Here is a 110,748-nt window from a genome sequence, read left to right as displayed (position 1 = left end):
GACTGAGCCGAAAGTTGATGAAATGAACAGGAAGTTATTTAGGTATCTGAACTTTTACAACTTCGTTAGGCCTCATCAAGGTCTTGGTTATAAGACTCCAGTAGAGAAGTTTGAGGAATATATTAAAAAACACCAGGGTGTCCACCATGTATTGAACGAGAACATCATGGAACAGAGGACCAGATTGACCCTAAATTTAAAAAGGCGATTATAGCTAAGTATGGAGAGGAAGCCTTTAGAAGAGCAACAGGCTATAAGTTAGGAGAACTTAGAGGAATCATTAGTGTTACAATTATTCCTCCAAGTATCTTGGCAATTGCTGTTTCCATAGTTGACATATGGAACGTTTTAGCTCTTTTAGTTGCATTTGGTATTTTCTGGTACTTTGCCAAAAATGAAATTGTTAAACCTATTGAGAAGCTAACAAAGGCTGCTCATGATATTAGCCTTGGAAAGCTGGATGTTGACCTCGGTGTAAGAGGGCTCAAAGAGGAGAATGTAAGGGATGAAATTACAAAACTTGCCATTGCTATAGATAGGTTGAGGGCAAGCATTCAAATTGCTATGGAGAGGTTAAGGAAGAAAAGGTAATGTAAAGTAATGACATTCAAAAGCCGCCCTTAAGGGCGGCTTTTTATTTTGGAGGAATAATGGTTCCGTTCAAAGAGGAGAGAAAGGAACTTATAAAAATTGGAAGAATAGCCTTTGAAGGTGGATTGACAGATACCCACGGTGGAAACATTAGCAGGAGAGTGGGAAAGTACATCCTCATTAAAAAGTCAGGAAAGATGTTGGGATTTTTAAACGAGGAGGACTTCGTTCTAACCACTATCGATGTAAATTCCCGATTGGACAGGTTTGCATCCATAGAGCTTAAGGTTCACAGGAACATTTACAGGGAGCTCCCCGAAGTTAACTCAATACTGCATACACACTCTCCAAGCACCGTTGCCTGTTCTTTAAGATTTGAAAAAATTGTTCCTATGGATTCAGAGGGAAGGTTACTCTTGGGAGAGGTTCCCGTTCTAAGGGCTGAAACCGTTGTCTCCTCCGATGAGGTTGCAGAGAAGCTACCAGAACTCCTGAAGAAAAGTCCCGTTGTCGTTGTCTATAGCCACGGTCCCTTTGCCGTTGGACGTACTCCTGAAGAAGCTCTGATGTACATCTCTGCTCTTGAAAATTCCTGTAAAATACTCACCTACTATTACTCTCTGAGGAGTTAGAATTGGAATGGGAATTTAACGAAATCTGCATAGTTGGATTGGGACTCATTGGAGGTTCATTTGCACTCAATCTAAAACTGAAGGGGTTTCCAGGAAAGATAACTGCCGTTGATATCAACCCGGAGGCCGTTGAAAAGGGAATAGAGCTTAAAATCATAGATAAGGGAAGTTTAAAGTACTCCATAGTTTCAAGTGCCGACCTCGTTGTAATAGCTACGCCCGTTGGAGTCTACAAAAACGTCATTGAAAACTTAAAACCCTACATAAAAGAGGGAACGGTTGTAACAGACTTAGGTAGTGTTAAGGGAAAGCTTGTATACACCTGTGAGGAACTACTAAAGGGAGTAGCCCCCTTCGTTGGAGGTCATCCAATAGCTGGAACTGAAAAGTCCGGTGTTGAAAATGCCGTTGAGAACCTGTTTGTAAATGCAAAATTCGTAGTAACACCAACGGAGAATACAGACAGGGATGCACTTGAAAAGGTAAAAAACCTGTGGAGAAATTTGGGTTCAGAAGTAATTGAAATGGAGCCATTCTACCACGATAAGGTCTTTGCCGCTGTTAGCCACCTTCCACACGTTGTTGCCTACTCGATAGTTTCCGCAATAGATGAGCTCTCTGAGGATTTGAAAACCAATTTATTCGATTACACCGGTGGTGGTTTTCGTGACTTTACAAGGATAGCAATGAGCGACCCTGTTATGTGGAGGGACATCTGTATTGAAAACAGTGAAAATATTCTAAGGTCCATAGAATCGTTTAAAAGGGCCATTGAGGAGGTGGAGAGGCTCATAAGGGCTAAGGACAAGGAGAAGCTCAAGGAATTCTTTGAAAAGGCAAGGGAGAAGAGGAGTTTAGTCAAATGAAGGAAATATTTCCAAAACTCTACTACAAATCAAAGGAACTGTTCTTTGAGGATGTTCCTTTAAAGGATGTTGCAGAGAGGGAAGGAACTCCTACCTACGTTTACAGTAAGGGAGCTCTCCAGTACTGGTTTGAGGAGTTTGATTCAGCGTTTAACGAAGTCTCCCATACGACCTGTTTTGCAGTAAAGTCAAACTCCAACATTCAAGTCTTAAAGGTTCTAAGGGAACTTGGAGCAGGAGCTGACACCGTTTCCGTTGGAGAAATTTTCAGAGCTCTAACTGCAGGAATTGACCCGAAGAAAATCGTATTCGCCGGCGTTGGAAAGAGGGAGGATGAACTTACCTATGCCCTCGAAAGGGGAATCTTAATGGTAAACGTTGAGTCTGAGGGGGAACTTCTCCTTCTCAACAAAGTAGGTGAGAAACTGAAAAGGAGAGCTCCGTTTGCCATAAGAGTAAATCCGGACGTTAATCCAAAAACACACCCTTACATTTCAACAGGTCTAAAGAGTGCAAAGTTTGGAGTGACGTTTGATAGGGCTTTGGAGCTCTACAAAAAAGCAAAGGAACTGAGGTGGCTAAATCCGGTAGGAGTTCACTTCCACATAGGTTCCCAAATTACAGACGTTTCGGCTTTTAGAGAGGCAGCTGAAAAGGTTGCTGAATTTGTGAAAGAGATTCGCTCGTTTGGTATAGAAATAGAGTACTTTGATGCAGGAGGGGGTTTAGGAATCAACTACCACCCAGACGAAAGAGTTGTTCCTGCTAAAGAGTTAGCAGAGGAAATAGTTCCAATTGTTAAGGAACTTGACTGCCACCTCATTTTGGAACCTGGAAGGAGAATTGCTGGAAATGCCGGAGTCCTTTTAACGAGGGTTCTCTACGTTAAGAAAAGGGAGGAGAAAACGTTTTACATAGTTGATGCTGGAATGAACGACCTTTCAAGACTGGCCCTCTACAATGCATACCACCATATACTGCCCCTCGAGGAAAAGAAAGAAGAAACGGTTGTTGCAGACGTTGTAGGCCCAATATGTGAAACGGGAGATATTCTGGCTAAAGAAAGAGAGTTACCGGTTTTGAAGGAGGGAGACTTATTAGCCATATTGAGTGCAGGAGCATACGGATTTACAATGGCCTCAAACTACAACTCAAGGCCAAGGCCCCCAGAAGTTCTGATAGATGGGGATAAATTTAGAGTAATAAGGGAAAGGGAAAAATTGGGAGACCTAATATCTCGGGAGGAAGTCCTTTAAGGCTTCCTTCCGACTGCTAAAAATAGAGGATACTCTTTGTTATTCCTGTGAAACACCTTTACAACTCTGTAATCAACAGGTTCAATTCCTGAAAGCTTCATGAATTTGAAAATTTCCTCCCTATCAAATCCAAAGTGGTAAACCCCTTCGTTACTACTGTGAAACGTTCCATCCTCCTTCTCAAGGTCTGAAATGGCCAGAAAACCCTTAGACTTCAGGTTTGAAGAAAACCAGTTAAACAGAGATTTTAAATCTTTAACGTGGTGGACTGCCATACTTGAAACTATTAAATCGAAGGGTTCTTCAAAATGTGTGTCTTCAAAGCTTCCCAAGACCGGCTTAACCTTTTTTATTCCAAGCTTTTCTATCTTTTCGCTTAGTACCTCAACCATTCCCTTAGAGTTGTCAAGTGAAACAACCTCAGAAACGAAAGGTTCTAAGTAGAAGGTTAGTAATCCTGTACCTGCCCCAAAGTCCAAAACTCTCCACTTTCTTGACACTGGAAGAAGAGAGACAATTGCCTCTCCAATCCGTCTTGCCGTATCGACTCTTTCCGGTTTTAAGTCCCAAGTTTTAGCAGCCTCGTCAAAAACGCTCATTACTCCTCCAAATAAAAAGCCCCCGTAAAGGGGGCTTCATCACAGGATAGGTAAAAATTCAATTAAACATCAAAGTAGAGAACAAATTCCATAGGAGTTGGTCTTAACCTTACAGGGTCAATCTCTTCCTTCCTCTTGTACTCAATGTAATCCTCTAAGAACTGCTCCGTCATTACGCCGCCCTTTGTGAGGAATTCGTAGTCCTTCTCAAGGGCATTAATTGCCTCTTCGAGTGAACCAGGAACCGTAGGAATGTCCTTAAGTTCCTCAGGTGGAAGGTCGTAGAGGTTCTTATCAACGGGCTCTCCCGGATGAATCTTGTTCTCAATTCCGTCAAGACCTGCCATTAGGAGGGCTGTAAAGGCAAGGTATGGAGCTCCGGATGAGTCTGGGAACCTTACTTCAATTCTCTTTGCCTTTGATGAGGTAACAACGGGAACCCTTATTGCAGCAGACCTATTCCTTGCAGAGTAGCAGAGGTTAACCGGAGCCTCAAATCCGGGAACGAGCCTCTTGTAGGAGTTAACAGTTGGGTTTGTAAATGCACAGACGGCCTTTGCGTGCTTAATAATTCCACCTATGAAGTAGAGAGCAGTTTCTGAGAGTCCGGCATAGCTGTCTCCGTGGAAGAGGTTTTCTCCGTTCTTCCATATTGACATGTGTGTATGCATACCCGTTCCGTTGTCTCCAAACAGCGGCTTAGGCATAAATGTTGCAGTTTTTCCAAACATTTTAGCAACGTTCTTAACGATGTACTTGACCCACTGAATGTTGTCTGCGGTCTCAACTAAAGTTCCGAACCTAAAGTCAATTTCACACTGTCCACCTGTTGCAACTTCGTGGTGGAGAGCCTCAACGACTAAACCAGCCTCCTCCATCTTCATTGCCATGATTTTCCTTATGTGGTCAAGCTGGTCGTTTGGAGGAACTGGGAAGTAACCTCCCTTAGGCTTAATCTTGTGTCCTAAGTTGGGATTCTCATCTGCTCCCGTTCTCCACCATCCCTCAACAGAGTCAACCTCGTAGAAAGAGTAGTTCATTCCAGCATCGTACTTAACATCGTCAAAGATGAAGAACTCTGGTTCGGGTCCACAGTAAACTGTATCTCCAATTCCTGTCGATTTAAGGTACTCGATTGCTTTCTTAGCTATGTTTCTTGGGTCTTTGTGGTAAGGTTCCTTTGTAACTGGGTCTACTATGTCTGCAATAACAACAAGGGTTGGAATCTCTGAAAGGGGGTCAATCGTTGCAGTTGTTGGGTCCAGCCTAAACATCATGTCACTTGCGTTGATTGGCTGCCACTGCCTGATAGATGAACCATCAAAGAAAAGTCCCTGTTCAAAACTCTCCTCTGAAATCTCATGGGCAGGAAATGTGATGTGGTGCCAAGTTCCAAACATGTCTGTAAACCTGAGGTCAACAAACTTAATTCCCTCTTTCTGAATGAGCTCTACAACTTCTTTTGCACTTTGCGGTCTCATGAAAACCTCCCTGTTTATTTTAGATTGCATTTTCTCCCCTCTCTCCTGTCCTAATTCTCACTGCCTCCTCAACGGGAATAACAAACACCTTTCCGTCACCAATCCTTCCCGTTCTTGCGGCGTTTACAATCGTTTCAACCACCTTTTCCGCCATCGAATCTGGGACAACAACCTCAATCTTTACCTTCGGAATGAAATCAACTACGTACTCCGCACCTCTGTAGAGCTCCGTATGTCCTTTCTGCCTTCCAAATCCCTTAACCTCAGAAACGGTAAGTCCGTGAACTCCTATTTCTGTAAGGGCGTCCTTTACTTCCTCTAACTTGAAAGGTTTTATTATTGCTTCAATTTTCTTCATACTACCCTCCCGCTTTTCGCTGTATTCTATTCTAACAAAGATTGTGCCAAATTATAAAAATCGTTAAACCAATTATTATTTCCCTTAAATATGACCCAATTTTGTTCTACTATCTGTCTTCTCTGCCCAATTTTTGTGCACATCTTTTACAGAGACCGTAAAACTTGTACTCTATATCCTCAACAACGTAACCTTTATCCTCTATCTTCTTACAAGTGTACCTACACAGAGGCGTTTCTACATCCTCTATCCTTCCGCACTCCCTACATATAAAATGGTGGTGAAAGTCGGTTCTACCTTCAAAATGGGACTGTTTATCAACTATTATTTCCCTAACCTTCCCCTCTGAGGAGAGTTCCTTGAGAACCCTGTAAACTGTGCCCAAACTGATTGACGGGAGCTCCTTCTTTGCCCTCTCGTAAACCTTCTCTGCAGTCGGGTGATCCTTAGATTCTAAAACAACCTGATAAATAATAGCCTTTTGCTTCGTATTTCTTCTTTTCCTTTCTTTAACTTTTTCCAAAATGCTCCTCCTTACAGGATTTAAGACTACTTAATAATAATTATAACTCTTAAGAAAGGAAAGCCCCATAAGGGGCAAGGAGGAGCAAATTTAAAACTTAATACGTTCCTCAGGATAAGCAGTAATGTGGTGGATTGAAAGGTCTGATCCTTGGAATTCCTCCTCCTCAGAGAGTCTAAGTCCAAATATGGCTTTAAGAGTACCGTAGAGAATGTACCCTGCAGACAGACCGTAAACTGTTGTAAGTAGAGCTCCAAAAATTTGAGAAAGGAGGGAAACTCCACCTACTCCCCAAAGAAACTTCTGTCCAAATATTCCAGCTGCAATTCCTCCCCAGAGTCCATTTAAACCGTGTAGCGGAACAACCCCTAAAACATCGTCAATCTTTAACTTTTCCTGTTCGTATACAAAGGCCTTCACAAAAATCCAAGCTGCGACTAAACCTATCACAAAAGCTCCAACCGGATTAACTATGTCTGAACCTGCACATATAGCAACAAGCCCTGCTAGAGCTCCGTTGTGTATAAACCCAGGGTCGTTCTTTCCAAAGAGTGTTCCTCCTATAATTCCTCCGGCAGTCGCCATGAGCGAGTTAACGGCAACTAAACCAGAAATTGTCTCTATGTTCTGAGAGCTCATAACGTTAAACCCAAACCAACCTATAATGAGAATCCAACTACCTAAAGCCAAAAGTGGAATGTTACTAATCGGAATTGGTCTTGACTTACCCTCAACGTACCTTCCCATTCGGGGACCCAAGAGGAGAATCGCAGGAAGGGCAATAATACCTCCGAGGGCGTGAACCACCATTGAACCAGCAAAGTCGTGAATAGGTGCACCAAAATTGTGCTTTACCCAACTTTGAAACTCTGGAGAGAATCTCTCACCCCAGATGAGAGCCTCAAAGAGAGGATAGACAATACCGGCAAGGAAAAAGCCTGCAGTGATGTATGGTTTAAACTTCATCCTTTCAGCAACACCCCCTGAAACAATTGCAGAAATACAGGCAGCGAACATTAGAAGGAAGAAGAACCTTACAAGCTCCAGTCCTTGGGTTGGAAGGTAATCTGCAGCAGGCTTTAGGAGAAAAACCTTATGGGCAATCGGATAACCTATCAAAAAGTAGGCAACTGTAGCTACACTCGCATCAACTATGATCTTTACAAGTGCATTAACCTGATTTTTCCTCCTAACGGTCCCGGCCTCCAAAAAGGCAAATCCAGCGTGCATACCCAAAATCATCACTGCACCAATTAGCAGGTAGAGAACGTTGAGGGACTGAATAAGGTGGGAGAGCCCCTGTTCTGCTAACATTCTAAAACCTCCTCTATAGAATTTCTCACTAAAATAAAAGCAATGAATATGCCAAAATTTCGAAAGAGACTGGAGGAGATTTGATATCATTTTTGGCATAAATTCCTGCATTTGGAGACTGAAGATGAGGAAATTTGCCCTTTTAATACCCGTTCTACTGTCCTCCTGTGGAATTGGAAGTCTCAATCCCTTTAAAAAGGAACAGCCTATATACACACCTTACACTCCAAAGAGCGAAAGCCAAACAGTTAAATCGGGGAAAAGTGGAGTTGAAAATGTTGTTTTCTACATGAAGAGGTACTTCTCTCCCCTTAAGGGAGAAATTGTTCTAAACAGTTACGATGGATTTATCATAGACCTTGGAAGTAAGGATGGTGTCTCTGTAGGGGATAGGTTTATCTCTGAAAGCGGTGCAGTTTTAAAGGTAAAGGAGGTCAAGAAGAACTACTCAATTGCACTTCCTACACTGGGGAATCCTTTGGTAGGAGAGAGTGTTCAAAAGATTAACTTTAACAAAGTTGCCTACATAGACTTTACACGGGAAAAAGGAAAAGAACTTTACCAGGAACTGAAAAAGGAAGTTAAGAACCTGAACATTGCTCCTTACGAAGAAGGTGAGAAATTAAAGAAAATTTACCACCTTAGATATCCAAGCGACTTTAAGAGAAGGGTTCCGGTGGATAAGTTAACGGGCTTTGATGCCTATCTAATAGTTTCGAAGGAGGGAGTTGCTCTCTACGATACAACAAAACACTTGATTAAGTTCTTCCCCTGGGAGGGAGCTCCACAAACCTCGATTTCGGTTGCCATAGGTTCGGACTACACAGTTGTTTACGACTTTAAGGGACACGGAACGAGTTTGTTTGCCTTTAGTCCAGAAGGTCAGGTTGAATCAGAAATAGTTTCACTAAAGGAAAACAGAATTTTACTCTTCAAGCCAACACCTTACGGAGTCAAACTTGTTAAGAAGTTTAAAAATCCCTTTAGGGGCTCGTACCTGTTCCACACATGTCCCGTTCAGATTAAGGGGGAAAAGCTATTTGTAGTTGATGGATTCTATCAGGATACTAAGAGCGTATCCTCGGGAGTGTTTAAATTTGTAAACGGAAAACTTGAAAAAGTAGCATCATCAAATCTCATTCTTTCGTGCTTTGATACAGACGGTGATGGGGTTAACGATTCGATATTTGGACAGAATGTAAGCTCCGAAAGTGACAAGTTTTTCGGAAAGAACGTTTATAGAATGGAACTTGAAAACGGTAAGATTAAGAAGGGAAATAAGGTAAAAGTTCCTAAGGAATTTCAGGTGACAAGTGCCCAAATGTTTAAAACCGGGGGTAAGGAGTACTTTGCCTACTACGACCTCAATTACTACTTTAACGTATCCGACGGGGAAAAGGTTCTCTGGCGTTCCCCCATCCAGATTGGAGCTTCTCCCAACTCAATCTACTGGTACGAGGAGGACAACTTAGTCAGCTACTACATAACACCAAAGCCCAAACCGATTGATATTGACGGAGATGGGAATCAGGAGGTTCTCTTCTCACAGAACAAAAATGCGGTTCCGGGACTGCTAAGGAACATATATACATTTGACGGTGGAAGAATTCTCCTCCTGTACAGAAGCGGGAGCTCCTTTGACTGGGAGGAGGCGACAAATCCAATCTATAAAATGGGAGGAATTGAGGAGTTTGATTACCTCCCAGACCAGGATATCTTTGTAGCCATATTTACAAAGGTTAACATTTTAACGAATCCAAAATCGAAGTTACTGTTTATTAAACCTAAGATTTAGGAGTTCCATGAAGGCGGCAGAGAGAGTCTTTGAATTAACCGGGATTTCAAAGTTTGATTTTGCGGTTGTAGGTGGCTCAGGAGTTGAGCTTGGCAGAGCCCTATTTGAGATTCCCTACTCGGAAATTCCTAAAATGCCCGTTCCAAAGGTTCCCGGTCATAAAGGGGTTTTAAAGGTGTACAGTTTGAATGGAAGGAATCTTCTCTTCTTTGAGGGGAGGTTTCACTACTACGAGGGAAGGAGTGATGAGGAGATAAGGTTCATTCCGGAGCTCTGCCACAGTTTGGGAGTAGAGGTCTTCATACCAACGTGTGCCTCTGGGGCAGTTTCAAGGAAGGCAGCATCTGCTGAAATCGGAGTTATCTATGACCACATAAACCTACTTGGAAGAAATCCCCTTGTAGGACTTATAGGAGATTTTGGCAGTAGGGTCTTTGTCAACGGGAAGGAGTTTTACGATAAGGAGTTGGTTGATGAGTTCTTAAAGAAGGGACTTGAACTTGGAATAAACGTAACTCCTGTCGTTCTTGCATCTATGCTCGGTCCAAACTACGAAACCTTTTCTGAAGTAAGGATGCTCGAGGTACTCGGGGCAGACTGTGTAAGTATGTCAACAGTTCCGGAGGTTATAACAGCGAAATTTTTGGGAATGAGGGTTGTAGGATTAACCGTAATTACGAACGACACGTTGAAAAGGGAGGCCAACCACGAAGAGGTCTTAAAGTTGTCAAATGAGAGGAGTAAAAAGTTGGAGCTCCTTATAAGGGAAACTCTATCCTCTTTCAATTACCCCTAACCTTTCCATCGAAGCTCTCAGTTTTTCACTACAAATCTGGCAGAAATCCTCCCCCTTAAAGTCTGTATCAGAAAGTGAGTTTGAAAAGTGCATTACACACTTTGGATTTGGACAGTGCTCTAAACCAAATACGTGCCCCATTTCGTGGGTAACCTCCTTTCTGATCCTCGATAGAAACAACTCCTCATCATCTGAAATCAACCTTGCGTACGAGACGATACATCCCTTGAAGGGGTAGGCGACTCCAAAGACAAAGTTTAAGCCGTCAGAGTAGAGGTCGTATGGAGTTATTCCTACGGCAAAGAGGGAGCTCTCTGGCTTTAAGTTGAGAATGTTTGAAAGTTGGACTTCTGCAAGTAGTTGATTGAACCTTCCTCCCCTTCCATCAGGAGGAATCGTTCCCTCAAACACAGGTTCTAAGTAAAATTTCTCCTTTAGTACCCTTTCTGTCTCCTCCTCAACCATAGGAAGTGAAACCCCAACGGAGAATATTGAACACTTCTTCATCAGTTAGTCCCCTTTTCCTTCTCCTTTAAAATTTCGTCTATTTCCTCAGGAGAGAAGAAGTACTCCTCACCGCAGAAGTTACACTTTATCGAAACGCCCCCTTCCTTCTTTAAACTTTCAAGCTCTTCTTTCGGCATTGCAAAAAGACTCCTACCTGCAACCTCCTTTGAACACTTACACTTAAAGGAGAGCTCCTTAAGAGCTAAAAGTTCTGTTGTAAATCCCTTAAATATCATCTCTGCAATGTCCTCTGGCCTCTTTCCCTCCTTAATTAGGGAGCTTACAGGTGGTAAGCTTTTAACGTTCTTCTCCAACTTATCGATTGCCCTTTCAGAAGCCCCAGGTAACGGCTGGGCCAAAAATCCCCCAGCTGCTTCAACTTTTCCGGTTTCCCCTACCAAAACACCAATTCCAACGGCAGATGGAATCTGTTCAGACTTTAATAGGTAGTAAGCTATGTCCTGAGCTATTTCACCTGAAACTATAGGGACCGAGCTCTCGTATGGAGTTCCAAATCCCAAATCCTTAACAACGGTTAAAACACCCTTACCAACGGCCTTGGCTATGTCAAACTTCTTCCTTCCATTTTCAACCTTTGTAAATGTGGGAACGTCCGGATTTTGAACAAATCCCCGAACCTCTCCCTTGGCGTTGGCCTCAGCAACAACGAGTCCTACGGGACCGTCGCCCTCTATCCTTAGTAAAACCCTCTGTTCAGTCCCATGCTTTAAAAGTGAGGTCAGGAGGAGAGCTCCCGTTAGAGCTCTTCCCAAAACGGCAGTTGCAATAGGAGAGAGTTTATGCCTCAACCTTGCTATTTCACACAGGTTCGTTGTCCTTACAACAAAAGCCCTTAGGGCATCTTCCCTTGTAACTGCGATTATACCGTAATCCCTATCCTGGAAGTAGTTTCTTAAATCCCTCTTTACATCCTTTGTTAGCTCTTTTAAAAACTCCTTTCTCGAACCTAGATTTCTCATGTCTCCTCCAGACAGTTTGTAACTGTAAATTTATGATATACTCAAAAAAAAGTAATTAAGAGGAAAGATGCTAAGCGAAGTTGTAGTAAAAAAGATTGAAAAAAATATTTACGAGCTATGTAAAGACTATTTTTCTAAAGAGGCTCTTCAGGAACTACTCTCAGGTTATGATATAGAGGATTTATGTAGAAGACAGTCTAAAAGTTGCACTGAACTGTTGGTAAATTATCTGGATAATGAAGATTTTCTAAAAAAGAGAGAAAAAGAAATAATTTTAAACGGCAGAAAAATATTTAGTTTAGGAGTCCCTATTGCTGTATTTTTAGACCTATTTGAACAAATAAACAATCGAATATCCAACATACTGGACTCAGAAAAGGTTCCAAAGGAAATTTTAAAGAAATTCAGAAAATTAAGAATGGAATTTTTAAACATAATATCTTTAGGATTTCTTTGGGCCTCCCTTGAAGAGAGGGAAAAGTTAGCGGAAAGCATTCCAAGTGAGAGTAGAAGGCTCTTTACGGAATTTATATCTATTTTTAAGGGGATTACTGAAAATCAATTTAGTAAAGTAGAAAAAAAGCTTGAAGAATTGGAAAGGGAGATTAATAAACTCTTCATTACTGTTTTAAGCTCTCCTGGCGATTTCAGATGTAATATATTTAGTTTGTTCAAGTTAATAAAACACTATATTTTTTTATTTAAAAAGTTCTATTCAAGGAATAACTTTACTGCATACATAATTTATGAACAAACTGTAGATTTTATAGAGAAACTAATTAATTGTTACTACGTTTTAACTACAAAAAAAGCAGTAACAGACCTTGAAAAATTAATAGAATTCTCCTTAAAAAACAGAGAAGAAAACTGGAGATTAATCATAATAGACCCCTCGGAGATAAGCTTTATCAATAAAGTTTATGGGTTTGCCGTCGGGGATGAAATTTTTAAGAAACTGTTAAAAGTCGTCTCTATGTCTTTTCATGAAGACGAGGAAACGGCAGTATTTAAGTGCAACGAAGGAATTGTATGTATTCTAACAAGAAAACTGTTGAAAAAGGACTTCTCAGACCTTCACCTAAAGTTAGAGAGAAAAATCAGGAAAAAACTGGTAAGTTTAGACGTTAAAACACACATACTGGATCTCTTCATACCAAAAGATTGCCCAAACGTACTCCCATTAGAGGAATTAAAAGAAATTGTACCTATTCTTATCAGAGAATCTAAAAAGGAGGAAAAGAGATACGCAAGGTACAACTTGTGTAATTTAGAACTAATTAAGAAGGCAGTTCACTTCTTAGACTTCCAGAACTACGTAGTGGAGAAGTTGAAAAATGGAGACGTTAGTATAGCTGTCCAACCTATTGTTAACCTTCAAAATGGAAAAGTGGAACACTACGAAGTTCTATTTAGAATGATTGACAGACAGAAAAATATCATCCCTGCCTACGAAATTATAGATGTAATTTTTGATTTGAAGCTAATTCACCTGTTGGACATAGCAATTCTAAGGAAGATTGTCAGAAACATAGACATATTTAAGAAAAATAACATTAACAGTATCTTTGTAAATTTGAGTCCAAATACCTTAAAGGTAGAAGGAAATTTGAAAGAAATTTTAAATCTTCTATCTCAGATTTCTAAAGACTTAAATCTGGGAGTGGAAATTACAGAACAAGCTCTCTTAGAAGAGCATGAAATTTTGAAATCTCTCTTAAATAAAATAAACGTTCCACTATCCCTTGACGATTTTGGAGCAGGTTATTCATCGTTTTCAAGCTTATTGAAAATAATTGAATCTCTACCCCTTAAATTTTTAAAAATTGATGGAAGTTACGTAAAGAACATATCAAACTCCAACAATTCAAAGATTTTGGTTCAAACAATAAACGCAATGGCACACTCCCTTAACCTCAAAACAATTGCTGAATTTGTAGAGAATGAGGAAATTCTGAAATTACTGAAGGAATTGGGAGTCGATTACGGACAGGGATACTACCTTGGAAGACCGGAGCTCTTCATCCCTTAACTATCTCTGCTTGACAACCGAAAGTGTATTTAAATCTAAAATCATGTTATCGTAGGCAGCAATAACCTTTACCCCTAATCTTTTAGTTAGGTCTAAAGCAACCTCCCAAGGCTTTGCTCTGAGCATTGTTCTACCGAAATGGGTAAGAATGGTCACTTTGGGTTTAATTTCACCTATAATTTTTTCTGCATCAGGAACGGAAAGGTGGTCAATTCTTGGATTTGGGTTGAAGAGCGTTACGTTTAAGATAAGTAAATCTTTAACTTCTTTATAAGCACTTATTAAGCCATCAAAGAATTTTGTATCTGAAATGTAGCCAAACTTCCTTTCCCTCCAGCTAAAGATTAGACCGTAGGTTTCAACGCCGTGAAGATGTCTTATAGGCGTTTTAAAGGACAAATCTTCAGATAGTTTAGTCTCAAATCCCTCCTTTAATACTGTAGTCTTTTCAATGTTACTCCTCGTATACTTCAGAACAACAGGATCTTCATCTATACAGTCTGAAGGACAGAAGAGTTCTCCCCTCTTTTTCTTTCCCCCGAGTGTCATCGACTCTAAAATGTGGTTAACATCTGCACAGTGATCCAAGTGTCTGTGGGAGAGAATTACCACATCGGTCCAGAATGGTTCTATTCCCTTTCTGTGGGAATGGACAAAGGCTCCGGGACCTGGGTCGACGTGAATGTTTAACTCCGGAAAGCCAAAGTAAAGACCACCAGCCTGTCTTTCAAACCCAAAGGCTACGTACCTTGCTCCTGCAGTTCCTAAAAAAACTAACTTTCCCTTGAGAGTTTCCTTTGTTAACTTCAAGCCCGACAGATACCTCTCTTTGAAGTCTTGATGAAGTTGACCATCTCCATTACTTCTGGAAAATCGGAAAACTCCTCCTCAACCTTTTGAATCGAAAGGTTTATTGGTTCGTCCGTCTTGAATAAAATCTCAAAGGCAGTTGTGAGAGCTCTTATCGTCTCCCTACTGAATCCCCTCCTCCTCAAGCCTACTATGTTAATTCCCTCAAGTTTTGCCCTGTTACCCTTTGCTACAGTGTAGGGGGGAACGTCCCTGTGAACGGCAGATGCACCCCCAACCATGGCGTGCTTTCCAATTCTAACGAACTGGTGGATTCCCGTAAGTCCACCTATAACTGCATACTCACCAATTTCAACGTGACCCGCTATTTGAACGGCATTTGCAACTATTGCTCCCCTCTCTATTTTTACATCGTGGGCCACGTGAACGTAGGCCATTAAAAGGACGTCATCTCCAACAAAGGTTAGACCTCCTCCTCCCTCAGTTCCTTTATGGATTGTTACGTACTCCCTTACCCTCACCCTGTTACCTATGATTACTCTCGTATCCTCACCTTTAAACTTTAAGTCCTGAGGGTTCACACCTATGTGTGAGGAATAGATTTCGCACTCCTCTCCTATCTCAGTTCTTCCCTCAATGACTGCTCCCTTCCTGATAACAGTACCCTTCCCAACCTTTACGTTCCTTCCTACAAAGGAAAAGGGTTCAACGGTAACACCTTCGGAGAGGAGAGCTCCCTCCTCAACAACGGCAAGCCTATGAACAAATGCCATTACTTCCTCACTATCATTGCCATGATTTCAGCATCACAAACGAGGTTTTCTCCGACAAAGGCCTCTCCCTTCATCTTTGAAAGCTTCGATTTAATCACTGTTGGTTCAAGGACAAACTTAACTGTGTCTCCAGGTCTTACAGGTTTTCTAAAGCGCGCTTTATCTATTCCCATAAAGTAGACTACGTACTCTTTTGGGGACAGGTCAAAGGACTTAAACATTAAGATACAGCCAACCTGTGCCATAGCCTCTATGAGGAGAGCTCCCGGAAATATCGGATGTCCAGGGAAATGCCCCTGAAAGAAAGGCTCGTTTATCGTTACGTTCTTTATGCCGACAATTCTCTTTTTCGGTTCAAATTCAACTATTCTGTCAACAAGCAGAAAGGGATACCTATGGGGAATAAGTTCCATAATTTCAACTATGTCTATCACTAAGCCAACCTCCCTAAAGTTTCTTTAAGAGAGCAACTGCCTGGGCAGAAATTCCCTCCTCTCTCCCTTCAAAGCCTAAACCTTCAGTGGTTGTAGCTTTTACAGACACACTGTTAATGGAAATTCCCAAAACCTCTGAAATGTTCTTTCTCATCTCCTCTTTGTAGGGAGAGAGTTTCGGTCTCTGAGCAACAACTGTGGAATCCACATTGACAACCCGGTAACCATTTTCGTTGACTATTCTGTTAACCTCTTTTAAGAGAATAAGGCTTGAAATTCCCCTGAATCTATCATCACTGTCTGGAAAGTGCTCACCGATATCGCCTAAGGAAAGAGCTCCTAAAATGGCATCGCAAATGGCATGAACTAAAACATCTGCATCAGAATGTCCTTTGAGCCCTTTAGGATAAGGAATCTCAACACCACCTATGACCAATCGGTATCCTTCCTCTAACCTGTGAACGTCGTACCCTATCCCTATCCGGTACATTAGGCAAGTCTGCTTTTTATAAGTTTCTCTACCTCTTCCCTTATAACTTTCTCTGCCACCTCTGGAATAACTTCCCAGGCAATTTCCCTAATTATTTCCTCAACTCTTTCCTCAGGAAGGGATATACCAGCACCTTTTGATTTTTCCTTAACCTCTTCAACAGCTTTCTCTTCTATAGCTTCCTCCGGAACGCTTTTTTCAAGCTCCTCGGTTGAAACCTCAACAACGGGAATCTTCTCTTCTGGAAGTTGCTTTAATGTTGTTGCAAAAGTGGTTCTTTCCTCTTTCCTTGTTTCCTGTAAAACAGGAAGCTCCTCAGGAGTCTCTTCTTCAATGACAGGAATAGCAGGAATTTCAGACTCTTCCGGTTGAAGAGTTACTACTTCAGGGGGCTTTTCCTCGGACTTCTCCTCTAAAGGTGGAACAACAAGTTCAGGCTGAACGGGAAGGGACTTTCCCTTTACCTCTCTCAAAGTGGATATTAACTCATCAACGGTAAATGGCTTCTTAAGAGCTTTTAAAGCTCCCAAGGATAGAGCTTTCTCGGCGTCAAATCCCTCTTTTTCATAACCAATAAAAATTGTTGGAACTCCCAACTTAACAAGCTCCGGAAGGAGCTCATATCCTGACGAGAGGGAAATTGTTACATCAACTATTGCAACGTCGGGTTTTTCTGTAGAAACAACGTTTAAAGCCTCTTTCAAGGTTTTAGCATGAACTACATCAATACCTCTTAAAGAGAGAACAACATCGAACAGTTTATGCCAGGTTTCCTTGTCATCAACGAAGAGAACTTTCATTCTTAACCTCTTCTATCCTCTTTTTTAAGTCCTCAAGCATCACGAGAAGCTCTTTTGAGTGTAGAGCCTGGTTATCAAGGTCTTTAACAATTTCAGCCCCATCATCACCTTTAATAGAGTGGGCCAAGGCAATAAGTTCGTCCTTCACAAGAGTGGCATTTATCCTCTTTGATAGAGATATAATGGAGTCAACCTTGTCAATTAGAGAGGCAAAGAAGTTTGAATAATCCTGAGAGGTGTTACTTTGAGATTTACATTTGGTAAGTATTGTTTCCAAATCATTTCTGACAATTAGAAAGTTATCCTTTATCTTTTGAAGGAGTGAATTATCAATGTTTGGAATACTCAAATCTATTTTCCTCAAGGTATTTGAGATTTCGTCTAAAATTTCCAAGGTGCTCTGACTAACACCTACACCTTTAATCTCTTTCTTAAACTCCTCAACCTCGGTTAATAACTTTTTAATCTCATTTCTCATATCATTGATTCTCTCTTCCCTGAGAGAGTCTACTTTTACTTTAAGATTAGAAACCATATCCTCGACGTTATTTAATAATCCCTCAATTCTTTCTCTTCCTATAGAGGAAATTGATTTAGCCTCTGATTTCTTACAGGATAACTTACATATAAGAAAACCTACTACAACCCCCATTGCTGAAAAAAGAATTGCAATAATTACGGTCATTAAGGCCAAATCCATAATCCCCTCATTACTTTTATATTGCCAAATTGATTATATCATAAATCTTACTAATCGGAAGTCCCATAACGTTGAAGAAGTCTCCCTCTATACGTTCAATTAGGAGAGCTCCCTTCCCCTGAACTCCGTAGGCACCGGCCTTGTCGAGAGGTTCACCAGTTGAAACGTACCAGTTTATCTCCTCCTTCGTTAACCTCTTAAACTTTACCTTTGACTCCTCAAAGGAGGAAACAACTCTACCGTCTATGAACAGTGAGAATCCTGTTATAACTGTGTGCCATGAACCGGAAAGCCTTTTCAGAATTTCAACTGCCTCACTTTCATCTTTAGGTTTTCCCAAAATTTCCCCTCCAAAAACGACAACCGTATCTGCAGAGAGGCCAACCTCATTATCAGCAATTTCCTCTAATGCTGCCTCCAGTTTAATTCTGGAATTCTCAACGGCCGTTTCATAAGGATTGTCAGAAATAATTTCCTCGGCTCTCTTTTTTATAACTCTGTAGGGAATTCCTACCATTTCCAAAATCTCCCTCCTCCTTGGGGAGGAGGAAACGAGGGCAATCTTAATTCCTTTCACCTATTACCCCCAGAGCTCTAAGCATCTCCTTTGCAGCTGACTGTTCTGCGGATTTCTTTGATTTTCCAGTTCCTTCCGTTTTCAACTCTCTGACTCTACACTCAACGTAAAAGGTCTTGTCGTGTTCTGGTCCCTCTACCCTAATTAAGCTGTACTCTGGCAGAACTTTAAAATCCCTCTGGGTAACCTCTTGAAGGTAACTCTTAAAGTCCTTGTAGGTTACAGCACTGTCAAGTATCTGCCAGAGTTTGTCTAAGAATTTCTCCTTAAAGACCTCCTTAGCCTTCTCGAAACCGGCGTCTAAGTAGAGAGCTCCAAAGACAGCCTCAAATACATCGCAGAGTATTGAACTCTTGGTTTTACCTCCGCTCCTCTTTTCTCCCTTTCCAAGGTAGAGAAACTCTCCCAAGTCTATCGTTTTTGCAAGCTCTGCCAGTGAAGGTTCGCTGACCAAAAACGCCCTTATCTGGGAGAGCTCCCCTTCGGTCTTATCGGGAAACCTCTTTATGAGCTCCTCACTAACTATAAGGCCTATAACTGCGTCTCCTAAAAACTCTAAAACTTCGTAATTCTCACCAACCTCCTTCTCGAAGGAAAAGGAACGGTGAATGAGAGCTCTCCTGAGGAGATTCTTATCCTTAAAGGAGTAACCCAATCTCCTTTCAAGCTCTACCAGTTTACCCTCTCCTAAGGCTCGTACCTTTTGAGAATCAGACAAGCGTTCGTTCCTCCAAATCCAAAGGAGTTTTTAAGAACGTACCTAACGTCAGCCCTTACAGCCTTATTTGGAGTGTAGTCCAAGTCACACTCAGGGTCTGGTTCCTCGTAGTTAATCGTTGGAGGAATAATTCCGGTCTCAATAGTTTTAACACAGGAAACAACCTCTACTCCTCCGGCAGCACCCAAGAGGTGACCTATCATAGACTTAATACTGCTAATTTTAACCTTGTAAGCATGCTCTCCCAAGGCCTTCTTTATTGCCATCGTTTCAAATAGGTCGTTGAACTTAGTGGACGTTCCGTGGGCATTCACGTAGTCGATATCCTCAGGGCTAATTCCAGCATCCTTAATTGCGTTCTCTATAGCCCTTGCAGCCCCTTCTCCCTCCGGTGCTGGAGCCGTCATGTGGTAGGCATCCCCGCTCGTTCCGTAACCTACAACTTCGGCAAGTATCCTTGCTCCCCTTCTCTTTGCATGTTCAAGTTCCTCTAAAACAACGATTCCAGCTCCCTCTCCCATTACAAAACCGTCCCTGTTCTTTTCAAATGGCCTACTTGCCCTTTCAGGTTCATCGTTCCTCGTAGATAGGGCTTTTGCAGCTGCAAATCCGGCAACTGCCAAAGGAGTAATACAGCTCTCCGTTCCACCGGCAACCATAACATCGGCATCACCGTACTGAATTGTCCTGTAGGCCTCTCCAATGGCGTGAGTTCCGGTCGCACAGGCAGTAACAACGGAGATGTTTGGACCTTTAAAGCCAAACCTTATTGAAACAATACCAGATGCCATGTTTATAATTTCCATGGGAACGCAGTAGGGGGATACCCTCCTCGGCCCCTTCTCCATAAGGATTTTTAACTGCTGTTCTATTGTCGTTAATCCACCGATTCCAGAACCTATTAAAACGCCAACCCGTGTTTTATCAACGTCTGCCTTATCAAGTCCGGAGCTCTCCACAGCCTGAACGGACGCACCAACTGCAAACTGAATAAATGGGTCTGTTCTCCTTATCTCCTTCCTATCAAAGTATAGAGAAGGATCAAAGTCTTTTACCTCTCCAGCTATTTGAACCGGAAATCCCTCAGTATCAAACTTTGTTATTCTTCCAATTCCCGACTTTCCTTTAGTTATGCCATCCCAGAACTTTTCAACTGTACTCCCAACGGGAGAAACAACTCCTAATCCTGTTATTACTACCCTTCTTCCCATACTCTAACTCCTTAGAACTTTATTAGTGAAAATACAGGATATCCTCTCTCCTCTATTTTCTTCCTTCCGTTAAGGAACGTTAATTCAAGGAGAAAGTCAACGCTTATTATGTTTCCTCCCAACCTTTCAACCAGGTCAATTGCAGCACTCATTGTTCCACCAGTTGCAAGAACGTCGTCTATTAAAACAACCTTTGTTCCCTCCTGAATTGCATCCTCGTGAATCTCTATACTGTCCTCTCCGTACTCTAAAGTGTAGGTTGCACTGATTGTTCTGTAGGGAAGTTTCCCCGGCTTTCTTATTATCGCAAGCCCTGCCCCTATTTTGTAGGCAAGGGCTGAGGCAAGTATGAATCCCCTCGACTCAATTCCAGCCACTATTTCAACACCTGCTCCAATGTACCTGTTTCCGATAAAGTCTATTACCTTCTGAAGTGCCCAAGGCCTGTGAAGAAGAGGCGTTATGTCCTTAAAGACAATTCCCGGTTTTGGAAAGTCTGGAACGTCGCGGATTAAGGACTTTAACTCCGTTATCTCCTTATGGATATCTATGTCTGTCTCTTTAAAGCTCATTCCTCCTCCACTTTAAGCAGTTTTTTTACAATTTTAACAGCTTGCTGGGCATCACCACCATAAATTCCACCTATTGATTCGGCATATTCGGGAGTTACAACTGCTCCTCCGACAATCACCGGAATATCAAGTCCAGCCTCCCTTATTGCCTTTATTGTTTCCTCCATTGAAGGAAGTGTTGTAGTCATAAGGGCACTCAGTCCAACTATGTCTGCCCTTTCCTTCTTTGCAGTCTCTACGATTTTTTCAGGAGGAACGTTCGTTCCAAGGTCTATAACTTCAAATCCACTGTTCTCAAGCATAGTTATTACAATGTTTTTTCCGATTTCATGAACGTCACCGTGAACCGTTGCCATGACAATCTTTCCACCTAACTTAACGTTCCCCCCTCTCTTTTTCATCTCCCTCTTCAGTATTTCAAAGGCAGACTGAACTGCCTGAGCGGAACGTAGCATCTGGGGAAGGAAAATTTCGCCCTTTTCAAACCTCTTCCCTATAACGTCAAGTGCAGGTATAAGAGCTCTGTCACTAACCTCTATCGGCTCAAACTCAGAGAGAGCTCTCTCTGTAGGCTCCTTAATTCCCTCCCTGTCTCCTTCCAAAACCTTCTTAAAAATCTTCCCTAAAACGCCCTCTGGAGCTCCCTCATCTTCACTCTCCTTTTTTCCCTCCTTCTTCTCCTCCTTCTGCTCAAACTCAACAGAGACCTTTTCCCCCTTTAGGAAGGAACAGCTCAACTGACAGATTTTTGAAAGGAGCTCCCTGCACTCCCTATCCTCTCCCTTAGGCCTGTAGTTTTGAAACCTCTCCGTAAATCTCTGAGCTCCCCTATCCTTTCCAACAATTACATCGGACGAAAAGACCGTTTCAACCATTCTACTGTCACCTGTATTTAGTATTCCGGAGTCGAGCCCAGAGTAAATGGCCATTGCCATAAAGGATGAATTTATCAAAGGCCTTGCAGGGAGGCCGAAGGATACATTGCTAACCCCGAGGGTTGTAGCAATTCCAAACTTTTCCTTTACCAGTCTAATTGCCCTCAGCGTTTCAACTGCAGATTCAGGCATCGCACTTACAGCAAGGTTAAGGACGTCTGCTAAAGTGGAGCTCCTGTCTATACCGATTTCCTCACACTTTTCTAAAAGTCTTTCGACAATCTCTACCCTATCCTCTGCACTCTCCTTTAGTCCCTCATCGTCAATTGCAAGCAAAAGAACGTTTGCTCCGTACTTTTTAACAAGGGGTAGTATGTTTTTTATATCCTTTACCTCGCCTGAACACGAATTTACAATTGGCCTTCCATCGCACATTTTTAAAGCTTCTTCAACCGCCTTGGGGTCCTTACTATCAATGACTATAGGTAAGTCCGTAGTCTCTATTACGGTCCTAACTGCCTCCTTCATCGCTTTTGGTTCATCAATTCCCGGAACACCAACATTTACATCCAATAAATCTGCACCCTCCTCCGTCTGCTTTTTTGCCTCCTCCTTTACAATAGAAAAGTCTCCCCTCTTTAAAGAGTCCTGAAGCCTCTTCTTACCTGTTGGATTTATCCTTTCACCTATCATTCTTGTTGGATGACCGGTTCCGATAAAGACAAGCTTTGTTCTGCTTGCTACCTTTAATCCCCTGATTGGATTTCTCTTAACGGGCTTTAAGTCCTTTACGGCCTCCTTTATTGCTCTTATGTGTTCTGGAGTTGTTCCGCAACAGCCACCAACGATGTTTGCTCCAGCCTCAACCAACTTGACTGCATACTCCCCAAAGACTTCCGGAGGTTCAGGATAAATCGTTTTACCGTCCTTTAGAACCGGTAATCCTGCATTTGCGTATACAACTATTGGAGTTTCAGTTACAGAGGCCATCCTCCTTACAAGGTTAACGAAGGATTCAGGTCCTAAGGAACAGTTTGCTCCAACTGCTGAAACGTTAAATCCCTCAAATATTGCAGCAGAAACTTCTGGAGGTGTTCCAAGGAGGGTTCTACCGTCCTCCTGATACGTCATGCTAACAAGAACGGGCAGGTCGCAGATTTCCTGAGCTGCAACAACGGCAGCCTTTGCCTCCTTTGTATCAGACATCGTTTCAATTAGAATTAAATCGGCTCCAGCCTCAGCTCCAGCCTCTATCTGCTCCTTAAATACGTCCTTAATTTCATCAAACGAGTAGTCCCCAACGGGCTCAACAAATACCCCTGTAGGACCAACAGAGAGGGCAACTAAAGCTCTTCCCCTTGAGGCCTCCTTTGCAAGCCTTACTCCGGCTTTAGTTAGTTCCTTAACCCTATCCTCAAGTCCATAGTGTGAGAGCTTTATCCTATTGCTTCCAAAGGTATTTGTTTCAATTATGTCGGCTCCGGCTTCTATGTACTCTTCGTGTATCTCCATCAGTACTTCTGGGTGTTTTACGTTGAGGAGCTCCGGTGCATAGTTAACGTCCATTCCCTTTTTCATTAACATTGTTCCCATTGCACCGTCAAGAACCCAGATTTTCTCCTCTTTCAAAAAGGGATTTTCTGCCAATACCTCCTCCGAACTGTAAATAGGAATTATTAACGAATAGCAATTATAACAGGAGAGTTAAGACTTAAAGTGGGAAATTACCCTTTCTGACTCCTCAACAACCTGATTCAAAACCCAGGAACCTTTAGGTTTACCTTTGGGACAGTACCTTTCCTTTTCAGAGTAGATGCAGCCACAGTACTGTTGTCTGTAGAGTCCCTTTTCCTTTGAAATGTCTATTCCTTCCTTCCAACCTTCCCTAAAATCAACATTTAGAAACTTAACTCCAAATTTTTTAGAGGCACTTTCGGCAAGCGAAACCATCAATTCTCTACTCTGGTACTTTGAATAAAAGAGAGTAGAAGTAAAAGCATCAAACTTTCCCCTTTTAGCAACTGAAGCAGCCATTTCTAAGCGCATCGAGTAGCAAATTTGGCACCTGACGGGTCTTTCCTCCCTAAATGCTACTGCCCTCAACCACTTTTCGGGTTCGTAGTTTTCAAAGTAGATGACCTTTATCTCTTCTAACTTCTCCAGTTTTTTAACGGTTTCCATTCTCTTAACAAACTCTGTACACGGATGAATGTTAGGGTTGTACCACAGGCCAACAATCTCATAGCCTTTTTCTTTCAGCCACTTTATTGGATAGCAGGCACAGGGAGCACAGCAGATATGGAGTAAAACTCTCACTCTTCCAACTCCACATCCAAATCTGTCTTCACTTGATTTTTACCTGAACGTTTTGCAAGGTATAAGGCCTTATCTGCCTGTTCTACAATAGAGGTTTCATCTAATCCCTCCCTCATCATTGCAACGCCAACACTTATTGTAACGGGAATCTCATGTTCCTTGTACTTGAAAAGATGTTTCTCTATAGACTTCCTCAATCTCTCGGCAATCCTTATTGCCTGACTGAAGGTCACACCGGGAAGAATAATGGCAAATTCCTCTCCACCGTACCTTGCAATAATGTCCCTGGCTCTAAGTTGACCCTTTAGAACTCTGGCAAGTTCCTGAAGAACGTAATCTCCCGCTTGATGACCGTAGGTATCGTTAATCTTTTTGAAGTCATCAATATCAATCATAATGAGAGCAAAAGGATAGTTACGCCTGTAGAAGTCATTTACCATGTCAGTAAGAGCTCTATCAAAACTTGCCCTGTTTGCCACTTGAGTCAAAAAATCGATGGATGCCTCTCTGTTTTTCTCCTCAAGTTCCTCAGAAAGCTTTTTTATCCTCTCATTTGCCTCCTCAAGTTTTTTCCTCAATGAATCGTTCTGTTCTCTTATCATTCTAACTTCGTTGAGAATTTCTCCTACCATACCCTTTACTGAGGCATCCTCAATATTCTCTTTAGCCTCTTTTATAGATTTTTCCTTCTCTGCAAGATTCTCATTGTGCTCTTCTAAGTTTTTTATGGCTTTGTCAATTTCCTCAAGAATTTCTCCAGATATTCTCCTTAAAAGCTCCTTATCCTCTGAATCCTTAGATTCAACTTCTACCAAAACCTTTTCTACTTCAGACGATGTCGGATACTTCTCCTTGAACAATCCCAATATTTCAAGGTCGGACAGTTTTAAATTGTTCTCCTTTAGGTAACAGAAGATATCAAACCACAGTACGTAATTTTCCGGAATCAGGGGAATATTGTTTCTAACTAGAAACTGTAGTTCTTCCCTAGCTATCTCTGTTATTTTCCTAAGTTCTTCCGGCGTTAGCTTTTTCCTCTGTCTAACTTCCTTTAGTAACTTACACTCTATGCTTTTTTCTCCCATACTAACTCAACCCCCCCGCCTTTAAAACTGTTCTGAAACGGTAAACTGAGTTTCACCGTTCTTATTCTAACAAAATTCGGATTCCAATTATTAATAATATTAGAAAGTAATTTATCCTGAAACTCCTCTAAGTAGGTAAATTCCTGAGAATTTGCCACTTCAACAACCGTTTTGTAAAGTTCCTCATAATCAACAAATATTTCGGAAGTTACCTCTATGGAAACGAGAACTTCGACTCCCAATTTCCTCTCTTCAGGATAAACTCCACACTTAATGTGAAGTTTTATCTCCTCTAAGAAAACCTTTCTCTCTAACTTCCCCTGCAATCCTTTCAACCTCCTCAATCAACCTCTCAAGGGCCTCTTCCTGTGATAGCTTATCTATAACCTTCCCCCTTACAAAGAGGATGAAGTAATCTCCGGCCCCCGCTATCCCAACATCTGCAAATTTTGCCTCCCCCGGGCCGTTTACTGCACATCCCATAACGGCAACCTTAAGGGGCTTTTCTATGTGCTCCAACCTCCTCTCAACCTCCTCTGCCAGAGTTTCAACGTCAACTAAACACCTTCCACAGGTAGGACATGAGATGACTTCAACCCCTCTTTTTCTAAGTTCTAAAGCTCTAAGGATTTTGTAAGCAATTTTTACCTCCTCCTTTGGATGGGTAGAGAGAGAAACCCTCAAGGTATCACCTATACCCTCGTAAAGGAGAATTCCAATGCCAACTGCAGACTTAACAGCTCCGGAGATGAAGGTTCCGGCCTCGGTTATACCTATGTGAAGGGGATAGTCCGTTTTTGAGGCAAAGAGTTTGTTTGAGATAACCGTTGTTTTAACATCGGAACCCTTCAGGGAAAACTTAATGTTTGTAAATCCCCAGTCCTCGAACGTTTTAGCATAGTTAAGTGCAGTTTCGACTAAGGCCTCGGGAATGGGAGCTCCATACTTGTTTAAGACCTCCTTAGGTATGGAGCCTGAGTTTACGCCAATCCTTATAGAAATTCCTCTCTCTGAAGCAAGTTTAACGATTTCTTTAACCTTCCACGTCTCCCCTATATTTCCCGGATTAATCCGTACACAGTCTGCTCCGTTCTCAATTGACAGGAGGGCAAGCTTATAATCAAAGTGAACATCTGCAATTAGGGGAACGTTTATTCTTCTCTTTATCTCAGGAAGTGATTCGGCTGCTCTAACCGATGGAACTGCAACCCTTACAACCTCACATCCAACTCTTTCAAGCTCCTTTATCTGAGCAACTGTAGCCTCAACATCCTCTGTAAATGTGTTTGTCATAGATTGGACAACGATTGGATAGGAACTCCCAATTGGGACGTTACCAACCCAGACAGTCCTTGTTTTTCTCCTCTTTATCCATTCCAACGTAATCCTCCTGAACCTATATTTTAACTGCCATGAAGGAAATAGTTAAGAGGAACTTTTCGTTAGCAGCAAAAAGTTACAGTAAATATTCCCTCTTTCAGAGAATTGCCGGGGGAAAACTCCTTAAAAGAATTTCATTTTTTAACGTAAAGGAACCTATTTTGGATTTAGGAAGTGGGACAGGGGAGCTCCTTAATGGAGAGAATTTCATCTGTCTGGATATCTCCTTCAAAATGGCAGAGTTGTGTAGGGAGAGGGCTCTCCTGTCAATCTGTGGAGATGCAGAGGAACTTCCTCTAAAGTCGGAATCGGTACCAACTGCAGTTTCAAACTTTTCCTTACAGTGGACAGAACTAAACAAGTCAATCCCTGAAGTTTATAGAGTTTTGAAAAAAGGAGGGCTGTTCTTCCTCTCTATTCCAGTTAAAGGGAGTTTAAGGACTCTGTTTTCTGCTCTAAGAGTGGCATCAGACAAATTTCCTACTTTTAAGTTCCCTGAGGAGAAAGAGGTTTTTGAAGTATTCTCACGTTTCTTTGACGTTTTAGAGTTTGAGAGACTCTACCTTGAAAGGAAATTTAAGAGTGCAAGGGAAGCTGTGAAGTTTGTTACGGGAATAGGAGCGAAAAACCCATTTGGAAACTTAAGGTACAGTGAACTGAAAAAGTTTCGTGATATCTTCAACAGAGAGCCAAAGATTGAATACAGAGTTTTAATAATTTCGGGAAAAAAGCTCCCTCGGGAGCTTTAAATCTCAGCCTCCTTGTGCCTCGAGGCATGGCACTGAATGTTAACTGCAACGGGAAGTGAAGCTATGTGACAGGGGTACCACTCTATCTTTACATCTAAAGCTGTAACCTTTCCTCCAAATCCTGAAGGGCCAATTCCCAACTTGTTTATCTCCTCTAAGAGCTCCTCCTCAAGTTTTGCATACCTTGGGTCGGGATTCCTATGTCCTATAGGCCTTAGAAGGGCTTTCTTTGCCAGAAAGGCCACCTTTTCAAAAGTTCCCCCAATGCCAACTCCCACAGTTATAGGAGGGCAGGGATTTGGACCGGCGTCACTAACTGTTTTCAAAATAAACTTTTTAACTCCTTCAACACCATCTGCAGGCTTAAGCATGGCCAACCTGCTCATATTTTCACTTCCACCACCCTTTGCTGCAACAGTTATTCTAACCTTATCTCCGGGAACAATCGAGTAGTGAATCACTGCCGGTGTATTGTCTCCGGTATTTTTCCTATCAAAGAGAGGGTCTGTAACTATTGACTTTCTCAGGTAGCCCTCAGTATATCCTTCTGCTACTCCCCTGTTTATAGCCTCCTCTAAACTTCCACCAACAAACCTAACATCCTGTCCCACTTCAACAAAGACAACGGCAAATCCAGTATCCTGACAGTAGGGGATTTCCTCGGTTGAGGCAATCTTCGCATTCTCCTCCAATATCTCAAAAACGTTCTTTCCAACAGGAGAGACTTCCCTCTCCTTTCCCTCCTTAAAGGCATTGAGAACGTCCTGGGGTAACCTGTAGTTTGCCTCCACACACAGCTTTTTAACAACTTCCCTGACCTTATCTACGTTAATCTCTCTCATCCTTCATCTCCTAAAGGGGCAATTTTTCAACCAAGTTCCTTACAGAATCAACAGACCTCCTCCAGGCCTTCCACTCCTCATCTGTAAGCTCAAGCTTGATTATATCCTCGACTCCTTCCTTCCCCAAAACTATGGGAACCCCTACGCACAAACCTGTAGCTCCATAGTACTTGCCTATTTCACCATCAAGATAAACACTTGCAGAGAGAATTTTCCTCTTGTTCCAGAGGATTGCAAGAACCATCTCCAAAATTGATGCAGCAGGAGCGTAAAAAGCACTTCCCGTTTTAAGGAGTTGAACTATTTCCCCTCCTCCAAACCTCGTCCTTTCAATTACCTCACTTAGTTCTTCTTCTGATAAGAACTTTCTTACAGGAATTCCTGAAACTGTTGTGTATTCGGGAAGTGGAACCATATCGTCTCCGTGTCCACCTATAACAAAAGCCTTAATATTCTCAACGGAAATTCCAGTCTTTTCAGAAATAAAGTAGGCAAACCTTGCCGAGTCTAATACTCCAGCCATTCCTATAACTCTTTCCTTCGGAAAGCCTGTTACTTTTAAGGCAGTGTAGGTCATTGCGTCCAAGGGGTTAGTAACAACAATGACAAAGGCTTCAGGAGAGTACTTTTTTATCTGTTCAGAAACGGACTTAACCACCTCGTAGTTTTTAAACAGTAGGTCATCCCTGCTCATTCCAGGTTTTCTTGGAAATCCTGCAGTAATGACAACCACATCGGAGCCAGCAGTATCCTCATAGTTTCCAGTTCCAACCACGTGGGCGTTGAATCCTAATATTGGAGAAGCTTCCATAATATCTAAAGCCTTACCTTTAGCAACACCTTCGTTAATATCAATTAGCGTAATATCTGCCGTTTCTCTTCTTGCAAGGAGAAGTGCCAGAGTTGCACCTATATTTCCAGCTCCAACAATTGTTATCTTTTTTCTATCCAAAGTTTCCTCCCTTCACATTGAATTGTTGGAATTTTAACACAATTTTAACAATGGCTTTGATTAAACCATAGAACGAAAGAAAAACATAAATTTTTATACAGGAACAATGAAGTTTGCGGAGTAAAGATGGTTGAATCTATCCTGAAGAAACTAAAGGAAATCCTTGAATTTGAAAACTTACTTATAACCAGACTAATGGAGAAGAAGGAGATTACTTATGAGGAAATTCATACTCTAAAAGAGCTTCAAAGAGAAAAAAAGGAACTTATATCAGCATTAAAGGAGTATAAGATGAAAGAAGACGATACTTGGAGCGATGTTTTAAAATCAGTACTCCTGAGCTTAGATAATAAGGAGAAAATTCTTTCATTAATTGAACATTTTAAAAAGAAAAGAGTTGAGGGACTAAATGATAAAAAAAGCTATATATCCAGGAACCTTTGACCCTGTAACTCTAGGTCACATTGATATAGTAAGAAGAGGTCTTGAGCTTTTTCCTGAGCTCATTGTAGGAATAGCGGAAAATCCTAAGAAGAGACCAATATTTTCAATAGAGGAAAGGAGAGAAATGTTTGTTGAGAGTCTGAAGGAAGTAGGACTCTTTGAAAAAGTGAAGGTAAAGACGTTTAACTCTCTCCTCGTTGAGTTTGCAAAGAGGGAAGGAGCAGTAGCAATTTTAAGGGGAATCAGAATAGTCTCAGATATGGACCACGAGTTCACCATGGCCTCACTCAACAGAAAACTCTACCCAGAAATTGAAACCGTGTTCCTCATGCCCTCAGAAGAGTATGCGTATCTATCATCATCAGCAGTAAGGGAGATAGCCTCTTACGGAGGGAACATATCCCAGTTCGTTACAAGGTACGTTGAAAAAAGACTCAAGGAGAAATTTAAAACTCAGTATCAAAACAGATAGTCTTTATCTCCGTCATCTCCTCAACTGCAAACTTTGGTCCTTCCCTTCCTATTCCGCTCTCCTTAACTCCACCGTAGGGCATCTGGTCCACTCTGAAAGTTGGAATCTCGTTCACCATGATTCCACCACATTCAACTTCCTCGACAAACTTAAATGCATTCTTTAAATTGTTTGTAAATATGCCAGCCTGAAGACCGTAGGAGGAGTCGTTTATGTTCTCTATTCCCTCTTCTAAAGAGGATACTGGGTTAACCATAATGACGGGACCAAAGACCTCCCCTCTAAAGAGTTTGGCTTTTCTTGAAACATTTGTAATAACCGTTGGCTCTATAAGGGTATCTGAAAGCCTTTTACCTCCACAAACTATTTCTCCCCCTAACTTTTTAGCCTCATCAATCCAGTCCATAATTCTGTCTGCAGCCTGTTTATCTATAACAGGTCCAACGTCTGTCTCTTCAAGTCTTGGGTCTCCAACTTTTAGTTTTTTTGTAAAGGAGGAGAGCTCCCCAACAAACCTATCAAAGAGGGAATCGTGGACAAAAACCCTCTGAACGGAGATACATACCTGACCTGCAAGGGCAAAGCCTCCCCTTGCCACCTTCTCTGCAACCTGAGAAAGCTTTTCAGACTGGTCAGAATCTATATAAACGCCCGAGTTTGAACCTAACTCCATTGCGTACTTCTTAAGCCCCCCACGGCTCATAATTATTTTTCCAGTCTGAACGCTTCCGGTGAACGTGACCATCCTTACGCCTGGATGGCGCACCAGGGCATCTCCTGCCTCCTCTCCGTAACCTGTTACAACGTTAACTGCCTCTGGGGGGAAACCTGCCTCTATTAGGAGTTCTGCAAGCTCTATCACAACCAACGAGGTGTTCTCTGAGGGCTTAATAACAACAGCGTTTCCAGCAGCTAAAGCTGGAGCTACCTTGTGGCAGGTAAGGTTTAGAGGGAAGTTAAATGGAGTTATACAACCGATGACTCCCAAGGGAACTCTTCTGTAAAAGCCTACCTTTCCCTTTATTCCTGGAGCTCCATCAAACTTAACCTCTTCACCTAAAACCCTCTTTGCCTCCTCAGCAGAAAGGGTTATCGTGTTAACGGCCCTTCCTACCTCTCCAAAAGCCTCCTTAACTGTCTTTCCGACTTCCTTAACTAAGAGCTCCGCAAACCTATCACTCCTTTTTGAAAGGAGCCTTGCAGCCCTCTCAAGTATTCTAAACCTCTCGTAGGAGGTTAAACTCTTCATCTTCTCAAAGCCTATCTTTGCAGACTCAACTGCAAGGTTTACATCCTCTTCACCTCCCCTTGGAATTGTTCCTACTGGTGAGCCGTCGTAAGGGAACCTCTCCTCAATTTCCTCACCCTTAAAGACCCTCTTTCCAGCTATCAACATGTAACCCTTCATCTAAACCCCCACAATTAACCTTGCTGCAAGGAACTCCGGAAGCCCAGCCCTTAAAATCTCCCTTGCCGCAGTCTTTACTGGATATTCTACTCTAAAAACGCTGAACTTTTCCCGTTCTGTATCATAAACCCCAAAGGAAGCCCTTGGGTCTCTATCCCTTGGCTGACCAACGCTTCCCGGATTTAAGAGGTAACGTCCCCCCGTAATGTTAACTTCTCTCGTAGAAATTTCGTCAATTAGAGAACTTAAAAGCCTGTAGGCCTTTGGAATGTGGGTATGACCGAAAAAACAAATCTCCCTTTTCTGAGACAAAAGGGCTTTAAATGCTTCATTTTTTGTCAGGATGTAATCCATACTCCCCGGTGATACAGGTGTATCGTGAACCAACTGACAACAATCTAAAAGTTCCTGGACGTTCAAGTTCTTTAAAAACTCTAAGTTTTCCTCACTAACCCTCTCTAAGCTCCACTTTATAGCAGTTTGAGCGTAGGTGTTGAGAAGTTCCAAATCAACAAACCCTAAAAGTGCAAGCTCGTGGTTACCGAGTAAGACCCTACTGCAGTTTTCCCTGACCCAGTTAAGGCACTCGTTAGGAAAAGCTCCGTAACCTACCGTATCCCCTAAACACCAAACCTCATCGACGTTCAATTCACTAAGTTTGGTCTCAACAGACATCAAGGCATGTATATTTCCGTGTATATCGGATACTATTCCAACTCTCATAAATTCCCCTGAAGGAGGCTTTATCGTGGTAGAGCTTCTAAATGTCAGAAATCTCCTTAAAAAAACGGTTAGAGAATTCTTCTACAGCTTAAACTACATTGAAGTGGATACACCAATTTTATCACCCTACGAAAATCCCGACGACAACGTTGAGAACGTTGAATCCTCCTTTAAGGACTTTTCTGGAAAAACGTACAGTTGGTTTCTCCATACCTCTCCAGAGTTCTTCATGAAAAGGTTTCTTTTAAACGGAGCTGAGAGAATATTCCAAATTTGTAAGGTTTTCAGAAACGGTGAGGTAACAAACCTCCACTCTGTAGAGTTCACAATGGTTGAGTGGTACAGGGTTGGAGAAAGCTACAGGGTGGGAATTGAAGAAACAGTATCCCTCATTAGGGAGTGTGGAAGAGCTCTCAAAAGAGAAACTGGAGTCTTTAAAGGAGCTAAAACGGACTTAAACGAAACAGAACTTATAACTGTGGATGAAGCATTTAGGGAATTTGTCGGAGTCTCTGTCTTTGATAGAGAAGGAGTAAGGGAATTATCGGGGGAAAAAAGCTACGAAACGGCCTTTTTCAAACTCCTTGTAGAGAAGGTTGAGCCGGGGATAGAAAAAATTGGGAAAATAGTCGTTCTCTACGATTATCCTAAAGAGTTCGGAGCCTTTTCAAAGGTTAGAGGAGATGTAGCTGAGAGGTTTGAGGTTTACATATCAGGAGTTGAAATAGCAAACGGATATACCGAGTTAACCAGTTTTGAGGAGTACAAGGAGAAATTTGAGGGCAGGAACGTCGATAGCAAATTTTTAAAAGCCTTGAAGGAGAAGCCACTTCCACGTTGTGAAGGTGTAGCCTTAGGTTTTGACAGGTTGTTGATGGTTTTAACGGGAGCAGATAGCATAGAAGAAGTAATCCCCTATTCAACAAACTGCCTCATTCGGGAGACCAGCCTTTAAAGAGACCGAACTTTCTACCAAGGAGAAGGGAGAGAGCTCTGTCAACAACGAAGTCAACAAGTTCCTCAACGGACGAAGGTCTCCCGTAAAATCCCGGAGAGGCAGGAAGAACTGTAGCCCCGGCATCTATTACCTTTAACATATTTTCAACGTGAACCCTGTTCAGCGGGGTTTCCCTCAAAACGAGAATTACAGGCCTTTTTTCCTTCAAATTGACGTCTGCAGCCCTGTGGATTAGGTTTTGAACTACTCCATTAGCAATGTGGCCCAACGTTCCTGTAGAGCAAGGGGAAACTACCATTCCCCTCACAGGGTAGCTTCCACTTGAAATGGGAGCAAAAAGGTCTGCAGGTTCATAAACGTTAACAAGGTCAGAGGGAAGAATTGAGATAAATCTCTCAACGCTCATACCTATTTCGTATTCAAAAACCCTCCTCCCAACTTCTGAAAATACCAAATCAACACCGTAGGAGTTTGAAACTAAAACCTCAACCAGTCTCTTACCGTAAACAGACCCGCTTGCTCCCGTTATTCCAACAACTACCTTTTCCAAATCTCTCTCTCCTTTGTAGTATGATTTCAAAAATATAGAAAAAGTCAGGAGGAGCAAATTGCAAAAGTCCATAGAGAAGGTTTCAATTCTACTTGAGGCTCTTCCCTACATAAAGGAGTTCTACGGAAAGACAGTTGTTATAAAGTACGGCGGAAATGCAATGGTCAACGACGAACTTAAGGAGGCCTTTGCTCAGGATGTTGTTCTCCTTAAGTACGTTGGGATAAACCCCGTTATAGTCCACGGAGGGGGACCTCAGATTGGGGAGCTCCTAAAGAAGCTAAACATTCAGACAAAGTTTGTCGGTGGAATGAGGGTAACCGACAGGGAAACAATGAACGTTGTTGAGATGGTCTTAGTGGGAAAAGTGAACAAGGAAATTGTTAAGCTCATAAACTCCCACGGGGGGAACGCTGTAGGCCTTTCAGGAAAGGATGGAAATCTAATTGTTGCAGAGAAAATAGACTCAAGGAAATACCTGACTGAGATAAGGGCTCCAGAAATCATAGATTTAGGTTTTGTGGGTAGAGTTAAGAGGGTAAATCCTGAAATTGTCAGGAGGCTCTTAGAGTCTAAATTTATACCAGTAGTAGCTCCTGTAGGGATAGGTGAGGACTTTGAGGCGTATAATATTAACGCCGATTTGGTGGCAGGAGAAATGGCTGCTGCCCTAAAGGCGGAGAAACTAATAATTCTTACAGATGTAGAGGGGATTAAGGACAAAGAGGGGAAATTAATAAACTCCATTGAGAGAAGTAGAGTTTCAGAGCTCATAGAGGACGGAACAATATCAGGGGGAATGATTCCAAAGGTTAAGGCCTGTGAAAGGGCTCTTACTGAGGGAGTTAAGAAGGCCCACATAATAGACGGAAGGATTAAACACTCCATTCTACTTGAAATCTTCACTCAGAAAGGAATAGGAACTGAAATATTATAATATACTGTTGGTTCGAAACTGTGGATTATTAGTGTACTTGTAGTATAATCGGAATTTGGAATTGAATAAGAAATAAACCTTTAAGGGAGGTGTTGCAATGGACTTTGTACTACTTGTATCGCGATTGCAGTTCGCGATGACAGCCTTCTTCCACTTCATCTTTGTGCCCCTTACCTTAGGGCTGTCAACGATATCTGCAATCATGCTAACTCTCCACTACGCAACCGGTAAGGAAATCTACCGGGACATGGCAAAGTTCTGGGCAAAGCTCTTTGCGATTAACTTTGCACTTGGAGTTGCAACGGGTCTTGTCCACGAGTTTGAGTTCGGTATGAACTGGTCTGTCTACTCAAGGTTCGTAGGTGACATCTTCGGAGCTCCACTTGCCATTGAAGGTCTCCTTGCATTCTTCATGGAGTCAACGTTTATGGGAGTCTTCCTCTTTGGTTGGGACAAGGTTCCAAAGGGAGTACACCTGCTTGCTGCATGGCTCTCATCAATCGGTTCAAACCTTTCCGCTCTATGGATTCTCATCGCAAACGGCTGGATGCAGCACCCTGTAGGAGCAGAGGTTTCGAACTTTGTTGCAGGAAAGAGGGCAGAACTTGCAGACTGGTGGGCTGTAGTGTTTAACCCGGTAGCAGACGTTAAGTTCTGGCATACTGCAACAGCCGGAATGGTTCTCTCAGCCATATTTGTTCTTTCGGTAAGTGCCTACCACCTACTAAGAAAGCAGAACGTTGAGTTTTTCAAAAAGTCTGCTTACGTTGCACTTATATTCGGACTTATTGCCTCATTGGGAGAGATTGTCATTGGGGATATCCATGCCCACGAAGTTGCTAAAACTCAGCCAACAAAACTTGCGGCTATGGAAGCTCTCTGGGACACAAAGAGCGGAGCAAACATATTAATTGCAGCATGGGCTGACCAGAAGGCTCAGAAGAACGCAGTTGAAATTCCACTTCCCATTCCAGGCCTTTTAAGCTTCCTTGCAACACACGACTTCAACGGAAAGCTCTTAGGAGCAAAGGACTTACAGAAGAAGTTTGAAGCTCAGTTTGGTCCAGGAAACTACATTCCACCAGTAAACTTAGTTTTCTGGGCTTTCCACATAATGGTTTACTTGGGATTCTTCTTCGCAATTCTCTTCATCTGGGGACTTGCTAAGTACAGAGACCTTGAGAATGCAACAGGATTCTTAAAAGTAGCTCTCTACTCATTACCACTTCCCTACATTGCCTGCTGGCTTGGATGGGTTACAGCAGAGGTTGGAAGGCAGCCATGGATTGTTTATCCTCTAACTGACGATTACGGGAAAATTCTCCTTCCCGAAATTGGACTTAAGACTGCTCAAGCAGTATCACCTTTAACGAACATAGAAGTTGTAATCACTTACGTAATATTCCTATTAACGTTCACAGGTCTTGCAATTGCAGACTTCTATCTTCTTTCTAAGTTTGCAGCAAAAGGCCCAGAGAAAGAGGCTGAACTTTACTAAGGAGGAGGTGGGCAATGCACTTTGATTTACAAACCATTTGGGCGATTTTGGTAACAATTCTAATCGCCGGTTACATCCTTACAGACGGTTTTGACCTTGGAGTTGGTATTCTCCACGGATTTGTAGCAAAGACAGACATAGAAAAGAGGGTAACAATCAATGCAATAGGTCCTGTATGGGACGGAAATGAGGTCTGGTTCATTACAGCTGGCGGTGCCGCATTTGCAGCGTTCCCAGAGCTTTATGCTGCACTCTTTAGCTCCCTTTACATTGCGCTCTTTGTTGTTCTACTTGCTCTGATTTACAGGGCAGTCTCCTTTGAATTCAGGAGCAAGGAAGAGAGTGAAGGCTGGAGAAAGTTCTGGGACCAAAGCATCTTCTGGTCCTCCCTATTGGTTGCTCTCTTAATCGGTGTAGCCATTGGAAACATCATTGCAGGACTTCCAATCAAGAACTCTGCTATTGAGGGAGACCTCCTTCACGGATTTGTCTATGCAGAGAAGTTCCCAATTAGCTTTATCAACTTAGTCAATCCATTTACTTTCCACGGCCTCTACGGATTGTTGGTCGGAGTTACAACCGTTCTATTCATCATGATGCACGGTGTTTCCTGGCTCCTCTGGAAAACAGAAGGTTCTGTAGCTGAAAGGGCAAGAAGCATCGGTCTTAAGATTTGGCTTCCATTTGTAATTATGTACGTTGTATGTACAGGAATAGCCTACACAATCTCCTACAAGATTGGAGATGTTTCCAAGGTTAAGTACCTTAACCTACCCCAGGATATGGTTCAGCAGATTGCTGGAATGCTTCAAGGAAACGTTCTTCCCCATGCACTCTTTAGGTTCCCTGCAATTGAGTTTGCCCTCATTATTCTTGCTGCCCTCTGTGCAGTCTGGTGGCTGATAGCTGTTAAGAATGCAAATGGTGCTCAGGCGTTCTTTGCAACCTTTTTCACATTTGTTTTTGCTGGACTTGCCGTAATGTTTGGAGCTTATCCATTAGCAGTTCCCTCAAGCTTAGGTCTTGAACACTCAATCTCCATCTACAACGGTTGCTCCAGTCAATTAACCCTTACCGTTATGCTCATTGCTGCGATAATCTTTACCCCAATTGTTATTGCTTACCAAGCTTGGGTTTACAAGATGTTCCTATTCAAGATTTCTCCAGAGTCCCTCAAGAGGGAAATTGAGGCTGGTGGTGAAGAATACTAAGGAAGGAGGTAATTATGTGGCTTATCATAGCTTTTATCTGGTGGATTGGAGTTGCATGGTTGACCTACGTTCTTGCAAAGTCTAAGTTGGAGGGTGAGGGGGTCTAATCCCCCCTTACTAATAAATTAGAGGTTGGAATGGGCGCAATAATCGGGCTCAAGGATAACTTCTTGAAGGGAAGAGAGGACTTAAAGGAGAGGGTCCTTTCCTTGAAGAGAGAAGGCAAGAGCTGGAAGGAGATAGAGGAGCTCCTGAGGAAGGAATTTGAGAGGGAGCTCAGCTTTTTAAAGCCAAACCTGTTTACTTACTTTCTCTTTATTGGAGGTACCCTCTTACTGCCTCTTCTCTATCTGTGGAAGTCGGTTTTTGAGCCCGGAACCTTTGGTTACTTTATCAGTAGGCTCCTCTTTGCAATTTCTGCAATGCTTTCACTGAAAGGGATAGTGGGGCATTATGTAGTAGTATTTCTAAACAGGGATAGATTTGAAGCAGAGCTCCAAGCTCTCAAAGCCACAATCGAAGGAGGGAAAAATGGCAGCGGAAAACAATCCAATTAGGACACTTCTCTTTTACGGTGTTTTCGGAATATACATACTAATCGTTCTCATAACATCAATTGTCATCATTGCTAACCAGTAGTCCCTGCCCCCTCTGGGGGGCCTTTAAAAACCTCTCAAAATCCTCCGAACTAACAGAGACCGTTCTCTCTTCCCTGTAAGTTACAAATCCTAAAGGAGTTCCAGGGGGCTTCTTCAAATTCTTAACCCTTGTATAATCGACCAAAACCTTTCCTGACTCTCTCCCCTTACTAAAGTAAGCAGCAGCCGATGCGGATAGGAGAATGTCCTCATCGGTTGGCTCCTCACCCCTTTGGAGCTTCAATATTACGTGGGAACCGGGGGTGTCCTTTACGTGAAACCAAAAATCCCAGGGATTTGAAGCCTTTAGCGACAGGAATTCATTCTCCCTCCTGTTTCTGCCCACAAGGATTTTTCTACCAGAAGGAAGGGTAAAAACTTTAAACTGAGGCAAACTCCTTCCCTTTTCTTCCTTTTCCTTTAAAAACTCTGAAATCTCATCAACACTTTTTGAACTTTCAATAAATTGCTTAAGTAGCTTTAATTTTTCAATCTCCTCCTCTAACTTTGGGAGCTCCTCTTTAGCAAACTCTAACCTCCTCAGCTTCTTTCTGTAGAGGTTAAAAATTCTCTCAAGGTTCTCCTTAGGGGATAGGGAAGGGTCAAGGGGTACCTTAACTGCTCTTCCTGTGGAGTAATCGGGGAGCTCCACCTCCGAAACTCCCGGCTTAACTCTGTGTAGATTGTGCTTTAGGACTTCTCCCCAGTATTTGAGCCTATTAATCTCCTCCTTTAACCTATCAGTTCTTAATAACTCCTTTATCTGCTCCTCTAAACTCTCAATTTTTTGATTGAGCCTTTCAATGAGCTTTCTCTTCTTATTTTCAAATTCCCTCTCCTCTACAACAACTTCATAGAACTTCCTCCAGGCAGAACTAAAGGGAAGCTCTCCTGAAAAGACTTCAAAATTTAATTCAGAGAGGGATTCGTAGGGAAAAGTCGTTAAATACTTGGGCTTTCTGTCTTTAAAGTAGAGGTAGGCCTCCCTCGATTTTCTGTGTTTTTCAATAAACTCCGAATAGGCCTTCTCTAAGTTTCCATACTCTTTAAAAAGTAGTCCTATTTCCCTTGAGTTTAGGGGGGAGAGTCCCTCTACGAACCTGTAGAGGTTTTTCTCTACTCCCTCAACTGAGACTTTCCCAAAACTTAAATCATTGAAGGGCTTTTTCTCAGAGGGAGGAAATCGATACTTCTCCCCTTTTTCTAAAGGCCTGACGGAGCTCTTAGGTTCCCTTAAAAGGTAGAGAATCTCCCTTTTCTCATTTAAAACAAATAAGTTTGCATTCTTCCCAGTAAGTTCAAATATAAGGTAATTTAGATTACTCTTCCCCGAAGGAAGGATTTTAACAAGCTCGGCAAAGAGAACCCTATCCCTTCTTGGGAGGAAAAACCTTCGGATAAAGAGTCCTTTCAAAAAGGAGAGAGGAGAAAAATCCTTTTCTACTAAAGGTTTTTCTGAAACGAAAAGTGCGTTTGGAGTGCCTGAGTAGAAGTTTAAATATAAACTGTCTATTTCAATTGAAACTTTTAAAGCTTGAGAAAAGACCCTTTTTATCCTTCTTTTCCTGAGCGTCTGATTAAGCTCATCGCAGAGTTTCTCTACGTAGAGGTAGTCCATTGTTCAATCTCCAGAAAGGGAGAAACTGAGGTTTGGTTGGCGTAGAGTGCTTTTACGGCAGTTCCGACAAAATTCCCTTTGAGTTTTATAAAGGGTTTCCTGAGTTCCCCAGACTGGAAGGCAAGTTCAAAGGCCCTTTTAGAAACATTTATTTTTTCAAGAAGTTCGTAGAATTCCCTCTCAGCTACCCTCTTGGCCTCAAAGAGCTTCATCTGAATTCTGCTTTTAACGTTAACCTCACTGTCACCGGAGGTTTCAACAGAGATGAAGATACTTTCAGGGTAATCTGAGAGAACCCTTGTCTGAGCTCCGTCGCTCTGGGTAGAGGGCATACATCCGAAGGGTTTAACGGACAGAACCATGTGAGCTTTTTTGTGGATAATACTGTAAACGTGTTTCCCGACCTCTAAGTGCCCCTCTCCACCAACAACAAAGTAGTCAAAGTAGGGTTTTGCAAGTTCTGCAAGCTCCTTCTGTGAGGGAAGTGGCTTTGGTCTAAAGTAGAAGATGGACCTTAGGAGATTGTAAAACGCTCTAAAGGCTAATGCCATCGATTTAACAGCTAAAAGCCTTTTTAGCCTCTCTGTTGAAAAACCCTTTACTTTTAAGTCCCTCTTTGTCTTTTCCTCCTCTATGAAGAGCTGGTAGTCAATCCAACCCGCTATCGGTTCAGGCCTTACCTCAGCTCCCTCCTCCTCCAACCACCTATGGATAAAGTAGTTTCCTTCACTCTCTGTCGTGTGGGCCCAAAACTCCCCTATAACACTGACTACCGGCTTGATTCTTGTATAGTCAAAGGTAATCCCCTCAAGCTTTCTCCTCTGCTCCTTTAAAACAGAAAGGAGTTCTTTAATCGGAGCTCCAGATTTCAAGGCTTCATACACCTTACCTGAGGTCTCAGAGAGCCACTCATCAACAGAACCTTTCTCAACTTCGTAAGGCCTTAACTGGTATCCCAAATCCCTCAAAATATCTCCAGTCCAGACAGCCTTTACAAGGTTCCAGACAAGTGAAGGGGTTAGTTCAAAGTCCCCCTCTGAGGAGAGCTCAGACTGGTTGAGAATCGAAACCTGAAAGTTTTTAAATCCTGCCTCCTTTAAGGCATGTCTGTACTCGGCTTCGTACATTCCGAATCTACAGGGACCACAGGCCCCAACTGTAACGAAAAAGTACTCCTTTTCAACATCAATACCCTTCTTTGACTCCTCTAAGAGAAACTTTATGAGGTTTCCAACCGTGTAGTAGGTAGGATTGCACATTCCCCTGTTGCAAAACTCCCTTCCTAACATTAGAGACCTTGAGTCAGGTTGGGGAAGAAACTTAACCTTATAACCTAAGCTCTCAACAGCTCCCTTTATGAAAAGTTCGTGAAGGGGGGTTAGTCCACCAAAGAGGAGGGTTTTATTCATTTCCACCCTCTTTTTTCTCCTCCGAGAAGAGGCCCTTTAAAGGTTTTGAAGGAACTATCGTTGCAATTGAGTGCTTGTAAACTAACTGCTGGTTACCGCCGTTTTCAAGGAGAATTGTAAACTGGTCAAAGAACGTTATAACACCCTGAAGCCTCGTTCCCCTTGCCAAGAATATGTTAACAGGAATTCTCTCCTTCCTCAGTCTGTTTAAGAATGTATCCTGAAGGTTCATTTCCTCCTCCTCTTGTTTTGTTTAACTTAAAGTTATCCCTTTTCAACTTACCTTCCAACTCTTTTAAGTTAGACTTAATTCTCTTTAAAAGCTCCTCCTCAGAAACTTCCGAAAGATTCACCCAGTCAAATCCCCTCTCCTTTCTAAACCAGGTAAACTGCCTCTTCGCAAAGTTCTTTGTCCTTGATTTGAGCGTTTTAACAGCTTCTTCTAAACTCTTTCTTCCCTCTAAATAATCAGATATCTCCTTGTATCCCAAAGCCTGGAAGGCAGTAATTTCCTTTCCGTACTTAAGGAGTTTTTTTGTTTCCTTTACAAGTCCCCTCTCAATTTGAGAGTCTACCCTATTCTCTATTCTCCTGTAGAGCTCCGGCCTGTTTCTGTATAAAAAGAAACCTAAAAAAGGGTACCTCGGCTTCTCCCTCCAGACTTTAAAAGAGGTTAAGGGTTTCCCGGTAATCTCGTAAACTTCAAGAGCTCTGACGATTCTCTTCCTGTCGTTTTTTCCAACTTTTTCCGCGTATTTCCTGTCAACTTTCTGGAGTTTCTTGTAGAGCTCCTCTGTCGGCAGTTTTTGGAGCTCCCTCCTGATTTTCTCGTCAGACGGCGGAGTTTCGGGTAGACCATAAAGGAGGCTTTTAATGTAAAATCCGGTTCCTCCAACAACTATCGGATACTTTCCCTTTTTCTGGATTTCTCTTATAGCCTCGTCTGAAAGCCTGACAAAATCTGCAACGGAAAACTTCTCGTAGGGTTCAACAACATCTATCAAGTAGTGGGGAATCTCCTCCCTTACCTCCTTTGAAACCTTGTCGGTTCCTATATCAAGGCCTCTGTAAACCTGCATTGAATCGGCGGAAATTATCTCCCCTCCGATTTCCCTTGCAAGTTTTATTGAAAAGTCCGTTTTTCCTGCAGCCGTCGGGCCGGTTATAACGATTAAAGGTTTTAACAAAACTCTATCTCCTTAGGATTTGAAGTGATTTAACGTGTTTTCAATTCTCCTCAAGGTTCTCTCCTTTCCAAGAAGTTCTACAAGAATAGGGAGCTCTACACCGCTCATCTTACCTGTAAGAGCAATTCTTACGGGCATAAACAGGTTTTTACCCTTAACTTTAAGCTCTTTTCCAACCTCCTTTACGAGCTTTTTAAACGAATCCTGGGAGAGCTCTCCATCAAATTTTTTTAGTTTTTCGTAAAAGAGTTCAATAACCTTAATTCTTTCGGGATTTTCTTTAAGGAATTCCTTGGCTTCATCAGATATTTCAAATTCGTCCTTTAAGAATGTTTCTATATACTTAGGAGCATCTGAGAGAACCGTAAAGTACTCCCTCGTTACTTCAAGGACTTTTTTTAACCAGTCCCTCTCAAACTTCGAAACGTCAAATCCTGCTTTTTCCAAGTAAGGAACTACGAGGTCTAAGAGCTTATCAAGGTCGTAGTTTCTGATGTAGACCTGATTTAACCAGTTGAGTTTCGTTGTGTCAAAGACTGCAGGAGCACTGTTTACGTCCCTTATGTCAAACCTCTCTATGAGCTCTTCCATTGAGAGAATCTCTTTCCCGTCCTTTGGATACCAGCCGAGGAGGGCCAAGAAGTTCGTAAAGGCCTCAGGTAAGTATCCCTTCTCCTTAAATTCTCTAACGGAGGTTGAACCGTGGCGCTTTGAAAGTTTGCTCCTGTCAGCTCCTAAAATCATGGGAAGGTGGGCAAACTGAGGAGGGTTAAAGCCAAGAGCCCTGTAGAGAAGTATCTGCTTTGGAGTGTTTGAAATGTGGTCCTCTCCCCTTATTACGTGGGTTATTTTCATCAGAGCATCATCAATTACAACAACAAAGTTGTAAACGGGCATTCCGTTTGAGCGAACAATGACAAAATCTCCTCCCAACTGCCTGCTGTTTATCCTTATTTCTCCCTTTATCAAATCGTTGAAAACTATTTCCTGGTCTTCAGGAACCTTGAACCTGAGAACAGGCTTTCTACCTTCTGCCTTCAATTTTTCCCTTTCTTCTTCCGTTAAATTCCTACACTTTCCGGTGTACCTTGGAGGTTCTCCCCTCTCAAGCTGCTTTTTCCTCATTTCCTCCAACTCTTCAGGAGTACAGTAACACTCGTAGACGAGTCCCCTTTCCTTCAACTTTTCAATGTACTCCCTGTAAATGTCCAACCTTTCAGACTGTCTGTAAGGCCCGTAAGGTCCTCCGACATCTGGTCCTTCGTCCCAGTTAATTCCCATCCACTTAAGTGCCTCGTATATAACATTAACAGCTTCCTCACTGTGCCTCTCTAAGTCTGTATCCTCAACTCTTAGAACAAACTTTCCACCGTTGTGCCTTGCAAACAGGTAGTTAAAAAGAGCTGTCCTTGCATTTCCAACGTGCATAAATCCGGTAGGACTTGGAGCAAACCTTACTCTAACGCTCATAAAACTCCTCCTAATAGAAATTGCTCTGGAATTTTATAATTAAACTTATGGAAGATGGAATTAAGAAGGCAGTAGCACTAAAGTATGAAAGGGAAAAGGATAGAGCTCCAAAAGTTGTAGCAAAGGGAAGGGGTATCGTTGCTGAAAAGATTGTTGAACTGGCAAAAGAGGTAGGAGTGGAAATTTTAGAGGACAGGGATTTGGTAGAGTTTTTGATAGCTCTCGATGTTGGAGAGGAGATTCCCCCAGAACTTTACAGAGCAGTTGCAGAAATTCTTGCCTACGTTTACAGGGTTAGTCACCGAAAATTTCCTGAATGATTGCCTCGGAAATTTTATGGGGATTAACCTGATACTTTCCCTCCTTTAGAGCTCTTTTTATCTCTTCAACCTTTTCCTTAGAAACTTTTGGAGGTTCAAAATCTCTAAGTTCTTTAGTTATTTCAACAGAGATTTCCCCAACAGAAGAGCTATCCGTAACATTGTTAGAGTATCTCTCTGAACTGTTATTTTCGCCATTTCTAACCCTTTTATCCTGACTTAGATATCTTAAAACTTCTGCAGAGAGCCTGTCTATTTTCAATACTCTTCCTCCGATTATCCTCAGTAATATTATCGGAAATTTTTAGGGAAATTTTAATTCCTTTTCTATTAAAGTTACAATCCCTTCCAAGGAAAATTCCTCGGGAAGTTTATAAACAGGTAATCCTCCTTCTATCAGGGCTCTCTCTGTTGTAGTTCCTATTGGAATTAACTTAGTTTCTTTGATGTACTCCCTTTGAACTATTCTCAAAAAGGTCTTTAGATTGGAAGGACTTGTAAAGGCCGCAAAATCAACACCCTTCTTAAAGAAATTTAGAACTTCTTCAGAGAGGGAAAAGTCTGAAATCGTCTCGTAAGAAATAACCTCCTCTACAACAGCACCATTTTTCCTTAAGAATTCAATAAAACTTTTGTTCGCTACCTTTGGTCTAACGATTAAAAACCTTTTCCCAGCTAAACTTTTTCCTTCAAACATGGAAATTAAACCGTTAGCACTGAATTTTTCAGGATAGGTAGACTCCAAACCGTAAATTTTAAGCAGTTTTGATGTTGATTTCCCAACAGATACAATAGAGTATTCTCTAAGTTTACTCGAATTAACCCTTGAGAGAAAATACTTTACGCCATTTTTACTTGTAAAGACGACAAAATCCGGCTGAAATGCATCCAATATCAGTGGATTAAAGTCCAAATATTTAGTTTTAATTAGGGGAACATCAAGGAGTTCTACCTTACCGGATAACCTCTCCTTTAGATTTTCCGGAAGTTTTGAAGAGATAAAGACCCTTACTGACACCTTAGGAGCTCCTCTAAAATTTCCCTTCCTCCTGCAGAGAGAAGCCTCTCGGCCACTGATACTCCTAACTTATCTGCTTCTTCAAGGTCCTTAACTTCAAAAACTCCCTCTTCCTTGTGGAAAAACTCCCCGTTAAGGTCTGAAATAAACGCCCTAACGTGAACCCTTTCTCCGTTAACAACTGTATAACACCCCAATGGAACCTGACATCCCCCCTCAACAGTCCTTAGAAAAGCCCTCTCAATAGTTGCAGCAACTTCAGATTCGGTTGAGTTTACTGCTTCCCTGACAATACTTTCTACTTCCTTATCCCCTTCCCTTCCTTCAATTCCTAAAATACCCTGAGATACGGAGGGAATCATAACGCTTGGAGAGAGAATTTCATCAATCTCTTCCTCCCAGCCAAGTCTCTTTACACCTGCAGCTGCAAGTATGATTGCATCGTAATTTCCTTCTTTAAGCTTTCTTATCCTCGTATCAACGTTTCCCCTTAAATCCTCTATCCTTAAATCGGGACGGATAATCTTTAACTGAGCCCTTCTACGTAAAGAGCTCGTTCCAACAACTGCACCTTCAGGGAGATTTGAAAGTGTGTACCTTCCGTTTGAAAGTAAAGCATCCCTCGGGTCCTCTCTATCTGAGAACGCCATAAGCTTTAAGCCCTCTGGAAGCTTAGTAGGAACGTCCTTCAGGCTGTGAACTGCTATATCAACCTCCCCTCTCAGCATTGCATCCTCAATCTCCTTTGTAAAGAGACCCTTATCTCCAATCTTTGCGAGGGGAACATCGAGAATCTTGTCTCCTTTCGTTGTTATCTTAACCAACTCTACCCTAACGTCCGGAAACTTCTTCTCTATTTGGAGCTTCACCCATTCAGACTGCCACAGTGCCAGTTTGCTCTTTCTCGTTCCTATTCTTATGACCATTCCCTACTCCTTTCCAAGTCCAAATATTTCCCTGAAAACCTGAACTATCTGGCTCTTACTCTCATCCTCTACAGCCTTCCTCTTTACATTTGTAATAGGTTGATGGAGGAGCTTGTTTATTATTATTCTCGTTATGTTGTTTACCTCCTCCTCCTGCTCGGGAGTCAAGTTGAGTTTTTTCAGCCTCTTTGATAGAACCTCTAACCTTATTGCCTCAGCTCTCTCTTTGAGCTCTGCAATGAGGGGGGCTATCTCAAGCTCCCTCATCCACTTTAAGAATCTCTCTACGTAACCCTCTATTATTTTCTTTGCAGTTTCAGCTTCCTTTAACCTCTCCCTTATGTTTGCCTCAACAACCTGTTGAAGGTCATCAATATCGTAAACGTAGAGGTTTTCATAGTTGTTTAGTGAAGGGTCTATATCCCTTGGGACGGCTATATCTATCAAAAACATCGGCCTGTTTGACCTCTCCTTTATCGAGGGTAGGACGTTTTCAGTTGTTAGGACGTAGCCGGGAGCTCCCGTTGAACTTATAACAATGTCGGATACTTTCAAAACTGAGGAGAGCTCCGTCAGAGGGAAGGGCTTTCCTCCGAACTCTTCAGCAAGCTTTTGTGCCCTCTCAAATGTTCTGTTTACAACAAATACATCTGAAACCCCGTTTGCGATTAGGTGTTTTACGGCAAGCTCTGCCATTTCACCTGCACCGATAATTGCAACGTTCTTGCCGTTTAAGGAACCAAATATCTTCTTTGCAAGCTCAACGGCTGCAAAACTTATAGAAACAGCATTTCTCGAAATTCCCGTTTCAGTTCTAACCCTCTTTGAGACCTTAAGGGCAGTTTCACAGAACCTGCACAGAACCGTTCCAACGGTTCCTAAATCCTTAGCCAATGAAAAGGCATCCTTAAACTGTCCCACGATTTGGGGCTCTCCAACAACCATTGAATCAAGACTTGAGGCAACGTAAAAGCCGTGTCTTACTGCATTCTTATCAATCTTTCTATAGAAGTGTCTGTTTATTTCATCAAGAGAGGAATTTTTTTCCTCTATCAAAAAGTCTATTAATTCCTTAAAAGGCGTCTCAGAACGGGTGGTAAAGTAAATTTCAACCCTGTTACAGGTTGAGAGGATGAAGATTTCGTCAATAGAATGAAAGGAGTTAAGCTTCAGCAGATTTCTCTCTAAGTCTTCATTCTTGAAAGAGAACTTCTCCCTTACCTCAACAGGAGCAGTCTTGTGACTCACCCCCAAACAGCACAGTTTTAACTCTCCCATCTCTACCCCTTAAACGAGTGGATATCCTTTGACGATAGAAAGTTTATCCCAAAGAAGTTTAACATTATCACAATGAAACCTAAAATGCTCAAATAGCACAGTTTCTTTCCCTTCCACTGAGCGTAAAGGTAGAGGTGGATAATTCCGGCATAGACGAACCAGGTTATGAGTGTAATGACCTGCTTGGGATGCCAGCTCCAGTAGGTTCCGAACAGTTTCTGTGACCAGACTGCTCCGGCAAACATTGAAAAAGTAATAAAGACAAAACCCAACGTAATAGAGTTGTAGACTATTGATTCAATTAGAGAAAGAGAGGGAAGTTTTTGGAAAAATATTGAAAACTTTTTTCTCTTCAAGTGCCTTTCAAATATCAGGTAGATTACTGAGAAAACGGCCGAAACTACAAAGGCACTGTAACCTATAAAGGCCGAAACTATATGAATTAAACCTACACTCCCAACGGGAAAGAGCTCCTTTGGTATCCCTGAGGAAATTGAGGAAGCAAACGACAGAATAAAAGCCCAGGGCATTAGAAAGGCACCTGAAAGTGAAATCCTGTGCTTAGTTGAAAAGTAGAGAAATACGGAAACAATACTGAGGGAGAATAAGAGTAGAGCTCCCTTAGGAGTAAAGAGGGATAAAGTTCCCTTTTCAAAAAGGAGAAGTATCAGACCGATAAGGTTTGTCAGGAACCCAAACCTTGCTGAGTAAAGACCGACTTTGGATACCTTTTCCTTTCTAACTATCAAGTAGAGCAAGTAGTGGAGGGAGGAGATGAAGTAAAGAACTGCAGTTGAGTATATAAAAACGTTGGAATTCATGACCTTAATTATATCACCTCAAGGAAATTTTGAGGGAAAAATTTCTCCCTCTGCTTTCTGTAGTCAGAGTAGAGGTTCGACAGGAGTTTAATAAGCCTTTCGGCCTCTATCTGACCCGGAGCCACTGGCCTGCCGAAGAACGTGTAGGTAAGTAGAGAACCGAAGGAAAAACCTACAACCCTTGTAAAAGCTCCAAACTCTCCCATTACAATGAAGATTTTTGGAAATTCAAATTTGGAAAGAAGACAACAGACCCTCGAAGCGTCATTCTTAACTCTTCCCATAAATGCAACCTTAACGATATCGGCCCCCTTTCCTTTTGCCCTTTCTAAAATTTCCTCTATTTCTGAATTTTCGGGAGTTTTTTTGAAATCGTGATAGGAAACTATCAGCTTTTTTCCCTTTTCTTTGCAGAGTTCCCTTACATCGTCAAGTATTTCACTTCTCAGTTCAACATCAACTGCTCCAGTAGCAGGGTGGGAAACTACACGTTTAAGGAGTTTTAACCTTTCAGACTCCGTTCCTTCAAACTTTCCACCCTCCCAAACGGGCCTTAACGTGGAGACTGCATAAAATCCGTAGTCGGCAACAGAATCTAAGAACTTCTTAAATTCATCGGGAGTTTTCTCTGGCAGTAAATCCAAACGGGCTTCAATCAGGTCTATCTTTAACCTGAGAGCTCTTTCCAGTCCTTCAACGTAGTTTTCTCCCAGAGCAACTATAACTCTTGGTATACTTCCCAACTCAACAGTTCCTATTTGCATTAACTTCCCCTATGTCTGTAAGAGATTACTTCCACATCCTGAAGGACAATAAGCCCCTCTTCTATTATTTCATCAATGACATTTAGGAAATCCCTAATCCTCTCTTCCCTGTCAATTATTTCAATAACAACGGGAAGGTCCTGTGAAAGGCGCCAGACCGAGAAGGTGCGGAGCTCCGAGTGAGCTCCTATACCGGCAGCTGCCTTAAAAACGGTAGCTCCCGAAAGTCCATTTTCCTTAACAAGTGTTAATATATATTCCCACAAAGGTTTTCCTCTATACTTATCTTCCAAACCTATGAAAATCCTAAGTAGTTTCCTCTTCCCTACTAACCCCTTCAATTCAGTAACTCCTTGTTACCCTGAGTATCTCCTCAGGAGTGGTAATTCCTTTTGCTATTTTTATTTTACCTATCTCTCTAAGCGTTCTCATTCCGTATTTCTTGGCAATTATCCTTATTTCATCTGCAGTTTTTCCCTTAATTATTGCATCCTTAATTTCAGGAACAACCTCCATAACCTCGTAAAGCCCAATCCTTCCCTTGTATCCTGTATAGTTACACTTTTCACAACCCATTCCCTTGTAGGTTTTTAATCCCTTTATCTCCTCATCGGTAAAACCGACTTCCTTAAGAACCTCAACTGGGTAATCGTATGGAGCTTTACAGTAGGGACAAATCTTTCTGGCAAGTCTTTGAGCAACTACGAGTATAATAGATGAGGCAACTAAGAAAGGTTCAATCCCCATGTCTACAAGTCTTGTTACCGTACTGGGGGCATCGTTAGTATGGAGGGTTGAAAGGACAAGGTGACCTGTTAGAGCAGCCTCTATCGCAATCTCTGCCGTTTCAGTATCCCTTATCTCACCTACCATAATTATATCAGGGTCCTGTCTTAAAAAGGACCTTAAAACTCTTGCAAATGTTAAACCTATTTCAGGAATAACCTGAACTTGATTTATTCCATAAATGTTGTACTCAACCGGGTCCTCAACCGTCATAATGTTCACTTCTGGCTTATTAATAGTCATAAGGACAGAGTAGAGAGTAGTTGTTTTACCGGAACCGGTTGGGCCTGTAACTAAAATCATTCCATAGGGCGAATGGATGGCCTCCATTAAAAGCTTATATTCCCTGTCTTCTAAGCCCAATTCAGAGAGATTTAACTTCAGAGAGCCTCTATCAAGAATTCTCAAAACTACCTTTTCTCCAAACACCGTTGGGACTGTCGATACCCTAAAGTCTATCTGCCTTCCTTGAAAGGTAGCCTTCATTCGGCCATCCTGTGGCAACCTCTTCTCTGCTATATCAAGCCCACTTAGAACCTTTATTCTCGCAACGATGGCATCCTTTATATCTGGGGAATACTTTGCAACAATGTGGAGAATACCATCTATCCTGTACCTGATTCTCACTTCCTTTTCAAAGGGTTCGATGTGGATATCGGAAGCTCCCTTTTTAAGGGCTTCGAGAATAATTGCATTGACAAGTTTAACTATTGGAGCCTGAGAGGCTAAGCTCTTCAGGTCATCGAGAGTAATAACCTGAGAGGTTTTTGATGATAGAGAAAGAGTCTCCTCCTTTTCCCCCGTTTCTTTGCCAAGTTCAATCTCTTCTTTTATTTTTGAAAAGAACTCCTCCTCAGCCTTTCCGTAAATTTCCTCCAACTTTTCCTTTATTCTAAACGTCAGAGCAACGTAAGGTTCAACCCTAAATCCTGTTGTGAACCTTACCCTTTCCCTTGCTTGAATGTTGGAAGGGTCTGCCATTGCAAGTCTAAGAACAGGTCCTCTCTTTTCAAAGGGAAGAACGAGTAGCTTTTCCGCCGTAGCTCTTGGAATTACTTTAACTATATCTATTGGAATCTCTTTCTTCCTTAAGTCCACATAAGGAACACCGTAAAATTCCGAGAGGAGTGAGAGAAGTTTTTCCTCAGAGAGGATTTTCTTTTCTATTAATTTTTTTTCCCAGTCCTCCCCCTCAAGAAGTTGAGGGGGAAGGCCTAACCTATCAATAATAAACTGTTTAAGTTTTCCCTCATCTAACCTGTTCATAAGCAGTTAAGATTCCTTTACAGAATTAGCCAATTTATGTAGTAAGTCTGCTGGGCTCTTAATGGGAAACTCTATTTTATCAACTAACTCTTCGGCTTGTTTATCCTTGACTTTAATCCCTTTTAAACGTTCCTTTAACTCCTCTTTACTGGATTCCTCAACGGGAAAATCCATGCCCTTAATGGCCTTCAGCACATAAACTGGCCAGACAAGACCTATATCGGGACACGTCTGTGCAGGTTGACCTGACTCAACGGCTTCCATGGGTTTCTTAACGTACTCCTCACATACAGAAGAAATAAACGCTATGTAGTCGTTACCGCTCTTCACTTCCTCGTATGCCTTCTTAGCAAGGCCTCCAGCGGTATGTACTTTTACTTCTTTACTCTCAAGCTCCCCCTGGAGTTTCGCCATTACAAGCTCAGGGTCTGCAGAGAGCATATTCCTTACAGTTTGCTTTGTAATTCCTATAAACTCTGCAATTTCATCGTCCGTTTTCATCGCTTCGTTCTTTAAAACAACTGCATATGCCGCTTCCATTAAACTCGGAACCCAAGTTAAGTTTCTGTACTCAAAGAGTGCCCTAGGACCACCAATCAACTCCAAGGCCTTTAAGAATACCCTTAATGCAAGAGCATCGTAATCAACTTCCTTTGGTTGAACTTCTATTACCATATCTCCCTCCTCTTTAGGTTTTGTCCTACTTTTTATTATAGCCCTAAAAAGTAAAAATTGTTAGAATAGCCAATAAAGAGAGGAATGAATGAACAGAAGGGAGCTCCTTAAAGTTCTCCTATTGGGAAGTGCTCTTGAACTCTTAACGGAAGCAGCTTCTGCGAGAATTCGCAGAACTGTAATATACAGTGTTAGATATTCCTCAAATGGTGAGAGAACGAGAATTGTCCTTGACTGTTCCGGGGAAATTCCAAAGAGGAGAATAAGGGAGAAACTGAAGGAAAGGGAGCTCTGGTTAGAGATAGAGGGTGCTGGAGCTGTTAGAAGACTTAAGAAGAAACTCAAAAGTCCTTTGGTAAGGGAAGTTACAGTTTATCCGATTAACAGGCGTAGAACAAAGGTCAAAATAACCCTTAAAAATTACCACAGGTTTAAGATATTTGGACTTAAATCCTGCAGAGGGAAGCCATTTAGGATAGTGGTTGACGTTTTTCCTGAATTCATTCCCATAAGCTGTAAGGTTAGGAGAGTTCCAAAGAGGGTTGTTGTATTAGACCCGGGACACGGAGGAAAGGACCCGGGAGCTGTCTGGCCAGTTAGGTCTAAACACCCAACTATTGAGGAAAAGAGGATTACATTATCCATTGCTTTCAAGGTAAGAAAACTCCTATCAAAGAGAAGTGACATAAAAGTTGTAATGACTCGAACGAGGGACGTTTATGTTCCACTACTCAAGAGGGCAGAGATTGCTGCAAAGGAGTGTGCTGATGCTTTTGTAAGTATCCACGCAGATTCAATGCCAAACTATCCACAGTGGAGTGGAGTAACCGTTTTCAAAGCCTCTCCCCACCTCTTTGCAAAGGCAGAGAGAACTGCTATGGCCGTAGCCAAGAAGATAAGAATCTGCAACGATGTTATGTGCTGGAGTATAACACCAACTCTGATAAACCTCTCAACAACGGTAACCTTTGCCGAAAGCTCAAAATTGGCTGAGGCCATTGTTAGAGACCTAAAGGCACGTGTAAATGATGACCTTGTAAACGGAATAAGGGATATGCAGAGAAACATCGTTGTTCTTAAAACACCGGGAAGACCTGCAGTTTTAATAGAAAGTGGCTTTTTAACCAACCCTTTGGACAGGAGGAGACTCCTTAGAAGTAGCTATCAGTGGGAGATAGCTAAGGGAATAGCAAAGGGAATTGAGGATTATTTATACTCTCTAAATAACGTTGCTTTGATTGAGGGATAGATGGCTGTTTTTCACTTTAGGGGAAAGAAATTATCTGGAAAACTTAGAACACCTTCAGACAAGTCAATCTCACACAGGGCTGTAATGCTTGGAAGTTTGAACAGGGGAAAAACCGTTGTAAGGGAGTTTTTAAGGTCTGAGGACTGCCTCAATACACTTAAGGCATTTGTTGAATTGGGTGCGGAGATTGATGACAGGGAAGATGAAATTGTTATCAACGGAAAAGGGAAACAGTCATTAAAGGAGCCCTTTAACGTTTTAGACCTCGGAAACTCTGGAACTTCTATCCGATTGATTTCTGGAATTCTATCTGGCCAACCCTTTTATTCGGTTCTAACGGGAGACCAGTACCTGAGAAAAAGGCCTATGGACAGAATTGCAGTTCCCCTCAGAACGATGGGAGCCCAGATATTTGGAAGGGAAGGGGGAAAGTACCCTCCGTTAACAATAATAGGAAAGAGAAAACTTAAAGGTATAGACTACAAAAGCCCTAAGGCCTCAGCTCAGGTGAAGTCCGCAGTCCTACTTGCCGGGCTCTTTACGGATGAGCCTGTATCCGTAACAGAACCTGCAAAGAGCAGAGACCACACAGAGAGGATGTTAAGGGCCTTCGGGGTTGATGTTGAGGTGGATGGCTTAACGGTTAGACTTGGAAAAAACAGAGAATTGGAAAGGGACATTGAGATAACTGTTCCTGCCGATATATCATCTGCCGCATTCTTCATGGTAGGAGCTGCTGTAACTCCAAACTCTGAAGTTGTTTTGAGGGAAGTAATAATAAACCCTACAAGGACAGGGATTTTAAAGGTTTTTGAGAGAATGGGTGTAGATTACGAGGTCTTTAACGTTAAATCCTCATCAGGTGAGGAAATTGCAGATATTAGAGTTAGGTACTCTCCAAATATAAAAGGAATTGAAATCGGAGGAAGCGATATTCCAACGCTTATAGATGAGATTCCGATAATTTCACTCCTTGCAACACAGGCAGAAGGAGAGACAGTGATTAGAGATGCGGAGGAGCTCCGCGTAAAGGAGAGTGACAGGATAAAAACAACCGTTGAAAACTTAAGAAATATAGGGGGTGATGCCGAGGAACTTCCAGATGGACTAATTGTTAGGGGGAAAACGAAACTGAAGGGAGGCAAGGTCTTCTCCCATGGAGACCATAGAATTGCAATGACGTTTACTGTTGCCTCCCTGATAACAGAAAATCCCGTTGAAATTGATGACGTTGAATGTATATCAACGTCCTATCCGGGATTTTTTGATGATCTTAAAAAGGTTCTGAATGAATAGAAACCTTATTCTATTGAGCTTAACCAGTTTTTTAACTGACCTTTCAAGTGAAATAATAACTACGCTTCTCCCACTTCTCCTTATTCAGATTGGAGGGGGAAGTGTAGCCTTAGGGACGTTAAGTGGACTCAGGGAGCTTGTATCAAATCTCCTAAAACCAATATCGGGAGTAATATCCGATAAGTTTGAAAGAAGGAAACCCTTAGTAATTGCTGGTTATGCCACTTCATCAATTTTTAAGTTCCTAATTGCCGTTTCAAACTCCGTATCCCAAATTGTCCTATTCTCAGCCTTAGAGAGGGTTGGAAAGGGCATCAGAACTGCTCCAAGGGATGCACTTCTATCAATTTCAAAGGAGAAGGGAAGAAGCTTTGGAATCCACAGGAGTGCGGATACGGCAGGAGCTCTCTTAGGGGTTATATCGACACTCCTTCTCATAAAATCGGGAGTGACCATCAAGGATGCCATTTTTGTTGGAGCTCTTGTATCAGTCTTTTCCCTCGTTCCTCTCTTCTTTTTAAAGGAAACTCAGGGAGAATCAGAAGAGAAAGGGAAAGGCAAAAGAGAAGAGAAACCTATTGGCAAAATTATCCTTGTCCTGTCACTCTACGCCTTTGGAGCTGTAAGCCCGATGTTCCTGATTTTTGAAACGGGTAAACTCCTATCAAACCAAAAGGCAGTCCTATTCTACCTATTTCTAAATATCGCCTACCTAATTGTTTCCTATCCGTTAGGAGCTCTCTCAGACAGGGTAGGAAGGAGGAAAGTCCTTTTTTTAGGGTATACCTTTACAGGACTCTCTCTCTCACCGTTAGGATTTAAAACAACTGAGCCCTTTCTCCTTCTATCGTTCGTTCTGTATGGAGTTGGAGCAGGAGTTACGGACGGGGTTCAGAGAGCTCTCATAGGAGACCTCTTTAAGGAAGAGAGGAGGGGAACGGGATACGGAGTGTTTCAGGGAGCTATGGGAGTAAGTGGACTTCTTGGAAACCTTTCCTTAGGATACCTGTTAAACTCACTAAGCAATACGGCTTTTGTTCCATTTTCCCTCGTCTGCTTTCTTTCGGCCGTCTCTATACTGAGGATAGAGAGGGAGTCTTAACTTCCCTCCTTCTTAAAAGGGAGTTCTCTGGAATTTCAACCTCTCTGTCAAACTCTATCAGAGCTCTCTGGTTGGGATTTGCAGCTCCTGATGGAACAAATTTCCCTTTCTTCTCAACGTAAATTCCTAAAATCTTAAGTTTCAAAACGTTGGCAGAAGGAGTAAAAACTTCAACCTCATCACCGACTTCCAATCTGTTCCTTACATCCCAGAGGTTCCCTCTGTGTATTCCTAAAAATTTGTAGTCCCTTATGTAGGAGCTGGTCTCGTAGTGCTGGAGAATTTCATCTCCTCCCTTTAAAAATCCAAGGGTGTAGGGTCTATGGCTCACCTTTTCAAGCTCAGAGTAAAGAGTTGGAAGTTCCTTTTTAAAGAGTTCTTTGTCACTTAACAGAAGGTTTAGAGCTCTCTTATAGACACTTGTAACAACTGCAACGTAGTATGCAGACTTTACCCTTCCCTCAATTTTTAAGGAATCGACACCGGCAGAAACCAATTCATCCAAAACTGGTAAAGCACATAGGTCCTTCGAGTTAAATATGTAAGTTCCGTTTTCATCCTCCTCAATGGGAATAAACTCCCCAAGCCTTGTCTCCTCAACCAAGTAGTACTTCCACCTACAGCTCTGTGAACAGGCTCCCTTGTTGCTCTCCCTGTATGAGAGGTAGTTAGATAGAAGACACCTTCCCGAATAGGCCATACACATTGCACCGTGAACAAAGACCTCTAACTCCATTTCCGGGACTTCTTCCTTTATTCTCCTTATCTCCGGAATTGAGAGTTCCCTTGCCAGAACAATCCTACTTGCACCTAAATCCCTGTATACCTTTACGGCTCTGTAGTTTGTTGTATTGGCCTGAGTGCTAATGTGGACATCAATTTCCGGAGCTCTCTCCTTGACGGTTGATAAAACGCCCAAGTCTGAAACGATGAAGGCATTAGGTTTTAATTCCTTAACCTCATCAACAAACTTTTCTATTGATTTGAAGTCATCATTCCTTGCAAAGGCATTGAGGGTAATGTAAACCTTTACACCCCTCTTATGAGCATATTCAATCCCCTGTGCCATTTCCTCTAACGTAAAGTTACCCGCCTTAGCCCTCAAGTTGAAAAGTTTTCCTCCCAAATAGACGGCATCTGCACCAAAGTCAACTGCAAACTTTAGTTTTTCCAAATTCCCAGCAGGGGATAAAATCTCAGGTCTCTTCACACAACCTCCTAAAATATAGTAATAAAGTATGCTCCTTAATTAAATCACTCATAAAACTCGAGAATAACTTTATATAAATACTGAATCTCTATAATTCACAGTCCTTTCTATTCCAATTATTAAGAACATTCAAGTTACATTCTGAAATCTCGGTAATCTATTGACTATTAGCCTATAATTTCACTACTAAACTAAATTTCACTGCTTTAATAGTTTATTTTCCCTTTTTATCAGACTGCAGATTACTCTTCGGAGGAACTCCAGATCCTCCTTGAGGAGGATTCCCTAAGTTTCCTTGGGTGGGCTGATATCCTTTTTTAATATATCCTTGTTTACTTTGCTCGGACGAGGTTACCTCACTTTTATTTCTTTCCTTCAATTTTCTTTCCCTCCTATTTAAAAAGTTCTACTGCTAAAATCTCATCACCCAATATTATTATTCCTTGAGAACTCTCCACTGGTTCTTTAAATCTACCGTTCTCATCTAATTTCCATACTTCTTCTAAATATATTTGCTCTTTTGAAGGATAAGAAGATGCAAACGAATTAGTGCTAAATTTTCCTCCTATTTTCCTTCCATCTTTGAGATGAATGATTACCCAATAAGAGTTTCCCCTACGGAATACGTAATCCCATGGACTTTGAATGGGATGTAAAATATACTTAGAAAGGAAGGTACTTGTTGATATTTTAAAATAGATAATCGGCCATAAAATAGGAGCAATAAACATTATTAGAAATAAGAAAATGAAATATAAGATTTTATGATAAATAAAAAATTTAGTTGAATGCATCAAAATAATCAGCCAGGAAAAAGCTGCAAAGTTCAGAGAACTATAACCAATAGCATCTAAAAGGTAATTACTTCTCTCTTTACTAGCAACTAGCAAACTATAAACTTTACTAGATATAAACCCTGGGATAAAAAATATCAAAAATAGTATTAACTTATTCAATTCCCAAATACCACCCATAAAAGGCACCTCGATTAGGTTACTCTATCATATAATCTAACATATTTCATACGTTTATTTTTATGATGCTGAAGTCAAACTAATACTAATATATTAGTATTCCCTGTCGTACTCTATAACAACGTTTGGCTCTGGAGCCGGAAGGGTTTCTGCAGGCTCTGATATTTCAAACTTTCCGCTCCTTATCCACTCCTTCAGTATCTCTGCAATCTCCCTTGCCTTGAAGTAGGATGACACGGGAGAGGTTGGAACCTTCTTTCCTTCTATCTCTATGAAACCCCTTCGGAGCTCCCCGTAACTTACATACTTTATCGGCTTTGGATTTCCGGACGGATAGTCAACAGAGTAGTCTATAACTGGGGCAAATATCTCATCGTCCTTAACCGAAGTGTAGTATGCAATCCTCTCGTTCAGGATGGGAATTGGAATTCCAATTCCAACAAACATTGAAACTCCGTACCCCAAGATAGACGCAGCCTTTATAAAGTCCGTTGACATCTGTTTCATATCGCCGACAACCATCAACGTTCCAGCTCCCTCCATCGGTTGCCCCTTCTTACTCCTCCTAACGCCAAAGGGAGAGTGTTGGGTTCCGTGAAAGGCCACGTAACCAATTCCACCGCCTAAGAATATTCTCGTTCCAATTCCTATTGTTTCGAAGAAGGGGTCGTTCATAAGGGGAGAGAGCTGCCCTGCTCCTGAATAGGTTGCATTTCCAAAGTTTGGCTTTAGCGTTCCCATGTACGTGTAGATGGTTCGAGAGGACTTATTAACTGCAACGTTGTAGTTCTGATATGCATTCCTCGGACTGCACAGAATTGCATCGTTTATTGTTTTTATGTTTATGAGCTTCTTAATCTCCCTCCTCGGGTAGCAGTCCGTTCCGTAGGCGTAGGCCTCAAGTTCAATATCCTCTCCAGCAATCAACTCCTCTATAACGTGGGCTCCACCGTACTCAAACCTTCCCGGATACACTTCGTTTCTCGGGTCGTTCTCAGGAAGGGCAGTAGCCCCAATGTAGAGGTCAACGGCAGCAATCCCTCCGTAGGCTGGAACGCCGTTTAGATAAATCTCCTCCATCTTCATTCTCGGCTTTGTGTGACCGACGTTCAGAAAAGCACCGGAGGAGCACATTGCCCCAAAGGTTCCTGTAGTAACAACATCAACTTCCTCTGCAGCTTTAACAACTCCCATTTCCTCAACAATCTCTATCATCTCTTCGGCCGTAACAACTACAGCCTCACCCTTCCTTATCTTCTCGTTAATCTCTTTATACGTTTTATTGACTTTGAACTTTTCCATCCTGCTACTCCGCCTCTTTTCCTTCGTTTGATGGTTCTGCAATTAAATCAACGTTGCTTGCAAGTTCCGTAACTTTCCCTCTAACGATTTCTCCGGGTTTGAACGAACCTTTCAGGTAAACAATTCCATCTATCTCGTAGGCATTCCTGTAGCTCCTTGCCTCCCAAAACCCCGGCATCTCGTCACTCTCTCTATCAACAATTAAATCAAACTCCTTTCCTACAAGTCTCTTATTTTTCTTCTCATAAATCCAGAACTGTGTCTCCTCTAAGAGGGAGAGTCTTGACTCCTTAACCTCGCCTGGCAAATCCTCCAATTTGTAGGCAACGGTTCCCTCTTCACTGTAGTACTTGAAAAATCCGACCCAGTCAAACTGGTAGTCCTTTATAAAGGAGTGGAGCTCCTCAAACTCCCTCTCTCCTTCTGTGGGAAAGCCAACTATAAAGGTCGTTCTTATGGCTATTCCCGGAATTCTCCTTCTCAGTTTTTCTATCAGTTTTTCTGCATCCCCTCTTGTGTACTTCCTTCCCATTGATGAGAGAACCTTGTCGCTGATGTGCTGCAGTGGAACGTCCAAGTACTTAACAACCTTTTCAGAGTTTGAAATGAAGTCTATGAGGGAATCGGAAATGTGGGAGGGATAGGTGTACATCAGCCTTATCCACTCAATTCCCTCTATTCTTTCGAGTCTTTCTAAGAGTTTTAAAAGCCCATTCCTCTCACCCCTATCGTAGAGGTAGGCGGTTGTATCCTGGGCTATTACGTAGAGCTCCCTCACTCCCAAATCGGAAAGTCTCTTTGCCTCATCAAAAACCTCATCAATGGGTCTGCTCCTCAGTCCTCCCCTTATGAGGGGAATTGCACAGTAGGTACACCCGTTTGAACAGCCTTCAGAAATCTTCAAGTAGGCTATATGTTTGGGAGTTAGAATCTCCCTCAAAAGGTAGGGTTTTGAGTAGGAAACCTTTCTATTTAGAATTTTTTCAACGCTACTCAAAATCTCGTTTGTTCCAATAAAGGAATCAACCTCGGGGAGCTCCTTTTTAAGCTCCTCCTTATACCTCTGATAGAGACATCCTGCAACGACCACCTTCTTTTCAGGATTCTCCTTCTTCTCCTCAATGGCATTAAGAATCTCGTCTATCGACTCCTCCTTTGCAGGCTGAATGAAACCGCACGTGTTAACTAAGATTATGTCAGCATCCTGAAGGTTATCCACAAAAACAACGTCACCTGTGGCCTTTAACAGGCCAACCATCGTTTCCGTATCAACCAAGTTCTTAGGGCATCCAAGACTTATAACAGCAACCTTCTTCTTCAATTCACCTTACCTCTATTCTGTTTCCTCCCGTAATTCTACCTACCACCCTGCTCCAGAGCTCCCCTCTCTCCTTCAACTTTTCAAGGAGCTCTGACAATTTTTCCTCAGGTACAGAGATTAAAAGCCCTCCAGAGGTTTGAGGGTCAAAGAGAAGCATTTTCAGGTCGTCGTTAAATCCATCTGGAAAAACTACGCTATCTCCAACGTACTCCTCGTTATCGTAGGTAGCAGCAGGTAAAAGTCCCATACCTGCGTAGTTAAGAGCTCCCTCTAAAATAAGAAACTCTGAGGAGTAAACTTCAGCTCCAACACCGCTAAATTTAACCATTTCGTAGAGGTGTCCCAAGAACCCGAACCCTGTAACGTCGGTACATGCACTTATCCCTACCTCTACCATTACCTCTGAGGCAATTTTATTGAGGTGAACCATGACCTCTGTGACTCTCTCAACCTCTTCCTCTGTTGCCATGTCTGCCTTTACTGCAGTAGTTAGGACGCCAATTCCTAAAGGCTTTGTATAGACTAAAAAGTCTCCAGGCTTTGCAGTTGAATTCCTTACAATTTTTTCTGGGTGAATAGTTCCCGTAACTGAGAGTCCGTACTTCGTCTCTAAGTCGTCAACGGTATGTCCTCCCACAAGTGAAACTCCTGCCTCCCTTAACTTATCGGCTCCTCCCCTTAAAATCTCAGTTAAGAACTCCTCGGGGACTCTACACGTGTCAAACATTAAGAGGTTTACAGCAGTAATAGGCTTTCCTCCCATTGCATAAACGTCAGAAAGGGCATTGGCCACGGCAACCTGTCCGTAATCGTAAGGGTCATCAACAACCGGAGTAATGAAGTCTGCAGTCTGAACAAGGGCCAGTTCATCACTCAGCCTGTAAACTCCTGCATCCTCGGAAGTATCCATCCCAACTAAAACGTTCTCATCCTTGGGAAAACTTATCTGAGATAGGGCTCTCTCAAGCCCGACCGGGCTGAGTTTTGCTCCTCAGCCGGATGCCCTGACGGTCTGAGTTAACTTAAACTTCCTACTCAAGTATCTTTCCCTCCTCTTTCAACCTCTTTATAAGGTGGTCCTCCTCTCCAACTTCTGCCCAACCCTTGGCCCTCAGTATACAGCTATCACACCTCATACAGGGAACTTCCTCTCCCCTGTAGCATGAGATGGAGTAGGAGTAATCGGCTCCAAGTGAAAGCCCAAGTTTTATTATCTCACCTTTTGTTAACTTTATTAAAGGAGCATGGATTTTCCAATCTTTCCCCTCACTTCCTAACTTCGTTCCCCTGTTTAAGGCCTCCTCCATTGCAGAGAGGAACTCGGGCCTACAGTCAGGGTAACCGCTGTAGTCAACGATGTTCCATCCCCCAACGATGTTAGTAGTTCCCCTACTTTCGGCGTAAGACGCAGCTATAGATATAAAAACCCCATTTCTAAATGGAACGTAGGTTATCGGAATTCCCCTCTCCTCTATCTCCTCAACAGATTTAGTTTCAGGAACCTCCAAGTTCTTATCCGTCAGGGCAGAACCTCCAAACTTTGAAAGGTCCACCTCAAAGAGGAGGTGTTCATCAACTTTTGCCCTTTCAGCCGTTTTCTTGGCCATTTCAACCTCTATAGAGTGCCTCTGACCGTAGTAAAAGGTTATGGCGTAAACTCTTCTGAACTTTCTCTTTGCCCAGTAAAGAGCGGTTGTTGAGTCGAGTCCACCTGAAAAAATCACAACAGCAGAGTCCATCTTCATCTCCTTAAACGGGTTTGACTGGTAATTGATAACTAATTAAAATTACGCCGAAAATTATCATACTGTGGAGAGAAACGTTGACGTTTCAGGAATTGATATTCACACTTCAAAACTACTGGTCTAGGCAGGGTTGTATTATAGCCTCTCCCTACGATGTTGAGCAGGGCGCAGGAACGATGCACCCCTTTACATTTTTAAAGGTTCTTGGAAGAAAACCCTGGAGAGTCGCTTACGTCCAGCCGTGCAGGCGTCCTGCAGATGGAAGGTACGGGGAAAATCCTAACAGACTCCAGCACTACTTCCAGTTCCAGGTAATTCTAAAGCCGTCCCCTGAAAATTCACAGGAGCTCTACTTAGGAAGTTTGGAGGCCTTAGGATTTGACCTCAGGGAACACGATGTGAGGTTCGTTGAGGATGACTGGGAATCCCCTACGCTCGGAGCCTGGGGATTAGGCTGGGAGGTCTGGCTTGATGGGATGGAGATAACCCAGTTTACCTACTTCCAGCAGGCAGGGGGAGTAACGTTAGACCCTATTTCGGTAGAGATAACCTACGGACTTGAAAGAATCGCAATGTACATCCAGAACGTTGACAGCGTCTACGACATAGAGTGGACGAAGGGAGTTAAGTACGGAGACCTTTACAAGGAAAACGAGTACCAGTGGTCGGTTTACAACTTTGAAAAATCCGACCCTAAGATGCTCTTTAAACTCTTTGAGATGTTTGAAAGGGAGTCTGAAAGGCTCGTCAATGAAGGTTTAGTACTTCCTGCCTACGATTACTGTCTAAAGTGCTCCCACATTTTCAACCTCCTTGATGCAAGGGGAGCCATTTCTGTTGCAGAGAGGGCAGCCTTTATAGGAAGGGTTAGGAGATTGGCTGCAGCCTGTGCAAAAAAGTACCTTGAGATTGAAGAGGTAGAAGGTGAAGGTGAAAAACTTACTACTTGAAATAGGAACTGAGGAACTCCCTGCCTCCTTTATAGAACCTGCTCTTAATTACATAGAGGAAAAACTAAAGGAGAAACTGTCAGCTGAACACATTCCTCCAACATCGGTTGAAACCTTCGGAACTCCGAGAAGGCTTATAGCCATTGCCTACGATGTACCGGAGGAGCAGCCAAGAAGGGAGGAATTAATAGTAGGTCCTTCGTACAGGGCAGCCTTTGATGAGAACGGAAATCCAACAAGGGCTGCGCAGGGATTTGCAAAATCAAGGGGAGTAACAGTAAATGACCTTATAGTTGTTGAGAATCCTCAGGGAAGGAAGGGAAAGTACGTAGCTGTTAGGAAAGTTGTAGAGGGAAAAAAAACAGAGGAAGTTTTGAAAAAAATACTTCCTGAAATAATTCTCTCCATTCCCTTTAAAAAAAGCATGAGGTGGGGAGAGAAGAACGTAAGGTTTGCAAGGCCTATTAGGTGGATAGTTTCCGTTTTTGGGGATAGAACAGTTGAATTTGAAATTAACGGAATAAAGAGTTCAAACGTATCCTACGGTCACAGATTTCTCTCCCCCGAACCTTTTCAAGTTGAAAGTCCAAACGAATTTTTAACTCAGCTTGAGGACAGATTCGTAGTTGCAGACTTAGAAAAGAGAAAAGCCATTATCCTTGACGGCTGTAAGGATTTGGCCTCATCTGTAGGTGGGAAGCTCTTAGAGGATGAGGAGCTCCTTGAAGAGGTTACAAACTTAACGGAGTTCCCCTATCCCATTTTGGGAGAGTTTGATGGGGAATTTTTAAACCTTCCAAAGGAAGTTCCCATTACGGTAATGAAGGACCACCAGAAGTTTTTCTCTGTAGTCGATTGGGAGGGAAATCTTAAAAACTACTTCATAGGCGTATCCAACATAAAGCCAACGGACGACCTAACAGTTAGGTTGGGATACGAGAAGGTCTTAAGGGCAAGATTGAGCGATGCCCTCTTCTTCTTTAAAGAGGACAGGAAGAGGAGGTTGGAGGAGAGGGTTCCGGAGCTCCAGGGTGTTGTCTTTCACGAAAAGTTGGGAACCATGCTTGATAAAACTAAGAGACTGGTAAAGCTAACTCCTTTTATTTCGGAAGAACTGAAATTTGACGTTGAGAAAAGGGCAGAGAGGGCTGCTTACCTTTCAAAGGCAGACCTATTAACAGAAATGGTCAACGAGTTTCCTGAGCTCCAGGGAACGATGGGCAAGTATTACGCCCTTTTAGACGGAGAGGATGAGGAGGTAGCTCTATCCATAGAAGAGCAGTATCTTCCAAGGTTTTCAAAGGATAGAGTTGCAGAAACAAAGACGGGAATTTCCCTTTCCTTATCTGAAAAGATAGATAACTTAACGGGATTTATAGGAGCAGGACTTAAACCTACAGGTTCTGCAGACCCCTTTGCCCTCAGGAGAAACGCTTTAGGTCTAATACAGACGCTAATAGAGAACGAACTCTCGCTCAACCTAACTCCTACACTGGAGAAGTCCGAGGAACTTTACCAGGAACAGGGAATAAAACTATCCCTTAGTACAGTTTCAGAAACCCTTCAATTTATAAAGGACAGACTGAAAAACTACTTAAGAGAAAAGGGATTTAGACCTGACACAGTGGATGCAGTTCTCTCAGTATCTGACAACCCTTATGATTCCCTTTTAAGGGTAAAGGCTGTTGAAGTTTTGAGGGAAAACCCTGAGTTTGAAGCAGTTCTCTTTACGATGAGGAGGGTTGTAAACATTATTCCCGTAGGATTTGAACCGGTTCCAATCTCTCCCGAGGGTAAGTACGAGGAGGAGCTCTGGAATGCCTTTTTGAAACTCAAAGGTGAACTTGACAAACTCATTGAGAAAAGGGACTACAGGGGAGTTCTCCTAAAAATCGGGGAGCTAAAGCCCTTTGTTGATAACTTCTTTGACAATGTTATGGTTATGGATAAGGACGAGAAAGTTAGGAATAGGAGATTGAGCCTTTTGAAAAACATAGCAGACAAGCTCTTGGAGCTCATAGACTTTTCAAAAATCGTTTTTTAGGGAGGCCCGGATATGTCTAAAAAGATGGTTTACTACTTCGGTGGAGGTAAGGCCGAAGGTAGTGCAGAGATGAAGATGCTCTTGGGTGGTAAAGGGGCGAACCTTGCAGAGATGACTAACTTAGGTCTTCCAGTTCCGCCTGGAATAACAATAACAACGGAAGTTTGTAAAGAGTACTTTGAGTTGGGTCAAAAGTTCCCCGAAGGGATGTGGGAACAGGTCTTGGAAGGTTTAAGAAAAATTGAACAGGAGATGGGGAAAAAGTTTGGAGACAAGGATAATCCCCTCCTTGTTTCTGTAAGGTCTGGAGCTCCCGTCTCCATGCCTGGAATGATGGACACAATACTCAACTTGGGTCTCAACGATGAAACTGTTGAGGGACTGGCAAAGTCAACAGGAAATGAGAGGTTTGCCTGGGACTCCTACAGGAGATTCATCCAGATGTTTGGAAACGTTGTAATGGGAATTCCCCACGAGAAGTTTGAGGAGATTTTAGAGGAGAAGAAAAAGGAAGTTGGAGCAAAGCAGGACGTTGACCTCACTGCAGAGGACCTAAAGGATGTTGTAAAGAGGTACAAGGAGCTTGTAAAGAGGGAAACCGGAAGGGATTTCCCTCAGGACCCTTACGAACAGTTAAGGATGGCAATAAAGGCTGTTTTTGACTCCTGGAACAACCCAAGGGCTATTAAGTACAGGGAAATCAACAAGATTCCAGAGGACTACGGAACTGCTGTAAACATCGTTGCAATGGTATTTGGAAATATGGGAGAAACCTCCGGAACAGGAGTTGCATTTACAAGGAACCCATCAACGGGTGAAAACGTCTTCTACGGAGAGTACCTCAAGAACGCTCAGGGAGAGGACGTTGTTGCAGGGATAAGAACTCCACAGCCACTAACAAAGTCTCAGAAGACAAGTGATGAGCAGACATCCCTTGAGGAGGAGTTTCCCGAGGTTTACGAGCAGCTCCTAAAAATCAGGGACATTCTTGAAAAGCACTACAGGGACATGCAGGACATAGAGTTCACAATAGAAAATGGCCGTCTCTGGATGCTTCAGACAAGGGCAGGAAAGAGAACTGCAAGGGCTGCAGTAAAGATTGCAGTTGATATGGTTAAAGAGGGACTAATAACGAAAGAGGAAGCCATTCTCAGGATAGACCCATCCTTAATAAACCAGCTTCTCCATCCTATGTTGGATGAGAAGGATAGAAAGAGGGCAATAGAGGAAGGAAGACTTATTGCTAAGGGACTTCCTGCTGCTCCAGGAGCAGTAAGTGGAAAGGTTGTCTTCTCTGCAGATGAAGCAGTTGAGCTTGCCGAGAAGGGAGAGAAGGTAATCTTGGTTAGACACGAAACGTCCCCTGAGGATATCCACGGAATGCATGCAGCAGAGGGAATACTGACCGCAAGGGGTGGAATGACATCTCACGCTGCCGTTGTTGCAAGGGGAATGGGTAAAACGTGCATCGTTGGAGCTGAGTCAATACACGTAGATTACGAAAAAGAGGAGTTTAGAGTAGGGGACGTTGTAGTTAAGAAAGGAGACGTAATAACGATTGATGGAAGTACAGGAGAAATATTCCACGGTGAATTAAGGACAATTCCTGCACAGATTTCCGGTGAATTTGAAGAGTTAATGAGGTGGGCAGATGAGATAAGGGACCTACAGGTAAGGGTCAACGCCGATACCCCAGAGGATGCCAAGCAGGGAAGGGACTTCGGAGCAGAAGGAATCGGTCTGTGTAGAACGGAACACATGTTCTTTAAAGAGGAAAGAATTCCCGTCGTTAGGGAGATGATACTTGCAAAGACAGAGGAAGAGAGGGAAAAGGCCCTTTCAAAACTGCTTCCAATGCAGAGGGAGGACTTTATAGCAATTTTTGAGGTTATGAATGGACTTCCTGTTAACATAAGGTTATTGGACCCACCTCTTCACGAGTTCCTTCCTAAAACCGAGGAGGAATTTGAAAGAACTGCAAAGGAGATGGGACTTTCTGTTGAGGAGATAAAGAAGAGGGCCGAGGAGCTCCACGAAGTCAACCCGATGTTAGGTTTAAGAGGTTCAAGGCTTGGAATTGCATATCCTGAAATCTACAAGATGCAGGCAAGGGCAATTTTAGAGGCTGCGTGCCACTGTAAGAAGAACGGAATAGACGTTCTCCCCGAAATAATGCTTCCTCTCATTGCCGATGATAGGGAGCTCTACGAGCTCAAAAAGCTGATAGATGACGTTGCAGCAGAGGTCTTCCTTGAAACGGGAACCGAGGTTGAATACCAAGTTGGAACGATGATTGAAGTTCCGAGGGCTGCTCTAATAGCCGACCAGCTCGCCCGCTACGCTCAGTACTTCTCATTTGGAACCAACGACCTAACACAGATGACCTTCGGCCTTTCAAGGGATGATGCCGGAAAGTTCATTGGAAAGTACGTTGATATGGGAATACTGAAGGGAGACCCGTTCCTCCACATCGATGAGAACGGCGTTGGAAGACTCATTGAGATAGCAATAGAGAAGGGTAACTCCGTAAGGCCAAACATGAAGACGGGAATCTGTGGAGAACACGGGGGAGACCCAAGGTCGATTAACTTCTTCCAGAAAGTTGGTGTCAAGTACGTCAGTCCATCTCCATTCAGGGTTCCAATAGCAAGACTTGCAGCAGCTCAGGCTAAGATTAGACAGCAGAAGGGAGAACTGTAGTAGGGGGCTCTGCCCCCTTAACTTTTTTAATAGGGAGGGAGAAATTGAGAATCCTAACGGCTCTGTTATTGGTTTCCATGTTTATTAGTGGCTGTTCTCAGGCTAATGAAAATGTAAATAAAACAGAGATTAAAAAGGAAAAAAAGAATGTAACTCAGGATGAAAAAATTATCAGGTCGATTCTATCTCCCCTCAAAGTTCAGGGAGTAGAGGTAAAAAAGGTAGAGCCTGCAGAGGTTAAGGTTCCGGGATTTAAGGTTTATGAAGTAACGATAGACGACAAGAGAAACCATAGGGAAATTAAAAAGTACGTATTCTTGAGCAAAAAAGGAAATTATTTAGCACTTGAAATGTTTAAATACAAAATTAAAGGGGACAAAGTTCTTCTAAAACCTATAAATCCTAAAAATCCGGTAAAGGAGCTAAAAACTGACGTCTCCTTTGTTAGGAAAGTCGATGAAATGTTAACAAAGGCAAACATCCCCCATGTCATAGGAAAGAGTAACAGAAAGGTCTACATCGTCTGGGATGTTTTCTGTCCCTTCTGTTCAGCCCACTTTAACCAGTTGGAGGAGATTGCAAGGAAGAACAACGTTGAAATTCACATGATACCACTGGCAGTTCACGGAGAAAACTCAATTAAGGGGCTCATTTACTACACACAAATTGCAAGGGAAAGGGGAGCAGCAGAGGCATTTAAGGAACTCTACAGTCTTGGAAACGGCGACTTTATGAAGTACGCTAAGAACTTGGAGGAAAAAATTAAAAAGGGAGGGATAAAGCTTTCCAAAGAGGAACAAAACAAAATTAAGGAAACGTTGAAAAACGTTGAGAAGGAGCTCCTTAAAAACGGAGTAAGGGCTACGCCGACAATAATATACGCTCCACCAGGGGAGAAGAAGGGTTACATTCACGTTGGATTTAAACCGATAGAAGAAGTTTTAAAAGAGAAGTAAGTGGAAGGGATAGAGCTCCAAAATCTCAGCATAGGATACTCAAGGGAAATCGTCTCTGGATTGAACGTTAAGTTCAACGAGGAGGAGTTCTGGGTAGTTGTCGGACCGAACGGAGTTGGAAAGAGTACGCTAATTAAAACAGTTTTAGGGATAATTCCACCCTTGAAGGGAAAAATACTCATTCACGGAGTTGACTGTACAGGAAGGTGTGACGAGAGGAGGTTTCTCAGCTACGTTCCCCAGATGGAGAACTACTCCCACTCTTTTCCTGGAACGGTTCTTGAGGTTGTCCTCTCCGGGCTCTTTCCAAGAAAGGGGAGATTTGAGGTAATAAAGGAGGAGGAGGTTCAAAGGGCCCTTAATTGGCTGAACCTTTTGGATTTAGAGGAAAAGAAGGATGAACCCTTCAACAGGTTATCGGGAGGACAGCAGAGAAAGACACTGATAGCAAGGGCACTTATTAGCAATCCCCACTATATCTTTTTAGATGAGCCTACAACCGGCGTTGATTTGAAAAGTTCAAGGAAAATTTTAGAACTCCTCAATAAGCTCCACAAGGAGGAAAGGTTTGGAATATGCATGGTTACACACGATCTCAATTCTGTGTGGGATTACATAGACAAGGTTATCCTAATTGGATATGGAGGAAAGTTCTTCGTGGGAAGCAAGGAGGAGCTCCTTAACGAGGAGCTCCTTTCAGAAATCTACGAGGTAGAGGTCAAAATCATTAAGACCAAATTCACTCCAATTATCTTAGTTGGAGATAAACACCTTTAAATTACTTCCTCTGAGAAATCAACTTTTTAGCCTTGAAAATCACTGCAACAAGGGTCCAGAGAACTGTTACAACGAAGAAAAACCAGAAAAAGAGAGTTCCTACCTCAGAGCTCCTTATCACCTCTACTCCCTAATCTGCCCGTTTCCAAAGATTATGTACTTAGGAATGGTTAGGTCCTCAAGCCCCATAGGTCCCCTTACGTGAACCTTATCTGTTGAGATTCCCATTTCAGCACCTAAACCAAAAACGTTTCCATCGGTAAACCTCGTTGATGCGTTAACGTAGACTGCAGCAGAGTCAACCTTGTTGAGAAACTTCATTGCATTTGTGTAGTTCTCAGTTACTATAGAATCACTGTGGTGTGAACCGTACGTGTTGATGTGGTCTATAGCCTCATCCAAGGAGTCAACAATCCTTACGGCGAGAATCAGGTCAAGGTACTCAGCGTACCAGTCCTCTTCAGTGGCGGGCTTAATGTAGTCAGGGTCGTAGGAAATTGTCCTCTCACATCCGCGGAGCTCCACTTTAACCTTTTTAAACATCTCAATCATGTTTGGCAAAAAGGCATCGGCAATTTTGCTGTGAACCAACATAGTCTCCATCGCATTACAGACACCGGGTCTCTGAACTTTAGCATTAAAGCAGATGTTCCAGGCCTTTTCCAAATCTGCAAACTCATCGACGAAGACGTGACAGACCCCCTTGTAGTGCTTTATGACAGGCATTCTGGCATTTTCCGCAACGAACCTTATAAGTCCCTCTCCTCCCCTTGGAATTACAACGTCGATGTACTCATCAAGGAGTAGGAGCTCCCTTACAGCGCTCCTATCGGTCGTATCAACAAACTGAATGGCATCTGAGGGGAAACCCTCTGATTCTGCAGCCTCCTTTAGGATGTTAACGAGAACCCTGTTTGAATTTATTGCCTCGGAGCCTCCCTTCAAGATAACGGAATTGGAACTCTTTATACAGAGCGAACCTGCTTCAACTGTAACGTTTGGCCTTGATTCGTAGATAATTGCAACCACTCCAAGGGGAACTCTCATCTTTCCAATTTTAAGTCCGTTTGGACGGGTCCACATCTTTATAACTTCGCCAACGGGGTCGTTGAGGGAGGCAACGTCCTTTAAAACTTGAACCATTCCGGCTATTCTCTTTTCATTTAAAAGGAGCCTGTCAAGCATAGCCTTTGACAGCCCCTTCTCCTCACCTGCAACTAAATCCTTCCTATTTTCAGCCTCTATTACATCCCTCTTTTTCTCAATAAGTTCGGCGGCCTTTAGGAGGGTTCTATTCTTAATCTCTGTTGAGATATCAACGAGACCGTAGCTAACGTTCTTTGCCCTTTTTGCAATCTCTCTAATATTAAACATTTGAACTCCTCCAAGAGAGGTTTAAATTAAGTTTAAACGGATTACTGAGGAAGCTATGAGGAAAATTTTAACATTAGTAACAGTTTCAAGCCTGCTCTTTGGGGGTTGTGCAACAACCCAGCAAGGAGGAAGCCAGCCGAGCAAGACTGTAACTGGAGCTGCCGTTGGAGCTGCCATCGGAGCAATTGCAGGAGCTGCAACGGGGCCAAAACACCACAAAGGAAAAAGGATACTGATAGGGGCAGCAGCTGGAGCTCTAATAGGCGGGGCAATAGGGTACATCTTAGACCAGCAGGCAAACCAGTTGGGTAACGACTTAGGGATTAAACCAGTTGACAATACAAATCCCGAGGTTAAACCCACGGAACCTCCCATAAGCGAGGAAAAGCCTGTTGCTGTTGTGAAGGAGCCAAACAGAGTAAAGGTTGTAATGAAGGACACCGTTCTTTTTGACTTCAACAGCTATCACCTTAAACCTGAGGCAAAGGATGTATTAAGGAAAGTAGCAAAAACGCTAAATCGGGACCCAGATACAGTGATAGTAATAGTTGGCTACACAGATAGCGTAGGAGACTTTAACTACAACGTTAAGCTTTCAGAAAAGAGGGCAGAAGCCGTTAGGAATGAGTTAGTTTTAAACGGAGTTGACCCAACGAGAATAGTAACTTTCGGATGTGGTCCAAAACACCCGATAGCTCCAAACAATACACCTGAGGGAAGGGCCCTCAACAGAAGGGTAGAAATCCTCGTCTATCCGAAGGGGGTAACAATACCAAACCCCTGCGATTAAAACTATATTTTGTTTAAACCACTATTTTGGAGAGAAATGGCTAAGAAGTACTACATAAAGACCTTTGGCTGCCAGATGAACGTAAACGACTCTGAAAAGATGGGTGGTCTCTTGGAGTCTATGGGCTACGAGAAGGCTCCCTCTCCGGAGGAAGCTGACGTTATTATCGTCAACACCTGCTCTGTAAGGGCTAAACCTGACAACAAGGCCTATTCATTCATAGGAAACCTAAAGCAGATTAAGAGGAAAAAACCTGAGGCGATAGTTGCAGTTTCAGGGTGCGTTCCCCAAAAGGAGAGGGAGCAAATCTTGAGGTTTAACCACGTTGACCTCGTCTTTGGAACATTCAACTTCGTAAGACTTCCGCAGCTTTTAGAAAGGGTTAAAAAAGAAGGGAGAACAATCGAAATACTGAACTCAAAGATTCCTGAAGAGGAGAGAATTCCGCTCATTGAGAGCTCCCTTGAAAACCCATACGTTGCCTACATAACGGTTCAGAGGGGATGTAACAGGTTCTGTACGTACTGTATCGTTCCCTTTACAAGGGGAAGGGAGAGAAGTGTAAAGCCCCAATTGGTTGTTGAGGAGGCAAGGAGATTAGCAGAGAGGGGAGTAAAGGAGGTTCACCTTTTAGGTCAGAACGTTGATTTTTACAACTATGAAGGTGTTGACCTTGCAGACCTCCTCTACATGGTGTCGGAGGTTCCGGGAATAGAGAGGGTTAGATTCACAACATCCCACCCTGCCGGATTTAACGAGAAAATAGCAAGGGCAATAAGGGACATAGATAAGGTCTGTCCCTACGTTCATCTCCCTCCACAGAGCGGTTCAAATAGAATCTTGGAAAGAATGAACAGGGGGTACACGAGGGAGGAGTACATCGAGAAGGTAAAAATGTTAAAGGAACTTGTCCCAAATGTAGCCCTCTCCGGAGACTTTATAGTTGGATTTCCCGGGGAAACGGAGAAGGACTTTGAGGAGACCCTTTCCTTGGTTGAGGAGTGTGTTTTCGACCAGGGATTTGTCTTTGAGTACTCCCCAAGGCCGTTTACAAAGGCCTCAACGTTTGAAGATAACGTTCCTAAAGAGGTTAAAAATATGAGACTGAAGGAACTCCAGGACTTAATAAAGAGACAGGCTGAGGAGAGGAACAGGAAGAGGGTAGGAAAGGTTGAGGAGGTTCTCATTGAGGGATTCAGTCCTAAGGGAACGGAGCTCTACGGAAGGACGAGGGACAACAAGCCAGTTGCAGTCGTTGGAGGAAAGGAACTGATAGGGAAATTTGTTAAAGTGAAAATAACCGAGAGCTCTCCATTTTTCTTAAAGGGAGAGCCTGCAGCTGAACTTGTAGAGGTTGAATAAATTAAAGGGGTTTTGAGATGGTTGAAGTATCTGTAATAGGAATAGCTCAGGATAGCTATACGGGAATGCCTATAATAATCTTGGGAAACGAGGAGGAGAGATTTGCCGTTCCGATTTGGGTAGGCAACTGGGAAGCAGAACTCCTCGAAACAGAACTCTTAGGAGCTGTTCCTCCAAGACCATTCCCCTACGACCTGATAAGGGAAATTCTCTCAGTATTCGGTGGAGAGGTTGAAAGGGTTGTTATTAACGACTTTGACAAGGGAATCTACTTTGCCCTGATAGAGGTAAAGAGGCCTGATGGAGAGGTGATAAAGATTGATTCAAGGCCAAGCGATGCAATTAACTTAGCAGTGAGAACAAACAAGCCGATTTTTGTTAAAAAGGAAGTTATAGAGAAGGCCTCTGTTATTCCCCTCGACAACTGTGAGGGAGAGGAGTGTAAGGAACAGTGGGAAAGGATTATAAGGGAGCTCTTTGGAGATTGATATGGCTATAATGGAAATTGTTGTCATTCCTTTAGGAACAGGAAGCCCAAGTGTTAGCACTTACGTTGCAGACTGTGTGAAGGTTTTAAAGGACATGGGATTAAAGTTCCAAGTTACTGCTATGGGAACGATAGTTGAAGGTTCTTTAGATGAACTCCTTGAGGCTGCAAGGAGGATGCACAGGGTACCGTTTGAGAGGGGAGCTCCAAGGGTTGTAACGTCAATGAGGATTGATGAAAGAGTGGATAAGGAGCTCCACATTGAGGAAAAAGTAAAATCGGTAGTAGAAAAACTTAATGAATAGAGAGATAAGAACTGAGGATGGCTCTGTAACCCTCTTTTCCGAAAGGTTCAATGAACCCTACCACTCCGTAACGGCAGGTGCATTTACAGAGGCTGTAGAGAAGTTTTGTAGGCCCACAAGGGTAAGGGAAAGGGCAAGGAGGGGAAGGGTTAACCTCCTTGACGTCTGTTTTGGGCTCGGCTACAACACAGTTGCATTTCTTGAAGAGGTCTTCTCCGAAAATCCACGGGCAGAGGTCAGAGTAGTTGGAGTTGAATTTGACCTATCCGTTATAAAGCGTTCCCTCTCCATAAACTGGGGAAGTTATGAAAAGTGGAAGTGGGTATTGAGGGAAATCCTCAAAAATAGAGCCTGTGAGGGGGATACTTTAACTCTAAATCTCTGCACTCCAAAGATTAAGATAGAGGTTTATATAACGGAGGGGAGAAACTTTCTAAAGAAGTTTTCTAAAAATTTTGAAAAGTTTGCGGATGCTGTTTTTCACGACCCGTTTTCTCCAAAGGTTAATCCGGAGCTCTGGACGTTTGAGTTCTTTAAGGAGATAAGAAAGGCCATAAAGGAGGATGGAATCTTAGCAACCTACTCATCCTCGACTGCCGTTAGGAGAGCTCTCCACATGGCCGGTTTTGGAGTTGTAGAGGGGGTAGCTGTTGGAAGAAAATCAAAGTCAACAGTTGCTTCTCCATCGTTCAAAACCGATTCAGAAATACTGAAAAAGTTCAGATTTGAAAGCTCCATTCCTTTAAGGGATCCTAAACTTTCCGACCCTTCAGAACTCATAAAGTCAAGAAGGGAAGGCTGTATCTGGGTTTTAAGGAGAAAATTAGGACTGGAAGTTATCTACTGAAAGGAATTAATTTAAAAGTAGATACTAAAATGTGAGGAGGGAAAGAATGAAAAACTACGTACCTGCAGGAAGGAAGGAGTACACATGGGAAAGTGACAATCCCTATTACGAAAAGAGGAAATACCCCGACCCAACGGTTTGTGAGGAGTGTGGAGCAGTTTTTAAGGATGGAAGGTGGCAGTGGCCTGAACAACTCTCAGAACCTGTTCCAGAAAACGCAAATAAAGCACTTTGTCCAGCATGCAGGAGAAAAAGGGATAAGTATCCCGGAGGTTTTGTCTACCTAAGTGGCAAGTTCTTCGAGGAGCACAGGGAGGAAATTTTAAATAGAATAAAAAACGTAGTTGATGAAGTTATGTCTTTAAGGCCCCTTCAGAGAATCCTATGGGTCAGAGAGGAGGATGGTCAAACTGAAATAGCAACAACGAGCGAGCACCTGGCAAGGCACATAGGGGAGGCCGTCCAAAAGGCATTTAAAGGAAACTTTGAAGTAAAGTACAACGAGGGTGAAAAGTTAGCAAGGGTTTACTGGAGCAGAGAGCACTAATAAAAAAAGCCCCCTTAAAGGGGGCTTCACTTTTGGCAGATATCTCAGAATTAACCAGCAAGCGGATTGGCGTAGAGAAGAATAAGGGCAATAACGAGACCGTAAATGGCAAGAGCCTCGATAATAGCAAGACCAATGAACATTGTTGTTGTAAGCTTTCCTGCCATCTGAGGGTTCCTTGCCATTCCCTCACAGGCTCCCCTAACTGCCTGACCCTGTCCAGCACCGGCACCACCAGCTGCAGGTCCAATAGCCAATCCAGCTCCGATTGCTGAAAGACCAAGTATTAGAGCCTTTCCTGACTCAGCTCCTCCTTCACCGGCCAATGCAGGTAGAGCTCCAACAACCATCAGGAAGAGCGTGAAGAGAATGCTCTTGAGATAGCTCTTTTTCATCAGTAACCTCCCTTCTAAGTTCTATTAATATCCTACATGCTCCTCTTCATGTTCTTCAATAGCTGTTGCAATGTAAACTACTGTCAGAATACAGAATATAAAGGTCTGCAGGAAGCTGTTTGCAAATACAATGAACTCTCCTGCAGTCGGCACCAAGAACGGAATCAACATGAGGAGAACCAAAACAACCATTTCATCACCGAACATGTTTCCAAAGAGACGGAAGGAGAGTGAGAGAATCCTTGAAAGGTGAGATACAACCTCAATTGGGAACATCAAAGGAGCCATCCAGGGAATCGGACCGGCAAAGTGTTTGAAGTAGTTAACGACACCGTGTTTCTTAATTCCCTCATAGTTGTAGACCAAAAACGAAATTATTGCAAGAGCAAGGGTAGTATTGAGGTTAGCAGTAGGCTGAGAAAGTCCAGGTATCAGTCCCATTAGGTTTCCACATAGGATGAACACCGCAAGCCCGGAGATAAGGGGAAAGAACTTTCTTCCATAACTTCCCATTGCATCTTCAAGTGTATAAACGATGAACGAAGTTAAGGCTTCAAAGGTATACTGTACCCTATCGGGGAATTTTTTGAGGTTCTTCCCAAGAATGTAGGAAAATGTAAGTACAACTGCCATCATGAGCCAAGTCATTGTTACGTGGTCTGGAATTCCCACAATTTTTATTACGCTTCCTTCCATTTCCTCCACTCCTTACGATGGACTAAGACTGCTAAAAAGAGTCCTATTTGACTGAGTGCGACCGCGGAAATTATAGCAAAGAAGTCCACAGGAGTAAACAGAGAAAAACCGACCAAAATCAAGAGAACCGATAGGTATCTCCACATAAAGCCACTCTTAGGAAAGACACCTAATCTAACGAGCTCTGGCAGTCTCTTTGAAAACCTAACTAATTGGAAATAGTCAACAGCAACTACAGCATAACCTAAAACAAAGGATAGGGAAAAAACAGAAAATCCCTTTAGCAGAACAGAAACAACAAGCCCCAAGAGAAAGAGAAAGACCTCTATCTTGATAAATAGGGATAAAAAGCTCTTAAACTCCCTCATTTGGAAATCTTCCTAATCTCCCTATATACGTTCTTAAAACCAGCAGCTAAACCTATAAAGAACCAGAGGATTGTCAACCACGGAAAAGTCTTCAATTTTTTGTCGAGCCAGTAGCCTATACCAAGACCTATAAAGATGGCGAGGGCGAACTGAACCCCCACCATCATGTAAGACGTTCTCTCTATGTAGTCCTTTAACTTCCCCAAATTGTCCTCGAATTAGAGTATTTCTCTTACCTCTCTAAAAGCAACCTCAGCTGCTTTAACAGTCCTCTCAATGTCCTCATCTGTATGGGCAGTTGAGACGAAGGCCACCTCAAATTGAGAAGGAGCTAAGTAAACTCCCTGTTCCAGCATTTTCCTAAAGAATACTGCATAAGCCTCTGTATTTGAGGTCAAGGCGTCCTGATAGTTTTTCACATCAACGGAAGTAAAGTAGACGATGGAGATGCTCTCAATACTCTTAAAGCAGAGCTTATCGTAAATTCCTGCAGACCTTGCAGCTTCCTTCATCCCCTCTGAGAGTTTTTTCCCCTTTTCTCTTAGCTCCTCGTAAACTCCCGGTTTCTTTAATTCTTCGAGGGTCTTAATTCCAGCAACCATTGCAAGGGGGTTTCCGGACAGGGTTCCAGCCTGGTAAACTGGCCCTTCAGGAGCTAAATAGTCCATTATTTCCGCTCTTCCACCAAAAGCTCCAACGGGAAGGCCTCCTCCAATAATCTTTCCAAAACAGGACAGGTCTGGAGTAATTCCAAAGTACGCCTGAGCTCCCCCGAGGGAGAGCCTGAAACCTGTAATAACCTCATCAAATATGAGGACTATTCCCCTGTCGGCAGTAAGTTCCCTGACTTTCTCAAGGAAACTAAGCTCTGGAAGTATGAGTCCGGCATTTGCCATTACCGGTTCCATTATTACCGCTGCAATATCGTCCCCGTACTCATCGATAACCCTTTTTAAAGCATCAATATCGTTAAAGGGAACTGTAATTGTATGTTTCGCAAAGTCCTCGGGAATTCCAGGACTTGTAGGAACTCCAAAGGTTGTAAGTCCAGAACCGGCCTTTACAAGTAGTGCATCAACGTGGCCGTGGTAACAACCTTCGAATTTTACAATCTTATTCTTTCCAGTATATCCCCTTGCAAGCCTTATTGCAGACATGGTTGCTTCCGTTCCCGAATTGACCATTCTCACCTTCTCTACAGAGGGAACGGCTTCAACAATCATCTTGGCAAGTTTCACCTCAAGTTCCGTTGGAGCTCCATAGCTAGTTCCCTTCTCAGCCTGCTCCTTTATTGCCTCAACCACACTTGGATGGGCATGACCCAAAATCATGGGTCCCCATGAACAGACGTAGTCTATGTACTCATTTCCATCGACATCCCAGATGTGAGAGCCCTTTGCCCTCTCGATAAACCGCGGAGTTTCTCCTACCGACTTAAATGCCCTAACGGGACTGTTTACTCCTCCCGGAATGTACTTTTTGGCCTCCTCAAAGAGCTCCTTTGAACGGCTAACTTTCATACTCCTCCTCCTTCTGTAATTTGACTAAGTAAGTTTAACAACTGATTGAACTATAAAGGCAATTCCAACAAAGATTACAACTAAGGGAGATAAGAGAAATGCCCATTTTCCAAACCTATTGAATGCACCTTCGAGAAACTTAAAACCTAAAAGGGTAAGTGATGAAATCAAGAAGAGGGTTAGAGCAATTCCTAAGCTGAAGAATACGATTACCAACAAACCCAAAAGGACCTTTTTGAGGGCAATAGATACCAAAAGGATAACTATTGCAGATGGACAGGGAACAATCCCACCTGTAATTCCAGAAATCAGAAGGTCTTTGTAGGAAGGTGAAAAACTATGATAATGATGATGGTGGTGATGGCTAAAAAGGGCCTTACTGTTTCTGACGGTCATCCAATAGCCAACGAGAACTATTGCTACTCCTGATAGAAGCTGAATAAAGTTGTAGTACTTTTTCATATTTAGGTAAGGTTCTAAAAAGAAAATTAGAAGTCCAAAAACTAAAACGCTAAAAACGTGAGTAATGGCAGTAATAATTGATAGAACAAAAGCATCCTTTAATCTTGCTTTGCTTCCAACGAGAAATGCGGAAATTAGGGTTTTACCATGGCCTGGACTTAGAGCGTGAACCATTCCCAGAAAGAGGGCAACGAAGAAAAATAGAACTTCAAAATTCTGAGATTTCAAATTTCCTATTAGTTTTTTCTGCGGATATTCCCAGAAAGTCCTGCTACGTAAGGGAAAAGAAGATTTAGAAGGACTGAGTTGAGCGTAGAGCTCCCATGGATGCTTCCCCAAATGAGCTGTTGGATTCAAAGAAGCATCTATGAGAAATTCTATTCTATCTTTGGGACCTTTTTTTAAAAAATTGTTATCGGAGAAGAAATAGTTTCCTGCTCCATCCAATACTACGGAGAAAGAAGCTGTTACACCGTATATCCAGCCTAACGGATTGGGTTTTATATCCGATGCAACAATCCTATATTTAAGCTGTTGGCCATCCTTCAGAATAACAATATTCTTAAACAATGTATCCTTGAGCTTATTGAGTAAGAGGTTGAGTTCATCAATGCTTAGTTTTCCATCTCCATTAACGTCTGGCTTTAGAATCAAAATTCCAGAATCTGTTGTAAGTTTTATTCTTAATAGAACCTGTTTATTAAAGGATTCAAAGTAGCAAGTTTCATAAACTTGCCCAAAAGTATGGGAACAGGCTGAGGAGAAGAAACTAATAGAAACGCTTATAATTAACAATAATTTGGTAAAGATGCTCATTTATTTTCCCCGCATTGTGGGAGCTCTGAAGTTCTAATCGTAGCATATCCCCATGAAAAAGCTCGCCCCCTACTCCTCCCGAAATATTGAATCCCCAACCATACTTAGAATTGTGAAGAATTGAACCACTTAAAAAAGGTTTCCAATCCCTCGTAAAAGAACTTACTCTACCATAGCCGATGTTACCTTCCAGCCCAAGAGTTGTTGAATCCTCAGGAACAGGGCTTCCTACATGTGCCATTATATTTCCTATGTTACCGAGCTTTCCCGTTGCTCTATACTTTCCAAGTACGAAATAGGGTCTAATTGAAATATCAGGATAACCAGACTTCAAGGTATATGTAAATCCAAGGGAAGCTTCCCTCCCATAACCAACTGTACTACCACTCTGGGATTTATACTTCTTATAGTTCAGTCCTAAGTCCAAGCCATACCTCGTTCTCGAAAGGGAGAGTGTTGTTGTAAACTTATCCTCCATTCCACCCAGGTAGAGATATACCGTATCGGAGCTCTCTTTATTAAAATCTCCTGAGAAGGATAGACTTAACTCATTAATAACGTGTGACTGAAGAGAAAAACCAAAATTTGTAAATGTTCTATCCTTTCTATAGTTTAGAAAGTGAAATTCGTAACTTCCCAAAGAGAATAACTTTTCCACCTTTAATCCCAAGAAATTAGTTTTGAAAGATTTTAGTAAAGTACTTTTATCTTTATTAATAGGACTGCTATCACCTACGTAAGTCCAAAGGTTTATTCCTTTTTCAACCAGCGAATTTTTGTTAACAAAATCCACTTTAAATTCTCTGTATCCACTTCTTGAAAGGATTTTGGGGGATATTGAAACGTAACTTGAGTATGAGTTAACGAGCTGAACGAATTTGTGGTAAAGCTTAACGTTAAATCTATTATTTTCTAAACTACTAAACGCCTTACTTATCGCTTCTTTTGTTCTACCAATTTCCTCTTCAGCAGTTACCAAATCCTCAACGGATAAGAGACCAGAATACTTTTTAATTGTTCTTTCTATTTGGTACATATCAAACTGGTCAAGAGCTATGCTCAATTTCATCCAAGGAGAAAGTTCATACCTCTTTCTATTCCATAGGAACATAACTTTTGTTTTTTCATCCATATTTAGCAGATAACTTAAGTATAACTCTCTGTATTCTTTCTCTGTCAAAAAAGAAGATGCTTCTTGTAATAAACGTTCATACTTTCCAGGTGGATAGAAGTATGAAGCTAAGTAGAGAAAATCGTAAATGAAATCCCTCTTCTTTAAAAGAGATGGATTTTTCTTAAGTTTTTCCTCCAATTTTTTGAAAACGAAATATCTTAGTCTCTTTGCTTCCTCTTTTTTTCCTGAAAGAGAAAGAACTTCAGCATAGAGTAGTGGATTTTTCTCCCTTCCTCCCTCTAAGAGTTTTAAAGCCATCTGGGAATTTCTTAGCTTTAGGTAAGCTAAGGCAAAAGGAACTGGTATCCTACTTTTGTACCTCTGATATTTCCTTACTAATTCCTTTAAACCTTTAAAGTCGTTCAAGTCTGATTTCATATAGATTAAGTATGTAATAACTGAAGGAGAGGGAGAATTTTTTAATCTATCCTCTATTAACCTGTTAACCAAAGAATATTTTCCCATTTTAGATAAAACCTTTAGATAACTAACAAAAAGATAATCGTTCCTCAATAGTTTCTTTCTATCATTTTCTTTAAGTTTAGAGATTATCTTTAAAAACTCCTCATAGTTCTTCTTTTGAAGCAGATAATCCAGAATTGTAGGTATTACTTCTAGCGAATCAAACTCCCTGTAAAACTTCAGCCCTAAAGGAACCATTCTCTGAGGGCAACAAAATTTATAAATGAAAATAAGTCTGTAGAAATCTTCCCATCTACCCTGGTTTAACTTTATGAGAGTTTCTGCAGCTTTCCTAACAGAGGAAAAATCATTGAGCATCCATCCCAAATCTGAGAGATTCTGAAGAAGCTTGACAGCATACTTATCCTTAAGATTGAGATGTTTGAATCCCTCATTAAGAATAAGGAGAGATTTCTTAAATTTTTTCATTGAATAGTATATTGAGGCTTTTAATAGATAAGCTCTCATATTTCCAGGATTTAAAATGAGAACTCTGTTAATATCCTTTAGAGCTCCCTTCCAATCCCCAATCATTAACCTTATGTCTGCAGCCATAAGAAGATACTTCTGTTTACCCTTCTCCTCCAAGAAGGAAAGCAACGAACCAATGTCTCCAACTCCTCCATAGATGGAAATAACAAGATTATCGGGAACGTTCTTTACGTAGGGTAACAGGGACTTAGCCAAATCAAATCTGTTTGTTTCTATTGCTAAATGAAAAAGTTCTTCTGCAATTTTCCTATCCTTAGAAAGTTCAAACGCTTTTTTAAGATACGGAAGAGCCTCTGATGCTCTATTTGTCCAAACAAGAATCTTTCCTAACCATTTGTACCAGTAAGAGTTGTTGGGATTAATAGCTATTCCTTTCCTAACTACCTTCTCTGCAAGGGATAAATCACGGGAACTTAGTGCTGCATTTAAAAGTAGTTTCAGTATATCCTCTAATTCTCTTATATTTTTATAATTAATTTCACACGATTCCGACCTATTTGAATGTTCAGAAGAAGCAATTACAACTTCCACAGGTAATACGAGTAAAATTAGTAAGATTACAAATTTCTTTAGCATTTTTCTACCTTGGAAAAGATTTCACGGGATAACCAATCTACAAAGGAAGAATCTCCAGTAGCTAATGCGGACTTCAAAAGAAATTTTATAAATTCAGGAGTATTTGCTAACTGTAGTCCATATCTTCTTATTAAAACCTTAACCTTCTTATAATCTGAATTCCAAAGTGCATGCTCTATTGCTAATTTTAACACCTCCTGCTTCATTCTTAAGTTCTCATTTCTTTCAAGAACTTGCTTAACAAATCTGTCGAATTTTCTAGTATTTTTCGTTTTAAAATAAAGAAAAACCAAAGTTTTCCAATACTTTCTCATCAAAGTAGGACTATCCTCTAAACAAGCTATAGCTAAACTGTAATTCTTCTTGGAGAAGGCAATTTGATAAGCTACAACTTTGTATCTATCTGGCAGTTTTTTAATAGAAATCTCCTTAAGAATACTGTAAGCTAAATCAATTTTCCCAATTTCAACTGCCTTTATAAAAGCTTTTATTTTCCAATTACTGTTAAACATTGAAAGTAATAGGGCTATTTTCAATGACTCTTCAGGAAAGTACATTTTTTCTGAAAATTTATAGAGATACAAGAGCTTTTGAGGATTATCTTTATATCTTTGAAGTGCTAAAATAATTAAGTCTTCTATTCTTTTTCTTATTAAAGACTTCCTCTCCTGACTTTTACAAGAAAAAAACAGAGTTTCATACAATTTAAAAGATAAAAATAAAGCTCTATCTTTTAAATTATCCGGTATAAGGTCGAAGTTTACCGTATTCATTTCCTTCAAAGCTCTATCTAACTCACCCTTTTTTGTAAGTTCTATAGCTAATTTTAAATGTATTAGCGGGTCATCACTGACTTTTTCCAGAGCTTGAAGATAGGATATTAACAAATCAGTATTTATATTTTCCTCCTCTAAAATCTTTTCTTTGAGATTCCATGGGAAAAGAACAACAGATAGAAAAACTACTATAACTACAAAAACAAAAAGCTCTAAATTAGATACTATATCACTTAGAGCAAATGACTTTGAGTTCAATACCCTTTTCTCCTAATAATCTGTATAGAGTTTTTTTCCTTTTCTCAATACGCCCTTTAAGCAATTTTATTCTACAACTGCTTTCTAAATTAGCATAAGTTGGTTTTTGGTATGATTGGAGCTCCAAATCTAAAAGAATAAAATTACCTTTCTTCTTTTCTATCCACTTCTTTACTCTTCCATTTGAACTAATAAGTCGAAATTTGGGTTTTTTATTAGAAAACAATAACTTATAGCTACCACTTCCTGATAGATGAATATAGTAATAATTATTTATCTTCCTATAACCTATTACTCCAACACTCCTTAAAACATCAGGATATCCCCAGGAAATGGGTACTCTTAGTGTCCTACAAAATCCCTGATTTTTTACTGTAAAGCCTTCCTTCCTATTGCCATAGATAACTGTATTTCGAGCATCCAAAACAATCTGTGAATATTGGGAAGGAAAGAGAGGAATAACCTCTTGAGATAGAGCGTACTTGTAAACTTTTTTTAAAGCATTAAGAGATGATAATTTCTGACAGGAATAAAAGTGATAATAAATATCTATTGGTTTCAGTCGTCTCGGCTTATCTGTAAGTTTGAACGTTTGAATAACTCTAATAAATCCCCAATAGGGACCGTGCCAATCGTTGGTGTAGTACATTTCATTCGATATTGGAGCATAAACCTGATAAAAGTTCCCAAAATTAACTCCAGATGGAGCGACACATGATAAGAAAGGTTCTGAATAATTTATAGTTGTATCTCCTCCATTCATGTTATAAACCTTTGCCTTATAAGTAAGTTCAACAGCATTCCTGTCAGGGTCACAATTTCCTGACCAGAATAAATCCATTGTTCTTTTTTTACCATCTGGAGATAGATATCTGTTAATAAAATTAACAGAACCAAAAATTTCTCTTTTAACATTAAATACATATCCCTTTATAGGAAGATTGTGAGCAGCTGGTAGTCCTTTTGAATTCTTTCCTACAATTCTCCAATCAAAAGGATGAGAGAACGTATGGGACGCCATTTCAACGTTTGGAAGAGCGAAAATTTCTTTGGCTATTTTCATAAGTTTCTTCGATTCATTCGGATAGAGTCCCCAAGGAGCAATCTCCCCCTCTATTACACTTACTCCATGAGGAATCTTGAATTTTGTAAGAATTTCTTCTTTTAAAATTTCCCCTAAGTGTTTTTTTGGGTTAAAGTCAGCAACTCCAAAAAAGGCATCCCCATCTATATGAGCAATTAAAATCCTATTACCATTCTCCGTAGTAATATCTGGAGCTGGGAATGAAGGATTAAACACTTCTCTAAATAGTTTAAATGGGTCATAACTCCACAGTTCCTTATCTTCATCCAAAAAGGCATTATCCAGTGAATATCCACCCCATTTGGTTATAGCAAAAGGAACGTGAACAAGTTTAGGAGAGAATATCTCCACTACAAGCGGTTTTAGTATACTATCTCCATAGTTAATTAGAAAAGATGGAGGTTTTAAAGTTAAAGGTTTCTCAAATCCGAACTTTACAAACTTTTTTATCTTAGGAAAGGTTAAAGGAACATTAGTAACAACGTTTAATCCAAACTCTTTAAATAGTTTTTTTTTAGAGGAAGATTATTAAAAAAGAAAATTTTCAACCCATTCTTCTTTGCTTTTATTAGCCAACTGTCAAGCTTTAATAAGTTTTTTTTACTAACTTGTGTTACTATTACTCCTAAGTAACCCTCAGATTTATAGGGAGGAGGTAGTTTTTCTCTGTTTATATCGTAAATTTCCGGTTTAAATCCTAAGTATTCCACGGGTAATTGCAGAAGTCTATTAGCGGCACTAACCTGTCTTATTTTAGAAAAAGTAAATGTTGAATCGTAGATAAGGATTACTTTCCGCGGTATCTCTATACCACAGGAATATCCAATAACACATAGATTTCTATTTGAAATGTATGGAATAAAACCTAACTTCCTTATATTTATTAAATCTTTCCAAATTAAGTCAATTCTATAGGAAGGAATATAGTCTATAACAATAACAGGAATGCCATTCCTCTTAATATAGCTAAGTTTATTTATTAAATAATTTACTTCATCCTTAGAATTTTCCTCAATATTTCCCTCAGAATCAATATTGTAAAATAATTCTTCCACCACAAATCCATCTATATAGGACTTAACATTATCAAAAATATTGAAAGCTCTGTTAACAAGTATGAGAGAATCAGGATACTTTTTCCTAAGGGTTTTTATAAATTTTACTTCGGCACGTTCGTAACCTTTCCATTCATCTCTTGGAAGAACTGCTTGATAAGAATCTATCGTATCAAGGAAAAATCCATCAAATGCCTTGTTACGAATAATACTTGCTTTTTTCAAAAGTTTGTTAAAACAAGTATCCTTTCTTAAGTCAATAATATAGGAGTTCCACTCTTTATTTTTGCCAAGTATACAGTTCTTAAAAAAACTTTTTTCTGACTTTTCTACCTCTCCTATACTTAAATAACCTATTAATTTCGGTTTCCTTTTCATCCAAAATTGTTCTCTTATTTCCTTTAGAACACAGTTTGCGTTACTATCCAAAACTATCCAATCAAATCTATTGAGCTGTTCATTAGTTATGGGTCTATTTGAGTAATAAAAAAGAACGGAATTAGGATATTCAGCACATACAGCATTACTTATCAAAAAGAACAAAAGTTCTATAATGAATATCACGGAGAAACCCCCTTAATATATAAATTCCCAACAAACTAGAGATTAAAAGAGAGTAAACAAAGCCGTAACCATAATAGTAAGGTCCCAGATTTATTGTCAGATAGGTTAGAGTCAAATTCAGAAACGCAAAAGAGAAAGTTACTAAAAAAACTTCTTTTCTTCTATCAAAGTATTCTAAGATAGCTACTATAACCATAAATATCAATTGAATGTATGTCCCTAACAAAAGGATATTTAAGACAATGGAATAAATACTGGGAAATTTTAACAGTTTAAACAGGTAACCTTCAGCAAAGAGAAAGAATATTGTAAATATTATTTGTATTCTCATAGTATCAAAAATAGTTTCCCTCCCAGTAGAGATAAGTTGATTGGCCAACTTATAGAGCTCCGATAAACTTCCCCAGTTTCTCACAGCACTGTAATAGTCATTATAAGCAACGGAAAAGTCAATTTCCAACTCTAGGAAAAATACAGCAATTCCTACTACTATGGCCAAATAAGCAAATATAACAGGTGTATCCTAAATGTAGGAGGCTCTTATATTGCCAAAAACTTTCATTCCTGTAAGAGGATGAAACCAAAATATTATCTTGTCTATCCATATCCCTAGATTGTAGAAGAAACCTATAAAAGCCAAAGAATAAAAACTTCTCTTAGGTTTAAGAAAGTCAAACTCAATAAGTTTCGTTGAAAAATACTCCTTTGTTATCAAAAAAAGTAGTAAAGCTAAGAGAAGGGATTGACTAAAGTAAAATGCTGTCATTAAGTACAAGATACCCTTTTTGGAAAAAACCAACATTAGTATACCTAACGTTAAGTATGACAAAACATAGGAAAATAGAACATATTTAAATTTCTTAATACCAATAAGTAAGGAATTTAGAATCCACACAGAGGATAACACAGAAATGGTAAAAATAAAAATTAATTTATAATAGATTGAAAATCCGGAAAATAAATAGTTGGAAATAAAAATCCCAAAAAATAGAGAAACCAAATTAGATAACAATAAGCTTCCCATGAGATTAGGGAATACTCTCTCTTCCTCCATTTCAAATAACCTATCAGCTATATATCTAGTAAATAAAAGCTGAAAGAAACCAGAAAGTATTAAGCTTATAGCTATACAATAAGTTATGTAAGTGTCAAATTCCACAATAACTTGTGGATTTGATGATATTTTTTGAGAAATAATTGAAAATAAAAAGAGGAAAATAACTGCTATAATCCAGTTTCCTGAACTTAACGCTGCAGAGTAAGAAGTAGCAATAATAACTGAGAGTAAACTCTTCTTCTTCAAAAACCTCTTTAATTCAAAGGATATTCCTGCCATTCCGTACCCATTAGTGAAGAGTAAAGCCGTTTATAGTTAAGTAAAAATTTATCAAAACTGTAATAGTACTCCACTCTCTTTCTTCCTACTCTACTGCAATTTGTCCAAAAAGCCCTATCTGTTAGAAGTCTTTCGTAAGCTCTTGCAGTTTCAAAAGGACTGGCAACAGGAACAACAATACCAGCCTTTCCTAACTTAACATCTTCTTCATCTAAACCACCATAAATTAGCTGCCTACACGCCCCTACATCTGTAGCTACGAACGGAATACCTCCAGCCAACGACTCGAGAACTACGAGAGGCATTCCTTCACTAATAGACGTTAGCGTAGAAACTCCAACTTCTTTCAATACATCTACAACGTTTTGAAACCCAAGGAACTCTAAATTTCCCTCCAATCCTAAAATCTCTACCAAGTTTAAGCACTCCTGGTAATACTCAGGGTCTTCATCTGTAGGTCCTACAACCCAACCTTTCACATCAATTTTAGTATTCAACAGTTTTACTGCTTTTATAAAGGTCTTTACATCCTTTATTGGAACTACCCTTCCAATTAAAGCCACTACGGGTTTTGGCGAAGCCATTTTTAAAACAACATTAAACTTTTCTATTTTAATGCCATTTGGGATTACTTCTGTTTTTTCAGATGGAGCTCCAAGAGATATCTGAACTTTTCTCGCATCCTCGTACAACGAAGTAATTTTATCTGCACAACCATAGGAAATCTTGCCTAAGTTGATAAAAAAGTTAATCCAAAGAACTTTCAAGGGGTCGATACCAAAGGGATTTGTAGAAAAAATATCCTTACTCCTGAATATATCACTGTTCAGGATATCTATCTTTCTTTCCTTAACATATATGCCATGCTCTGTTAATAAGAATGGAACATTCAATTCCTTCTTCAGTAGGGAAGACATGAATCCTGCGTATCCTGTAGACGGAGAATGAATAAGTCTTAGACTTTTTTTTCTCCTTACAAAGTCTTCAGCTATAGAAGCTACTTTCCACAGAGGTAAAAAGAGATTCCTTACGGTCCAGAAAAACTCTATGAAGGGAAGTTCTAAATTATTTTCCAAATAAATATCTTCAAGAAAATACCAAGTTTTTCTTCCATATAAGAACTTTTCCAAAGTTACTTTTTCAGTATAAAACTGAAGAGTTTTTAACTCTTCAGGTATGTTTTTTTTCACAGATAGAAAATGTTTTAATTTATATACCTCATCACTTCCCTGCAGTTCCTTAGATTTAGGCAAATTTGCTTCTTCAAAAAGATAGTTTATATCCAAAAAAACTAAATTCTCCGGAAGGTCATAACGAATTCCTTCGTAATCGTCTTCACTCGAACCAATAAAGATTACACCAAAGTTTATATCTGGATTTCCCAGTATCAGTTGAGAAATCCAATCTGCTACCCCTCCCCGGACCATGGGATAAGTTCCTTCATTAATAAATAAAATGTCAATTTTTTTGTTCCTATCAAGCACTACCATTAAAGCCACACCCTTAGCATAGAGTTTGTCTTTAAATCAGAAGCTAAAGGTCTATAAGAGACTTCCCTTCTAAGCTTTAAAATTTCATCCCTTCTTCCCAATTTAAAGAGGCACTCAATCATGTACGGCAAAATTCTCTCTGAGGGAAATCCAAAATCCAAACTCTGTTGGTAGTAAAAAAGAGCTTTGTTAAAGCTTTGATTTCTATGATATATCCTACCTAACAAAAAAAGGGAGCGTTCATCGTAGGGAAAGTACCTTAAGTGATTTTCTAAATAGAGTTTGGCCTTTTCTAAGTAAATTTTTTCTAATTCCTCATCAACTATTGAAGAATAAACGAGTTCCCAGTACAATTTCCCTAAGTTATAAAAGAAACGGGGGTCACTATTAACTTTAACAAGATAATTTTTAATATGTTCCAAAATTTCCTTTTCTTTTTTTTCCAAATAGGTAAAGGTAAGTAACCGAAATTCATCATTCTTACTTTTAAGAAATTTTTTTAATATCTTTAAATACGAAGCTTTCCCTATATTTATTAGATAATAAATAAACCTTTCATCTGGATTCAGTACAGCAGCTTCACCTAAAGAACGCTTGAAGTACTTAGGAACTCTGAAATCACTAAATTCTAAGTGCTTATATTTAGGATTTGGTTTTTGAAATTTAAGAAAAATTGGATGAAGAAGGAGAATGAAAATGCCAAAGGGTCCTAACAATAAAAATTCAAATAAATATAGAGGAAATAGCCTATCCTGTTTAAATCTTGTCGGAAGAAATATCCAGTTAAACAAAATAAGGGAAACAAAGATTATCAATAACTCATTTAAACCATTCATTTCTCTCTATTCGAAATAAAATATTTTATTTTTTCATACATTGACTTTAAGTCGGAATCGACATTGAAAATTTCAAGAATTAAAACTTCCTTTTCAAAAATCTTTCTAATCCTATTAGAAAATGATTTTGCTCCTGCTCTTCCGGTTAAAGGCAATAGAATTGCTACATAGTTATTTTCAATTCGACAAGGGACATCGAGAGTTCTCAAATTTTCCTTTAGCTTTTCATAAATTTCATCTGAATAATTAGAAAGTAATTTCATAAGAACAACAGTAGACTGTGTCCCAAACTTCTTGTAAAGGTTGTACGCTTTTTTGTATTCTTTCATAAAGTCAAAGGAGCAGATTTTTACTTCCTCTTCTCTTAGTTCTCTTCCGTAGAAAAGGTCCTCAATTATGTAGGAAAAAATAACGTATATATAGTGAATTATCTCCTCAGACAGATTACTGAAGTCAATATCCTGAATGGAAAGGAGATACTTTCTATCACCAATAGTTTCTACAAGAGCTACTACTGAAGTTCCAATTTTGTCCTCTGCATCCTTCGGAGTCAGAATAAAATTCTCCTCTTCACTCAAAGCTTTTTCAATGAGTGGATCCTCCAACGAAAAATCGGAGGCATTTCCAAGTTTATAGGTACTTAGCAATCGATTGTCCTTTGAAAGCTCATAGACTGCAGCTCTAAAAACTTGAAAGTTCTGGGATAACAGAGACAGAAAAAATCTAATTAACTTTTCTTCCGTAGCAGAGCTCTTTAAGAGATTCTCCTTTAAATCCTCCAAAATTCTTCTAATACTTAAAGGCCTAGATATATAAATGTTTTCAAGTTGGTCATGGGATAGCTTTAGTAAATACAAATTTTTTCTTAACGTATCCACCTGTTCACTGTAGTAAATTTTAACAGCTTCAGCTTCCTCAATTTTTCTATTCCAGTAGAATCGAAATTCTCCACCAATAATGACAATAATGAGATACCAGAGTATAACACTTAATGGATAGGTACTGTACAAAAATAGAGCGGATAATGATAGAAGAATTAGAAAGAAAATACCTATAGTAAATCCGTAATATAGAGTAAAAACTATTAGAATTAATAAAACAGGAGAAATTACAGAATTTAAAAAAAGGATATCATTTGGATTGAAGAAGTAGCCAACTACAAAAAGGAATGCAACAAAAATTAAAACCTCTATAATTACTATACTTAAAATCTTTTCTGTAATTATTTCCTTCTCAAGAAACTTAAACTTCATAGAAAATTTCCTTACTTAAAAATTTTGTCGAACAACTCTTGAGAAACTGTTCCTAAAGATTGAAATGAAAGACCTGATTTTGAAAGAGTTGCGCTCCAAACAACTTTTTTCGTATTTACGTTGTAAAAGTATACTGTTACGCTTACTGCAGGTTCCCCGTCAATACCTGTTTTGTACCTAAATTCATTAACGCTTCCATAAACTATCAGTGTTGCTCCCTCCTTTATAGCCTTGTTCCACCACTTTTTAAAGTCTGCTTCGGTCGGCTCTTGGTCGGAATAACTCCAAACTCTATTTAAAACTTTATAACCCTTACTTCTTAAAACCCCTTCCAGTATTGAAGCAACTCTGTATCCTGCGAGAGGAGTAACTGTATAGTTTTCAAAAGGAATAACCGCTAAAGTATTTTTCTTGGTAGGCAATACCTTTACTCTACTTACTTGTGTACAACCTAAGACGAAGAAAACGGAAAGTATCAAAACAAAAATTTTTGATTTCACAATCCCCTCCTCTTTTCTTCCCAAAGATAGGTTCTCTTAAGTCCTTCATTCAGGGAATATCCAGGTTTATAACCCAAATTTGAAAGTTTTGTTATATCGGCATACGACCTTTTTATATCACCCTTTCTTGGAGGTTTGAAAATGACAGGAGGAGAAACCCCCGTTATTTCCTTTAACGTTTTAATCAAGTCTAAAAGGGATGTCTCTCTTCCCGTTCCTACGTTAAAAACTTCTCCAAAGGCCTCGTTGGAAGATTCACATAGGAGTAGAGCTCTAACAACATCCTTTACATAAACAAAATCCCTCGTTTGTCTTCCATCCCCAAAAACATCAACTGTTACATTCTCTCCATTTTTAAATCGAATGAACCTATCAATAAAAATTGAAATAACTCCCGAATAAGGAGAACTGGAATCCTGCCTTTCTCCATAAACGTTGAAAAATCTCAGTGCAGTTGCTTTAAGACCGTAGAGAAAATAACTGTTAACTACAAAACGTTCCGATGCGTACTTATCAACACCGTACGGAGTAACAGGCTCTACAGGATGGTCTTCCCTTTTGGGGAGTTCAGGCCTATTTCCATAAACGGCTGCAGACGATGAGAAGATGAACCTATCAACTCCTCTTTTCTTAGCTTCCTCTAACAAGTAAATAGTTCCATTACAGTTAACCTCGTGAGTTTTTAGAGGTTCTCTAACGGAAAGTTCTACAGACGGAACTGCAGCAAGGTGAAAAACAGTTTTAAACTTAAATTCCGAGAAAATCTCTCTAAGGAGTTTCCTATCGGTAATAGAACCTTCTATGAATTCAAGATTTTCCGACTTGGGGAGATTTTCTAACTTTCCAGACGACAGGTCATCCAAAACAACAACTCTCCTTCCCTCTTTTAGTAACTCCTCAACTAAATGTGAACCTATAAAACCTGCTCCTCCTGTTACAAGCGTAGTTTTCATTACAAGACTCCCTTTGTAGATGGAACACTATCGTTATTGGTTAAGGAAACTGCCATTTTGAGAGCTCTCGCCACACACTTAAACGTTCCCTCAGCCATGTGGTGAAGGTTTAATCCGTAGTGGCAGGTGATGTGAAGATTGCACATTAGTGAGTTTGTAAAGGACTTCCAGAACTCCCTGAAAAGGTCAAACTCTATTCCCATAAGTGTTTTAAACTCTGGAAATCCCCTGTAGACAAAGAAAGGCCTTCCGGAAAGGTCAACGGCGGATGAGATTAGAGTTTCGTCCATGGGAAGGGTGAAAAATCCGTACCTGTTTATTCCTCTCTTTTCTCCAAGGGCCCTCCTTATCCCCTCCCCTAAAACAATCCCAACGTCCTCTATGAGGTGGTGATGGTCAACCTCAACATCTCCCTCTGCCTTCAGCTCAACGTCAAATGAGGAGTGTCTTGAAAAGAGTTCCACCATGTGGGTGAGAAACGGGATGTCCGTTTCTACACTGTACCTTCCACTTCCGTCAAGGTTTATGGAGAGCTCTACTTGAGTTTCCTTAGTTTCCCTTTTAACCTCTGCTCTTCTCATTTTCACTCCTTAAATCCTGTTGGGTAGGAGCCTAAAATCTTGAAAAAGCTACATCCTCTCTCAAGCTCTGAGAGTGCCTTGGAAACCCTTTCCTCCTTCCTGTGTCCCTCAATGTCGACAAAGAATACGTACTCCCAAGGCTTCTTCTTTGTAGGCCTTGACTCTATTTTGGAGAGATTTACATCGTAAACGGCAAAAGGTTGAAGTGCCTTAAAGAGAGCTCCTGCCTCGTGCCTTGTGCTGAACATAACGGAGGTTTTATCCCTACCCGAAGGAAATTCTGAATCGCTCTTTCCTATTATTAAGAACCTCGTGAAGTTTTTGGAGAGCTCCTGGATGTTTTTTGCAAGTATGTTGAGGTCGTAAAGGAGAGCAGCAGCTTCACTTGCTATCGCAGCAGAACCAGGTTCCCTACTTGCAATCTCCGCAGCCCTTGCCGTACTTGAAACCTCCTCAACTTCAACGTAAGGTAAGTTTTCCGAGAGCCACTTTCTCGACTGGGCTATTGCGTGCCTGTGGGAGTAGACCTTCTTTATTCTGTCTAAACTTCCCTCCTTGCTCATAAGATGGAGGTTAACTGGAACAAAGACCTCACCGCTTATTTTTAAGTCGGTCTCCAGGAACATATCTATTGTGTAGTTAACGATTCCCTCTATGGAGTTTTCAATAGGAACAACTCCGTAGTCTACTCTGCCCTTTTCAACTTCATTAAAAACATCGTCTATTGAATCCTTAGGTCTCAAGTCAGATGAGGTTCCAAAGTGCTTTAGAGCTGCCAGATGGGTAAACGTTGCCTGTGGACCCAAAAATGCAACTTTTGTAGGCTCTTCAAGAGCTCTACAGGCAGATATTACCTCCCTGAAGATTGCCCTTATGCTCTCTGGAGGAAGTGGTCCTTGATTTAATTCCTCCAACTTTGAAAGTATCTTAGCCTCTCTCCCAGGAACGTAAAAGGGAAGTCCCTTTTCCCTCTTTATCTCCCCAACCTTTTGGGCAATTTTTGCTCTCCTGTTTAAAAGGGTTAGAATTTCCCTGTCTATCCTGTCTATTTCTTCTCGGAGCTCTGAGAGATTTTCCATACCTCTACCTCGTTAGAAATTACATAGCTTACGAATTATACCTATATTATTAGGCCACAGAGATTCTATACAGGAGGAAGGAATGCCGATTTACGAGTTTAAGTGCCAGGAGTGTGGAGAGGAGTTTGAAAAGTTTGTAATTTCAGCTTCTCAGGTTGGTCAGGTAAAGTGTCCAAAGTGTGGAAGCGAAAAGGTTGTTAAGAAAATTTCCGCCTGTGCAATTGGAGGAAGCGATTCAGGTTCATCCAGTGCCTGTACATCCTTTGGCTGAGGAATCTAAAGGCGGGAGTTTCCCGCCAAATCAATTTCCCTTCCGCACACTACTACCTTTCCCCACTCGTTAACAATCACGTTGAAGGTTAAATCAACTCCCATCTCCTTTAAGGAAACAGCTATCCCTGTTGCCAGTTCCAAAACTATATCCTCTTTACTCAAAGCTTTAAATCTGTTGCAGGTCTCCTCATCGACCTCCCAGGATGCTATCTCGTTTCCGGCCTTATCAAATATTTCAATCTTCATTCTTCTGCCCCTTAAGTTTTTTAATAATCTCTATCTCTTCCTTTGAGAGCTTTCCTTCCCTCATGAGTTTGTCTATCAGTTCCGGTTTCCTATCAAGGGTCCTCTTTAGACTCTGTTCCTTTCTCCACAGCTCTATCCTCCTATGGTGGCCTGAGAGCAAAACGTCGGGAACCCTCATTCCCCTAAACTCTGAAGGACGGGTGTAGTTCGGATATCCAAGAAGCCCTCTATCCATGAATGAATCTGCACTTAAGCTCTCCCTATTTCCCAAAACCCCTGGAATCAGTCTGATTACGGCATCCATTATCACCATTGCTGGAAGTTCCCCTCCCGTCAGAACGTAATCCCCTATTGAGACTTCCCTGTCAACAATAGACTTAACCCTCTCATCAACTCCCTCGTACCTTCCACATATTATCATTAGCCTTCCCTTTTTAGAGAGCTCCAAGGCCATATCCTGGTTGAAAACCTCACCCCAGGGTTCTGTTAGAATGACTAAGGGCTTTTCCCCTTCCTTCGTTAGTTCATCGTAAGCTCTAAAGATTGGCTCTGGCTTAAGAACCATTCCAGGGCCACCACCGTAAGGAACGTCATCAACAACCCGGTGTTTGTCAAGTGCATAGTCCCGAATGTTAACTACGTTAACGTTAACCTTTCCGGACTTTACAGCCCTACCGATAACCCCTTCCCTCAAAAAACAGTCAAAGAGGCCGGGAAGAACAGTAAGAACGTCTATTCTCAACTAATCCTCCATTCCCTCAATGAGGGAAACGACTATTTTCCCGTTTTTTAAATCGACCTCCTTAACAAACTGGTCTATAAAGGGAATGAGGACTTCCTTATTGGATTCAGTTTCCACCTCAAGGATATGGCTTGCAGGCTGTTCCATTATCGACTTAACCTTCCCTATCTCCCTTCCACTTTCATCAACAACCTTTAAACCGATTAACTGGTGGTAGTAAAACTCCCCCTCCTCTAAGGGAACCTGTTCATCCTTTCCTATGTATATTTCTCCCCCCATCCTCTCCTCGGCAGAGCTCCTATCGTTAATCCCCTTAAACTTAACGAGGAAAATCTCCTTGTAGGGTTTAACGTATTCAACCTCCAATCTCTCCTTCTTCGTTCCCCTATAGAGTGAAACTTCCGGTGTTTTCTCAATCTGTCTCTCGAAAACGTCAGATTCCGACCTTACCTTTAAATCTCCTTTTAGCCCATGAACACCAACTACTTTACCTATCATAACCTCGTTTGAGTGGTCAAAGAAACGCCTCTTCCTCCTCTCTAAAATTGCCCTAACGCTCCTCTTCTTTCTCATTCCTCCTCTCCTCAAGCCACTCCCTTAGTATTAAAGCAGCTGCCACATCGTCAACTGCTTCTCTCTTTTTCCCCAAGTTTCTCAAGAGCTCCTCAGCCTCCAGTGTAGAGTATGACTCGTCAAAAAGGTGAAACCTTACTCTAACTCCTCTCTCACTGAGGAAATTTTTAAACTTATCTACAAACTTTTCAATCTTTTCCCCTATCCTCGTCCTTTTTCCCTCCCTGTTTATGGGAATTCCAACAACAACGTCGGAAACCCCTTTTTCCTCAATAATGCCAAGGAGCTCCTCGAAAGTTTCCCTGTTACTTCTCCTAAAAATAACCCTGTAGGGGTAGGATGTAAGCATCAAAGGGTCTGAAAGGGCAACACCTATTTTCTTAAATCCCACATCCAAGGCCATTGCTCTCTTCATATCAACCCTTTGAAGTTGCTACAACTACCTTTACCCTTTCCCCATCCAAAACGTAGTCGTCATCGCACAGGAGCCCCTTTCCCCTAACAACAACAGCAGTCTCAGGATAAATCCCCATATTCTCCAAAAGTTTATCCACCCTTACCTTTTTTCCTTTTATCTCTACTTCCCTTTCCTTTCCTTCAATTTCAACTAAAATTTTTCCCAAAACAACCTCCGGAGGAAAGTTGAAAGTCTACTTAGATGACTGGAGAAATTCTCCATCATCAGATTATATACTGGTTAGGAGAGTGGACAAGCTCAAGGAAATTGTTAAGAAGTACGGAAGGGAGATAGAGGTTCTTGACCTTGATAACTACTTAGAGGAGTACTCCAAGTTTGGAGGGAACGGAATAGACTTTATCAGGTGGTTGGAGGAAGCAGTCTATACGGGGGAAGTTGAACTCAAACCTAATGTTAAAATAGTTTCCCACTCCTCAGACCCCTACATGAGGCGCTTGATTGAGGAGATTGGAGAAAACATAAAAGCATATTTAAGGAGTAGGAGATGAAGCTGAGCCGTGAGGAAGTTCTACACATTGCAAAACTTGCAAGGATAGAGTTAAGGGAAGAGGAGATTGAAAAGTTCAGAGAACAGCTCTCAGAAATTTTAGACTTTGTGGAAAAGCTGAACGAACTTAACACAGAGGGAATAGACCCCAAATTCTCGGTTATTCCACCCGAGAATGTTCTGAGAGAGGACGTTCCTGGAATTAGCCTTCCAAGGGAGAAGACCTTTATGAACGCTCCAGAGACAGACGGTGAGTACTTTATAGTTCCGAAAGTAGTTAAAAAATAGGAGGTAGAAATGGAAATTTTGAATAGGAGTTTGAGGGAGCTCCACGCTCTAATTAAGAAAAAGGAAGTAAAGCCTTCTGAAATTGTCGAAAGGGTTTTGGAAAGGATAGAAGAGACTGAACCGAAGCTCAATGCCTACATCACCGTAACCGACGAAAAGGCAAGAAGGAAGGCAAAAGTTGCCGATGAGGAGTTAACAAGGCTTTCTGAGGATGAGGTTCCTGAGCTTTTTGGAATTCCCATCTCGATAAAGGACAACATAAACGTAGAAAATGTGAGGATGACCTGCGCCTCAAAAATCTTAGAAAACTTTGTATCTCCCTACGATGCAACAGTAGTAAAAAGGCTTAGGGAGAGGGGAGCAATCTTTGTAGGTAAGAACAACTTGGACGAGTTTGCAATGGGCTCATCGACAGAGACCTCATACTTTGGACCGACGAGAAACCCGTGGGATTTGGAGAGGGTTCCCGGAGGCTCATCGGGAGGTTCCGCTGCAGCAGTTGCAGCCCGCTCTGCACTTGCCTCGTTAGGTTCTGATACCGGAGGTTCAATAAGACAGCCTGCTGCTTTCTGTGGAGTTGTAGGTTTAAAGCCAACCTACGGAAGGGTTTCCCGTTACGGACTAACTGCTTTTGCCTCCTCCTTAGACCAGATAGGCCCTATAACGAAAAGTGTTGAGGATGCAGCCTACCTCCTCAACGTAATTTCTGGGCAGGACTCCAAGGACGCTACAAGTGCAAAGGTTCCAGTTCCAAACTTTTTGGAGGCCTTGAACGGGGAAGTAAAGGGCTTAAAGGCCGGAGTTCCTAAGGAGTATTTCATAGAGGGAATAGACCCACAGGTTAAGGAAAGTGTTTTAAATGCCATAAAGCTCTTGGAGAAATTGGGCGTTGAAGTTAGAGAGGTTTCCCTTCCGAATACAAAGTATGCAGTTGAGACGTACTACATAATAGCTCCTGCCGAGGCTTCCTCAAACCTTGGAAGGTACGACGGAGTTAGATACACGTTTAGAGCTGAGAACTACAAGGATTTAATCGATATGTACTGTAAGACAAGGGCTGAAGGGTTTGGGGATGAGGTTAAAAGGCGCATTATGATTGGAACCTACACTTTGAGTGCAGGATACTACGATGCTTACTACCTAAGGGCCCAGAAGGTCAGAACGCTCATTTATCAGGGATTCCAAAATGCTTTCAGTGAAGTGGATTTTCTCGTAACCCCTGTAACGCCGGAAACTGCGTTTAAAATCGGAGAAAAAACTGACGACCCGATAAAGATGTACCTTTCGGACATCTTTACAATTGCTGTAAACCTTGCAGGACTTCCGGCAATCTCCCTCCCTTGCGGATTTGACGATAAGGGGCTTCCAATTGGGGTTCAACTGATAGGAAAGGCTTTTGACGAAGGGACAATTCTAAAGGTTGCAAACGTTTTAGAAAAGGAGCTGAAGATTAACAAATTACCTAACGTACAATAAAAAAGCCCCCCTTTAAAGGGGGGCTTTTGAATAAATCTCCAAATCAACTATTCGGCTTTTTCAGAACTTTCACAGTAGTCCCAGGTAACCTTTCTGTACTCCTTCCTACCCGTTCCAGCAGGAATGAGCCTTCCGATTATTACGTTCTCCTTGAGACCCCTCAAGTAGTCCCTCTTACCTGCAATGGCAGCTTCAGAGAGAACCCTCGTTGTTTCCTGGAACGAAGCAGCAGAGATGAAGGACTCTGTTGATAGGGCAGCCTTCGTAATTCCCGTGAGAACAGGTCTTGCCTTTGGAGGTCTCTTTCCTTCCTTAAAGAGCTTCTCCCTAACCTTTTCAAACTCCTCTCTGTCAACAACCTCTTCAACCAAGAAGTTGGAATCTCCGGAGTCCTCAATTCTAACCTTTGATAGCATCTTTCTAATGATTACCTCAAAGTGCTTATCGTTGATGTCAACTCCCTGAGCACGGTAGACAGACTGAACCTCATCAAGGAGGAACCTTGCAACAGCCCTCTCTCCAAGAATGCTGAGGATATCGTGTGGATTGAGCTGTCCATCCGTTAGAGGTTCTCCAGCCCTAACAAAGTCACCAGTTCTAACGTATACGTACTTACCCTTTGGAACTTCGTACTCCCTCTTAACTCCCGTTTCAGGGTCAACAATCGTGATTACTATTTTGTTCTTCTCCGTCTCAACGTAGACCTTACCGCTTATCTCGGCTAGTATGGCTGAATCCTTCGGTCTCCTTGCTTCAAAGAGTTCTGCAACCCTTGGAAGACCTCCTGTAATGTCTTTGGTTCCTCCAATCTTCCTCGGAAGCCTTGCAAGTTGGGTACCAACCTTAACCTTTTCTCCCTCATCAACCATTATTCTTGCACCGACAGGAAGTGGGTAGAAGTCAACTACGTTTCCTTCATCGTCAAGGAGCTCTATCGTAGGCTCGTACGGGAGAGTCCTGTACTCAAGGATAACGGGCTCAGTTTCAGAAACAGTAACTCCGGGGATGATGTCCTTGTACTTAACAGTTCCGCTCCTTAGAGCGAGAATTGGAATGGCGTGTGGGTCCCACTCTGCAAGAATCTGACCTTTCTGAACCTTATCTCCATCCCTGACCCTTAAGACTGCAGCGTAAGGGATGTCGTACCTCTCCAAGTGCTTACCCGTTTTCTCATCAACTATTGCAATCTTTCCAGCCCTGTTTATAACGATTTCCCTTCCTTCCTCATCCGTAATTACGTTAACGTCGAAAATCCTGACGATACCGTCGTGCTTAGCCCTGTACTCTGAAGCCTCGGCTCCGCGCATAGCAATACCACCGATGTGGAACGTACGCATCGTCAGCTGCGTTCCCGGCTCTCCAATGGACTGAGCAGCAATAATTCCAACTGCCTCTCCCAACTGAACGGGCCTCTGTCTTGCCATGTCCCTTCCGTAACACTTGGCACATACTCCAAAGGGAGCTCTACAGGTAAGTACCGAGCGAATCTTTACCTTATCTATACCTAAGTCCTCTATCCTCTGAGCAGCCTCGTCAGAAATTTCTTCGTTTCTCTTAACTAAAACCTCTCCTGTAACCGGGTCGACAATGTCCTCTGCAGCAACTCTTCCCGCTATTCTCTTAGATAGCGGAATGACAACCTCTCCAGCTTCTATGAGTGCAGAGACTTCAATTCCGTCCTCACATCCGCAGTCCTCCATCGTTACGAGAACGTCCTGAGCAACATCTGCAAGCCTACGTGTTAGGTAACCAGCATCTGCAGTTTTGAGAGCTGTATCTGCAAGACCCTTCCTTGCACCGTGGGTTGAGATAAAGTACTCGAGAACTGTAAGTCCCTCACGGAAGTTGGAGATAATCGGAGTCTCAATAATTTCACCGGAAGGTTTAGCCATAAGACCTCTCATACCTGCAAGCTGGCGAATCTGAGTCTGGCTACCACGGGCTCCTGATGTAAGCATCATGAACACTGGGTTGAATGTTCCATCGTCTGGAAGCCTTCCTCTACCGTCAAGGTCGTGGCTCTTCATGTAGTCCATCATGTCCTTTGTCAACTGTTCGGTGACCCTCGTCCATATATCAACAATTTTATTGTACCTTTCGTCCTTTGAGAGGAGTCCCTTTCTGTAACCCTCCTCTATCTCTGCAACCTCTTTTTTGGCCTTTTCAATGAGCTCCTTCTTTGTCGGTGGAATGTGAAGGTCGTTTATTCCAATTGATAGACCACCGAGTGTAGCCTGAACGAATCCAGCTTCCTTTAACCTGTCCAACATGTCGACGGTAACTTCGTTTCCAAACCTCTTGTGAACGTCTGCAATCAGCTCAGCAACGGCCTTCTTTGTCATTACCTTGTTGACAAACGGATAGTTTTCCGGCAGTAGAGTGTTGAACTTCACCCTTCCAGCTGTTGTAGTAACTACTTCCTCCTTTCCGCTTTCGGTCTTATTCGAAGGAACTCTCACTTTAATCCTTGCGTGGAGCTCCACCTCTCCTAAATCTAAGGCCTTCAGTACCTGCTCAAAGTCTGAGAATGCCTTTCCTTCTCCCTTGGCTCCAGGCTTTTCAAGCGTCATGTAGTAGAGGCCTAAAACCATGTCCTGAGATGGAACAGCAAGGGGCTTTCCGTGGGCAGGAGAGAGGATATTCTGAGTTGAAAGCATCAGAGCGTAGGCCTCAAGTTGTGCCTCGAGGGAGAGTGGAACGTGAACCGCCATCTGGTCGCCGTCAAAGTCTGCGTTGAAGGCGGTACAGACGAGGGGGTGGAGCTGTATAGCTTTACCCTCAACCAAAACAGGTTCAAAAGCCTGAATGGAAACCCTGTGGAGTGTAGGTGCCCTGTTGAGGAGAACCGGGTGCTCCTTAATAACCTCCTCTAAACACTCCCAGACCTCAGGCTCCTGATTTTCAACCATCTTCTTGGCCTGTTTTACAGTGTTAGCGTATCCCTTTTCCTCAAGTCTCCTGTAAACGAACGGTTTAAAGAGCTCAAGGGCCATTATCTTTGGAAGACCGCACTGGTGCATCTGGAGCTCCGGACCTACAACGATAACGGCACGGCCCGAGTAGTCAACACGCTTACCTAAGAGGTTCTGTCTGAACCTTCCCTGCTTACCCCTTAAAACGTCAGATAGGGACTTTAACGGATGTCCCTTTGATGACTTAACAGGTCTTCCCCTCCTTCCGTTGTCTATAAGCGTATCTACAGCCTCCTGAAGCATCCTCTTTTCGTTTCTAACGATAATGTCGGGGGCATCTAACTCGATTAACCTCTTAAGCCTATTGTTCCTGTTTATTACGCGCCTGTAGAGGTCGTTAAGGTCTGAAGTTGCAAACTTTCCTCCCTCAAGGGGAACGAGTGGACGGAGCTCCGGTGGAAGAACGGGAAGAACCTCAAGAACCATCCACTCAGGCTTGTTGTTTGAGTTGAGGAAGGACTCAACTATCTTCAACCTTCTAACCAACTTCTTGAGCTTAGCTTCTGTAGTATCCTTCCTCGTTGCCCTCCTTATCTCCTCCTTTAAGAGCTCCTTGCTCTGAATCTTTCCCTGCTCAACTAAGAAATCAACGTACCACTCTAAAGCCCTTCCGCCCTTTTCAACCTCTAAGTTAACCTTATCCCTGAGTTCCTTGTAGTGGGAGTACTCGATAATCTGTCCCTTCTCAAGGTTTGAGTCTCCAGGGTCTGTAACCACAACAAGGACGTTCTTAACAATTCCAACAATCGTATCCTCAGAAAGCCCCGTATAGTAGGAGAGTGTATCCACTGCTGCTTTAAATACGTTAGGAAGCCTCTTTTGAAGGTCGGCGTTGATTGAGGATATCTCGCCGGAGTACATTCTGATTTCTTCCCTTAACTCCTCTGCAAGCTCCTCCAAGTTGACCCTCTTTAGGGCCTCCTTTATCCCCTCTGCACCGATTCCAACCTCAAATGCATCCTCTCCCAACTCCTCAACCTTTTCCCTGTACTCCTCCTCAGTTAGGAGCTGGAACTTTTCAAGCCCTGTTTCCTCCTCATCTCCGGGGTCAAGAACAATGTAACTTTCAAAGTAAACGACCCTTTCTACCTCACGGACGGAGAGCCCCAAGAGAGCTCCAATTTTACTTGGAACGGACTTTACGTACCAGATGTGGGTACATGGGGCAGCAAGCTCTATGTGGCCAAACCTTCTCCTCCTCTCCTTGGAGAGGGTCACCTCTACACCACACCTATCACAGATAACGCCCGCATATTTTGAACCCCTGTACTTTCCACAGAGACACTCCCAGTCCCTTACAGGACCAAAGATTCTTGCACAGAAGAGACCGTCCCTTTCCGGATTGAGGGTTCTATAGTTAAGGGTCTCTGGGAGCTTTACCTCACCGTGAGACCATGCTCTAATCTGCTCAGGGGAAGCGAGACCTATCTCAACTGCATCAAAGTCAAAAGTTTTAGGTTCTTCAGAGAAAACAATCTCTCTCTTACTCACTACGGATTCCTCCTAAAGGGGTTTAGGGAGGAGCGGAGCTCCTCCAAAATTTAAGCGTTAGTTTCTCCCTCTTCTTCCTCTAACTCCTTTATAAACTTAACATCCAAGGCCAGAGCCTTAAGCTCCCTTACTAAAACGTTGAAGGACTCAGGAAGACTTGGCTCAAAGGAGTACTTACCCTTAACAATCGCCTCGTAAACCCTTGAACGTCCTTCAACGTCATCAGACTTAACAGTTAGCATCTCCTGGAGCGTATAGGCAGCTCCGTAAGCCTCAAGGGCCCAAACCTCCATTTCACCGAATCTCTGACCGCCAAACTGGGCCTTACCACCTAATGGCTGTTGAGTAATCAGTGAGTAAGGACCTGTAGAACGGGCGTGAATCTTGTCGTCGGCAAGGTGTATGAGCTTAAGCATGTACATGTAACCGACGGTAACGTCCTGGTCAAAAGGCTCTCCCGTTAGACCATCGTAAACTGTAAGCTGTCCTGTCTCAGGAAGACCTGCTCTCCTCAAGAGAGCCTTTATCTCCTCCTCCTTTGCTCCATCAAAGATAGGAGATTCAAACCTAATTCCGTTACTTAACTTCTTGGCTACCTCTCTAAGTTCATCGTCTGAGAGGGAATCAATCAGCTTGCTTATTCTCTCATCGTTGTAAATAGCCTTAATCTCCTCCCTTACCTTCTCAAGGCCTACCTTCATTAACTCTTCAATTTTCCTACCTAAGGCCTTAGCTGCAAGACCTAAGTGAACCTCAAGAATCTGTCCGACGTTCATACGGGAAGGAACACCGAGAGGGTTGAGGACTATGTCAATTGGAGTTCCATCCTCCAAGAAGGGCATGTCCTCAACAGGTCTAATTTGGGAGATAACCCCCTTGTTACCGTGGCGACCGGACATTTTATCACCAATTGTAAGCTTACGCTTTGTGGCTATGTAAACTTTAACCTTCTTGTTAACCCCTGGAGGAAGCTCATGACCCATTTCAATAGCAGCCTTCTTCTCCTCGTAGATGTTCTCAACGAGGGCAATCTTATCCACAGCAGAGAGCCTTATCTTCTTGAGTTCCTGAGCTACCTCTTCGTCATCTATTATTGACGGCTTTCTGAGGGCAAAGAAGACAAGTTCATTGACCTTATCCTCAGTTATCTCCTCTCCAGAGGAAATAATCAACTTCCCTGCTGCATCGTAGACGTCTTCCCTTACTCTCTTTCCGAGGATTAACTCCGCAGCCTTCCTGTCCCTATCCCTCTTAATGAGCTCTATCTCTTCCTGTTTCTCCCTTTCAAGCTTGGCCTTTTCCTCGGCCTCAATGAGCTGAGTTCTTGGGTCCTTTATCTCTCCCTTTCTGGATAGAATCTTCACATCTATAACAACTCCCTCAACACCGTGGGGAACTCTTAGGGAGGTATCCTTTACCCCCTTTGCCTTTTCACCAAAGATTGCCTGAAGGAGCTTTTCCTCAGGAGTGAGAACCTGCTCTCCTTTAGGCGTAACTTTTCCGACTAAGATATCCCCGGGCTTTACGTAGGTTCCAATTCTAACTATTCCAGACTCGTCAAGGTTCCTAAGTGCTTTTTCGGAAACGTTTGGAATATCGCGGGTTATTTCTTCCCTTCCTAACTTCGTCTCAACAGCTTCACACTCAAACTCCTGAATGTGAATTGACGTATAAACGTCCTCCTTCAGAAGCCTCTCGCTAACTAAGATAGCGTCCTCAAAGTTGTATCCCCTCCACGGCATGAAGGCAACCAAAACGTTTTTACCCAGTGCCAGTTCTCCATTTTCCATGGAGGGACCATCAGCTATTATCTGTCCTTTTTTAACCCTCTGTCCTTTCTTAACGATTGGTTTCTGGTTTATACAGGTCTTCTGGTTTGACTTCTGGAACTTTTTGAGGTTGTAAACGTCAAATCCGGTATCAACGGAGAGTCCTCCCTCTTCAAGCTCCTCCTGGTCAACTCTGATTATTATCTTGTCAGCAGTTACACTCTCAACAATCCCTGAGCGCTTTGCAACAACAGCGGAGCGGCTGTAGAGTGCAACCTCCTTCTCCATTCCTGTTCCAACGAATGGAGCCTCCGTCTTGATGAGAGGAACGGCCTGACGTTGCATGTTTGAACCCATAAGGGCACGGTTGGCGTCGTCATGCTCCAAAAACGGAATGAGGGAGGATGAAACTGAGAACACCTGTTTAGGTGAAACGTCCATAAACTGAACTTCTTCCCTCTTGACAAGCTTGAACTCCGCCTTGTGGCGGGCCATAACTGTGTCGGCAGTTATGTAGCCGTTTTCATCAACAGGTGCGTTTGCCTGAGCAATAACGTAGTTCTCCTCCTCATCCGCAGTCATATAGACGATTTCATCGGTTACTCTACCGTCCACCACCTTTCTGTATGGAGTTTCTAAGAACCCTAACCAGTTTATTCTCCCATAGGTTGTGAGGGAATTTATAAGACCGATGTTCTGTCCCTCTGGAGTCTCAATAGGACAGATTCTTCCGTAGTGTGAAGGGTGGACGTCACGAACTTCAAATCCTGCCCTTTCCCTAGTTAGTCCTCCAGGACCTAAAGCGGAAAGCCTTCTCTTATGGGTTGTCTCTGCAAGTGGATTTGTCTGGTCCATAAACTGGCAGAGCGAGGTAAGGGTGAAGAACTCCCTGAGTGGGTTGAGGGCAGTTCTTGGATTTATGAGGTCCTGAGGCATAACAGAATCGATATCTGCAGTTGCAAGCTTTTCCTTAACGGCCTTCTCTATCTTAAAGAGTCCAGACTTAAAGGCAATCTCAGCAAGCTCTCCGACTCCCCTAACACGCCTGTTTCCCAAGTGGTCTATATCGTCGTAGGGGCGGAGCTCCGCATGAACCTCTATCAAAGCCTTTACAGCCCCAACAATGTCTGCCTTATGGAGAAGCCTACCTGCCTCATCGTAGTCCGGTTCAACAGGAATCTCATCTCTGTTCAGGACGGATAGTTTAAGGGCAACTTCAGGAGTTATAAGTGTTCCTGCAGGAACTACAATTTCGCCTTCCTCATTGAGGATATCTTCCCTAACCCTTAGAGGGGGGAGCCACTCAATATTTTTAAGGTCATCCTTAGTTAACTTTTCAAGCTTTTCCTTTGGATAAATCTTTTCGTTAATTTTGGCCCTTCCAACCCTTGAAAGGTCGTAGTTCTTAGAGCTGAAGAACATTGATTCAAAGAGGTTCTTTGCCCCTTCAACAGTAGCAGTATCCCCAGGCCTTACCTTTCTAAAGATTTCTATGTACGCAGCTACTAAGGAATCCTCAACCTTTTCCCTTACCTTATCCCTCTTCTCCTTTCTAAGGGTATTGACAATTACAGCACCGTAAGGACTCTTCCTCTTACTTATTGCCTTAAACTCGGCTCCTTCAGGAAGCTTTCTCGAGCTAAGAGAGAGTTCCTCGTAGGCCTCCTGAATAATCTCTCCTGTTTCAGGGTCAACAATGTCACTGACCAGATAGTAGTCTGAGAGTTCCTCAGGTGTTTTAACCTCTCCCGTTTCTGAATCGACTATTTCACCGTTTAAAACCTTTAACGTCTCTATAGCATCCTTACAGAATACATCTAATATCTCCTCATCGGTTCTTAATCCAAAAGCCCTTAGAAGGTAAGTTCCTACAAACCTCCTCTTTCTATCTATTTTTGCATAGAGGATATCGTTGTGAGGAATCTCAAATTCAAGCCATGAACCCATTGCAGGAATGATGCTTGCTATGTCAATAATTCTAGCAACCTGTGTGGTTTTTGAAACTTCACTCTTGAAGAAGAGTCCCGGAGAGCGGTGGAGCTGACTTACAACTACTTTTTCAGTTCCATTTATGATAAACGTAGCCCTATCGGTCATTAACGGAATTTCACCGAAGTACATCTTGTTTTCTTTAATAATCGGAGCAATCTTCTCCCCGGTTTTTGGGTCCTTCTGCCAGACGTGGAGTTCAAAAAGAACCCTCAATGGAGCACTGTAAGTAATTCCCCTCTCCTTACACTCATCTGGAGTATAAGTTGGACGGAAAACGACTTCCATTCCACACTTTGGACAAACTACTCCCTTTCCACCAAGACCCTGAAATCTTCCACACTTACAGTACCAATCACCTATTTCGTACCCTTTGTAGTGAATTTCAACTCCTGTTGATTCATCCACTATTGGAAAGGCCTGTCTGAAAGCTGACTCAAGACCTACGTTTTCTCTTTCATGGGGTGGTTTATTCAACTGGAGGAAGCGCTCGTAAGATTCAAATGGAAACTGAAGTAAATCGGGAACAGGAAAAGTTTCCTTTCTTTTAGAGAAACTCTTTCTTGGAAGTGAAGTTATCCTTTCTTTTTCCTTGGAGGGAGCTACTTTTTGGACTTTTCCCATAGTCGTCCTCTTCCTTCTTAATGTGGTTTTTAGATTAAATGACAGAAGGGAGACTACCCCTGTCGGTAGTCTCCCAGCTGATAAATTATAGTTTCATTGAACGTAGAATTCAAGGGATTACTTAACTTCTACTTCAGCACCAGCCTCTTCAAGCTTCTTCTTGATTTCCTCAGCCTCTTCCTTGGAAACACCCTCTTTTACTGGCTTAGGAGCGTTATCAACCAACTCCTTAGCTTCCTTAAGTCCAAGCCCTGTAATTTCCCTAACAACCTTGATAACCTGAATCTTCTTAGCTCCAGGTGACTTGAGAATTACGTCAAATTCTGTTTTCTCCTCTTCGGCTGCTCCGGCAGCTCCACCAGCAGCAACAGGTCCTGCAGCAGCAACAACTGGCATGTCGGATACACCGAACTCTTCCTTGATAGCATTAATGAGGTCAACAAGCTCAAGAACTGTCATGTTCTTGATAGCTTCAATAATTTGTTCCTTTGTGATTTCAGCCATTTCGCTTCCTCCTTTATGAAAAGTAGATTTTAAGCTGCACCTTCCTTTTCAGCCTTTATGTTTTCAAGAACTGTAACGAGCTTTGTAAATAGGTTCTCAAGGGACCAAGCAACAGCATTAACAGGGTACTTAAGTGTAAATGCGAGCTGTCCAAGGAGTTCCTCCCTTCCTGGGAGCTCTGCAAGCTGCTTAACCATGTTGTAGTCTGCTACCTTACCCTCAACAACGGCCGCCTTGAACTTTAACTTTGAGTCCTTCTCATCCATAAATTCCTTGAGAGCCTTTGCAGCTGCGACAATATCATCGTAAGCAAAGACAATACCTGTTGGGCCCACAAATGAGTCCTTTATCTGCTCTACGGGAGTTCCTGGATAGGCATAACGCATAAGGGTGTTTTTAACTACCTTATACTCCGCCCCAACTTCCCTGAGCTTTCTTCTTAAGGCATTAGACTCAGCAACTGTCATTCCCTGAAAGTCAGTTAGGACAACTAAAGGAGCCTTTTCAAATTTCTCCTTTAGTTCCTTTGCTATCTGTTCCTTTAATTTTTTCGTTTTCAACGGAGTTACCTCCTAACGTTTTTGGAAGTGAAGAGGGAGGGCATAGTTTGGCGGGAAATCTCTCTCCCGGTCTCAGTAGGCTGCCTTTCAGGCATTTAAGCTATGCACCTACCCTCTTCAACCGGTACATCTACTTAGCGACGGTAATTCTATTCACAAAATTTCAATTGTCAACCTTATTCTGCTGATTGAGCAGCATTTATTGCATCGTTAACATCAACCTTTACACCAGGATCCATAGTTGCAGCTACTGTAATACTTCTAACGTACTGTCCCTTTGCTCCAGATGGCTTTGCTGCAAGAATAGCCTTTAAAAGGGCAACTGTATTTTCAAAGAGTTTATCCTCATTAAAAGAAACCTTTCCTACTGGGACGTGAACGATTCCTGCCTTTTCAACCTTAAAGTCAACCTTTCCACTTTTAGCTTCCTTCACAGCTTTAGCGACATCAAATGTAACAGTTCCTGTTTTAGGGTTAGGCATTAATCCCCTTGGTCCCAGAATTCTACCAAGCCTACCGACCTTACCCATCATATCGGGAGTAGCAATAAGAACATCAAAGTCTAACCATCCCTGTTGGATTTTCTGAATAAGGTCGTCCCCTCCTACAAAGTCCGCTCCGGCTTCCTTTGCTTCGTTTAGCTTCTCTCCCTGGGCAATAACGGCAACAACTCTTTCCTTACCAAGACCGTGGGGTAGAACAACACTTCCCCTAACCATTTGGTCCTGATACCTTGGGTCTACCCCTAATCTCACGGCCATCTCAACCGTCTGGTCAAAGTTCCTCTTCGTTACATCTGCCATCTTTTTAACCAATGAGATGGCCTCCCTCAAGGGATACTGCTTATTTCTGTCGATGAGGGCTAAGGCGTTCATGTACTTCTTTCCATGCTTAGGCATACTCTCCTCCTTCGGCTATTTTGCCTCCCACCTTAGAGGTGGTCGATTTCCGTTAGTCAACGATTTTTACTCCCATGTTTTCAGCTGTTCCAGCAATAATTCTCATGGCAGCTTCGATGTCGTAGCAGTTTAAGTCCTGCATCTTCTGTTCCGCAATTTGTCTGAGCTGTTCCTTTGTAATCTGACCTACCCATTCTTTCTTAGGCTGGTGAGCACCCTTTTCAATTCCTGCTGCCTTTTTGATGAGTACTGAAGCAGGTGGAGTCTTGAGAACGAAGTCGAAGGACCTGTCAGCGTAGATTGTGATAACTACCGGGATAATTAATCCCTTCTTGTCAGCAGTTGCAGCGTTAAAGGCTTTAACGAACTCCATAATGTTAACGCCGTGCTGACCTAAAGCAGGACCTACCGGTGGTGCAGGAGTAGCTTCTCCGGCAGGTAGCTGGAGCTTAACTTCAGCTACAACCTTTTTTGCCATTTTATCCTCCAAATTACTTAGCTAATTTTTTCTATCTGGTCAAACTCCAACTCAACGGGAGTTTGCCTATCAAAAATGTTAACCAAAACTATAACCTTTTCGTGCTCAGGGTCAATCTCTGATATTGTTCCCTCAAAACCGATGAAGGGACCCTCTTTAATCTTCACCTTGTCGCCAATATCAAATTTGAGCTTCTTAACCTTCGGCACTCCCCTCTTCAATCTTTCCCTTATCTGATTAATTTCAGATTCGGGAACAACAACAGGTTTTCCTCCAGCACTTACAAAACCGAGTACCCTTGGAATTCTCCTTATTAAACTCTGAAGGTCTTTGTCCAGGTCGGCCTTAATAAATATGTAACCGGGATAGAGTTTGTCGCGGAGCTCTATCTTTGCCTCAACTCTATTCTCAGGACACTTTATTTTCTGGCCAACTTTCTCTATCGGTTTCTCCGGTGTACACTTCTTCCTCTCACACTGGCAGGACTCAACCCAAACCTTACCGTCCTCTATTCTAAATGTAACTGTCTTTCCTTCATCCCCCTCAACTTCAAAAACCTTAGGTTCCCCCCTCAGAGGCACTTCTCCCTTTTCCTTTCCCATCGATTTAAATACAACCTTCTCAACTGCCGGTATGAATATCTCCTCTACCTTATCTTCCTTACCGGCCTCCCTGAGGGCTTTTAAGATGTTAGCCTTTACCCTGTACTCAAAACCGGACTGAACGTGAAGGGAGTACCACTTTTTATCTGCCATTATCTATACCCCTTACCTTGCAATTATTATTTCCAACAGCTTTGCAAAAACTGTATCTAAAACCCAGAAATAAACAGCTATAACTGCACAAAATAGAATAACCCCAAATGTTGCCTCAATTACCTCATCTTTCGTAGGCCAGGTTACCCTCGTCAGTTCTTCTCTAACTTCCTTTAAAAATTCAAAAGGGGACATAAAAACCTCTTAATTTTGATTTTTTATTTTCAGGGGGATTTTACAAAAAGAGAGAAAATTTTAAAATGGCAGGCCAGGAGGGACTCGAACCCCCAACCGCCGGATTTGGAGTCCGGAGCCCTGCCAGTTGGGCTACTGGCCTACCTGCAGAGAGTAATATATCCTACTTTACCTCTCTGTGCAAGGTATGTTTATTACACCAGGGACAGTACTTGCGGAGCTCCAACCTATCTGGAGTATTTCTCTTATTTTTTGTAGTTGAGTAGTTCCTTCTCTTACACTCTGTACAAGCAAGTTGAATTATTTCACGGGGTCCTTTCTTAGCCATCTCTACACTCCTATCAATGTTTTAAGGGGCTCAAAGCCCCCAAAGATTAATCAAGAATTTCCGTAACAACACCAGCACCAACAGTTCTTCCACCTTCCCTTATCGCAAACCTCAATCCTTCCTCAATGGCTACCGGCTTCAGTAACTCCACCTCAAACGTTACGTTGTC

115 protein-coding genes, 1 tRNA gene and 2 pseudogenes are annotated in these 110,748 nt (G+C 41.9%); 35 read left to right on the top strand and 83 right to left on the bottom strand.

What is annotated here, in order from left to right; all coding sequences use genetic code 11:
* From FN732_RS02435 to lysA, 5 genes and pseudogenes are all read left to right on the top strand, one after another.
* Positions 1 to 214, top strand: a pseudogene (locus FN732_RS02435) (integrase core domain-containing protein); the annotation flags it as partial.
* Positions 215 to 309: 95 nt separating this feature from the next.
* Entirely contained in the window at positions 310 to 591 is a 282-nt protein-coding gene (locus FN732_RS09550; RefSeq protein ID WP_185954219.1) for a HAMP domain-containing protein, read from the top strand.
* A 59-nt stretch (positions 592 to 650) separates the two neighbouring features.
* Positions 651 to 1,223 carry a class II aldolase/adducin family protein gene (locus tag FN732_RS02425; RefSeq protein ID WP_142934296.1) on the top strand — a complete coding sequence of 191 codons (573 nt, stop codon included), beginning with the start codon at positions 651 to 653 and terminating at the stop codon, positions 1,221 to 1,223.
* A gap of 2 nt (positions 1,224 to 1,225) precedes the next feature.
* Positions 1,226 to 2,089, top strand: a complete 864-nt coding sequence (locus FN732_RS02420; RefSeq protein WP_142934294.1) for a prephenate dehydrogenase — start codon at positions 1,226 to 1,228, stop codon at positions 2,087 to 2,089.
* Positions 2,086 to 3,345: a diaminopimelate decarboxylase gene (lysA, locus tag FN732_RS02415; protein WP_142934292.1), complete on the top strand. Its 1,260-nt coding sequence runs from the start codon at positions 2,086 to 2,088 to the stop codon at positions 3,343 to 3,345. The genes FN732_RS02420 and lysA overlap by 4 nt, the downstream gene beginning before the upstream one ends.
* Here the strand turns inward: lysA and FN732_RS02410 are convergent.
* From FN732_RS02410 to FN732_RS02390, 5 genes are all read right to left on the bottom strand, one after another.
* On the bottom strand, positions 3,342 to 3,944 hold the full coding sequence (locus FN732_RS02410) for a class I SAM-dependent methyltransferase (protein ID WP_142934290.1): 603 nt from the start codon (positions 3,942 to 3,944) through the stop codon (positions 3,342 to 3,344). The genes lysA and FN732_RS02410 overlap by 4 nt on opposite strands.
* Before the next feature lie 62 nt (positions 3,945 to 4,006).
* On the bottom strand, positions 4,007 to 5,425 hold the full coding sequence (gene glnA, locus FN732_RS02405) for a type I glutamate--ammonia ligase (RefSeq protein WP_142934288.1): 1,419 nt from the start codon (positions 5,423 to 5,425) through the stop codon (positions 4,007 to 4,009).
* A 19-nt stretch (positions 5,426 to 5,444) separates the two neighbouring features.
* Entirely contained in the window at positions 5,445 to 5,783 is a 339-nt protein-coding gene (locus FN732_RS02400; RefSeq protein WP_142934285.1) for a P-II family nitrogen regulator, read from the bottom strand.
* A 109-nt stretch (positions 5,784 to 5,892) separates the two neighbouring features.
* Positions 5,893 to 6,306, bottom strand: coding sequence for a Fur family transcriptional regulator (locus FN732_RS02395; protein ID WP_142934282.1), 414 nt, complete (start codon positions 6,304 to 6,306; stop codon positions 5,893 to 5,895).
* A gap of 90 nt (positions 6,307 to 6,396) precedes the next feature.
* Entirely contained in the window at positions 6,397 to 7,620 is a 1,224-nt protein-coding gene (locus FN732_RS02390; RefSeq protein WP_142934280.1) for an ammonium transporter, read from the bottom strand.
* 124 nt (positions 7,621 to 7,744) lie between these two features.
* Between FN732_RS02390 and FN732_RS02385 the strand changes: the two genes are divergently transcribed.
* Both FN732_RS02385 and FN732_RS02380 read left to right on the top strand, forming a co-directional pair.
* Complete coding sequence (locus tag FN732_RS02385) at positions 7,745 to 9,415, top strand: rod shape-determining protein MreC (protein ID WP_142934278.1); 1,671 nt, start codon at positions 7,745 to 7,747, stop codon at positions 9,413 to 9,415.
* 7 nt (positions 9,416 to 9,422) lie between these two features.
* Positions 9,423 to 10,211, top strand: coding sequence for a purine-nucleoside phosphorylase (locus FN732_RS02380; RefSeq protein WP_142934276.1), 789 nt, complete (start codon positions 9,423 to 9,425; stop codon positions 10,209 to 10,211).
* Here FN732_RS02380 and FN732_RS02375 read toward each other — a convergent pair.
* Both FN732_RS02375 and hslO read right to left on the bottom strand, forming a co-directional pair.
* Positions 10,188 to 10,718 (bottom strand): hypothetical protein, encoded by a 531-nt coding sequence (locus tag FN732_RS02375; protein WP_142934274.1) that lies wholly within the window; start codon positions 10,716 to 10,718, stop codon positions 10,188 to 10,190. The two genes, FN732_RS02380 and FN732_RS02375, sit on opposite strands and share 24 nt — an antisense overlap.
* Positions 10,718 to 11,698 (bottom strand): Hsp33 family molecular chaperone HslO, encoded by a 981-nt coding sequence (gene hslO, locus FN732_RS02370; RefSeq protein ID WP_142934272.1) that lies wholly within the window; start codon positions 11,696 to 11,698, stop codon positions 10,718 to 10,720. The genes FN732_RS02375 and hslO overlap by 1 nt, the downstream gene beginning before the upstream one ends.
* A 67-nt stretch (positions 11,699 to 11,765) precedes the next feature.
* On the opposite strand from hslO, the gene FN732_RS02365 reads away from it, so the two are divergent.
* On the top strand, positions 11,766 to 13,727 hold the full coding sequence (locus tag FN732_RS02365) for an EAL domain-containing protein (protein ID WP_142934270.1): 1,962 nt from the start codon (positions 11,766 to 11,768) through the stop codon (positions 13,725 to 13,727).
* Here FN732_RS02365 and FN732_RS02360 read toward each other — a convergent pair whose 3' ends face one another.
* The 15 genes from FN732_RS02360 to ispG are packed head-to-tail and all read right to left on the bottom strand — an operon-like array spanning position 13,728 to position 26,468.
* Positions 13,728 to 14,537, bottom strand: a complete 810-nt coding sequence (locus tag FN732_RS02360) for an MBL fold metallo-hydrolase (RefSeq protein WP_246051301.1) — start codon at positions 14,535 to 14,537, stop codon at positions 13,728 to 13,730. It abuts the gene before it with no gap.
* Positions 14,534 to 15,310 carry an acyl-ACP--UDP-N-acetylglucosamine O-acyltransferase gene (lpxA, locus tag FN732_RS02355; protein ID WP_142934266.1) on the bottom strand — a complete coding sequence of 259 codons (777 nt, stop codon included), beginning with the start codon at positions 15,308 to 15,310 and terminating at the stop codon, positions 14,534 to 14,536. Before lpxA ends, FN732_RS02360 begins: the two co-directional genes overlap by 4 nt.
* Positions 15,310 to 15,744, bottom strand: coding sequence for a 3-hydroxyacyl-ACP dehydratase FabZ (gene fabZ, locus FN732_RS02350; protein ID WP_185954218.1), 435 nt, complete (start codon positions 15,742 to 15,744; stop codon positions 15,310 to 15,312). Before fabZ ends, lpxA begins: the two co-directional genes overlap by 1 nt.
* A gap of 13 nt (positions 15,745 to 15,757) precedes the next feature.
* Positions 15,758 to 16,234 (bottom strand): 2-C-methyl-D-erythritol 2,4-cyclodiphosphate synthase, encoded by a 477-nt coding sequence (gene ispF / locus FN732_RS02345; protein ID WP_142934264.1) that lies wholly within the window; start codon positions 16,232 to 16,234, stop codon positions 15,758 to 15,760.
* Positions 16,234 to 17,034 carry a response regulator gene (locus tag FN732_RS02340; protein ID WP_142934262.1) on the bottom strand — a complete coding sequence of 267 codons (801 nt, stop codon included), beginning with the start codon at positions 17,032 to 17,034 and terminating at the stop codon, positions 16,234 to 16,236. The genes ispF and FN732_RS02340 overlap by 1 nt, the downstream gene beginning before the upstream one ends.
* The gene (locus FN732_RS02335; protein WP_142934260.1) at positions 17,015 to 17,734 is read right to left on the bottom strand and encodes a hypothetical protein; all 720 of its coding nucleotides are present in this window, start codon (positions 17,732 to 17,734) and stop codon (positions 17,015 to 17,017) included. The genes FN732_RS02340 and FN732_RS02335 overlap by 20 nt, the downstream gene beginning before the upstream one ends.
* A 16-nt stretch (positions 17,735 to 17,750) precedes the next feature.
* Entirely contained in the window at positions 17,751 to 18,311 is a 561-nt protein-coding gene (locus tag FN732_RS02330) for a Maf family protein (RefSeq protein ID WP_221928591.1), read from the bottom strand.
* The gene (gene rnc, locus FN732_RS02325) at positions 18,298 to 19,029 is read right to left on the bottom strand and encodes a ribonuclease III (protein WP_142934258.1); all 732 of its coding nucleotides are present in this window, start codon (positions 19,027 to 19,029) and stop codon (positions 18,298 to 18,300) included. The genes FN732_RS02330 and rnc overlap by 14 nt, the downstream gene beginning before the upstream one ends.
* Positions 18,999 to 20,240, bottom strand: coding sequence for a beta-ketoacyl-ACP synthase II (fabF, locus tag FN732_RS02320; RefSeq protein WP_142934256.1), 1,242 nt, complete (start codon positions 20,238 to 20,240; stop codon positions 18,999 to 19,001). The genes rnc and fabF overlap by 31 nt, the downstream gene beginning before the upstream one ends.
* A gap of 11 nt (positions 20,241 to 20,251) precedes the next feature.
* Complete coding sequence (locus FN732_RS02315; RefSeq protein ID WP_185954220.1) at positions 20,252 to 20,773, bottom strand: adenine phosphoribosyltransferase; 522 nt, start codon at positions 20,771 to 20,773, stop codon at positions 20,252 to 20,254.
* 35 nt (positions 20,774 to 20,808) lie between these two features.
* Positions 20,809 to 23,334, bottom strand: a complete 2,526-nt coding sequence (locus FN732_RS02310) for a homocysteine S-methyltransferase family protein (protein ID WP_142934252.1) — start codon at positions 23,332 to 23,334, stop codon at positions 20,809 to 20,811.
* Between the two features lie 57 nt (positions 23,335 to 23,391).
* Complete coding sequence (locus tag FN732_RS02305) at positions 23,392 to 24,003, bottom strand: epoxyqueuosine reductase QueH (RefSeq protein WP_142934250.1); 612 nt, start codon at positions 24,001 to 24,003, stop codon at positions 23,392 to 23,394.
* Positions 24,000 to 25,088 (bottom strand): GGDEF domain-containing protein, encoded by a 1,089-nt coding sequence (locus tag FN732_RS02300; protein ID WP_142934248.1) that lies wholly within the window; start codon positions 25,086 to 25,088, stop codon positions 24,000 to 24,002. The genes FN732_RS02305 and FN732_RS02300 overlap by 4 nt, the downstream gene beginning before the upstream one ends.
* Complete coding sequence (locus FN732_RS02295; RefSeq protein WP_142934246.1) at positions 25,070 to 25,414, bottom strand: dihydroneopterin aldolase; 345 nt, start codon at positions 25,412 to 25,414, stop codon at positions 25,070 to 25,072. The genes FN732_RS02300 and FN732_RS02295 overlap by 19 nt, the downstream gene beginning before the upstream one ends.
* Complete coding sequence (gene ispG / locus FN732_RS02290; RefSeq protein WP_142934244.1) at positions 25,359 to 26,468, bottom strand: flavodoxin-dependent (E)-4-hydroxy-3-methylbut-2-enyl-diphosphate synthase; 1,110 nt, start codon at positions 26,466 to 26,468, stop codon at positions 25,359 to 25,361. The genes FN732_RS02295 and ispG overlap by 56 nt, the downstream gene beginning before the upstream one ends.
* A 32-nt stretch (positions 26,469 to 26,500) precedes the next feature.
* Between ispG and FN732_RS02285 the strand changes: the two genes are divergently transcribed.
* On the top strand, positions 26,501 to 27,217 hold the full coding sequence (locus FN732_RS02285; protein ID WP_142934241.1) for a methyltransferase domain-containing protein: 717 nt from the start codon (positions 26,501 to 26,503) through the stop codon (positions 27,215 to 27,217).
* On the opposite strand, the gene FN732_RS02280 is transcribed toward FN732_RS02285, so the two are convergent.
* Together FN732_RS02280 and mdh are read right to left on the bottom strand one after the other, a co-directional pair.
* Entirely contained in the window at positions 27,214 to 28,059 is an 846-nt protein-coding gene (locus tag FN732_RS02280) for a fumarate hydratase (protein WP_142934239.1), read from the bottom strand. The genes FN732_RS02285 and FN732_RS02280 overlap by 4 nt on opposite strands.
* Before the next feature lie 10 nt (positions 28,060 to 28,069).
* Entirely contained in the window at positions 28,070 to 29,011 is a 942-nt protein-coding gene (mdh, locus tag FN732_RS02275; protein WP_142934236.1) for a malate dehydrogenase, read from the bottom strand.
* A 126-nt stretch (positions 29,012 to 29,137) separates the two neighbouring features.
* Between mdh and FN732_RS02270 the strand changes: the two genes are divergently transcribed.
* Complete coding sequence (locus tag FN732_RS02270) at positions 29,138 to 29,455, top strand: hypothetical protein (RefSeq protein WP_142934234.1); 318 nt, start codon at positions 29,138 to 29,140, stop codon at positions 29,453 to 29,455.
* Complete coding sequence (coaD, locus tag FN732_RS02265; RefSeq protein ID WP_142934232.1) at positions 29,421 to 29,927, top strand: pantetheine-phosphate adenylyltransferase; 507 nt, start codon at positions 29,421 to 29,423, stop codon at positions 29,925 to 29,927. Before FN732_RS02270 ends, coaD begins: the two co-directional genes overlap by 35 nt.
* Here coaD and FN732_RS02260 read toward each other — a convergent pair.
* Together FN732_RS02260 and FN732_RS02255 are read right to left on the bottom strand one after the other, a co-directional pair.
* The gene (locus tag FN732_RS02260) at positions 29,902 to 31,335 is read right to left on the bottom strand and encodes an aldehyde dehydrogenase family protein (protein ID WP_142934230.1); all 1,434 of its coding nucleotides are present in this window, start codon (positions 31,333 to 31,335) and stop codon (positions 29,902 to 29,904) included. The genes coaD and FN732_RS02260 overlap by 26 nt on opposite strands.
* Positions 31,336 to 32,058: a metallophosphoesterase family protein gene (locus FN732_RS02255; RefSeq protein WP_142934228.1), complete on the bottom strand. Its 723-nt coding sequence runs from the start codon at positions 32,056 to 32,058 to the stop codon at positions 31,336 to 31,338.
* A gap of 25 nt (positions 32,059 to 32,083) precedes the next feature.
* On the opposite strand from FN732_RS02255, the gene FN732_RS02250 reads away from it, so the two are divergent.
* Positions 32,084 to 33,013 (top strand): amino acid--tRNA ligase-related protein, encoded by a 930-nt coding sequence (locus FN732_RS02250; protein WP_142934226.1) that lies wholly within the window; start codon positions 32,084 to 32,086, stop codon positions 33,011 to 33,013.
* Here FN732_RS02250 and FN732_RS02245 read toward each other — a convergent pair.
* Positions 32,991 to 33,566, bottom strand: a complete 576-nt coding sequence (locus tag FN732_RS02245) for a UbiX family flavin prenyltransferase (protein WP_221928590.1) — start codon at positions 33,564 to 33,566, stop codon at positions 32,991 to 32,993. The genes FN732_RS02250 and FN732_RS02245 overlap by 23 nt on opposite strands.
* 58 nt (positions 33,567 to 33,624) lie before the next feature.
* Here FN732_RS02245 and argB point away from each other — a divergent pair, with 58 nt between their 5' ends.
* The 4 genes from argB to FN732_RS02225 all read left to right on the top strand — a co-directional run bounded on the left by argB (position 33,625) and on the right by FN732_RS02225 (position 37,769).
* A complete protein-coding gene (argB, locus tag FN732_RS02240) occupies positions 33,625 to 34,503 on the top strand; it encodes an acetylglutamate kinase (RefSeq protein WP_142934221.1) in 879 nt (292 codons plus the stop codon).
* Between the two features lie 97 nt (positions 34,504 to 34,600).
* The gene (locus FN732_RS02235) at positions 34,601 to 36,001 is read left to right on the top strand and encodes a cytochrome ubiquinol oxidase subunit I (protein ID WP_142934219.1); all 1,401 of its coding nucleotides are present in this window, start codon (positions 34,601 to 34,603) and stop codon (positions 35,999 to 36,001) included.
* 14 nt (positions 36,002 to 36,015) lie between these two features.
* A complete protein-coding gene (gene cydB, locus FN732_RS02230) occupies positions 36,016 to 37,212 on the top strand; it encodes a cytochrome d ubiquinol oxidase subunit II (protein ID WP_142934216.1) in 1,197 nt (398 codons plus the stop codon).
* A gap of 137 nt (positions 37,213 to 37,349) precedes the next feature.
* Positions 37,350 to 37,769 carry a hypothetical protein gene (locus FN732_RS02225; protein ID WP_142934213.1) on the top strand — a complete coding sequence of 140 codons (420 nt, stop codon included), beginning with the start codon at positions 37,350 to 37,352 and terminating at the stop codon, positions 37,767 to 37,769.
* A 55-nt stretch (positions 37,770 to 37,824) separates the two neighbouring features.
* Here FN732_RS02225 and FN732_RS02220 read toward each other — a convergent pair whose 3' ends face one another.
* The 5 genes from FN732_RS02220 to gltX are packed head-to-tail and all read right to left on the bottom strand — an operon-like array spanning position 37,825 to position 43,534.
* Positions 37,825 to 39,468, bottom strand: coding sequence for an Rqc2 family fibronectin-binding protein (locus FN732_RS02220; RefSeq protein ID WP_142934210.1), 1,644 nt, complete (start codon positions 39,466 to 39,468; stop codon positions 37,825 to 37,827).
* On the bottom strand, positions 39,450 to 40,877 hold the full coding sequence (locus tag FN732_RS02215; protein ID WP_142934207.1) for a hypothetical protein: 1,428 nt from the start codon (positions 40,875 to 40,877) through the stop codon (positions 39,450 to 39,452). The genes FN732_RS02220 and FN732_RS02215 overlap by 19 nt, the downstream gene beginning before the upstream one ends.
* Positions 40,870 to 41,109: an RNA chaperone Hfq gene (gene hfq / locus FN732_RS02210; protein WP_142934204.1), complete on the bottom strand. Its 240-nt coding sequence runs from the start codon at positions 41,107 to 41,109 to the stop codon at positions 40,870 to 40,872. Before hfq ends, FN732_RS02215 begins: the two co-directional genes overlap by 8 nt.
* Positions 41,054 to 42,064, bottom strand: coding sequence for a tRNA (adenosine(37)-N6)-dimethylallyltransferase MiaA (gene miaA, locus FN732_RS02205; RefSeq protein ID WP_142934202.1), 1,011 nt, complete (start codon positions 42,062 to 42,064; stop codon positions 41,054 to 41,056). The genes hfq and miaA overlap by 56 nt, the downstream gene beginning before the upstream one ends.
* Before the next feature lie 12 nt (positions 42,065 to 42,076).
* Entirely contained in the window at positions 42,077 to 43,534 is a 1,458-nt protein-coding gene (gene gltX, locus FN732_RS02200; protein WP_142934200.1) for a glutamate--tRNA ligase, read from the bottom strand.
* A 47-nt stretch (positions 43,535 to 43,581) separates the two neighbouring features.
* Between gltX and FN732_RS02195 the strand changes: the two genes are divergently transcribed.
* The gene (locus tag FN732_RS02195) at positions 43,582 to 43,854 is read left to right on the top strand and encodes an EscU/YscU/HrcU family type III secretion system export apparatus switch protein (protein WP_185954217.1); all 273 of its coding nucleotides are present in this window, start codon (positions 43,582 to 43,584) and stop codon (positions 43,852 to 43,854) included.
* Here the strand turns inward: FN732_RS02195 and flgM are convergent.
* The 9 genes from flgM to FN732_RS02150 are packed head-to-tail and all read right to left on the bottom strand — an operon-like array spanning position 43,829 to position 51,388.
* Positions 43,829 to 44,116, bottom strand: a complete 288-nt coding sequence (flgM, locus tag FN732_RS02190) for a flagellar biosynthesis anti-sigma factor FlgM (protein ID WP_185954216.1) — start codon at positions 44,114 to 44,116, stop codon at positions 43,829 to 43,831. The genes FN732_RS02195 and flgM overlap by 26 nt on opposite strands.
* A 42-nt stretch (positions 44,117 to 44,158) precedes the next feature.
* Positions 44,159 to 44,872 (bottom strand): uroporphyrinogen-III synthase, encoded by a 714-nt coding sequence (locus FN732_RS02185; protein WP_185954215.1) that lies wholly within the window; start codon positions 44,870 to 44,872, stop codon positions 44,159 to 44,161.
* Positions 44,863 to 45,798 (bottom strand): hydroxymethylbilane synthase, encoded by a 936-nt coding sequence (gene hemC, locus FN732_RS02180; RefSeq protein WP_142934185.1) that lies wholly within the window; start codon positions 45,796 to 45,798, stop codon positions 44,863 to 44,865. Before hemC ends, FN732_RS02185 begins: the two co-directional genes overlap by 10 nt.
* Positions 45,799 to 45,801: 3 nt before the next feature.
* Complete coding sequence (hemA, locus tag FN732_RS02175; RefSeq protein ID WP_142934183.1) at positions 45,802 to 47,076, bottom strand: glutamyl-tRNA reductase; 1,275 nt, start codon at positions 47,074 to 47,076, stop codon at positions 45,802 to 45,804.
* A 2-nt stretch (positions 47,077 to 47,078) separates the two neighbouring features.
* Complete coding sequence (locus FN732_RS02170) at positions 47,079 to 47,897, bottom strand: cytochrome C assembly family protein (protein ID WP_142934181.1); 819 nt, start codon at positions 47,895 to 47,897, stop codon at positions 47,079 to 47,081.
* Positions 47,898 to 47,905: 8 nt separating this feature from the next.
* Positions 47,906 to 48,661 (bottom strand): type I 3-dehydroquinate dehydratase, encoded by a 756-nt coding sequence (gene aroD / locus FN732_RS02165; RefSeq protein WP_142934179.1) that lies wholly within the window; start codon positions 48,659 to 48,661, stop codon positions 47,906 to 47,908.
* Positions 48,661 to 49,002 carry a DUF190 domain-containing protein gene (locus FN732_RS02160; protein WP_142934177.1) on the bottom strand — a complete coding sequence of 114 codons (342 nt, stop codon included), beginning with the start codon at positions 49,000 to 49,002 and terminating at the stop codon, positions 48,661 to 48,663. The genes aroD and FN732_RS02160 overlap by 1 nt, the downstream gene beginning before the upstream one ends.
* 1 nt (position 49,003) lies before the next feature.
* Positions 49,004 to 50,713 (bottom strand): type IV-A pilus assembly ATPase PilB, encoded by a 1,710-nt coding sequence (gene pilB, locus FN732_RS02155; RefSeq protein ID WP_142934175.1) that lies wholly within the window; start codon positions 50,711 to 50,713, stop codon positions 49,004 to 49,006.
* A gap of 6 nt (positions 50,714 to 50,719) precedes the next feature.
* Entirely contained in the window at positions 50,720 to 51,388 is a 669-nt protein-coding gene (locus FN732_RS02150; RefSeq protein WP_142934172.1) for a bacterio-opsin activator, read from the bottom strand.
* A gap of 88 nt (positions 51,389 to 51,476) precedes the next feature.
* Here FN732_RS02150 and FN732_RS02145 point away from each other — a divergent pair, with 88 nt between their 5' ends.
* Genes FN732_RS02145 through FN732_RS02135 form a run of 3 tightly spaced genes read left to right on the top strand, consistent with a single transcriptional unit; the run spans position 51,477 to position 55,035 of the window.
* A complete protein-coding gene (locus tag FN732_RS02145; RefSeq protein WP_142934170.1) occupies positions 51,477 to 52,637 on the top strand; it encodes an N-acetylmuramoyl-L-alanine amidase family protein in 1,161 nt (386 codons plus the stop codon).
* Positions 52,638 to 53,933, top strand: a complete 1,296-nt coding sequence (gene aroA, locus FN732_RS02140; RefSeq protein WP_142934167.1) for a 3-phosphoshikimate 1-carboxyvinyltransferase — start codon at positions 52,638 to 52,640, stop codon at positions 53,931 to 53,933.
* Entirely contained in the window at positions 53,926 to 55,035 is a 1,110-nt protein-coding gene (locus FN732_RS02135) for an MFS transporter (RefSeq protein WP_142934165.1), read from the top strand. Before aroA ends, FN732_RS02135 begins: the two co-directional genes overlap by 8 nt.
* Here FN732_RS02135 and FN732_RS02130 read toward each other — a convergent pair.
* The 7 genes from FN732_RS02130 to queC all read right to left on the bottom strand — a co-directional run bounded on the left by FN732_RS02130 (position 55,007) and on the right by queC (position 61,581).
* Entirely contained in the window at positions 55,007 to 56,245 is a 1,239-nt protein-coding gene (locus FN732_RS02130; protein WP_142934163.1) for a peptidase U32 family protein, read from the bottom strand. The two genes, FN732_RS02135 and FN732_RS02130, sit on opposite strands and share 29 nt — an antisense overlap.
* Positions 56,246 to 56,459: 214 nt before the next feature.
* The gene (locus FN732_RS09545; protein WP_185954214.1) at positions 56,460 to 56,624 is read right to left on the bottom strand and encodes a hypothetical protein; all 165 of its coding nucleotides are present in this window, start codon (positions 56,622 to 56,624) and stop codon (positions 56,460 to 56,462) included.
* A 13-nt stretch (positions 56,625 to 56,637) separates the two neighbouring features.
* Positions 56,638 to 57,219, bottom strand: coding sequence for a DUF6338 family protein (locus FN732_RS02125; protein ID WP_221928589.1), 582 nt, complete (start codon positions 57,217 to 57,219; stop codon positions 56,638 to 56,640).
* A 93-nt stretch (positions 57,220 to 57,312) separates the two neighbouring features.
* A complete protein-coding gene (locus FN732_RS02120) occupies positions 57,313 to 58,521 on the bottom strand; it encodes a homocysteine biosynthesis protein (RefSeq protein WP_142934158.1) in 1,209 nt (402 codons plus the stop codon).
* 4 nt (positions 58,522 to 58,525) lie between these two features.
* Positions 58,526 to 59,842 carry a 30S ribosomal protein S12 methylthiotransferase RimO gene (gene rimO / locus FN732_RS02115; RefSeq protein ID WP_142934156.1) on the bottom strand — a complete coding sequence of 439 codons (1,317 nt, stop codon included), beginning with the start codon at positions 59,840 to 59,842 and terminating at the stop codon, positions 58,526 to 58,528.
* Position 59,843: 1 nt separating this feature from the next.
* Positions 59,844 to 60,881, bottom strand: coding sequence for a selenide, water dikinase SelD (gene selD, locus FN732_RS02110; protein WP_142934154.1), 1,038 nt, complete (start codon positions 60,879 to 60,881; stop codon positions 59,844 to 59,846).
* A complete protein-coding gene (gene queC / locus FN732_RS02105) occupies positions 60,874 to 61,581 on the bottom strand; it encodes a 7-cyano-7-deazaguanine synthase QueC (RefSeq protein ID WP_142934152.1) in 708 nt (235 codons plus the stop codon). Before queC ends, selD begins: the two co-directional genes overlap by 8 nt.
* A gap of 83 nt (positions 61,582 to 61,664) precedes the next feature.
* Here queC and FN732_RS02100 point away from each other — a divergent pair, with 83 nt between their 5' ends.
* From FN732_RS02100 to FN732_RS02080, 5 genes are read left to right on the top strand one after another with little or no spacing between them, the layout of a single operon-like run.
* Positions 61,665 to 62,537 carry a glycine--tRNA ligase subunit alpha gene (locus FN732_RS02100; protein WP_142934150.1) on the top strand — a complete coding sequence of 291 codons (873 nt, stop codon included), beginning with the start codon at positions 61,665 to 61,667 and terminating at the stop codon, positions 62,535 to 62,537.
* Complete coding sequence (gene glyS, locus FN732_RS02095; RefSeq protein WP_246051299.1) at positions 62,518 to 64,581, top strand: glycine--tRNA ligase subunit beta; 2,064 nt, start codon at positions 62,518 to 62,520, stop codon at positions 64,579 to 64,581. The genes FN732_RS02100 and glyS overlap by 20 nt, the downstream gene beginning before the upstream one ends.
* Positions 64,582 to 64,593: 12 nt before the next feature.
* On the top strand, positions 64,594 to 67,281 hold the full coding sequence (gene ppdK / locus FN732_RS02090; RefSeq protein WP_142934146.1) for a pyruvate, phosphate dikinase: 2,688 nt from the start codon (positions 64,594 to 64,596) through the stop codon (positions 67,279 to 67,281).
* A gap of 44 nt (positions 67,282 to 67,325) precedes the next feature.
* Positions 67,326 to 68,237 carry a DsbA family protein gene (locus tag FN732_RS02085; RefSeq protein WP_142934143.1) on the top strand — a complete coding sequence of 304 codons (912 nt, stop codon included), beginning with the start codon at positions 67,326 to 67,328 and terminating at the stop codon, positions 68,235 to 68,237.
* Positions 68,238 to 69,014, top strand: a complete 777-nt coding sequence (locus FN732_RS02080) for a metal ABC transporter ATP-binding protein (protein ID WP_142934141.1) — start codon at positions 68,238 to 68,240, stop codon at positions 69,012 to 69,014. It begins immediately after the preceding gene.
* 123 nt (positions 69,015 to 69,137) lie between these two features.
* Here FN732_RS02080 and FN732_RS02075 read toward each other — a convergent pair whose 3' ends face one another.
* Positions 69,138 to 70,388 (bottom strand): glutamate-5-semialdehyde dehydrogenase, encoded by a 1,251-nt coding sequence (locus FN732_RS02075; protein WP_142934139.1) that lies wholly within the window; start codon positions 70,386 to 70,388, stop codon positions 69,138 to 69,140.
* A gap of 55 nt (positions 70,389 to 70,443) precedes the next feature.
* Here FN732_RS02075 and FN732_RS02070 point away from each other — a divergent pair, with 55 nt between their 5' ends.
* Genes FN732_RS02070 through FN732_RS02045 form a run of 6 tightly spaced genes read left to right on the top strand, consistent with a single transcriptional unit; the run spans position 70,444 to position 74,726 of the window.
* The gene (locus FN732_RS02070) at positions 70,444 to 71,178 is read left to right on the top strand and encodes a YiaD family glycine zipper/OmpA-like lipoprotein (protein WP_142934137.1); all 735 of its coding nucleotides are present in this window, start codon (positions 70,444 to 70,446) and stop codon (positions 71,176 to 71,178) included.
* A gap of 36 nt (positions 71,179 to 71,214) precedes the next feature.
* Positions 71,215 to 72,540 carry a tRNA (N6-isopentenyl adenosine(37)-C2)-methylthiotransferase MiaB gene (miaB, locus tag FN732_RS02065; RefSeq protein ID WP_142934135.1) on the top strand — a complete coding sequence of 442 codons (1,326 nt, stop codon included), beginning with the start codon at positions 71,215 to 71,217 and terminating at the stop codon, positions 72,538 to 72,540.
* Between the two features lie 17 nt (positions 72,541 to 72,557).
* Positions 72,558 to 73,028: a bifunctional nuclease family protein gene (locus FN732_RS02060; protein ID WP_142934133.1), complete on the top strand. Its 471-nt coding sequence runs from the start codon at positions 72,558 to 72,560 to the stop codon at positions 73,026 to 73,028.
* Position 73,029: 1 nt separating this feature from the next.
* Positions 73,030 to 73,332 carry an MTH1187 family thiamine-binding protein gene (locus tag FN732_RS02055; RefSeq protein WP_142934131.1) on the top strand — a complete coding sequence of 101 codons (303 nt, stop codon included), beginning with the start codon at positions 73,030 to 73,032 and terminating at the stop codon, positions 73,330 to 73,332.
* Positions 73,325 to 74,179, top strand: coding sequence for a tRNA (5-methylaminomethyl-2-thiouridine)(34)-methyltransferase MnmD (locus FN732_RS02050; RefSeq protein ID WP_142934129.1), 855 nt, complete (start codon positions 73,325 to 73,327; stop codon positions 74,177 to 74,179). The genes FN732_RS02055 and FN732_RS02050 overlap by 8 nt, the downstream gene beginning before the upstream one ends.
* Before the next feature lie 46 nt (positions 74,180 to 74,225).
* Positions 74,226 to 74,726 carry a BCAM0308 family protein gene (locus tag FN732_RS02045; RefSeq protein ID WP_142934127.1) on the top strand — a complete coding sequence of 167 codons (501 nt, stop codon included), beginning with the start codon at positions 74,226 to 74,228 and terminating at the stop codon, positions 74,724 to 74,726.
* Between the two features lie 50 nt (positions 74,727 to 74,776).
* Here FN732_RS02045 and atpE read toward each other — a convergent pair whose 3' ends face one another.
* The 18 genes and pseudogenes from atpE to pheA form a co-directional block, all read right to left on the bottom strand.
* Positions 74,777 to 75,121 (bottom strand): ATP synthase F0 subunit C, encoded by a 345-nt coding sequence (gene atpE, locus FN732_RS02040; protein ID WP_142934125.1) that lies wholly within the window; start codon positions 75,119 to 75,121, stop codon positions 74,777 to 74,779.
* Between the two features lie 24 nt (positions 75,122 to 75,145).
* Positions 75,146 to 75,817, bottom strand: coding sequence for a F0F1 ATP synthase subunit A (atpB, locus tag FN732_RS02035; protein WP_142934123.1), 672 nt, complete (start codon positions 75,815 to 75,817; stop codon positions 75,146 to 75,148).
* Positions 75,802 to 76,185 carry a hypothetical protein gene (locus FN732_RS02030; protein ID WP_142934120.1) on the bottom strand — a complete coding sequence of 128 codons (384 nt, stop codon included), beginning with the start codon at positions 76,183 to 76,185 and terminating at the stop codon, positions 75,802 to 75,804. Before FN732_RS02030 ends, atpB begins: the two co-directional genes overlap by 16 nt.
* On the bottom strand, positions 76,182 to 76,391 hold the full coding sequence (locus FN732_RS02025) for an AtpZ/AtpI family protein (RefSeq protein ID WP_185954213.1): 210 nt from the start codon (positions 76,389 to 76,391) through the stop codon (positions 76,182 to 76,184). The genes FN732_RS02030 and FN732_RS02025 overlap by 4 nt, the downstream gene beginning before the upstream one ends.
* Before the next feature lie 12 nt (positions 76,392 to 76,403).
* Positions 76,404 to 77,705 (bottom strand): glutamate-1-semialdehyde 2,1-aminomutase, encoded by a 1,302-nt coding sequence (gene hemL, locus FN732_RS02020; RefSeq protein WP_142934118.1) that lies wholly within the window; start codon positions 77,703 to 77,705, stop codon positions 76,404 to 76,406.
* A gap of 24 nt (positions 77,706 to 77,729) precedes the next feature.
* The gene (locus FN732_RS02015) at positions 77,730 to 78,962 is read right to left on the bottom strand and encodes a nickel/cobalt transporter (RefSeq protein ID WP_185954212.1); all 1,233 of its coding nucleotides are present in this window, start codon (positions 78,960 to 78,962) and stop codon (positions 77,730 to 77,732) included.
* Complete coding sequence (locus FN732_RS02010; protein ID WP_185954211.1) at positions 78,937 to 81,642, bottom strand: tetratricopeptide repeat protein; 2,706 nt, start codon at positions 81,640 to 81,642, stop codon at positions 78,937 to 78,939. The genes FN732_RS02015 and FN732_RS02010 overlap by 26 nt, the downstream gene beginning before the upstream one ends.
* A 38-nt stretch (positions 81,643 to 81,680) precedes the next feature.
* The gene (locus tag FN732_RS02005; protein ID WP_142934112.1) at positions 81,681 to 82,721 is read right to left on the bottom strand and encodes a hypothetical protein; all 1,041 of its coding nucleotides are present in this window, start codon (positions 82,719 to 82,721) and stop codon (positions 81,681 to 81,683) included.
* On the bottom strand, positions 82,693 to 84,156 hold the full coding sequence (locus FN732_RS02000; RefSeq protein WP_185954210.1) for a polysaccharide deacetylase family protein: 1,464 nt from the start codon (positions 84,154 to 84,156) through the stop codon (positions 82,693 to 82,695). The genes FN732_RS02005 and FN732_RS02000 overlap by 29 nt, the downstream gene beginning before the upstream one ends.
* A 134-nt stretch (positions 84,157 to 84,290) precedes the next feature.
* Positions 84,291 to 85,394 carry an endo alpha-1,4 polygalactosaminidase gene (locus tag FN732_RS01995; RefSeq protein ID WP_185954209.1) on the bottom strand — a complete coding sequence of 368 codons (1,104 nt, stop codon included), beginning with the start codon at positions 85,392 to 85,394 and terminating at the stop codon, positions 84,291 to 84,293.
* Positions 85,384 to 86,760 (bottom strand): annotated as a pseudogene (gene pelG, locus FN732_RS09670) (exopolysaccharide Pel transporter PelG). The gene FN732_RS01995 and the pseudogene pelG overlap by 11 nt, the downstream one beginning before the upstream one ends.
* Positions 86,736 to 88,250 carry a GT4 family glycosyltransferase PelF gene (gene pelF, locus FN732_RS01980; protein ID WP_142934103.1) on the bottom strand — a complete coding sequence of 505 codons (1,515 nt, stop codon included), beginning with the start codon at positions 88,248 to 88,250 and terminating at the stop codon, positions 86,736 to 86,738. The pseudogene pelG and the gene pelF overlap by 25 nt, the downstream one beginning before the upstream one ends.
* Complete coding sequence (locus tag FN732_RS01975; protein ID WP_142934100.1) at positions 88,250 to 88,603, bottom strand: tetratricopeptide repeat protein; 354 nt, start codon at positions 88,601 to 88,603, stop codon at positions 88,250 to 88,252. The genes pelF and FN732_RS01975 overlap by 1 nt, the downstream gene beginning before the upstream one ends.
* A 479-nt stretch (positions 88,604 to 89,082) precedes the next feature.
* Positions 89,083 to 90,339, bottom strand: coding sequence for a PelD GGDEF domain-containing protein (locus tag FN732_RS01970; RefSeq protein ID WP_142934098.1), 1,257 nt, complete (start codon positions 90,337 to 90,339; stop codon positions 89,083 to 89,085).
* An 11-nt stretch (positions 90,340 to 90,350) separates the two neighbouring features.
* The gene (locus FN732_RS01965) at positions 90,351 to 90,839 is read right to left on the bottom strand and encodes a hypothetical protein (RefSeq protein ID WP_142934096.1); all 489 of its coding nucleotides are present in this window, start codon (positions 90,837 to 90,839) and stop codon (positions 90,351 to 90,353) included.
* On the bottom strand, positions 90,836 to 91,792 hold the full coding sequence (locus FN732_RS01960; RefSeq protein ID WP_142934094.1) for an NAD-dependent epimerase/dehydratase family protein: 957 nt from the start codon (positions 91,790 to 91,792) through the stop codon (positions 90,836 to 90,838). The genes FN732_RS01965 and FN732_RS01960 overlap by 4 nt, the downstream gene beginning before the upstream one ends.
* On the bottom strand, positions 91,792 to 92,373 hold the full coding sequence (hisB, locus tag FN732_RS01955; RefSeq protein WP_142934091.1) for an imidazoleglycerol-phosphate dehydratase HisB: 582 nt from the start codon (positions 92,371 to 92,373) through the stop codon (positions 91,792 to 91,794). The genes FN732_RS01960 and hisB overlap by 1 nt, the downstream gene beginning before the upstream one ends.
* Before the next feature lie 2 nt (positions 92,374 to 92,375).
* Positions 92,376 to 93,452, bottom strand: coding sequence for a prephenate dehydratase (gene pheA / locus FN732_RS01950; protein ID WP_142934089.1), 1,077 nt, complete (start codon positions 93,450 to 93,452; stop codon positions 92,376 to 92,378).
* A gap of 82 nt (positions 93,453 to 93,534) precedes the next feature.
* Between pheA and FN732_RS01945 the strand changes: the two genes are divergently transcribed.
* A complete protein-coding gene (locus tag FN732_RS01945) occupies positions 93,535 to 93,723 on the top strand; it encodes an FmdB family zinc ribbon protein (protein ID WP_142934087.1) in 189 nt (62 codons plus the stop codon).
* Positions 93,724 to 93,728: 5 nt separating this feature from the next.
* Here the strand turns inward: FN732_RS01945 and FN732_RS01940 are convergent, their stop codons facing one another.
* From FN732_RS01940 to FN732_RS01920, 5 genes are read right to left on the bottom strand one after another with little or no spacing between them, the layout of a single operon-like run.
* Positions 93,729 to 93,971: a hypothetical protein gene (locus FN732_RS01940; protein ID WP_142934085.1), complete on the bottom strand. Its 243-nt coding sequence runs from the start codon at positions 93,969 to 93,971 to the stop codon at positions 93,729 to 93,731.
* On the bottom strand, positions 93,961 to 94,713 hold the full coding sequence (trmD, locus tag FN732_RS01935; protein WP_142934083.1) for a tRNA (guanosine(37)-N1)-methyltransferase TrmD: 753 nt from the start codon (positions 94,711 to 94,713) through the stop codon (positions 93,961 to 93,963). The genes FN732_RS01940 and trmD overlap by 11 nt, the downstream gene beginning before the upstream one ends.
* Positions 94,714 to 95,286, bottom strand: coding sequence for a ribosome maturation factor RimM (rimM, locus tag FN732_RS01930; RefSeq protein ID WP_142934080.1), 573 nt, complete (start codon positions 95,284 to 95,286; stop codon positions 94,714 to 94,716).
* Positions 95,264 to 95,701, bottom strand: coding sequence for a Holliday junction resolvase RuvX (gene ruvX / locus FN732_RS01925; RefSeq protein WP_246051292.1), 438 nt, complete (start codon positions 95,699 to 95,701; stop codon positions 95,264 to 95,266). The genes rimM and ruvX overlap by 23 nt, the downstream gene beginning before the upstream one ends.
* 1 nt (position 95,702) lies before the next feature.
* The gene (locus FN732_RS01920; protein WP_142934077.1) at positions 95,703 to 95,909 is read right to left on the bottom strand and encodes a ubiquitin family protein; all 207 of its coding nucleotides are present in this window, start codon (positions 95,907 to 95,909) and stop codon (positions 95,703 to 95,705) included.
* A gap of 19 nt (positions 95,910 to 95,928) precedes the next feature.
* Between FN732_RS01920 and FN732_RS01915 the strand changes: the two genes are divergently transcribed.
* Genes FN732_RS01915 through gatA form a run of 3 tightly spaced genes read left to right on the top strand, consistent with a single transcriptional unit; the run spans position 95,929 to position 98,015 of the window.
* On the top strand, positions 95,929 to 96,252 hold the full coding sequence (locus tag FN732_RS01915; protein ID WP_142934075.1) for a cyclic-phosphate processing receiver domain-containing protein: 324 nt from the start codon (positions 95,929 to 95,931) through the stop codon (positions 96,250 to 96,252).
* Positions 96,249 to 96,539, top strand: coding sequence for an Asp-tRNA(Asn)/Glu-tRNA(Gln) amidotransferase subunit GatC (gene gatC, locus FN732_RS01910; protein WP_142934073.1), 291 nt, complete (start codon positions 96,249 to 96,251; stop codon positions 96,537 to 96,539). The genes FN732_RS01915 and gatC overlap by 4 nt, the downstream gene beginning before the upstream one ends.
* Positions 96,540 to 96,548: 9 nt before the next feature.
* A complete protein-coding gene (gene gatA / locus FN732_RS01905) occupies positions 96,549 to 98,015 on the top strand; it encodes an Asp-tRNA(Asn)/Glu-tRNA(Gln) amidotransferase subunit GatA (RefSeq protein ID WP_142934071.1) in 1,467 nt (488 codons plus the stop codon).
* A gap of 47 nt (positions 98,016 to 98,062) precedes the next feature.
* On the opposite strand, the gene rpoC is transcribed toward gatA, so the two are convergent.
* The 11 genes from rpoC to FN732_RS01850 all read right to left on the bottom strand — a co-directional run.
* Positions 98,063 to 102,478, bottom strand: coding sequence for a DNA-directed RNA polymerase subunit beta' (rpoC, locus tag FN732_RS01900; protein ID WP_142934069.1), 4,416 nt, complete (start codon positions 102,476 to 102,478; stop codon positions 98,063 to 98,065).
* Positions 102,479 to 102,528: 50 nt separating this feature from the next.
* Complete coding sequence (gene rpoB, locus FN732_RS01895; RefSeq protein WP_142934067.1) at positions 102,529 to 106,860, bottom strand: DNA-directed RNA polymerase subunit beta; 4,332 nt, start codon at positions 106,858 to 106,860, stop codon at positions 102,529 to 102,531.
* Between the two features lie 117 nt (positions 106,861 to 106,977).
* The gene (gene rplL, locus FN732_RS01890; protein WP_142934302.1) at positions 106,978 to 107,355 is read right to left on the bottom strand and encodes a 50S ribosomal protein L7/L12; all 378 of its coding nucleotides are present in this window, start codon (positions 107,353 to 107,355) and stop codon (positions 106,978 to 106,980) included.
* Between the two features lie 38 nt (positions 107,356 to 107,393).
* The gene (gene rplJ, locus FN732_RS01885) at positions 107,394 to 107,924 is read right to left on the bottom strand and encodes a 50S ribosomal protein L10 (RefSeq protein ID WP_142934065.1); all 531 of its coding nucleotides are present in this window, start codon (positions 107,922 to 107,924) and stop codon (positions 107,394 to 107,396) included.
* 176 nt (positions 107,925 to 108,100) lie between these two features.
* Positions 108,101 to 108,823 (bottom strand): 50S ribosomal protein L1, encoded by a 723-nt coding sequence (gene rplA, locus FN732_RS01880; RefSeq protein WP_142934063.1) that lies wholly within the window; start codon positions 108,821 to 108,823, stop codon positions 108,101 to 108,103.
* A 52-nt stretch (positions 108,824 to 108,875) separates the two neighbouring features.
* Complete coding sequence (gene rplK / locus FN732_RS01875) at positions 108,876 to 109,301, bottom strand: 50S ribosomal protein L11 (protein WP_142934061.1); 426 nt, start codon at positions 109,299 to 109,301, stop codon at positions 108,876 to 108,878.
* A 17-nt stretch (positions 109,302 to 109,318) separates the two neighbouring features.
* Positions 109,319 to 110,056, bottom strand: a complete 738-nt coding sequence (nusG, locus tag FN732_RS01870; RefSeq protein ID WP_142934058.1) for a transcription termination/antitermination protein NusG — start codon at positions 110,054 to 110,056, stop codon at positions 109,319 to 109,321.
* Between the two features lie 12 nt (positions 110,057 to 110,068).
* Complete coding sequence (secE, locus tag FN732_RS01865; RefSeq protein ID WP_142934056.1) at positions 110,069 to 110,251, bottom strand: preprotein translocase subunit SecE; 183 nt, start codon at positions 110,249 to 110,251, stop codon at positions 110,069 to 110,071.
* A 66-nt stretch (positions 110,252 to 110,317) separates the two neighbouring features.
* Positions 110,318 to 110,393, bottom strand: a tRNA-Trp gene (locus tag FN732_RS01860).
* 21 nt (positions 110,394 to 110,414) lie between these two features.
* Positions 110,415 to 110,579 (bottom strand): 50S ribosomal protein L33, encoded by a 165-nt coding sequence (rpmG, locus tag FN732_RS01855; RefSeq protein WP_013538330.1) that lies wholly within the window; start codon positions 110,577 to 110,579, stop codon positions 110,415 to 110,417.
* A gap of 46 nt (positions 110,580 to 110,625) precedes the next feature.
* On the bottom strand, positions 110,626 to 110,748 hold a 123-nt coding region (locus FN732_RS01850; RefSeq protein ID WP_483985260.1), incomplete at its 5' end, for an EF-Tu C-terminal domain-related protein.

Source organism: Balnearium lithotrophicum (genome assembly GCF_900182585.1).
GTDB classification, from domain to species: Bacteria; Aquificota; Aquificia; order Desulfurobacteriales; family Desulfurobacteriaceae; genus Balnearium; species Balnearium lithotrophicum.
This window is presented reverse-complemented; position numbering and strand designations above follow the sequence as displayed.

Excerpts from the sequence above, each read along its gene's own strand:
- FN732_RS02425 (WP_142934296.1), top strand. The coding sequence starts at position 651 with ATGGTTCCGTTCAAAGAGGAGAGAAAGGAACTTATAAAAATTGGAAGA.
- lysA (WP_142934292.1), top strand. The coding sequence starts at position 2,086 with ATGAAGGAAATATTTCCAAAACTCTACTACAAATCAAAGGAACTGTTC.
- FN732_RS02410 (WP_142934290.1), bottom strand. The coding sequence starts at position 3,944 with ATGAGCGTTTTTGACGAGGCTGCTAAAACTTGGGACTTAAAACCGGAA.
- glnA (WP_142934288.1), bottom strand. The coding sequence starts at position 5,425 with ATGAGACCGCAAAGTGCAAAAGAAGTTGTAGAGCTCATTCAGAAAGAG.
- FN732_RS02400 (WP_142934285.1), bottom strand. The coding sequence starts at position 5,783 with ATGAAGAAAATTGAAGCAATAATAAAACCTTTCAAGTTAGAGGAAGTA.
- FN732_RS02390 (WP_142934280.1), bottom strand. The coding sequence starts at position 7,620 with ATGTTAGCAGAACAGGGGCTCTCCCACCTTATTCAGTCCCTCAACGTT.
- FN732_RS02385 (WP_142934278.1), top strand. The coding sequence starts at position 7,745 with ATGAGGAAATTTGCCCTTTTAATACCCGTTCTACTGTCCTCCTGTGGA.
- FN732_RS02380 (WP_142934276.1), top strand. The coding sequence starts at position 9,423 with ATGAAGGCGGCAGAGAGAGTCTTTGAATTAACCGGGATTTCAAAGTTT.
- FN732_RS02375 (WP_142934274.1), bottom strand. The coding sequence starts at position 10,718 with ATGAAGAAGTGTTCAATATTCTCCGTTGGGGTTTCACTTCCTATGGTT.
- hslO (WP_142934272.1), bottom strand. The coding sequence starts at position 11,698 with ATGAGAAATCTAGGTTCGAGAAAGGAGTTTTTAAAAGAGCTAACAAAG.
- FN732_RS02365 (WP_142934270.1), top strand. The coding sequence starts at position 11,766 with ATGCTAAGCGAAGTTGTAGTAAAAAAGATTGAAAAAAATATTTACGAG.
- lpxA (WP_142934266.1), bottom strand. The coding sequence starts at position 15,310 with ATGGCATTTGTTCATAGGCTTGCCGTTGTTGAGGAGGGAGCTCTCCTC.
- ispF (WP_142934264.1), bottom strand. The coding sequence starts at position 16,234 with ATGTACCGGATAGGGATAGGGTACGACGTTCACAGGTTAGAGGAAGGA.
- FN732_RS02340 (WP_142934262.1), bottom strand. The coding sequence starts at position 17,034 with ATGAAAGTTCTCTTCGTTGATGACAAGGAAACCTGGCATAAACTGTTC.
- FN732_RS02335 (WP_142934260.1), bottom strand. The coding sequence starts at position 17,734 with ATGGATTTGGCCTTAATGACCGTAATTATTGCAATTCTTTTTTCAGCA.
- fabF (WP_142934256.1), bottom strand. The coding sequence starts at position 20,240 with ATGGGAAGAAGGGTAGTAATAACAGGATTAGGAGTTGTTTCTCCCGTT.
- FN732_RS02300 (WP_142934248.1), bottom strand. The coding sequence starts at position 25,088 with ATGGGAGAAAAAAGCATAGAGTGTAAGTTACTAAAGGAAGTTAGACAG.
- FN732_RS02285 (WP_142934241.1), top strand. The coding sequence starts at position 26,501 with ATGAAGGAAATAGTTAAGAGGAACTTTTCGTTAGCAGCAAAAAGTTAC.
- FN732_RS02280 (WP_142934239.1), bottom strand. The coding sequence starts at position 28,059 with ATGAGAGAGATTAACGTAGATAAGGTCAGGGAAGTTGTTAAAAAGCTG.
- FN732_RS02270 (WP_142934234.1), top strand. The coding sequence starts at position 29,138 with ATGGTTGAATCTATCCTGAAGAAACTAAAGGAAATCCTTGAATTTGAA.
- coaD (WP_142934232.1), top strand. The coding sequence starts at position 29,421 with ATGATAAAAAAAGCTATATATCCAGGAACCTTTGACCCTGTAACTCTA.
- FN732_RS02260 (WP_142934230.1), bottom strand. The coding sequence starts at position 31,335 with ATGAAGGGTTACATGTTGATAGCTGGAAAGAGGGTCTTTAAGGGTGAG.
- FN732_RS02255 (WP_142934228.1), bottom strand. The coding sequence starts at position 32,058 with ATGAGAGTTGGAATAGTATCCGATATACACGGAAATATACATGCCTTG.
- FN732_RS02235 (WP_142934219.1), top strand. The coding sequence starts at position 34,601 with ATGGACTTTGTACTACTTGTATCGCGATTGCAGTTCGCGATGACAGCC.
- cydB (WP_142934216.1), top strand. The coding sequence starts at position 36,016 with ATGCACTTTGATTTACAAACCATTTGGGCGATTTTGGTAACAATTCTA.
- FN732_RS02225 (WP_142934213.1), top strand. The coding sequence starts at position 37,350 with ATGGGCGCAATAATCGGGCTCAAGGATAACTTCTTGAAGGGAAGAGAG.
- FN732_RS02220 (WP_142934210.1), bottom strand. The coding sequence starts at position 39,468 with ATGGACTACCTCTACGTAGAGAAACTCTGCGATGAGCTTAATCAGACG.
- FN732_RS02215 (WP_142934207.1), bottom strand. The coding sequence starts at position 40,877 with ATGAATAAAACCCTCCTCTTTGGTGGACTAACCCCCCTTCACGAACTT.
- hfq (WP_142934204.1), bottom strand. The coding sequence starts at position 41,109 with ATGAACCTTCAGGATACATTCTTAAACAGACTGAGGAAGGAGAGAATT.
- gltX (WP_142934200.1), bottom strand. The coding sequence starts at position 43,534 with ATGAGCGTTAGAGTAAGGTTTGCTCCAAGTCCTACCGGATTTATGCAC.
- FN732_RS02195 (WP_185954217.1), top strand. The coding sequence starts at position 43,582 with ATGGAAGATGGAATTAAGAAGGCAGTAGCACTAAAGTATGAAAGGGAA.
- hemC (WP_142934185.1), bottom strand. The coding sequence starts at position 45,798 with ATGGTCATAAGAATAGGAACGAGAAAGAGCAAACTGGCACTGTGGCAG.
- hemA (WP_142934183.1), bottom strand. The coding sequence starts at position 47,076 with ATGGGAGAGTTAAAACTGTGCTGTTTGGGGGTGAGTCACAAGACTGCT.
- FN732_RS02170 (WP_142934181.1), bottom strand. The coding sequence starts at position 47,897 with ATGAATTCCAACGTTTTTATATACTCAACTGCAGTTCTTTACTTCATC.
- aroD (WP_142934179.1), bottom strand. The coding sequence starts at position 48,661 with ATGCAAATAGGAACTGTTGAGTTGGGAAGTATACCAAGAGTTATAGTT.
- pilB (WP_142934175.1), bottom strand. The coding sequence starts at position 50,713 with ATGAACAGGTTAGATGAGGGAAAACTTAAACAGTTTATTATTGATAGG.
- FN732_RS02150 (WP_142934172.1), bottom strand. The coding sequence starts at position 51,388 with ATGGTAATAGAAGTTCAACCAAAGGAAGTTGATTACGATGCTCTTGCA.
- FN732_RS02145 (WP_142934170.1), top strand. The coding sequence starts at position 51,477 with ATGAACAGAAGGGAGCTCCTTAAAGTTCTCCTATTGGGAAGTGCTCTT.
- aroA (WP_142934167.1), top strand. The coding sequence starts at position 52,638 with ATGGCTGTTTTTCACTTTAGGGGAAAGAAATTATCTGGAAAACTTAGA.
- FN732_RS02135 (WP_142934165.1), top strand. The coding sequence starts at position 53,926 with ATGAATAGAAACCTTATTCTATTGAGCTTAACCAGTTTTTTAACTGAC.
- FN732_RS02125 (WP_221928589.1), bottom strand. The coding sequence starts at position 57,219 with ATGGGTGGTATTTGGGAATTGAATAAGTTAATACTATTTTTGATATTT.
- FN732_RS02120 (WP_142934158.1), bottom strand. The coding sequence starts at position 58,521 with ATGGAAAAGTTCAAAGTCAATAAAACGTATAAAGAGATTAACGAGAAG.
- queC (WP_142934152.1), bottom strand. The coding sequence starts at position 61,581 with ATGGACTCTGCTGTTGTGATTTTTTCAGGTGGACTCGACTCAACAACC.
- ppdK (WP_142934146.1), top strand. The coding sequence starts at position 64,594 with ATGTCTAAAAAGATGGTTTACTACTTCGGTGGAGGTAAGGCCGAAGGT.
- FN732_RS02075 (WP_142934139.1), bottom strand. The coding sequence starts at position 70,388 with ATGTTTAATATTAGAGAGATTGCAAAAAGGGCAAAGAACGTTAGCTAC.
- FN732_RS02070 (WP_142934137.1), top strand. The coding sequence starts at position 70,444 with ATGAGGAAAATTTTAACATTAGTAACAGTTTCAAGCCTGCTCTTTGGG.
- miaB (WP_142934135.1), top strand. The coding sequence starts at position 71,215 with ATGGCTAAGAAGTACTACATAAAGACCTTTGGCTGCCAGATGAACGTA.
- FN732_RS02060 (WP_142934133.1), top strand. The coding sequence starts at position 72,558 with ATGGTTGAAGTATCTGTAATAGGAATAGCTCAGGATAGCTATACGGGA.
- FN732_RS02055 (WP_142934131.1), top strand. The coding sequence starts at position 73,030 with ATGGCTATAATGGAAATTGTTGTCATTCCTTTAGGAACAGGAAGCCCA.
- FN732_RS02050 (WP_142934129.1), top strand. The coding sequence starts at position 73,325 with ATGAATAGAGAGATAAGAACTGAGGATGGCTCTGTAACCCTCTTTTCC.
- FN732_RS02045 (WP_142934127.1), top strand. The coding sequence starts at position 74,226 with ATGAAAAACTACGTACCTGCAGGAAGGAAGGAGTACACATGGGAAAGT.
- atpE (WP_142934125.1), bottom strand. The coding sequence starts at position 75,121 with ATGAAAAAGAGCTATCTCAAGAGCATTCTCTTCACGCTCTTCCTGATG.
- atpB (WP_142934123.1), bottom strand. The coding sequence starts at position 75,817 with ATGGAAGGAAGCGTAATAAAAATTGTGGGAATTCCAGACCACGTAACA.
- FN732_RS02030 (WP_142934120.1), bottom strand. The coding sequence starts at position 76,185 with ATGAGGGAGTTTAAGAGCTTTTTATCCCTATTTATCAAGATAGAGGTC.
- hemL (WP_142934118.1), bottom strand. The coding sequence starts at position 77,705 with ATGAAAGTTAGCCGTTCAAAGGAGCTCTTTGAGGAGGCCAAAAAGTAC.
- pelF (WP_142934103.1), bottom strand. The coding sequence starts at position 88,250 with ATGGTAGTGCTTGATAGGAACAAAAAAATTGACATTTTATTTATTAAT.
- FN732_RS01970 (WP_142934098.1), bottom strand. The coding sequence starts at position 90,339 with ATGAAGTTTAAGTTTCTTGAGAAGGAAATAATTACAGAAAAGATTTTA.
- FN732_RS01960 (WP_142934094.1), bottom strand. The coding sequence starts at position 91,792 with ATGAAAACTACGCTTGTAACAGGAGGAGCAGGTTTTATAGGTTCACAT.
- hisB (WP_142934091.1), bottom strand. The coding sequence starts at position 92,373 with ATGAGAAGAGCAGAGGTTAAAAGGGAAACTAAGGAAACTCAAGTAGAG.
- pheA (WP_142934089.1), bottom strand. The coding sequence starts at position 93,452 with ATGGAAAATCTCTCAGAGCTCCGAGAAGAAATAGACAGGATAGACAGG.
- FN732_RS01945 (WP_142934087.1), top strand. The coding sequence starts at position 93,535 with ATGCCGATTTACGAGTTTAAGTGCCAGGAGTGTGGAGAGGAGTTTGAA.
- FN732_RS01940 (WP_142934085.1), bottom strand. The coding sequence starts at position 93,971 with ATGAAGATTGAAATATTTGATAAGGCCGGAAACGAGATAGCATCCTGG.
- rimM (WP_142934080.1), bottom strand. The coding sequence starts at position 95,286 with ATGAGAAAGAAGAGGAGCGTTAGGGCAATTTTAGAGAGGAGGAAGAGG.
- ruvX (WP_246051292.1), bottom strand. The coding sequence starts at position 95,701 with ATGAAGAGAGCAATGGCCTTGGATGTGGGATTTAAGAAAATAGGTGTT.
- gatC (WP_142934073.1), top strand. The coding sequence starts at position 96,249 with ATGAAGCTGAGCCGTGAGGAAGTTCTACACATTGCAAAACTTGCAAGG.
- gatA (WP_142934071.1), top strand. The coding sequence starts at position 96,549 with ATGGAAATTTTGAATAGGAGTTTGAGGGAGCTCCACGCTCTAATTAAG.
- rpoB (WP_142934067.1), bottom strand. The coding sequence starts at position 106,860 with ATGGGAAAAGTCCAAAAAGTAGCTCCCTCCAAGGAAAAAGAAAGGATA.
- rplA (WP_142934063.1), bottom strand. The coding sequence starts at position 108,823 with ATGCCTAAGCATGGAAAGAAGTACATGAACGCCTTAGCCCTCATCGAC.
- rplK (WP_142934061.1), bottom strand. The coding sequence starts at position 109,301 with ATGGCAAAAAAGGTTGTAGCTGAAGTTAAGCTCCAGCTACCTGCCGGA.
- nusG (WP_142934058.1), bottom strand. The coding sequence starts at position 110,056 with ATGGCAGATAAAAAGTGGTACTCCCTTCACGTTCAGTCCGGTTTTGAG.
- secE (WP_142934056.1), bottom strand. The coding sequence starts at position 110,251 with ATGTCCCCTTTTGAATTTTTAAAGGAAGTTAGAGAAGAACTGACGAGG.
- rpmG (WP_013538330.1), bottom strand. The coding sequence starts at position 110,579 with ATGGCTAAGAAAGGACCCCGTGAAATAATTCAACTTGCTTGTACAGAG.